Origin of the sequence: Lyngbya sp. PCC 8106 (assembly GCF_000169095.1) — a bacterium.
GTDB lineage: Bacteria > Cyanobacteriota > Cyanobacteriia > Cyanobacteriales > Microcoleaceae > Capilliphycus.
In genome coordinates, this window is the sequence record NZ_AAVU01000001.1 from 173,014 (window position 1) to 288,356 (window position 115,343).

Annotated in this window: 85 protein-coding genes and 1 tRNA gene (2 of these 86 only partly in view); 52 read left to right on the top strand and 34 right to left on the bottom strand. The window is 41.0% G+C overall.

What is annotated here, in order from left to right; all coding sequences use genetic code 11:
• From crtD to L8106_RS00720, 4 genes are all read left to right on the top strand, one after another.
• Nucleotides 1-1,108 carry the 3' portion of a C-3',4' desaturase CrtD gene (crtD, locus tag L8106_RS00705; RefSeq protein WP_009782227.1) on the top strand. The gene continues 440 nt to the left of window position 1, outside the view, so only the last 1,108 of its 1,548 coding nucleotides appear in the window; its start codon lies beyond the left edge, outside the window; it ends in the stop codon at nt 1,106-1,108.
• 710 nt (nt 1,109-1,818) lie between these two features.
• Nucleotides 1,819-6,474, top strand: a complete 4,656-nt coding sequence (locus tag L8106_RS00710) for a cadherin domain-containing protein (protein ID WP_009782228.1) — start codon at nt 1,819-1,821, stop codon at nt 6,472-6,474.
• A gap of 140 nt (nt 6,475-6,614) precedes the next feature.
• Nucleotides 6,615-7,469, top strand: a complete 855-nt coding sequence (dapF, locus tag L8106_RS00715) for a diaminopimelate epimerase (protein WP_009782229.1) — start codon at nt 6,615-6,617, stop codon at nt 7,467-7,469.
• 118 nt (nt 7,470-7,587) lie between these two features.
• Nucleotides 7,588-8,730: a hypothetical protein gene (locus L8106_RS00720; protein ID WP_009782230.1), complete on the top strand. Its 1,143-nt coding sequence runs from the start codon at nt 7,588-7,590 to the stop codon at nt 8,728-8,730.
• Between the two features lie 93 nt (nt 8,731-8,823).
• Here the strand turns inward: L8106_RS00720 and L8106_RS00725 are convergent, their stop codons facing one another.
• Complete coding sequence (locus L8106_RS00725; protein ID WP_009782231.1) at nt 8,824-10,089, bottom strand: HhoA/HhoB/HtrA family serine endopeptidase; 1,266 nt, start codon at nt 10,087-10,089, stop codon at nt 8,824-8,826.
• A gap of 429 nt (nt 10,090-10,518) precedes the next feature.
• Here L8106_RS00725 and L8106_RS00730 point away from each other — a divergent pair, with 429 nt between their 5' ends.
• A complete protein-coding gene (locus L8106_RS00730; protein ID WP_009782232.1) occupies nt 10,519-12,909 on the top strand; it encodes an ATP-binding cassette domain-containing protein in 2,391 nt (796 codons plus the stop codon).
• Nucleotides 12,910-12,967: 58 nt separating this feature from the next.
• The gene (locus L8106_RS00735; protein ID WP_009782233.1) at nt 12,968-13,432 is read left to right on the top strand and encodes an EVE domain-containing protein; all 465 of its coding nucleotides are present in this window, start codon (nt 12,968-12,970) and stop codon (nt 13,430-13,432) included.
• Between the two features lie 4 nt (nt 13,433-13,436).
• Here the strand turns inward: L8106_RS00735 and L8106_RS29215 are convergent, their stop codons facing one another.
• A complete protein-coding gene (locus L8106_RS29215) occupies nt 13,437-15,353 on the bottom strand; it encodes a GGDEF domain-containing protein (RefSeq protein WP_009782234.1) in 1,917 nt (638 codons plus the stop codon).
• A gap of 722 nt (nt 15,354-16,075) precedes the next feature.
• On the opposite strand from L8106_RS29215, the gene L8106_RS00750 reads away from it, so the two are divergent.
• Nucleotides 16,076-18,715, top strand: a complete 2,640-nt coding sequence (locus L8106_RS00750; protein ID WP_009782237.1) for an endonuclease MutS2 — start codon at nt 16,076-16,078, stop codon at nt 18,713-18,715.
• An 84-nt stretch (nt 18,716-18,799) separates the two neighbouring features.
• Here L8106_RS00750 and L8106_RS00755 read toward each other — a convergent pair whose 3' ends face one another.
• Nucleotides 18,800-19,108: a hypothetical protein gene (locus L8106_RS00755; RefSeq protein WP_156803549.1), complete on the bottom strand. Its 309-nt coding sequence runs from the start codon at nt 19,106-19,108 to the stop codon at nt 18,800-18,802.
• Nucleotides 19,109-19,690: 582 nt separating this feature from the next.
• Here L8106_RS00755 and L8106_RS00760 point away from each other — a divergent pair.
• The 3 genes from L8106_RS00760 to L8106_RS00770 are packed head-to-tail and all read left to right on the top strand — an operon-like array spanning nt 19,691 to nt 23,499.
• Complete coding sequence (locus L8106_RS00760; protein WP_009782239.1) at nt 19,691-21,385, top strand: FAD-dependent oxidoreductase; 1,695 nt, start codon at nt 19,691-19,693, stop codon at nt 21,383-21,385.
• A 24-nt stretch (nt 21,386-21,409) separates the two neighbouring features.
• Nucleotides 21,410-22,654, top strand: coding sequence for a hypothetical protein (locus L8106_RS00765; RefSeq protein WP_009782240.1), 1,245 nt, complete (start codon nt 21,410-21,412; stop codon nt 22,652-22,654).
• A complete protein-coding gene (locus tag L8106_RS00770; RefSeq protein ID WP_009782241.1) occupies nt 22,654-23,499 on the top strand; it encodes a mechanosensitive ion channel family protein in 846 nt (281 codons plus the stop codon). Before L8106_RS00765 ends, L8106_RS00770 begins: the two co-directional genes overlap by 1 nt.
• Before the next feature lie 27 nt (nt 23,500-23,526).
• Here L8106_RS00770 and L8106_RS00775 read toward each other — a convergent pair whose 3' ends face one another.
• A complete protein-coding gene (locus L8106_RS00775; protein WP_009782242.1) occupies nt 23,527-23,955 on the bottom strand; it encodes a hypothetical protein in 429 nt (142 codons plus the stop codon).
• Between the two features lie 94 nt (nt 23,956-24,049).
• On the opposite strand from L8106_RS00775, the gene L8106_RS00780 reads away from it, so the two are divergent.
• Nucleotides 24,050-25,219 carry a pyridoxal phosphate-dependent aminotransferase gene (locus L8106_RS00780; protein WP_009782243.1) on the top strand — a complete coding sequence of 390 codons (1,170 nt, stop codon included), beginning with the start codon at nt 24,050-24,052 and terminating at the stop codon, nt 25,217-25,219.
• Between the two features lie 85 nt (nt 25,220-25,304).
• Here L8106_RS00780 and L8106_RS00785 read toward each other — a convergent pair whose 3' ends face one another.
• Nucleotides 25,305-25,649 (bottom strand): hypothetical protein, encoded by a 345-nt coding sequence (locus tag L8106_RS00785; RefSeq protein ID WP_009782244.1) that lies wholly within the window; start codon nt 25,647-25,649, stop codon nt 25,305-25,307.
• Between the two features lie 71 nt (nt 25,650-25,720).
• On the opposite strand from L8106_RS00785, the gene L8106_RS00790 reads away from it, so the two are divergent.
• On the top strand, nt 25,721-26,440 hold the full coding sequence (locus L8106_RS00790) for a YdcF family protein (RefSeq protein WP_009782245.1): 720 nt from the start codon (nt 25,721-25,723) through the stop codon (nt 26,438-26,440).
• A gap of 58 nt (nt 26,441-26,498) precedes the next feature.
• Here the strand turns inward: L8106_RS00790 and L8106_RS00795 are convergent, their stop codons facing one another.
• Nucleotides 26,499-26,984 carry an allophycocyanin subunit alpha-B gene (locus L8106_RS00795; protein ID WP_009782246.1) on the bottom strand — a complete coding sequence of 162 codons (486 nt, stop codon included), beginning with the start codon at nt 26,982-26,984 and terminating at the stop codon, nt 26,499-26,501.
• A gap of 157 nt (nt 26,985-27,141) precedes the next feature.
• On the opposite strand from L8106_RS00795, the gene rlmD reads away from it, so the two are divergent.
• From rlmD to L8106_RS00835, 7 genes are all read left to right on the top strand, one after another.
• On the top strand, nt 27,142-28,542 hold the full coding sequence (gene rlmD, locus L8106_RS00800; RefSeq protein ID WP_009782247.1) for a 23S rRNA (uracil(1939)-C(5))-methyltransferase RlmD: 1,401 nt from the start codon (nt 27,142-27,144) through the stop codon (nt 28,540-28,542).
• 111 nt (nt 28,543-28,653) lie between these two features.
• Complete coding sequence (locus tag L8106_RS00805; RefSeq protein WP_009782248.1) at nt 28,654-28,974, top strand: YkvA family protein; 321 nt, start codon at nt 28,654-28,656, stop codon at nt 28,972-28,974.
• A gap of 450 nt (nt 28,975-29,424) precedes the next feature.
• Nucleotides 29,425-29,916, top strand: coding sequence for a universal stress protein (locus tag L8106_RS00810; protein WP_039895235.1), 492 nt, complete (start codon nt 29,425-29,427; stop codon nt 29,914-29,916).
• A 146-nt stretch (nt 29,917-30,062) separates the two neighbouring features.
• Nucleotides 30,063-31,112 (top strand): UDP-3-O-(3-hydroxymyristoyl)glucosamine N-acyltransferase, encoded by a 1,050-nt coding sequence (gene lpxD, locus L8106_RS00815; RefSeq protein WP_009782250.1) that lies wholly within the window; start codon nt 30,063-30,065, stop codon nt 31,110-31,112.
• A gap of 677 nt (nt 31,113-31,789) precedes the next feature.
• On the top strand, nt 31,790-32,197 hold the full coding sequence (locus tag L8106_RS00825) for an AbrB family transcriptional regulator (protein ID WP_009782252.1): 408 nt from the start codon (nt 31,790-31,792) through the stop codon (nt 32,195-32,197).
• Between the two features lie 29 nt (nt 32,198-32,226).
• Nucleotides 32,227-33,084 (top strand): CPBP family intramembrane glutamic endopeptidase, encoded by an 858-nt coding sequence (locus L8106_RS00830; protein WP_009782253.1) that lies wholly within the window; start codon nt 32,227-32,229, stop codon nt 33,082-33,084.
• A 26-nt stretch (nt 33,085-33,110) separates the two neighbouring features.
• The gene (locus L8106_RS00835) at nt 33,111-33,914 is read left to right on the top strand and encodes a radical SAM protein (RefSeq protein ID WP_009782254.1); all 804 of its coding nucleotides are present in this window, start codon (nt 33,111-33,113) and stop codon (nt 33,912-33,914) included.
• Nucleotides 33,915-33,937: 23 nt separating this feature from the next.
• Here L8106_RS00835 and L8106_RS29220 read toward each other — a convergent pair whose 3' ends face one another.
• The gene (locus L8106_RS29220; protein ID WP_050779052.1) at nt 33,938-38,854 is read right to left on the bottom strand and encodes a GAF domain-containing protein; all 4,917 of its coding nucleotides are present in this window, start codon (nt 38,852-38,854) and stop codon (nt 33,938-33,940) included.
• A 714-nt stretch (nt 38,855-39,568) separates the two neighbouring features.
• Between L8106_RS29220 and L8106_RS00845 the strand changes: the two genes are divergently transcribed.
• Both L8106_RS00845 and L8106_RS00850 read left to right on the top strand, forming a co-directional pair.
• Nucleotides 39,569-41,611, top strand: a complete 2,043-nt coding sequence (locus L8106_RS00845) for an AAA-like domain-containing protein (protein WP_009782256.1) — start codon at nt 39,569-39,571, stop codon at nt 41,609-41,611.
• 31 nt (nt 41,612-41,642) lie between these two features.
• Complete coding sequence (locus L8106_RS00850) at nt 41,643-42,842, top strand: AAA-like domain-containing protein (RefSeq protein WP_009782257.1); 1,200 nt, start codon at nt 41,643-41,645, stop codon at nt 42,840-42,842.
• On the opposite strand, the gene L8106_RS00855 is transcribed toward L8106_RS00850, so the two are convergent.
• Genes L8106_RS00855 through hpsE form a run of 3 tightly spaced genes read right to left on the bottom strand, consistent with a single transcriptional unit; the run spans nt 42,788 to nt 45,703 of the window.
• Nucleotides 42,788-43,711: a polysaccharide pyruvyl transferase family protein gene (locus L8106_RS00855; RefSeq protein ID WP_009782258.1), complete on the bottom strand. Its 924-nt coding sequence runs from the start codon at nt 43,709-43,711 to the stop codon at nt 42,788-42,790. The genes L8106_RS00850 and L8106_RS00855 overlap by 55 nt on opposite strands.
• Nucleotides 43,708-44,742, bottom strand: a complete 1,035-nt coding sequence (locus L8106_RS00860; protein WP_009782259.1) for a hypothetical protein — start codon at nt 44,740-44,742, stop codon at nt 43,708-43,710. Before L8106_RS00860 ends, L8106_RS00855 begins: the two co-directional genes overlap by 4 nt.
• A 13-nt stretch (nt 44,743-44,755) precedes the next feature.
• Entirely contained in the window at nt 44,756-45,703 is a 948-nt protein-coding gene (gene hpsE / locus L8106_RS00865) for a hormogonium polysaccharide biosynthesis glycosyltransferase HpsE (RefSeq protein ID WP_039895179.1), read from the bottom strand.
• A gap of 365 nt (nt 45,704-46,068) precedes the next feature.
• On the opposite strand from hpsE, the gene L8106_RS00870 reads away from it, so the two are divergent.
• On the top strand, nt 46,069-47,298 hold the full coding sequence (locus tag L8106_RS00870) for a DUF790 family protein (RefSeq protein WP_009782261.1): 1,230 nt from the start codon (nt 46,069-46,071) through the stop codon (nt 47,296-47,298).
• Here L8106_RS00870 and L8106_RS00875 read toward each other — a convergent pair.
• From L8106_RS00875 to L8106_RS00885, 3 genes are all read right to left on the bottom strand, one after another.
• Nucleotides 47,295-47,579, bottom strand: coding sequence for a hypothetical protein (locus L8106_RS00875; protein ID WP_009782262.1), 285 nt, complete (start codon nt 47,577-47,579; stop codon nt 47,295-47,297). The genes L8106_RS00870 and L8106_RS00875 overlap by 4 nt on opposite strands.
• 74 nt (nt 47,580-47,653) lie before the next feature.
• The gene (locus L8106_RS00880; RefSeq protein WP_009782263.1) at nt 47,654-48,706 is read right to left on the bottom strand and encodes an ABC transporter permease; all 1,053 of its coding nucleotides are present in this window, start codon (nt 48,704-48,706) and stop codon (nt 47,654-47,656) included.
• Nucleotides 48,707-48,816: 110 nt separating this feature from the next.
• The gene (locus L8106_RS00885; protein WP_009782264.1) at nt 48,817-49,332 is read right to left on the bottom strand and encodes an adenine phosphoribosyltransferase; all 516 of its coding nucleotides are present in this window, start codon (nt 49,330-49,332) and stop codon (nt 48,817-48,819) included.
• 382 nt (nt 49,333-49,714) lie between these two features.
• Between L8106_RS00885 and L8106_RS00890 the strand changes: the two genes are divergently transcribed.
• The 7 genes from L8106_RS00890 (at nt 49,715) to L8106_RS00920 (ending at nt 56,216) form a co-directional block, all read left to right on the top strand.
• Nucleotides 49,715-50,320: a DUF3038 domain-containing protein gene (locus L8106_RS00890; RefSeq protein WP_009782265.1), complete on the top strand. Its 606-nt coding sequence runs from the start codon at nt 49,715-49,717 to the stop codon at nt 50,318-50,320.
• Complete coding sequence (locus L8106_RS00895; protein WP_009782266.1) at nt 50,317-51,399, top strand: DUF4335 domain-containing protein; 1,083 nt, start codon at nt 50,317-50,319, stop codon at nt 51,397-51,399. Before L8106_RS00890 ends, L8106_RS00895 begins: the two co-directional genes overlap by 4 nt.
• 297 nt (nt 51,400-51,696) lie before the next feature.
• Nucleotides 51,697-52,587 carry an OmpA family protein gene (locus L8106_RS00900; RefSeq protein ID WP_009782267.1) on the top strand — a complete coding sequence of 297 codons (891 nt, stop codon included), beginning with the start codon at nt 51,697-51,699 and terminating at the stop codon, nt 52,585-52,587.
• Nucleotides 52,588-52,695: 108 nt separating this feature from the next.
• Complete coding sequence (gene fmt, locus L8106_RS00905) at nt 52,696-53,679, top strand: methionyl-tRNA formyltransferase (RefSeq protein WP_009782268.1); 984 nt, start codon at nt 52,696-52,698, stop codon at nt 53,677-53,679.
• Nucleotides 53,680-53,999: 320 nt separating this feature from the next.
• A complete protein-coding gene (locus tag L8106_RS00910) occupies nt 54,000-54,989 on the top strand; it encodes a sugar transferase (protein WP_009782269.1) in 990 nt (329 codons plus the stop codon).
• An 8-nt stretch (nt 54,990-54,997) separates the two neighbouring features.
• Nucleotides 54,998-55,444 carry an ATP-binding protein gene (locus L8106_RS00915; protein WP_009782270.1) on the top strand — a complete coding sequence of 149 codons (447 nt, stop codon included), beginning with the start codon at nt 54,998-55,000 and terminating at the stop codon, nt 55,442-55,444.
• Nucleotides 55,445-55,658: 214 nt separating this feature from the next.
• Nucleotides 55,659-56,216 carry an NUDIX hydrolase gene (locus tag L8106_RS00920; RefSeq protein WP_009782271.1) on the top strand — a complete coding sequence of 186 codons (558 nt, stop codon included), beginning with the start codon at nt 55,659-55,661 and terminating at the stop codon, nt 56,214-56,216.
• A gap of 261 nt (nt 56,217-56,477) precedes the next feature.
• Here the strand turns inward: L8106_RS00920 and L8106_RS00925 are convergent, their stop codons facing one another.
• Nucleotides 56,478-57,512, bottom strand: coding sequence for an adenosine deaminase (locus L8106_RS00925; RefSeq protein WP_009782272.1), 1,035 nt, complete (start codon nt 57,510-57,512; stop codon nt 56,478-56,480).
• Nucleotides 57,513-57,680: 168 nt separating this feature from the next.
• On the opposite strand from L8106_RS00925, the gene L8106_RS00930 reads away from it, so the two are divergent.
• On the top strand, nt 57,681-59,009 hold the full coding sequence (locus L8106_RS00930) for an adenylosuccinate synthase (protein WP_039895239.1): 1,329 nt from the start codon (nt 57,681-57,683) through the stop codon (nt 59,007-59,009).
• Between the two features lie 118 nt (nt 59,010-59,127).
• Here L8106_RS00930 and L8106_RS00935 read toward each other — a convergent pair whose 3' ends face one another.
• The 4 genes from L8106_RS00935 to L8106_RS00950 all read right to left on the bottom strand — a co-directional run bounded on the left by L8106_RS00935 (nt 59,128) and on the right by L8106_RS00950 (nt 63,412).
• Nucleotides 59,128-60,114 (bottom strand): patatin-like phospholipase family protein, encoded by a 987-nt coding sequence (locus L8106_RS00935; protein ID WP_009782274.1) that lies wholly within the window; start codon nt 60,112-60,114, stop codon nt 59,128-59,130.
• Nucleotides 60,115-60,177: 63 nt separating this feature from the next.
• A complete protein-coding gene (locus L8106_RS00940) occupies nt 60,178-60,843 on the bottom strand; it encodes an HAD family hydrolase (RefSeq protein ID WP_009782275.1) in 666 nt (221 codons plus the stop codon).
• A gap of 329 nt (nt 60,844-61,172) precedes the next feature.
• Nucleotides 61,173-62,612: a hypothetical protein gene (locus tag L8106_RS00945; protein ID WP_009782276.1), complete on the bottom strand. Its 1,440-nt coding sequence runs from the start codon at nt 62,610-62,612 to the stop codon at nt 61,173-61,175.
• Nucleotides 62,609-63,412 carry an alpha/beta fold hydrolase gene (locus tag L8106_RS00950; protein ID WP_039895180.1) on the bottom strand — a complete coding sequence of 268 codons (804 nt, stop codon included), beginning with the start codon at nt 63,410-63,412 and terminating at the stop codon, nt 62,609-62,611. Before L8106_RS00950 ends, L8106_RS00945 begins: the two co-directional genes overlap by 4 nt.
• Before the next feature lie 319 nt (nt 63,413-63,731).
• Here L8106_RS00950 and L8106_RS00955 point away from each other — a divergent pair, with 319 nt between their 5' ends.
• Together L8106_RS00955 and L8106_RS00960 are read left to right on the top strand one after the other, a co-directional pair.
• On the top strand, nt 63,732-63,977 hold the full coding sequence (locus L8106_RS00955) for a TIGR02450 family Trp-rich protein (protein ID WP_009782278.1): 246 nt from the start codon (nt 63,732-63,734) through the stop codon (nt 63,975-63,977).
• Nucleotides 63,978-64,583, top strand: coding sequence for a hypothetical protein (locus L8106_RS00960; RefSeq protein ID WP_009782279.1), 606 nt, complete (start codon nt 63,978-63,980; stop codon nt 64,581-64,583). It begins immediately after the preceding gene.
• 144 nt (nt 64,584-64,727) lie between these two features.
• Here the strand turns inward: L8106_RS00960 and hpf are convergent, their stop codons facing one another.
• Nucleotides 64,728-65,366: a ribosome hibernation-promoting factor, HPF/YfiA family gene (gene hpf / locus L8106_RS00965; protein WP_009782280.1), complete on the bottom strand. Its 639-nt coding sequence runs from the start codon at nt 65,364-65,366 to the stop codon at nt 64,728-64,730.
• A 234-nt stretch (nt 65,367-65,600) separates the two neighbouring features.
• On the opposite strand from hpf, the gene lipB reads away from it, so the two are divergent.
• From lipB to L8106_RS01000, 7 genes are all read left to right on the top strand, one after another.
• Nucleotides 65,601-66,287, top strand: a complete 687-nt coding sequence (gene lipB, locus L8106_RS00970) for a lipoyl(octanoyl) transferase LipB (RefSeq protein WP_009782281.1) — start codon at nt 65,601-65,603, stop codon at nt 66,285-66,287.
• Nucleotides 66,288-66,353: 66 nt separating this feature from the next.
• Nucleotides 66,354-67,124: a pentapeptide repeat-containing protein gene (locus L8106_RS00975; RefSeq protein WP_009782282.1), complete on the top strand. Its 771-nt coding sequence runs from the start codon at nt 66,354-66,356 to the stop codon at nt 67,122-67,124.
• 45 nt (nt 67,125-67,169) lie between these two features.
• On the top strand, nt 67,170-68,912 hold the full coding sequence (locus L8106_RS00980; protein WP_009782283.1) for a hypothetical protein: 1,743 nt from the start codon (nt 67,170-67,172) through the stop codon (nt 68,910-68,912).
• A gap of 105 nt (nt 68,913-69,017) precedes the next feature.
• Nucleotides 69,018-69,109: transfer RNA gene (locus L8106_RS00985), tRNA-Ser, on the top strand.
• A gap of 556 nt (nt 69,110-69,665) precedes the next feature.
• Nucleotides 69,666-70,811 (top strand): hypothetical protein, encoded by a 1,146-nt coding sequence (locus L8106_RS00990; RefSeq protein ID WP_009782284.1) that lies wholly within the window; start codon nt 69,666-69,668, stop codon nt 70,809-70,811.
• 121 nt (nt 70,812-70,932) lie between these two features.
• Complete coding sequence (locus L8106_RS00995) at nt 70,933-71,574, top strand: GUN4 domain-containing protein (protein WP_009782285.1); 642 nt, start codon at nt 70,933-70,935, stop codon at nt 71,572-71,574.
• 204 nt (nt 71,575-71,778) lie between these two features.
• Complete coding sequence (locus tag L8106_RS01000; RefSeq protein WP_009782286.1) at nt 71,779-72,930, top strand: RNA-guided endonuclease TnpB family protein; 1,152 nt, start codon at nt 71,779-71,781, stop codon at nt 72,928-72,930.
• 219 nt (nt 72,931-73,149) lie between these two features.
• Here the strand turns inward: L8106_RS01000 and topA are convergent, their stop codons facing one another.
• From topA to L8106_RS01035, 7 genes are all read right to left on the bottom strand, one after another.
• Entirely contained in the window at nt 73,150-75,831 is a 2,682-nt protein-coding gene (topA, locus tag L8106_RS01005) for a type I DNA topoisomerase (RefSeq protein WP_009782287.1), read from the bottom strand.
• 524 nt (nt 75,832-76,355) lie between these two features.
• Nucleotides 76,356-77,174 (bottom strand): metal ABC transporter permease, encoded by an 819-nt coding sequence (locus L8106_RS01010; protein ID WP_009782289.1) that lies wholly within the window; start codon nt 77,172-77,174, stop codon nt 76,356-76,358.
• Between the two features lie 54 nt (nt 77,175-77,228).
• Nucleotides 77,229-77,987 (bottom strand): metal ABC transporter ATP-binding protein, encoded by a 759-nt coding sequence (locus L8106_RS01015; protein ID WP_009782290.1) that lies wholly within the window; start codon nt 77,985-77,987, stop codon nt 77,229-77,231.
• Nucleotides 77,987-78,943: a metal ABC transporter solute-binding protein, Zn/Mn family gene (locus L8106_RS01020; protein WP_009782291.1), complete on the bottom strand. Its 957-nt coding sequence runs from the start codon at nt 78,941-78,943 to the stop codon at nt 77,987-77,989. Before L8106_RS01020 ends, L8106_RS01015 begins: the two co-directional genes overlap by 1 nt.
• Nucleotides 78,944-79,115: 172 nt before the next feature.
• Nucleotides 79,116-80,504, bottom strand: coding sequence for a serine hydrolase (locus L8106_RS01025; protein WP_009782292.1), 1,389 nt, complete (start codon nt 80,502-80,504; stop codon nt 79,116-79,118).
• Between the two features lie 475 nt (nt 80,505-80,979).
• On the bottom strand, nt 80,980-81,666 hold the full coding sequence (locus tag L8106_RS01030) for a hypothetical protein (RefSeq protein ID WP_009782293.1): 687 nt from the start codon (nt 81,664-81,666) through the stop codon (nt 80,980-80,982).
• A gap of 86 nt (nt 81,667-81,752) precedes the next feature.
• Nucleotides 81,753-85,838 carry a response regulator gene (locus L8106_RS01035; RefSeq protein ID WP_009782294.1) on the bottom strand — a complete coding sequence of 1,362 codons (4,086 nt, stop codon included), beginning with the start codon at nt 85,836-85,838 and terminating at the stop codon, nt 81,753-81,755.
• 330 nt (nt 85,839-86,168) lie between these two features.
• On the opposite strand from L8106_RS01035, the gene L8106_RS01040 reads away from it, so the two are divergent.
• The 7 genes from L8106_RS01040 (at nt 86,169) to L8106_RS01070 (ending at nt 91,390) form a co-directional block, all read left to right on the top strand.
• On the top strand, nt 86,169-87,740 hold the full coding sequence (locus tag L8106_RS01040; RefSeq protein ID WP_009782295.1) for a metallophosphoesterase: 1,572 nt from the start codon (nt 86,169-86,171) through the stop codon (nt 87,738-87,740).
• Between the two features lie 331 nt (nt 87,741-88,071).
• Nucleotides 88,072-88,407: a cation:proton antiporter subunit C gene (locus L8106_RS01045; protein ID WP_009782296.1), complete on the top strand. Its 336-nt coding sequence runs from the start codon at nt 88,072-88,074 to the stop codon at nt 88,405-88,407.
• A gap of 9 nt (nt 88,408-88,416) precedes the next feature.
• Nucleotides 88,417-89,844: a cation:proton antiporter gene (locus L8106_RS01050; protein ID WP_009782297.1), complete on the top strand. Its 1,428-nt coding sequence runs from the start codon at nt 88,417-88,419 to the stop codon at nt 89,842-89,844.
• The gene (locus L8106_RS01055) at nt 89,841-90,233 is read left to right on the top strand and encodes a Na+/H+ antiporter subunit E (protein WP_009782298.1); all 393 of its coding nucleotides are present in this window, start codon (nt 89,841-89,843) and stop codon (nt 90,231-90,233) included. The genes L8106_RS01050 and L8106_RS01055 overlap by 4 nt, the downstream gene beginning before the upstream one ends.
• Complete coding sequence (locus L8106_RS01060) at nt 90,233-90,484, top strand: hypothetical protein (protein ID WP_009782299.1); 252 nt, start codon at nt 90,233-90,235, stop codon at nt 90,482-90,484. Before L8106_RS01055 ends, L8106_RS01060 begins: the two co-directional genes overlap by 1 nt.
• 2 nt (nt 90,485-90,486) lie before the next feature.
• A complete protein-coding gene (locus L8106_RS01065) occupies nt 90,487-90,768 on the top strand; it encodes a monovalent cation/H(+) antiporter subunit G (RefSeq protein ID WP_009782300.1) in 282 nt (93 codons plus the stop codon).
• Nucleotides 90,761-91,390: a DUF4040 domain-containing protein gene (locus tag L8106_RS01070; protein ID WP_009782301.1), complete on the top strand. Its 630-nt coding sequence runs from the start codon at nt 90,761-90,763 to the stop codon at nt 91,388-91,390. The genes L8106_RS01065 and L8106_RS01070 overlap by 8 nt, the downstream gene beginning before the upstream one ends.
• A gap of 171 nt (nt 91,391-91,561) precedes the next feature.
• Here the strand turns inward: L8106_RS01070 and L8106_RS01075 are convergent, their stop codons facing one another.
• A complete protein-coding gene (locus L8106_RS01075; protein WP_009782302.1) occupies nt 91,562-92,860 on the bottom strand; it encodes a glutamyl-tRNA reductase in 1,299 nt (432 codons plus the stop codon).
• 187 nt (nt 92,861-93,047) lie between these two features.
• On the bottom strand, nt 93,048-94,088 hold the full coding sequence (gene glpX / locus L8106_RS01080) for a class II fructose-bisphosphatase (protein WP_009782303.1): 1,041 nt from the start codon (nt 94,086-94,088) through the stop codon (nt 93,048-93,050).
• A 314-nt stretch (nt 94,089-94,402) separates the two neighbouring features.
• Here glpX and L8106_RS01085 point away from each other — a divergent pair, with 314 nt between their 5' ends.
• Nucleotides 94,403-94,747, top strand: a complete 345-nt coding sequence (locus L8106_RS01085) for a co-chaperone YbbN (protein ID WP_023065713.1) — start codon at nt 94,403-94,405, stop codon at nt 94,745-94,747.
• Nucleotides 94,748-94,820: 73 nt separating this feature from the next.
• Nucleotides 94,821-94,949, top strand: coding sequence for a hypothetical protein (locus tag L8106_RS34130; protein WP_009782305.1), 129 nt, complete (start codon nt 94,821-94,823; stop codon nt 94,947-94,949).
• A 35-nt stretch (nt 94,950-94,984) separates the two neighbouring features.
• On the opposite strand, the gene tnpA is transcribed toward L8106_RS34130, so the two are convergent.
• Nucleotides 94,985-95,389 (bottom strand): IS200/IS605 family transposase, encoded by a 405-nt coding sequence (gene tnpA, locus L8106_RS01090; protein WP_009782306.1) that lies wholly within the window; start codon nt 95,387-95,389, stop codon nt 94,985-94,987.
• A 54-nt stretch (nt 95,390-95,443) separates the two neighbouring features.
• Here tnpA and L8106_RS01095 point away from each other — a divergent pair, with 54 nt between their 5' ends.
• Nucleotides 95,444-96,721: an RNA-guided endonuclease TnpB family protein gene (locus L8106_RS01095; RefSeq protein ID WP_009782307.1), complete on the top strand. Its 1,278-nt coding sequence runs from the start codon at nt 95,444-95,446 to the stop codon at nt 96,719-96,721.
• A 116-nt stretch (nt 96,722-96,837) separates the two neighbouring features.
• On the opposite strand, the gene L8106_RS01100 is transcribed toward L8106_RS01095, so the two are convergent.
• The 4 genes from L8106_RS01100 to L8106_RS01115 form a co-directional block, all read right to left on the bottom strand.
• Nucleotides 96,838-97,464 carry a hypothetical protein gene (locus L8106_RS01100; protein WP_009782308.1) on the bottom strand — a complete coding sequence of 209 codons (627 nt, stop codon included), beginning with the start codon at nt 97,462-97,464 and terminating at the stop codon, nt 96,838-96,840.
• Between the two features lie 514 nt (nt 97,465-97,978).
• Nucleotides 97,979-102,826: an Ig-like domain-containing protein gene (locus L8106_RS31210; protein ID WP_009782309.1), complete on the bottom strand. Its 4,848-nt coding sequence runs from the start codon at nt 102,824-102,826 to the stop codon at nt 97,979-97,981.
• Between the two features lie 122 nt (nt 102,827-102,948).
• A complete protein-coding gene (locus tag L8106_RS01110; RefSeq protein WP_009782310.1) occupies nt 102,949-106,848 on the bottom strand; it encodes an Ig-like domain-containing protein in 3,900 nt (1,299 codons plus the stop codon).
• A gap of 695 nt (nt 106,849-107,543) precedes the next feature.
• On the bottom strand, nt 107,544-109,721 hold the full coding sequence (locus tag L8106_RS01115) for a hypothetical protein (RefSeq protein WP_009782311.1): 2,178 nt from the start codon (nt 109,719-109,721) through the stop codon (nt 107,544-107,546).
• A gap of 80 nt (nt 109,722-109,801) precedes the next feature.
• Between L8106_RS01115 and L8106_RS01120 the strand changes: the two genes are divergently transcribed.
• From L8106_RS01120 to L8106_RS29230, 3 genes are all read left to right on the top strand, one after another.
• A complete protein-coding gene (locus L8106_RS01120) occupies nt 109,802-111,223 on the top strand; it encodes a proton extrusion protein PcxA (protein WP_009782312.1) in 1,422 nt (473 codons plus the stop codon).
• 92 nt (nt 111,224-111,315) lie between these two features.
• Nucleotides 111,316-111,681, top strand: a complete 366-nt coding sequence (locus tag L8106_RS01125; RefSeq protein WP_009782313.1) for a DUF2237 family protein — start codon at nt 111,316-111,318, stop codon at nt 111,679-111,681.
• A 93-nt stretch (nt 111,682-111,774) separates the two neighbouring features.
• Nucleotides 111,775-115,059 carry a PAS domain S-box protein gene (locus tag L8106_RS29230; protein ID WP_009782314.1) on the top strand — a complete coding sequence of 1,095 codons (3,285 nt, stop codon included), beginning with the start codon at nt 111,775-111,777 and terminating at the stop codon, nt 115,057-115,059.
• Between the two features lie 45 nt (nt 115,060-115,104).
• Here L8106_RS29230 and cas6 read toward each other — a convergent pair whose 3' ends face one another.
• A protein-coding gene (gene cas6, locus L8106_RS01135; RefSeq protein ID WP_009782315.1) for a CRISPR-associated endoribonuclease Cas6 crosses the window boundary here: on the bottom strand, nt 115,105-115,343 show its final stretch. 871 nt of this gene lie beyond the right edge of the window; 239 of the gene's 1,110 nt are visible here — the last part of the coding sequence; the start codon falls outside the window, past its right edge — the gene reads right to left on this strand; its stop codon occupies nt 115,105-115,107.

Sequence of the window (115,343 nt, forward strand, 5' to 3'; positions counted from 1 at the left end):
AGATCCGGTGTTACCTCCTCGCAATCTTTGGGATATTTGGCAACTGATAAAAGCGCTTCGTCCTGATACAACAATCACGTTTCCGTTTACTTTTATGACTGTTGCAGATGCGTTGCGTTTGTGCAAGTTGGATGACAATTTACGGTTAAAAACGTTTTTAGATTTACAGCTAAAACTCTATTCACAAGTGGATACCGAAGAAACAGCGTTATTATATGCAGCAACGGCTTTAGGGGTTTCTCAAGAACCTCAAGGGTTGTATCATTTACAAGGCAGTATGCAAGTATTAAGCGATCGCTTAGTTGCCGCTTTAGAACGAGATGGTGGTAAACTATTGATGCGTCATACTGTCGAAGCGATAGAAACCGAGAACGGAAAAGCAACCGCAGTTCGAGTAAAAAATCAAAAAACAGATGAAGTTTGGCGAGAAACGGCTGATTTTGTCATTGCAAATGTGACAACTCAGAATTTAGTCAAACTGACGGAAATGGGGAGTAGTCAACCTCAAACTCCCTCTGGGCTTTTTCAACGGGGTTATCAGCGCAGAGTCGATAAACTTCCTCCGGCTTCTGGTGCTTTCGTTGTATATTTAGGTGTAGATCAATCTGCAATTCCGGCTGGATGTCCGCCTCATCTGCAATTTCTCTATGATTATGATCAGTTAATTGGTGAGAATAATTCTCTGTTTGTTTCGGTGAGTCATCCCGGTGATGGACGCGCACCCGAGGGGAAAGCCACGATTACTGCTTCTAGTTTTACAGATACTCGCCAATGGTGGAATTGTCAAGATTATCAAGCTTTAAAACAACAGTATACAGAAGAAGTGATCGCCCGGTTGAGTTCCTATTTTCACCTCACTCCGGAAACTATCATTTACCAAGAAGCCGCTACACCTCGTACTTTCGCACATTTTACCGCTCGGGATCAAGGGGTAGTTGGGGGAATAGGTCAACGAATTCCGACCTTTGGCCCATTTGGGTTTGCGAACCGAACCCCTTTTAAACAGTTGTGGTTAGTTGGAGACTGTACCCATCCGGGTGAAGGAACTGCGGGTGTGTCTTATTCGGCGTTAACGGTAGTGCGACAAGTAGAAGCCTGTCGTTTGTAGAATGTTGTAGAGATTGTCAATAATCCTGAGTATTTAGCCGTCATGGTTTGTATTGGAACCGTTGACGGTATATTTTTGGGAATTTGAGGCTAAGTCTGATTGAGTTCAACCTTGATTCCATTTCTCCTTTACCTTGAATCCTCTAATCCGATAGAAAATTAAATTGATTTAAACCTATCTCTATTTGAGGGAAAAAGAATCAGTTTTCAAGAGTGGCAAAATTTCAGTGTTTTTACGGATAGCATTGAGTTAAAAAAATACAGAGATACTGAAAAAAATTATCTCAAAGTTTGAGTTTAGAGACAAACACACTGCAATGGGACTCAAAATAGATAACTTTGGCTACAACTCGTAGTTTACAAGTATTTGCAAGAAAAGAGGTGTACAGAAAAGTATAACATATTATATAAATTTTAATATTTTTTTCCTAATATTCTATCTAATATTTATCAAATTAGTAAGTTTGTAAAAATTCTGTAAAGTTACCGAGAAAATACGGACATTGAGTTTTTTGTAAACTACACTGGAAGTATAGCTTAAGTCCGCAAAAACACGTAGATGTGAATAAACGGACTGAAGTATCCCTCGACAAGATTACCTAGCCTGTAAATTTCGTGGTCTTAATTTATCCCATAAAAATCATTAATTAAACTGTCCATATTTGTTCAAAATCTAATTAAAACATTAAAATAAAACCAGAGTGCAAAATTATGACTATCCCTATTAAAGATCTAATTGCTGTCTACGATAATCTGACTGAAAATACTGACGATCAATATACTGTCCAAGAGGTAAACTCTCCTCAAAAGACATTTAAACACGACTTTCAAGTTGGAGAAGAAAACAACCTCACGATTACAGGTTTTACCAGTAACGCTAGTGAAAACTATGATTTACTGTCATTTGTTGATCGAATTAACATCAAGCGCGTTGATAATGATATTGTTAAAGGTGAAAGACAAATCATTTGGTTTGAACAGCAAGATAGAACCAAAACCGATCTTTTATTAAAACCTTCTATTGTCACCACAATGGAGGAGAGTTTACTGAGTAATGTGGTGAATAGAGGAACAGATAATATTTTTACGAATCAAGGAAATGAAGACGGAAATAATAATAACATTGAAAGAGTAGACTTAGTTTCAATCAATGGATTGTCAAGTCCACAGGAATTTTTGGGTAAAATTGGCTTTTTAATTGTAGAAAGAAATGGGAATGATCCGTTTAAAATTGCACCAATAACAGCAATTGATCAACAAGGAAATCCGACAGAATTTGGAACCCTTAAAAGTATTGGTATAGACAGTTGGGGGAAATCATCATCTTCTATTCTCGCTGAAGTTATGCGAAAAGATGAGAATGAACCGAATTTACGTTCAACAAGAGTTTTAGGAGGTTCGCAGGCTGTCGCTGGTGTTTTTATTAGCTACGCCGATCTGGAAATTATTGATGATCAAACTTTCTATGGTTTCTCTATTTTTCCCCCAGATGTTGATGAAAACAATGATTTAGTGGGTTTAACGGATTTTCCAAATAACACACCAGAAATAGATTTACAAGGAAACTACTTTGGAAGTTTAGACTTGATTTCTGTGGGTCGTATTTTTGTTCAACAAGACATAAAAATTCCTCCTAAAATTACTAGCGATGGAGAGGGTAAAGAAGCGGATATTTCAATCATTGAAAACACAACTTTAGTCACAGACATTAACGCAACCGATGAAAAAAATAGCGAAGGAAATGGTTTAACCTATAGTATTAGTGGGGGAGACGATCAGGATTTATTAACCATTGATCCGATAACTGGAGAAGTGAGTTTTCAAGTATCTCCCGACTTTGAAAATCCCACAGATCTTGATGGAGATAACGTCTATCAAGTGGAAGTGACAGTGACAGACTCGGAAGGGTTAACTGATATTCAAGTTATTAATATTACGGTTAGCGACGAAGACGAAAATACGAATCCTCAACTGTCGAATAACCCAGAAGTTGACTCTCCTGAAATCATCATTCCTGAAAACACAACTTTAGTCACAGACATTAATACAACCGATGACAACGACAGCGAAGGTAATGGTTTAACCTATAGTATTAGTGGGGGAGACGATCAGGATTTATTAACCATTGATCCGATAACTGGAGAAGTGAGTTTTCAAGTATCTCCCGACTTTGAAAATCCCACAGATCTTGATGGAGATAACGTCTATCAAGTGGAAGTGACGGTGACAGACTCGGAAGGGTTAACCGATATTCAAGTTATTAATATTACGGTTAGCGACGAAGACGAAAATACGAATCCTCAACTGTCGAATAACCCAGAAGTTGACTCTCCTGAAATCATCATTCCTGAAAACACAACTTTAGTCACAGACATTAATACAACCGATGACAACGACAGCGAAGGTAATGGTTTAACCTATAGTATTAGTGGGGGAGACGATCAGGATTTATTAACCATTGATCCGATAACTGGAGAAGTGAGTTTTCAAGTATCTCCCGACTTTGAAAATCCCACAGATCTTGATGGAGATAACGTCTATCAAGTGGAAGTGACGGTGACAGACTCGGAAGGGTTAACCGATATTCAAGTTATTAATATTACGGTTAGCGACGAAGACGAAAATCTACTTCCTATAGATAACGGAAATAACGAAGAAATTGAAACTCCCGTTGATAACGAAGAAACTGAAACTCCTGTTGATAGTGGAGAAACTGAAACTCCTATTAATAACGGAAATAACGGAGAAAATGAAACTCCTGTTGATAGTGGAGAAACTGAAACTCCTATTAATAACGGAAATAACGGAGAAAATGAAACTCCTATTAATAGCGGAGAAAAGGAAACTCCTGTTAATAACGGAGAAACTGAAACTCCTGTCGATAATGGAAATAACGAAGAAACTGAAACTCCTGTAAACAATGGAGAAACGGAAACTCCTGTTGATAATGGAAATAACGAAGAAATTGAAACTCCTGTAAACAATGGAGAAACGGAAACTCCTGTTAATAACGGAGAAAAGGAAACTCCTGTTAATAACGGAGAAAAGGAAACTCCTGTTAATAACGGAGAAAAGGAAACTCCTGTCGATAATGGAAATAACGAAGAAACTGAAACTCCTGTAAACAATGGAGAAACTGAAACTCCCATTGATAATGGAAACAACGAAGAAACTGAAACTCCTGTTGATAACGAAGAAACTGAAACTCCTATAGATAACGGAGAAAAGGAAACTCCCGTTGATAATGGAAACAACGAAGAAACTGAAACTCCTGTTGATAACGAAGAAACTGAAACTCCTATAGATAACGGAGAAAAGGAAACTCCCGTTGATAGTGGAGAAATTGAAACTCCTGTTAATAACGGAGAAACTGAAACTCCCGTTGATAATGGAAATAACGAAGAAACTGAAACTCCTGTAAACAATGGAGAAACGGAAACTCCTGTTGATAAAGGAAATAACGGAGAAAAGGAAACTCCTGTTAATAACGGAGAAATTGAAACTCCTGTCGATAGTGGAGAAACTGAAACTCCTGTTAATAACGGAGAAAAGGAAACTCCTGTCGATAATGGAAATAACGAAGAAACTGAAACTCCTGTAAACAATGGAGAAACTGAAACTCCCATTGATAATGGAAACAACGAAGAAACTGAAACTCCTGTTGATAACGAAGAAACTGAAACTCCTGTTGATAACGAAGAAACTGAAACTCCTATAGATAACGAAGAAACTGAAACTCCTATAGATAACGAAGAAACTGAAACTCCTATAGATAATGGAGGAAATGAAACTCCTGTTAATAGTGGAAATAACGAGAAAGATACACCTAAATTATCCTCTATTCCTACTACTGAAAAAACAGAAGAAACAAGTATTTCACGAAGCGATGATGGAGGAAAGGAAGAAAACTCACCCCTACCTATTCCAGTAGGAAATAACTCTAATTGTGGATGTTCAATAATTCCTGAAATCGAAGCAGTTGATTTCCCAAATCATCCAACTTTAAATGCTAATCTTGTTGTAACAATGGAAACTTCCACTCATGGAAGCGAGGCGAATGATATCCTGACTGGAACCTCAAATAACGAAGCAGTTTTCAGTTTTGGAGGGGATGATATTATTAATGGACTCGAAGGTCAAGACTGGCTAGAAGGGGAAAAAGGCGATGATCAAATACGTGGCGATATGGGTCACGATAGCCTGATCGGAGACGATGGAAATGACAGTCTTTTAGGAGGTCGAGATGATGAATTTTCTTCAACTCGCGACACCAACGGAAACGACTGGATAAGTGGCGGTTTTGGAAATGATTTCATCTCCGGAAATGAGAGTGAAGATATGCTGATGGGAGATGAAGGCGATGATTTTGCTTACGGAGGTCAAGGTGACGATCAACTATTCGGTGATCAAGGAAATGATACCCTCTGTGGCGATCGCGGAAATGATACAATTGTGGGTTCTAATGGGAGTGAAAAAGCGGTTGGGAACACCGAAGAAAAAGATGTCTTATTTGGTTATCAAGACAATGATTTAATACAAGGAGGTCAGGGAGAAGATATTATCTATACGGGTAAGGGAAATGATATTTCCTTCGCCGGAAAAGACAATGATTTAGTGTGGGGAGATCACGGAGATGATACCCTCTCAGGTGATGATGGCGATGACACCTTATTCGGTGATACAAATGACCCCAATGCGACTGAAATGCAAGGAAAAGATATGGCTAGCGGGGGGTCTGGAAATGATTTTATCGGCGGAAATCGTAATAATGATACCCTGATGGGAGGTGAAGGTCAGGACACAATTCGCGGAGGAAAAGAAGACGATTTTCTATATGGTGAAACTGGAGATGACCTTCTCTTTGGAGATTTAGGAAATGACAAACTCTGTGGAAATGATGGAAATGATATTCTGTTTGGAGATACAGAAGATGAACAGGCTGCTGGTGGAAATGACACTTTAATTGGTGGAAATGGAGATGATATTCTCAGTGGAAACCAAGCCGCAGATATCCTATGTGGGGGTGAAGGAAATGATAGTCTTCATGGAGGAAAGGATAACGATATCTTGAAAGGAAAAGCCGGAGTTGATTGGCTGTTTGGAGATGAAGGAAACGATACCTTAACGGGTGGAGAAGATCGGGATTATTTCGTTTTCTCTAGCCATAGTGGAACTGATATTGTTGAAGATTTTAAAGTCGGTGAAGATTTAATTGTACTCGACAACACGATCACGTTTGCTGACTTAGCGATTTTTCAACGGGATACTTCCACCGTAATTGGTCTATTGGAACTCAATCAACCCATCGCTATTTTAAACAATGTGACTGCATTCTCCATCACTGAGGATAGTTTTGTAAATGTTTAACGCTTTGAATCACAGAGAACCCCAGAAAATCATCTCTCTTTAGATAGACTTTTCAAGACCCATTAATAATTTTCGCCCCTAAAGATGTAAAGCCCTCTGCCCTCTGCTAGACTTATTTTTGTGAACCGTGGAGAGATGCAATGGCAATTGAGTTTACAAAATACCAGGGTTTGGGTAATGACTTTATCTTGATTGACAATCGGCATCAATCAGAACCCCTCATTACTCCAGAACAGGCGATGCAGATGTGCGATCGCAATTTTGGGATCGGTGCTGACGGGGTAATTTTTGCCTTGCCTGGCACCTCCAACACTGACTATACCATGCGGATTTTCAACTCTGATAGTTCAGAACCGCAAATGTGTGGGAACGGGATTCGCTGTCTAGCCAAATTCATCGCCGATTTAGAACACCGTGACGGTAAAATCAACCAAATTCCGTCTTCTGTCAGCTACAAAATCGATACATTGGCAGGAGTGATTACTCCCGAGATTTTAGCAGACGGACAGGTCAAAGTCGATATGGGTCAACCTCGACTGCTAGCGGTCGAAATTCCCACCACTCTGACGAAAGCCGATGAAAAAGTCGTCAATGTTCCTCTCTCTGTCGCTGAACAGTCCTGGAAAGTCACTTGTGTCAGCATGGGTAATCCTCACTGTATTACCTTTGTCGAAGATGTGGCGGCGATTCCCCTCGCCGAAATTGGCCCCCAATTTGAACATCATCCGGCGTTTCCCGAACGCACCAATACCGAATTTATCCAAGTGATCAAACCCGATTATCTCAAAATGCGCGTTTGGGAACGAGGTGCAGGTGCTACACTAGCTTGTGGAACTGGAGCTTGTGCAGTAGTGGTGGCAGGTGTATTAACCGGAAACTGCGATCGCTCAGTTACAGTAGAATTACCCGGAGGAAATCTGATGATTGAATGGTCAGCCTCGGAACGGCTTTATATGAGTGGGCCTGCTGAACGGGTATTTACAGGTCAGTGGTGAATTCAGCAGTTCAGAATTGATCAATCAGTCTTCAAAATTATTGATAGGTTGGTGGGATGAATCTCAACTCTAGAATTTCTACTAGAATTTTAAACTTACAAAAATTGGCATAATAGCTATGGGTGGAGGTATATATCTGATCCAAGATGACGATCAGCTTGTGGAAATGATGGAACAAGCTTATGACTCAGAAGATCAGCTTCAGGAATTGTTAGAAACTTATCCAAATTTATTAGCTGGAGATGAAATTGATCGGGCAACACCGAGACGATGGTTAATCATTTCTCGGGAAGTAACGATTCCAGCCGAAGAAGAAGCAAGCGGGCGATGGTCAATCGATCATTTATTTCTTGATCAAGATGCCATTCCAACTTTGGTAGAAATTAAACGCTCTCACAATGCCGAAACTCGTCAAAAAATGCTCGGTCAAATGCTCGACTATGTAGCCAATGTGGGAATTTATTGGCCAGTCGAATCGACCATTGCTCAATTTGAATCCAACTGTCGCGATCAAGGTCGTGATCCTGAACAAGTTTTTGAAGAATTTTTAGGTTCAGAATCCGATGAAGAACGGTTTTGGCAAAAGGTAAAAACAAACATCCAAGCCGGAAAAATTCGTCTGATTTTTGTCGCCGATGAAATTCCCGCCCCCTTACGACGTATCGTTGAATTTCTCAATGAACAAACAGATCCGGTTGAAGTTTGGGCTTTAGAAATCAAGCAATATGTTTCTCAAGATGGCTTAAAAACATTAGTTCCGCGTGTGATTGGTCAAACCGCAGAAGCACAGCAGAAAAAATCGAGTGCAACCGGAGAAAGACGGCGCTGGGATGAGAATTCTTTCTTTGATGAACTGAAGATTAGACGCGGAATTGATGAAGCGGAAATGGCACGAAAAATTCACGCTTGGACTCGAAAAGAAGCCGAAACCGATGTGCAATGGGGAACCGGAGATATTTATGGAGGGTTTGCCGCAATTTTGCATCAAAAAGGTAGAAAACCTCATAAGTTATTTAGTGTTGATATTTCCGGTCGCTTAGAAATTTCTTCGATTAAATATGGTTCTCAGCCGCCTTTTGATCGCGAAGAAAAATGGGTGGAACTCCGAGGACGATTTAGTTCAATTGGTGTATCGCTTCCCGTTAATAAAGCAGAGTTTAGATCCCCTGCTATTCGTTTATCTACCGTTCAAGATGAAGCCGAACTCACAAAAGTTTTGGAAACATTTGATTGGGTAGTAACGGAGATCAAAACCTCATAATTTATAGCTATTTATCGCTAAAAAAACCTCCTGTTTTTGAGTTCAGGAGGATAAGGGTGATCATAAACAGTAGAATGTTTAGATTAAAAGGGGTTAAGATTGGGCTTGAGGAAAAGCACCCGCTCGGACATTGATATCAAGAAATTGACTGTCACGAAGTAACCCTATTTTTAACTGATTACCAACCTTTTCTTGGTTAACGGCTTGTTGCACTTGATCCGCATCTTTCACCATTTTATTGTTGATTTTTTCAATCACATCTCCCGCCCGTAAACCTGCCCGATCAGCCGGAGAATTGGGAACAACACGAACAATTAAAACGCCTTGATCTTGATTGACAATAATTCCACTATTGGGATCACTGTTTAGCTGTTTCTGTAATTCTGGCGTTAAAGTTAACATTTGAATTCCCAAAAATGGATGTTCAACTTTTCCATTTGCCACTAATTCTTCGGCAATTTGTTGAACAGTATTAATCGGAATTGCAAACCCTAATCCTTGAGCGCCTTGTAAAATCGCAGTATTCACCCCAATCACTTCACCCTGTTGATTGAGGAGTGGGCCGCCCGAATTTCCGGGATTAATCGCCGCATCCGTTTGAATAAATTCAACTCGTTTATCAGGAACTCCTATTTGAGCGCTAGACCGTCCAATTGCACTGACAATTCCCGTAGTTACAGTATTATCTAATCCTAACGGATTTCCAATCGCAATCGCCCAATCTCCGGGTTGCAACTGTTCAGAATTTCCGAGTTTAATCGTTGGTAAATTATCCGCTTCAATATGAATCACTGCAACATCTGTTACCGGATCGGTTCCAACCACTTTCCCTTCAAATTCACGACCATCTTTGAGGGTAACAGTAACTTTACTCGCTCCATCGACAACATGAGCGTTGGTGATAATCTCACCTTGAGAATCAATAATAAAGCCAGAACCAGTACCCGATTGTATTTGTTTGTCAGGAATATTGGGGATTTGTTCGCCGAAGAAACGACGGAAAAAAGGATCATTTAAGGCTTCAGGAACTTGATTGTTGACGGTGCGTTGAGCATCAATTCTCACCACTGCTGGTCCCACTTCTTGAACGACAGCCGCGACAAAATTCGAGGGAATTTGAATGGCATTATTCGGCTCAGGAATAGTGTCAGTTGTGGGAATAATAGAATATTTTGAGAGCGTCTCAGCCCTCGATTGAGCATTAATTAAATTTGTTCCACCAAGGGCTAATCCGGCACCTAATACGATTAATGCCGTTGAGCCAATTACTTTCTGCACGATAGAATCCGATGATTTTGGCTGATCAGATTTACTGTTCAAGTCAGAGGAAAACTCTAAGTCTTTGAGGTCTGTGGTCATGGTTACTTATTTTATATAACGAGGTTATTTGCTTTAATAAAAGTTTGAGAAAAAGTCAGCCCAGGGGGTGAGGAGCTTGTCGAGGAACGTTCTGTGTTTTGGGCTGACAATTCCTAAGATAGAGGAGTGATGTGACAGGGGTATGACAGGGAGTTAACAATGTTGTGACATCTGGCTTTCCACTCGTCGAAGCCTTGTAGAATCGGCTTTTGCGGTAGGCAGGTGGAGCAAATCGTGTCTATCCTTCCTCAGTTTAAGGATATTGAGGGTTTGACACCTTGATCCGTTGAACCTTTTGATTGAGGTTTCAGTCTCACCCCTATATTGGGATCAAATTAATATTAAAATCAAAAACTTTATAACAATTCCCCCGAAAGCGGTTGGTTAGTCTGCTATGCTAAAACATTAGCTCAACGTGAAAATACAGCAATGACGATCGCGCCCGGGAAGCAGATTACCTTCAAAACCTCCCCCTATTTAGAGTTAAATAATCAAGGGGAAATTATCCATTTTGAACTGACTCAAGATCGCCATCTCCTCGGACGCGATACTCAATTGGTTGATCTGGTTGTTCCTCCCCAATGGCAAGTCATTTCAAGTTGTCATGCGGTTTTTCGCCGGGTGGGAGAGTCTTACTGGATTTATGACGGAGACAGCCAGGAACCCAGCACCAATGGATTATTTATTAATCATACTCGTATTACTCCGTTTGAGGGCTATTTGCTGAATAATGGCATTGAAATCAAAATCGGTCAAAATCCTCAAAATTTAATTCGACTGCGTTATTTCAATCCAAATACTTTAGCTTTACTGACTCAATTTACCAGCGAATATATTGCTTTAGAAAATCGTTCTGTTTTATTGGGTCGAGATCCGGCTGCTACTCTGCATTTAGATTCGCCTGTTGTCTCTCGTCGTCACGCTATTCTTGAACCCGATGGTCACGGAGATTATTTACTGCGAGACTATAGCAAACAAGGTGTATTTGTTAACGGTAAACGGGTTAAGCAATCGATCAAAATCAGCGATCGCGATACCATTCGGATCGGGCCGTTTACACTGATTCGACAGGGAAATACTCTAGAGTTATGTGATACAGGAACTCAAATTCGTTTAGATGCACAGCGCCTTTTACGCCTCGTTAAAGATCGTTCTAATAAAGCGAGAGTGTTGCTCAATGACCTTTCTTTTGCCATTGAACCGGGTCAATTTGTGGCTTTAGTGGGTGGAAGTGGGGCAGGAAAATCAACCCTAATGCGAACCCTTTTAGGCATTAGTCCGACAACAAAAGGCAAAGTTTATATTAATGGAGAAAGTTTACGCAAAAATTTCTCTCTGTATCGCACTCAAATTGGTTATGTTCCTCAAGATGATATTATTCATCAAAATCTGACTGTTAAAGAAGTCTTAGAATACGCCGCAAAATTACGACTTCCCCCGGATACTGAGGTGAATGAAATTGTCCAGAAAACGCTCTATGAAATTGAAATGCTGGATCGGGGTCAGGTGTTAGTTAGTCAACTGAGTGGCGGTCAACGGAAACGGGTTAGTATTGGAGTTGAACTGTTAACAAATCCTGTGCTTTTCTTTTTAGATGAACCGACATCAGGACTTGACCCCGGTTTAGATAAAAAGATGATGTTATTGTTGCGAAAGCTGGCGAGTCAAGGGCGAACTATTATTTTGGTGACTCACGCTACTGCTAATATTAAACTGTGTGATCGGATTATCTTTTTAGGACGAGGCGGACGTTTATGTTATTTTGGCCCACCTCAACAAGCCTTTGAGTTTTTCCAAGTTGAAAGTGATGATTTTGCCGATATTTATAATTTACTTGAAGAAGAAAATAATGCTCATGCTTGGTCGGCTCAATTTCAGCGTTCTAATGAGTATAAACAATATGTTGCGAATCATTTGAGTATTGGAGAACCGCAACCGACAACGATTGCTCCTCCTCCTCCGAAACAGGCTTCAATCCCGGAACAATTATCTATTTTAACTCAACGCTATTTTCAGCTAACTAAACGTGATCCGGTTAATTTATTGCTGAACTTATTAACGGCTCCTGTGGGGATTATTTTAATCCGATTAGCCATCCGAGATCAAGATCCGTTTGTGAGCGAACCGAGTCTAAAAATTGCCTCTTTAGCCCGACAAGTTTTGTTTGTTTTTACCTCAGCCGCGCTCTGGGTTGGGTTATCGAGTTCTCTACAAGAAGTAGTCAAAGAAACTGCTATTTATTTGCGGGAAAGGCTCGTTAATTTAGGTTTAGTTTCTTATTTTGGTTCTAAGTTTATTGTGCTTTCGGGTTTGGCAATTTTGCAAACAATTTTAATGAGTCTGGTGATTTTAGTTTGCTTCCAACATCCCGCTTCTGAGTTGATTTCATGGCCAATTGGCGTGAGCATCACCAGTTTTTTAACCCTAATTAGCTGTATGAGTTTGGGATTAATGGTATCAGCAATAGTAAAAAATAGTTCTCAGGCGAATAGTGCTTTACCGTTGATTTTACTCCCCCAAATTATTTTTTCTGGGGTTTTATTTAAAATGGAAGGGGTAGGGCGAGTTGTTTCTTGGTTAATGTTAAGTCGTTGGTCAATTGGGGCTTATGGTTCTTTAGTTAATGTGAATACGTTAATTCCTGAACCGGTACAGTTACCGGATGGAACGACGGTATCTCAACCCATTGAAGCTTCTTCTGTTTATGACCCGACTTGGCAAAATTTGGGCTTAAATTGGGGAATATTAATTTTACATCTTGTGATTTATTTAGGCTTAACTTGGTTTGTACAAAAGCGGAAAGATATTTTACCGTCTTAAAATGACCTTCTGTTCTCAAAACATCTAAATCCTGTTAATGATTGTTCCTGATTGAACTATGAATTATTGGTTAATGAAATCTGAACCCAATGTTTACAGTATTGAAAAGATGCAGCAGGAAAAAAGCTGTATTTGGGATGGTGTTCGCAACTACCAAGCTCGAAATTTTTTGCGGCGAATGGCTCGGGGAGATTTAGTTTTTTTCTATCATTCTAACACTAAATATCCCGGAATTACCGGATTAGTCAAGGTTATTGAAACGGAGATTATTGATCCTACTCAGTTTGATACAAATAGTCAATATTATGACCCGAAATCAACGTCTGAAAACCCACGTTGGCAAACCGTTCGAGTCGAATTTGTTGAACAGTTTCCAAGTGTGATTACTTTAGCTCAACTCAAACAAGAATTTACACCGGATGATTTATTGTTAGTTCGACGAGGAAATCGTTTATCTGTGATGCCTATCGCCCCGGAAATTGCGGATCAAATCTTAGGACTAAAAACCGAAAAGATCAACTAAAATATTAATGTTCTCTTTCAGTTTTTAACGTTTTAATTGAATAATTATTTCGTCCTCTTTGTTTGGTTTGATAAAGGGCTTGATCCGCTCTATTAATTAAAGCTTGAACTGAACTTTGAAGGTTGGGATAAGTAGAAGCAAGACCAAAACTGAGTGTGACTTGATTATCTACTAAAGAATTAGTATGAGGAATATTGAGAGTGTAGAGTTTATTTTGAATATTTTTAATAACATGAATCCCTCCTTCTACATCGGTATTGGGTAAAATAATCGCAAACTCCTCACCCCCATAACGTGCTATAAAATCTGCTGGACGTTGAATCACTTGATTCAGGATTTGAGCAACTTTAAGTAAACATTGATCTCCCGTCGGATGACCGTATGTATCATTATACTGTTTAAAATAATCGAGATCACATAAAATTAGTATTAATTGTGTTTGTTCTCGAACAGAACGTTTCCATTCCTGTTCTAAATATTCATCAAAATAACGACGATTGGGAATTTGGGTGAGTTGATCATGATTGGCGAGATAATGTAATTGTTCATTTGCCTTTTGCAATTTCTCATATAATTGAGATTGTTGGATCGCGATCGCGAGTTGATCAGCAAACCGACAAGCCAGTGTTATTTGTTCATCCTCATAAGGAGAATCCGACAAATTTCTGAGGAGACTGAAACTCCCCCAAACTATCCCATTAACAATTAAAGGAATCAGTAACCAAGAACCGGGAAATTCCTGTGTTATTGTTTTATTAATTTGGTCTTCAATGGTATTCGTATCATTAACTCTAACAATTTCACCCTGTTTGAGTCGAGCCGCAAAAGGGTTATTTTGATCAGAGATTTTATAGCCTGTTGTATCCGGTATATTGGCATCACGACTATAAGTAGCAAGATGTATCCAATATTTATTTTCGGGTTGATATTGAACGATAGCCACCTGTTTTACATCAATCAATTGTGCAGCTTGTTGAACGGCGATTGAGAAAATTGTTGTCAAGTCTAAGGAGTTGCGAATCAGTTGGACAACTTGGTTAAATGCCTTTTCTTGTTGAGTTTGTCGCTGAAGTGCAAGTTCCGCTTGTTTGCGATCGCTAATATCTAAAACAATACCACAAATCTCATAGGATTTATCTGTTTTATTTAGAAGCCGAAATTTGGTAATTAGAAGTGTACGAATTCCGTTCTGAAATGGAACTTCCTCCTCAAAAACAATCGGATCTTGAGTTGCAATTGCTGCTTCATCGCTAGCTTGGCAAGTTTTAGCAAATTCATAGGGAAGAATATCATAGTCGCTTTTACCGATAAGTTGCTCTCGTTTAAGCTGACTCATTTGTTCATAAGCGGGGTTAACATCGGTGTATTTTCCTTGCAAATCCTTGATAAAAATCCCATAAGGTGAACTCTCGAAAATTGAACGTAGGCGATTTTCACTTTCTTTTAAAGCCAGTTCAAGCTGTTTGCGTTCACGAAGTGCAGCTTGCTGTTCGCTAATATCTAATCCGGTTCCAAACATCCGAATTACTTCACCTTGAGGACTATAAATAACATCACCTCGGGCTTCTAAATAGCGTACAGAAGCATCTGAATGAATAATACGATGATCGATTTTAAAAGGTATTCCTTGTTTAACTGTTCGTTCAACAGCATGGTTTAAAGAGGAGCGATCTTCGGGATGAATCAATTCTAAAAATTCAGTATAATTGGGTTCGTTCTGTTGGGGATAGAGTCCAAATAACCGAAACATTTCTTCAGACCAGATAATTTGACCTGTAGAGGGAATAAATTCCCAACTTCCCAGCCGAGAAACTCGTTGGGCTTCTTTGAAACGGGCTTCACGGATTTGTTGTTTTTCTTCGTTAATCTGACGTTCTCGAATATCTGTAATTATAAACTTGAGTCCAAAACTGATTCCCAATAAAATAAGACCCCAAATGAGATTGAATACAGTTGAAAATGGGTAGTTTGAGAACTGATGACAATCTAGAGGTAGACTAAATTGCCACGTCCACAGAATTAAGCATCCAGCTAAACTGATACAAAGACTAACGACAGAGTAAATAGATCTATTCATCGCTGAGAAACGTTAAATGAAGTTAAAGGTATTGACAGACTCACAAAAGCCTTTCTACTCCTTTAGCTTACAAACAATTCATTTGTAAAGCACCTTCACAGCCATTGACTGAAATGAAACTCAAACAACTCACCGATCTATGATTGATTTACCGTTGAGAAATATCTACCCCTGGAAGCTTGTCAGTCTGTTCATCTAGCCCGATATTCTGCTGAAAGAACGGGATCACACTTTAAATGACCAGCGTTTGGAAGAACTTTGTCAAAAGATTTGGGTAGGAACCGAACAAATTTCTAAAGGGCAAATCACAGAAGGTAAAATTGTGATGGAGAATTTGTTCAAAAAAATTTGGCGTGAATATCCATCCGAATGAGTCATTACTCTTTTTCTGACGAAGCAATTGCCGATTTAGAAGACTTATTTTCATTATTTTCAAAACAGTAAATTCGTCTAGTCAAGTAACCGCTTTCTTGAACTTGGGTAAAAACCCGTACCCCGATAGACGAAAGAATCGGTAAAAATCTATTAGAATGTAGTACAGGAATTACACAGGGACTAAAGCGGCGTTGATTCAAGCAGAAACCTTAGAACTATTAGAATGGCAGCGTTTATGTCATCATCTCGCCACCTTTGCGACAACGAAGCTAGGGGCGGTTGTGACTCGCAATTTGCCCATTCCCCAAACTCCCTCGGAAACATTGGAGTTGTTGGCGCAAACCAAAGAAGCCTACCAACTAGAATTGCAGTTAACCAGTGGACTCTCGCTTCAGGGAATTCAAGATATTGGTGACGCCCTCGAACGTGTTGAACGTCATGGAATACTCTCAGGAGAGGAACTTCTTAATATTGCCACAACACTCGCAGGTGCGCGACAGCTTCGACGTCAGGTTGACGCCCACGAAGAAGAGGTTCCAGTATTGGCGGAGTTGGTGTCAGAATTGCGAACTTACCCCGAACTTGAACAAGAAATTCACCGATGTATTGATGATCGCGGGGATGTCACTGATCGGGCTAATCCAAAGTTAACAGATATTCGGATTAAACTCAAAAGTACACGCGATCGCATTTATCAGATTCTACAAAGTATTTTACAACGCAAAGCCGGAGCCATTCAAGAACAGCTAATTACCCAAAGAGGTGATCGGTTTGTGATTCCAGTCAAAGCCCCCCAAAAATATCAAGTTCCGGGTATTGTTCACGATACTTCTGCCAAAGGAGGAACCCTTTATATTGAACCCAAATCAACGATAGAACTCAATAATCAACTGCGACAATTACAACGACGAGAACAGCTCGAAGAAGAAGCGGTTCGTCAGGTTTTAAGTGAACAAATTGCAGAAGTTCAACCAGACTTAGAACGATTGTTAGTGATTGTCACAACGATTGATTTAGCTGTATCTAGAGCGCGTTATGGTTTATGGCTAGAAGCAAATCCACCCACATTTACAAACCTCAAAATTCAAGCCGAAAAGGTTGAATGTGTTCTTCCTTCAGACACCGATCAAACCCGATTTCAAAACCCAGTCACATTACGACAATTGCGCCATCCGTTGTTAGTTTGGCAACAGCAAAATGAACAAGGTACGCCTGTTGTTCCCATTGATGTGACGATTAAACCTTCGATTCGGGTTGTGGCGATTACCGGGCCGAATACAGGCGGAAAAACGGTAACGTTAAAAACGATTGGTATGGCTGCACTCATGGCGAAAGTAGGGTTATTTATTCCCGCGAGAGAACCTGTAGAATTACCGTGGTTTGATTTGGTTTTAGCTGATATTGGAGATGAACAATCTATCGAACAAAGTTTATCAACTTTCTCGGGTCATATTCGCCGTATTAGTCGGATTTTAAATGCTATTCCTTCTGCGAATATAGGAACGGTTAATCAATTATCTATACCAGTTACCCATCAGCAGTTAGGTACAGACGATAGTGAGGTTGAACCTGTTCAAAACCAACAAGAAGAAGTAGAAATAATTGAGGAAGTTGATTCTCTAGAAACCTTAAAAGCAAAGATCAAAGATCCCGAAGATCAGATTTCAAATTCTCTGATTTTACTCGATGAAATTGGGGCGGGAACTGACCCCACAGAAGGGAGTGCTTTAGCAACGGCTTTGTTACAATATCTCGCAAATTCTGCTGTAGTTACAATTGCAACGACTCACTTTGGCGAATTAAAAGCGTTAAAATATCAAGATGATCGGTTTGAAAATTCTAGCGTCGAATTTGATGAGAAAACCCTACAACCAACCTATCGTTTATTGTGGGGAATTCCCGGACGTTCTAATGCGTTAAAAATTGCCCAACGCTTGGGTTTGAAGTCGGAAATTCTGGAAACTGCGGCTTCTTATTTGGGGGGGACTTCCCAGGATGTTAATGATGTGATTGCTGGGTTAGAAGCCCAACGGAAACAACAGGAAACTAAAGCTGAAGAAGCGAGTAAGTTGCTGAAAGAAACAGAACGTTTGCATCAAGAACTGATCCGAAAAACAGCCCTTTTAAAAGAACGAGAACAGGAACTGAAACGGGAACAAGAACAAGCGATTAAAGAAACATTAATTCAAGCAAAAGGTGAAATTGCTCAAGTGATTCGCCGTTTACAACAAGGTCAACCGAAAGCCCAAGACGCCCAAAAAGCAACAGAAACTTTAGATAAAATTGCAGAACAACGTCTTCCTTCTCGTCAACAAAAACCGCCTGAAAAACCTAAATTTAAGCCTAAAGTTGGCGATCGCATTCGGATTCCGAGTATTGGTCAAACCGCAGAAGTGATGAACGAACCCGATGAAAATGGTCAGCTTATGGTTCGTTTTGGTATAATGAAAATGAGTATTGGGTTAGCTGAAATCGAGTCTCTCGATGGTCAAAAAGCCGAGATTCCAACGAAAAGCAAAAGTTCAGACAAAGCCAAAAGTTCAAAATCAGAAGCCACTGTTTCTGAACCCGAGAAAAAAGCCACCGTTCGGACTTCTAAAAATACAATTGACTTACGGGGAAAACGAATCTCAGAAGCTGAAATTGAGATTGATCGAATGTTAGGTCAAATGATTGATTTTGCGGCGATCTGGATTATTCATGGAAAAGGCACAGGACAACTCAGACGAGGGGTTCAAGAATTCCTCAAAAATAATCCTTTAGTTGATCGTTTTGAGTTAGCCACTCAAGCAGAAGGAGGGGCTGGCGTAACTATAGCTTATCTCAAATAAGAGTGATGACGACGAAGTTTAGGCTAAATTTTCTCTGCCTTTTCTGCTTGTTTATTGCTGACAATAGCCTCAAGACAACAGGGCTTAGAGAATAAATAGGGCGACTACAACTATAAAGACGAGAAAGCCTACAATACCTCCTCCAGAGTCATCTTTTCTAGACTCGGCTTTGCTGTACCCGCCTCCATAGCTGTTGTAGCTGCTGCTACTCTCGGTACGATATCCTCCGCTACTACCGGATTTTTGGCTGCTAGAGGAGCCTTTACTCTTGTCTCTAGACTGAGATCGAGAGAAGTCTCGCTGAAAGTCGCAGTTGAGACACTGGAAAACATCGGGATGACGCTGAACTATTGTTCGTTTACCGCATCTTGGACATTCTACTGCATCTTGCATGAGTGAGTTCTCCTAAATTGTGCTATTGGCTTAACATTGGTGAGGGGTTTTACCCCTACTTGGTTTTAACCCACACTAATTTATTCCGGCAACCTATCCTGGGAAGGATAAGCAGTTTTCGACGGGCTGATGTCCTGCTTTTCTGGCTTGCTGTGCGGCTTTTCGGCTTGGATAAAAAAAATTTATACTTCTCCGCTTCCGTGAACCAAAACCCTCTCAAGTCCCACTCAATCTCCTTTTTTCCCTAAACTCAAGGTTTGACGGCTGAATCTACTGTATTAAAAGATACTATTTTGAGCGTTTGAGATGACTAACTTCACTATAGCGACATCAAGCCTACCCTGTCGTCTGACTTCAGGAAGAAGAAGTATAGATTATCTTCAGGATTTGAAACCTTGAACAAAATTAATCTATTGCGAGACTTTTGAACCCGTAATATCCAATGACTTCTTCATATTTACTGTATCAAAAAGTTTCTGAGATTTGATTTAAAACTAACAACATCCTAAAGATAGATCTTTTGAAAATTAATTATCTGCTAAAATATAGAAAATTATTCGGTTAGGAATAGAAACTATTACTGTGTCTGGAAATTCTCAGGTTGTGATTGTTGGAGCCGGATTTAGTGGAATTACGGCTAGCAAGATTATCGCTCAAGCAGGCGTTAATGTTCTACTCATTGACCGTAACAGTTATCACACTTTTATTCCGTTACTCTATCAAGTTGCAACTGGACTTTTACAGCCCCAACAGGTTATTTATCCAGTTAGTCATATCTTAAAAAATTATCCTCAAGCTCGATTTTTACAAGCGGAGGTTAATCATACAGACTTTGAACATCACATTGTTCATACCAATGCCGGAGAAATTGACTACAACTATTTGATTTTAGCCACGGGAAGTCAGCCACAATTTGCTGAAATTCCTGGCGCTTCTGAATACGGAAAACCTTTAGTTTTACTTTCAGATGCGGTTAAACTCCGACAACATTTGCTGACTTGTATTGAGCAAGCCAAACAAGAATTAAGCCCCGAACAGTGTAAAATGCTGTTAACATTTGTGATTGTGGGAGGCGGGCCAACTGGAGTGGAAATGGCGGGAGGTTTATGTGAACTCTTAAACAGTTTATTGGCGAAGAATCATCCCAAATTACAACAACTCTCTGAAGTTATTTTACTTCAATCCCGCGATCGCTTATTGGTGAATTTCCCAGAAAAACTGAGTCTTTATACCGCCCAATGTCTACAGCGTAAAGGTGTGAAACTGCAATTTTCCACTCGAGTTCAGCGTGTGAGTCCTGAGAGTGTAGAATTGCAAAATGGTACAATAATTCCGACAGCAACCACGATTTGGACAGCCGGAGTTGAAGCCAACCCCGCTACCGATACCGAAAATCTTTCCACCGCCCGTAAAGGAAAAATTGTTGTCCAACCAACCCTACAAATTCCGAATTATGATCATGTTTATGCGATTGGGGATGTTGCTTATGTCAAATTGGGGGATGAAGCCTTAGCAGGAGTCGCGCCGGAAGCTTTACAACAAGGAGAAGCCACGGCTCGTAATATTCTACTACAAATTCGGGGTAAATCTCCCCAACCTTTTGAATATATTGATAAAGGTAGAGCCGCAATTATTGGGCGAAATGCGGGTGTTGTGAGCAAAGATAAATTACAACTACAAGGAATCTTGGGATGGTTAATTTGGTTAGGAATTCACTTCTATTATCTTCCCGGTGGGCGGAACCGTCTTAATGTTGTTTATAGTTGGATTCGTGATAGTTTACAACAGTCTCGCTTTGTCAAACCCATTATTTCACCTTACCCCGAGTTTAAAGATTTTTCGCTGAAAAATAGACCCATTTCAACTGTTAGTCAAGGATCTAAACCTATGAAATATATTCCTTTAATTGGACGTTCTTTTTTATCGAGTATTTTTCTGTATTCAGCCATTACCAAAATTTTTGGTTTTGCAGGCACTCAACAAATGATCGCAGATCGCGGATTACCGTTTCCGACTTTAATGTTATTGGGAAATATTATCTTTCAGTTAGTTGGAGGAATTTCGTTGATTTTGGGATATAAAACTCGAATTGGAGCTTTAGTTTTAATTGCTTTTTTGATTCCCACAACCTTAGTCTTTCATAATTTTCTTGCCGATCCCGCAGAAACAACAGCATTTCTTAAGAATTTAGCTTTGATTGGGGCGTTATTAATGGTATCCTATTTTGGGTCAGGGCCAGTGAGTTTAGATACTGGCAGTGGTGTTGATAACATTTAACGGAGTCTGAAACTAATTATTCAGATGAACTTTCATATTGAAGATATTGTTCAAAAAGTTAAGGCTTGGTTTCCTAAAGCACAAGCCCAGATTGAAGCTCAAGCCGCTGAAATTGAAGCCCGCTTTAATGAGCAGAATTATAGTTCGCTTTCTCCCGAAGAAGTCGCGGAATATCAAAATACAGTTCAGTCTTTAGCCTTACCAGAAGCTTATGAAAATGCAATTCAAACCAAACTTTCAGAAGTTTTAACTCCCTGGAAAAAAAATAAAGACTTGGCGAATCACTTGTTTATTGTCCTCAGCCCAATTGAGCCATTAAAACAAATTTTAGAGCAAACGTTAGAGCAAGTTAAGGATGAAGCTTTATCGATAAAAACTCTGTCTTGGGAAAACCGCCCTGATCAATATTCGACACTCAAAATTAATCTACAAGAGGAAATTGAATCTTCAGAGAGTTTGGAGGAAAATTCTCACCCCGAAAACACCCAATCTTTAATTGTTATTCCTGACTTAAGTTTATGTTTTTTAAGGTGTGTAGAGGGATTAGATAGTATCGAATATTTGTTTGATTTTATTCTCAAAGATCATTCTCGATTTTGGATAGTGGGTTGTAATCAATGGGCTTGGAAGTATTTTGACTATCTCTATAAAGTGAATACTGGCTTTGAGCATATTTTTTCTTTACCGACTTTAAATGCAATTGAACTAAAACAATGGTTAAATCCAATTTATGGCACCCTTGATGACACCCTTGATATAGAGTTTAGTGATCACGAAGACAAATCCAATCATCAATCGGAAGAATGGCATGAAGAAGAAAACTGGATTTCTAAAAAAGAGAAACAATATTTTCAGCGTTTAGCAGATATTTCTGAGGGATTAAGTCAGCCTGCGGCTCATCTTTGGTTAGATTCCCTACGATATGTTAAACAGTCCGAAGAAATCGATTCAGAAACAGTAGAACTTCAGGAAGAAAAACCCGAAAAACACTTAATCCTTAAACGAGCTACCCTCCCCAGTTTACCAGAATTCACGAAAGAAGATCAGTATTTATTATCTTCGATTGGCTTACATGGAGAAATCAGTTTGTCAGCTTTAGCTGTAAGTTTAGCAGAGTCAGAATATCAGATCAGAATCCAAGTTCAGAGATTATTAAGAACAGGAATTATTCTCCAAAAACAGGGTTTATTTCAATTAAGTCCAATCTATTATTCTCGACTTACACGAGATTTGATTGATAATCACATTTTAGCGGGAGAAAAGAAATAATGCAACTTGGATATTTTTGGGCTCAAATCAATGGTGATAATGGTTTAGAAAAAGCTTCAGATATTCTCTCGGAAATTACAACTTCTAAAATCATTCAAGCCCTGATTATTCTTGCCATTACTTATTTGGGAATGTTTGCCATTGATAAGTTAATTCATTGGCTTGCAGAAGAAGTTCCCCTCAGATTTCGCTTGAGTGTGAAGCAATCTTTACCCTTTTGGAGAGCATTTTTACTCAGTTTAGCGATCATTCTGCTGATTCGGTTATTTTTGAAGCTGTCTTCTAACAACGTTTTGGCTTTAACAGGAACGATAGCGGTTGCTTTAGGGTTTGCATTTAAGGATTATATTAGTTCAGTTATTGCGGGAATTATTGCTTTGTTTGAACGTCCCTACCAAGTCGGTGATCGGGTTAAAATCGGAGATGAATATGGAGAAATTGTTGACTATGGTTTGCGAGGAATTCGTTTACAAACACCCGATGATAATATTGTTTCTATTCCCCATAATAAAATTTGGACAGAAGCAATTTCTAATTCTAATAAAGGGGATGTAGAAGCGCAAGTTGTTGTCAACTTTTATTTTGAGCATAGCGTTGATACTGAGAAAGTGATGAATATTCTATATCGAGTTGCCTATACGAGTAAATACACACAACTTACTCTACCGATTTTGGTCATCATGGAAGAAAAATCTTGGGCAACTAACTTTAAACTTAAATGCTATCCGATTGATGCTCGCGATGAATTTATTTACACAACTGACTTGATCAAACGAGCCAAACAAACCTTTAAAAAGCATGGAATATCCTATCCGGTTCTATCTCCTCAATTGACTGAAACTTGACAAACCGATTCATAATCATCTGATTAATTAAAAATTTGCACTTCTCCGTCTTTCACTGATATAGTCTATCCAATAAGCCGCAACAACTCCCCAAATCGCATTAAAAAGAATCACAAAAATAGGAGTCAAAGCACCTAAGTCTAAACCCATCATTCCTTTTTGGGCTTTGAACGGAAAAACAACAAACAGTTGAACTAAAGTTGGCCCAATACTCAACAATAATCCCTTGAGAAAAGGGTTATAAGTTAATCCAGTCAGAAAAAACAATAAGCCCCATAAACCGCCCCAAACAATGCGAGGATAAAGCCAGGTAGGAGTGAATTGAGGGGCAATACTCACACCCAGGGAAGTTGTAATTCCGAGTAGTCCAAACAACCAAACCGCCAGACTATTGACTAAACCGCCTAAACAACCGGCTGCAAAAAATAGGGTTAATTTTTGGGTGATTGATTTCATGTTAAAGTTAACCTAAGTTTAATATTAAATTGAATGTAATCAGAGATTTTATCTAAAATAATTTTACTAAAAAATCACTCATTTTTCAAGGTCTATGACTTCTCAATTTTCTCGAATGCAGTTTGTTCAGTCTCCGATTATTCCCGTTGTTGCTGAACTGATTAACGCCCATCCCGGTACAATCTCGTTAGGTCAAGGGGTAGTCTATTATAACCCGCCCAGTGCCACCTTTGAAGCGATTTCTAATTTTGCCAGTTCGGATAATCACAAATACAAAGCCGTTGTCGGAATTGAACCTTTACAAGAGGTTATCGCCGCCAAACTCCAAGCCGAAAATCAGATTTTAATCACTGATAAAAACTATATTGTTGTCACCGCAGGAAGCAATATGGGGTTTATGAATGCAATTTTAGCGATTACCTCTCCCGGCGATGAAATTATTTTACAAACGCCTTATTATTTTAACCATGAAATGGCGATTATGATGGCAAGTTGTGAACCGATTTTAGTAGACACAGACGAACAGTATCAACTACGCCCCGAAGCCATTAAACAAGCTATTACCGAAAAAACCAAAGCCGTTGTCACCATTTCTCCCAATAATCCAACCGGGGCAGTTTATTCAGAAAAAGCCTTGCGAGAAGTGAACGAAATTTGTCGTCAACATCAGATTTATCACATCAACGATGAAGCCTATGAATATTTCACCTACAACAATATTAAACACTTCTCACCCGGTTCTATTAAAAACAGCAATCCTCATACAATTTCCTTATTTAGCCTTTCCAAAGCCTATGGATTTGCATCGTGGAGAATTGGTTATATGGTGATTCCTGAACATCTTCGTTTTCCCATCCAAAAAGTTCAAGATACCATTTTAATTTGTCCACCTGTGATCTCCCAATATGCAGCAATAGGGGCGTTGAAAGCCGGATTAAATTATTGTCAACCGAAAATTAAAGAAATTGCGAAAGTACGACAGTTCCTGTTAGAACAACTTAGTCAATTGGATTCATTTTGTACGATTCCATCAGCAGAGGGAGCATTTTATGTTTTGCTCAAAATAGACACCCATTTACCCGCTATGACATTAGTGGAAAAACTCATTCAAGACTTCAAAGTAGCAGTCATTCCTGGAACAACCTTCGGAATGAGTAAGGGGTGTTATTTACGAGTGGCTTATGGAGCGTTAAATCAAGAAACCGCAGCCGTGGGAATTCAACGTTTAGTCAAAGGATTAAAACATTTAATTGCAGGAAATTGATTTTGCTTTCAACAAAAAAACCTAATTTTCTCTAGAAATTAGGTTAAAAAAAAATCCGGATTTTTAAGGCTAAAGTTTGTCAGTTTTATTGAGTTAATGTTGCAGCACAAGCCGTACCCACATCAAAAATTGCAGGAGGTGGTTCATCACTTTGATTAGTCTCCGCATAAACTTGAACAAACTCATCAAAAGTATATCGAGTTTGAAACTGTTCAAGTGTACAAGTACATAAAGATTTTGACTGTTTTTCTGTTAAACCTTGAGCCACAGACCCTTGCAAACAAGCTTCTAAATAAGCATCAGTAACCTCTTGAGGATAGGGGTTTTTTTGCCGTTCTTGAGTCGGTTGTGCAGCTACACTGGTGATCATTCCAGAACCGAGAATAGCAGACAAAAGAATAACAGAATGTTTTAAGATTTTTAAGGTCATTGTCAGATCAATTTGGTGTTAAATAAGATTACTCAATTCTAATTTAGACTGCTTCATCGTTCCCAATTTCTATGAGCCATCCCGCTAGCAAATCCTCAGTATTTAGACGTAGACTGTCTCAAAAAGTTCTACTGATTAGCCTGGGAATTTTACTAATTGTGACTTCCGTTCGACTCATTTCTCAAGTGATCACTTTACCCTCCGCCGCCCAACAACCTGTTGACGCCTTTTTTGTTCTCGGGGGAAGTATCAAGCGAGAAATATTTGTCTCCGAGTTAGCGGCGCAGTCTCCTAACACTCGAATTTTAATTTCAACGGGTTCTGATGACCCTTGTATTTTAAAACTATTTGAACGCAATAACACCCCCTTAAAACAAGTTTGGTTAGAAAAATGTGCCAACTCAACCTTTACTAATTTTGTCTTTTCCCAACCGCTTCTCAGTCAGTGGAATGTACATCATATTCAGTTAATTACCTCCAAAAGTCATCTTCCTCGGGCGCTGTGGATGGCGCAAATTATTCTCGGTGCCCACGGAATTTGGGTGGAACCGAACCTAGTCCCTGAAACGGGGGTTCCGGGAAATCGAGAGTCTATTGTCAAAACCGGACTTGATCTAACTCGCGCTTTAATTTGGGCGTTTGTGAGTCAAGGGGTTCAACTGTCTTGTTCAAACGTCGTTCAACTTCCCGATGTTAATCTCAAACAATGGTGTAAAGATGGATTTTCCTGTGAATATCAAGGCGGAGTTAATCCTCAAGATAGTTGTCAGGAGTGGGGAAATGGGGAGTGAAAAAACCCGCCCCTACAGTGGTAAAAGGCGGGTGAGATTATCCTAAAAAGATCAAGAATTAAGACATCGCTTGAATGATAAAGTCGAAATAAGGTGCCGCTTCACGGGCATCATCTTCATCTAACAGGGCTAGAGAAGCATCCTTTAAACAGCGAATAGCCTCAACCATTCCCGGCATAGGGACACCGAGAGAGTTGTACATTTCTTTGACACCAATCAAGCCAATGCTTTCAATGGGGTCTTTGTCTCCAGAGAGAATCCCATAGGTAATCAAACGCAAATACCAACCATAATCGCGCAGACAGAGCGATTTTTTTTGTTGTCCGAAAGCATTACCCCCTGGGGCAAGGAAGTCAGGACGCTTTTTCCACAGTTGACCACTGGCGCGATCAACAATTTTCTTTTCATTTTCAGAAAACGTGGTGGCAATACGCACCCGTTGTTCCCCCGTTTTTAAAAAGTCGCTGATGTTTTGGAGTTCACCAGTGCTAGGATAACGGAGTTCATCGTCAGCTTTGAGAATAACTTGGCTTACTACAGTCATCTGTAATTGGAGTTTATCAAGATCACATTAAGTAGTTTAGCGACTCTGGGATACACAAACCAACAAATAGCCAATTTTAACAAAACACTAAGTAATAATTCTTATTGCTATTTGTGTAAAACTTGATATCTAACAAATTTTACAGCGAACACCGAACATGAGTGATTCCCTTTGGAAACAGGGTCAACAGCTTGAACTTGAAATTACCGACTTGACCGACACAGGCGATGGTTTAGGACGCGACCAACAACGGGTGGTGTTTGTTGCCGATACGGTTCCTGGCGATCGCATTATAGCCCGTCTCCTACACGTTAAACGCCAATACGCCACCGCTAAACTAGAGAAACTCCTCACCCCCTCTCCCCAACGCATTCGTCCAGCTTGCATTGTGGCCGATAAATGCGGGGGTTGTCAGTGGCAACATATCGATTATGACGCTCAACTGACCACAAAACAAAATTTAGTGGTTCAAGCTTTAGAACACATTGGCGGCTTTTCCCAACCCCCGGTGAGTCCGATTTTACCCTCGCCCTCTCTACTCAATTATCGCAATAAAGCCACTTATCCTCTGAGTCGGTCATCGACAGGTCAAGTCCGGGCAGGATATTATCAAAAAGGGTCTCATCGTTTGATCAACCTCAATCAGTGTCCCGTACAAGATGAAAATCTTGATCCCTTCTTGGCAAATATTAAACAAGATATTCAAGATCAAGGCTGGTCGATTTATAATGAACGCCAACACCAAGGGATTATCCGACATCTATCGCTACGAATTGGACGACGAACCGGAGAAATTTTATTAACTCTCATCGCCACTCGCTCCTTACCTCGACTCGAAGAACAAGCCGAAACCTGGTTACAACAATATCCTCAATTAGTGGGGGTTTGTCTGAATATTAACCCCAATCAAACCAATGTCATTTTTGGGGACAAGACTCACTGCGTCAAGGGTCAAGGCTTCCTTCGCGAAGAATTTGCGGGGTTAACTTTTAATCTCACCCCAGAGACATTTTTTCAGGTGAATACAGAAGCGGCGGAGACCGTCTTGAAAGTCATTCAACAGCAGTTAAACTTACAAGGCTCGGAAATGATCATTGATGCCTATTGTGGCATCGGAACGTTAACGCTACCCATCGCTAAACACATCCAGCTTCTGGCTTCTTCTCCAGAGAAAAACTCACAAAAACAGGTGATCGGGATAGAAGTTCAACCCTCAGCAATCCAACAAGCTTACCAAAATGCTGGGTTAAACGGGATTGATAACGTTACTTTTGAAACAGGAACAGTACAAAAGGTTTTATCTCGGTTCAGCCTGAAACCTGATATTATTTTATTAGATCCCCCTCGAAAAGGATGCGATCGCCAAGTTTTAGAGAGTTTGTTAAAGTTGCAACCCACTCAAATCGTTTATATGAGTTGTAAACCTGCGACTCTCGCCCGTGATTTGAAAATACTTTGTGAAAATGGATTTTATCATTTAACTCAAGTTCAGCCTGTTGACTTCTTTCCCCAAACTCCTCACGTTGAATGTGTGGCTTTCCTAGAAGCAAAAGGTTAACGAGAAGATCGGGAGATGGGGAGATCGTGAGATTTTGACCTCACGACTTCTGATTTCTGCCTTTTACCCGATGATCTGTTCCCTGTTTCGCAATTATTCTATTCTGATTCAATGCGTATTTCTATTCAAGCTTTGTTTAACCTCTATCGCAGTATCATCCGTAATCCGAAATACCGAGGATGGGTGATTTTGGGAACCTTGGTTTATTTATTTAGTCCGTTGGATATCTCTCCAGATGTCATCCCCATTTTAGGACAAGTGGATGATATTGTACTGCTGACCATTTTCTTTTCAGAAGGGTATCAGATGTTCGTTGATTATACCCGTTCTTTAATGGGTCAGAGTGCAGAAAAAAAAGCCGAAACTCAAGTTAATCAAGGTTCGTCTCCGAGTCAAACCATTGTTGATGTTGAAGCAGAAACAGTAGATTGATTTTCACACCCGTTAGTCAGAAGTTAGAAGTTAACATTTCCCGACTTCCCAATCTTCGCTTCATTCACAATTGAAATGGGTGTGGGGCCTACTTTCTACCTTTTCTCTGCTGACTTCTTTAAGAAAACTTACCAAACTCAATCCATTCATCACATTTATAGTATGATTTTAGTGAATAGAGTTAAGTGAAAACTTATAGAACATCGGTCTGGTTACAAAAAAAACTGCTTTTGTTTCCAGGAATCATCCCGAGAAACACACCCGATATTTGTGCCGATACGGGTAGGGCTTTATCCCTCGTTTGATCAGCTCTAGACCGAAGTTCTGGTCACGGAAATTATCGAGTTTTGGGGAAACTGACCTAAACCATAATTACAGCAGATGTTTCGACTGGGTTTAATGGGGTTCAATTTTCTCAATGCCACTGTCAAACTGATGGGAGGTAAGAAGATGTTTACAAAAGTTTTAGTTGCGATCGATCTTTCTCAAATAAGTGAGAACGTTTTTGAAAAAGCATTATCCATCGCCCAACTCACTCAAGCCAAGCTGATGATCCTTCATATTCTCTCCCACGATGAACAAGGAAGTCCGATTGTAGAAGGAATCACTGGTTTGAACTACTACGAAATGGTAGAACTAGAAACCCTCAAAAGCTATCAAAAACGATGGCAAGAGTATGTAGAAAGAGGGGTAGAAACCGTAAAAACCTATGCCAATCAAGCAACAGAAGTCGGAGTCAGTAGCGAATATTCTCAACAAACAGGGAAACCGGGTCATCAAATTTGTCAAGCAGCCCAAGAATGGAATGCCGATCTGATTGTGATGGGACGTCGAGGATACTCAGGTTTAAGTCAGTTAATCTTAGGAAGTGTGAGTAATTATGTACTCCATCATGCTCATTGTTCCGTTTTAATCGTACAATTATCCTCACAGACTCAATAAAGATTTGGAGTAGCGAGGAACTTTTGCTGAAATTGAACAGACCATTCCTGTGAAGACGAATAAATCTAATGGTAATCAGACCAAACCTACCGTTGTAGGTTTTCTTTTTGGGATGATCTGTGGAGTGTAATCAAATCAAGTCGCCGATGAAATTTAGTGAATTACTGAAAAAACTGAGTGCTTCTATTACTCAGCATAGCCTCAACACGGCTGAGTCCACTGATCTCGAACTCAGGGGAATAGATGCCATTGATCGCGCCAAAGAAGGAATGTTGAGTTATATTGAAGGGCCGAAATTTGCCGCCTACGTCGAGAAAACAACCGCCAGCGCCTTAATTTTACCCATCGATGAAACCCTACAAACACAAGCGACACAACGGGGCATTGCTTGGCTTTCAACGCCTCAACCGCGACTGGTTTTTGCCGAAGCAATTGGCTTATTTTATCAACCCTTTCGACCGACACCGAGTATTCACCCTTCTGCAATAATCGATCCCAATACAACAATTGGTGATCAAGTTTATATCGGCCCTCATGTCGTGATTCAATCCGGCGTCACCCTTGGCGATGGCGTGTGTATTCATCCGAATGTGACGATTTACCCCGAAGTCCAAATCGGTTCACGCAGTATTCTTCATGCCAATTGTACCCTTCACGAACGAAGTCAAATCGGTGCTGACTGTGTGATTCATAGCGGGGCAGTAATTGGCGCAGAAGGGTTTGGGTTCGTTCCCACTGCTGAAGGCTGGTTCAAGATGCAACAGTCGGGGGTGACGGTGTTAGAAGATGGAGTCGAAGTCGGATGTAATAGCACTGTTGATCGTCCCGCAGTCGGAGAAACCCGGATTCAGAAAAATACAAAACTAGATAATTTAGTTCATATTGGTCACGGTTGTCAGGTGGGTGAAAATTGTGCGTTTGCGGCACAAGTAGGCTTGGCAGGAGGCGTGGTCGTGGGTAATCAAGTGATTTTAGCTGGTCAGGTGGGAGTTGCCAACCAAGCCAAAATCGGAGACAAGGCGATCGCTACCGCCCAAGCCGGAATTCATAGTAGTGTAAAAGCCGGAGAGATTGTTTCTGATTCTCCAGCAATTCCCAATAAACTCTATCTGAAAATTTCTGCAATTCGCAAGCGCCTACCCGAAATTTACAAAACTATTAAAGAACTTCAGCGCCAGTTGAATGATCATCAGTAGGAATTGATACCTGTTGGTCAATTCTCAACCCTCCTCAGCACTAACGAGTGCAGTTCATTAGACCTTAGAAAAATTTCAGCCACAGATCATCGCTCCTGGGGTTTGTTTTGTCTGGGTTTAACACCCGGCTGTAGAGAGTAAGACTGTTTGTTCATCGGCAATTCAGCAAATGGAGTGTATTTTCTGAGGAGATTGAAATTTGCTCAGTCGTCATTCCTGTTGTTGTCAAGACAAACTCAGCCAATATTGGCAAGTGACTACCAACAGCACAGTCTGATCGAACGGTTGCTGTTGGCAAAAAATTAATGCTTTGATTCCCTGACATTGAGACAGGATAGTCGCTTTGTCATTTTTAAAATAGAAGCCATCTCCCTGTTCAGGACTCGACAAATCAACTCCCGATGCTGATAACCCCTGAGTAAAATTGTCCGATGTCAGCCCAGACAGCCGATCCCTCGGGCATAATTTCAGCCAAAATTTTTTCATCCAATCCCAAAATAGACAAGAATTTTTCTTCTGTTGAGCAATGACTGTCCCGAATCCTTACAATATTCACAAGAATACTCAAAAAAACTTTGTCAAATTGATAAAATTAAGTATATATTATTTTTAGCAGCCCGAAACATACACTGGACTGACTTAATGTTTTCAATGACAAAAGGAGATTGTGTCAAACGATGTCTAAAGCAGCAACAGCACCCCTGACCGGAAAGGCTTTACTTCAAAAAGTTAAAGAACTTTCTCACCTTCCTCGCCGAGAAACAGCTAGACTGTGTGGATATTACAGTGTTACAAAAGACGATCAAGTCCGTGTGAATCTGACTGATTTTTATGATGCAGTTCTCAAAGCACGCGGAATTCCTCTTAGCCCGGATGGGACTAGCGATGGTCGGGGACGCGCTCCTACCTATATGGTCAGTGTTCACAAAAATGGTCAAATTGTCATCGGTTCCACCTATACCAAAGAGATGGGATTGAAGCCGGGTGATGAATTTGATATTAAATTAGGCTACAAACATATTCACCTGATTCAAGTCGGTGAAGATGATGAGAGAAATGGCAGCGTCGATAGCGAAGAAGAGTAAACACTTTATGTATTGATCGCTAAGAGAATATGAACCTCTGGGAACTTCTAAATGCTCCGGCGATCATCAAAGTTGCTCTATTTTTTGGGGTTTGGGGACTGGTCTGGTTGCCAATTGCGATCGCAACGGCGAAAGCACTCAATTGGCATCCTCCTCAACCCTTAAAAGAGGAACAAAAGCCCTTTTTTCTAGCCTCACTGTATCTGATTGTTCCTTGGATTGTGGGCTATCTCTGTCAAGTTGAGAATCTGTCCTTTTCTAGCTACGGTTGGTTCTGGCAAATCTCAACTGGAATTTCAGTCGTGATCGGGTTGAGTGTAGCGATTCTCTGTTTAGTTGTACTACTGACCATAGAATGGATTTTGGGTTGGATCAATTGGCAACCTCAACCCCCTCTAAAACTCACGACTTCTCCCAAATCCTCAAACAACATCTTCTCTGCTGTCTGTTCGCTATTATCTATCCTTTTGCTAGGATTATGGATTAGTGGAACAGAAGAATTGGTGTTTCGGGGATTTGTACACTATCATTTGCAACAAGATTATACTGTCGTGATTGCAGCCACGATCACCAGTTTAATTTTTGCTCTGACTCATTTGATTTGGAATATCCAAGAGACAATTCCTCAATTACCGGGGCTGTGGTTAATGGGAATGGTACTCACCCTCGCTTGTCTTTATGATCAGGGTCTGGGGTTAGCTATCGGCTTACACGCAGGTTTGATTTGGGGAATCACCAGTGTACAGACTCTCGGAACCTTAACTTACACTCGGCGTGTTCCGCAATGGGTGACAGGGATTGCTGATCAACCCTTAGCAGGGGGAATGGGAATCACGATGTTGTTAATGCTGGCAGGTTTATTTTGGACTGTCTACAATCTAGGGTGAAGCATGATGGCACAGGAAAAGATATTATGGTAAATTCCACAACAGTTCCCGTTTCTACGGTTTATGGCCCGGTTTCCTCTTGGCGATATGGGCGATCGCTAGGGATTGATCCGATTGGGGTTGTCTCGACTTGTTCGTTTAACTGTGTTTATTGTCAACTCGGAGAAATTGAACAGATCACCAGCGATCGCCAAGTTTATATTCCGACTGCACAAATTTTAGAGGAGTTAAAAGGGTTTGCCCCTTGGGATGTGGATGTAATTACTCTGAGTGGGAGTGGTGAACCGACGTTAGCTGCAAATTTAGGCGAAATTCTCCGCGAAATTCAACAATTAACCCATCGTCCGACTTTAGTATTAACTAATGCGACGCTGTTAAATGATCCGACTGTTCGTTCCCAATTAGCGTTAGCCGATCGCGTCTCTGTTAAACTTGATGCAGTTTCACCAGAAGGATTAAGACGAGTCAACCGTCCTGATTCTCAGGTCAACTTCAGTGAGTTATGGGCGGGAATTGAACAATTTTGTGCGGAGTATCCCGGAGATTTAGGGATTCAAACCATGATACTATCGGCGTGGGATGAGCAGGCTAAAACTGAATATATTCGCCAGATTAAAGCCATTAAACCGACAGAAGTTCAACTCAATACTCCCACTCGTCCTAAACCAGTTAAACGTCAACTCGATGGTCGAGGCAATCATTCCGGTTCTGAGGATCGTCCCTACGAAGTTCGTCAGTTTAAATGTGTGAGTCCGGCAGTTTTACAAGCCTTTGCCCAAGAGATTCAAACTCAGACTGGGGTGCGGGTGAGAACAGTACACTCAAACTAAGCGAATATCTGCTAAATATAAATTCAATGTTTGGCAAGTTCCATAATGCGATCAAAGCGAAAATTACTCACTAATTCTCTCAATTTGTTAGCGAGTTGGGAATTTTCTGGGGGAATTTGTTCAATTAAGTGATAAGTCAGTACATCACTACATTGAGAAGCCGTCTGATAGAGTTGCTGAATCCAATCTGGGGGCATGACTTTTAAAGCATTAGAATCTAAAATAAAATCAGAGTCAGCCGCAGTATTTAAGATTGAAGATGCCCGTAAATCGTTTGGGTCTGCATAGAGATATTCTACACCCAAATGTTGACGAATAACGGTCAGTATTTCTTCCTCTTGAAATGGCTTCCGAATAAAATCATCACATCCCGCCGATAAGATCATTTGGCGATCTTCTTCAAAGGCGCTAGCTGTTAAGGCGATAATAACAGTTTGATTTCCCTCCGGTGTAGACTTAATATATTGAGTCGCTTCATAACCATTCATCACAGGCATTCGGATATCCATAAAGATTAAATCCGGTTTCCAACTTGACCAAATTGTAATCGCTTCTTGTCCATTGTGGGCTTCTTTAACGTCAAATCCAATCGACTGAAGTAACTTCAATAAGAGTAAACGATTACTAAATTTATCCTCAACGACTAAAATCCGATCAATTCTTTGCTGAGTTGCTAAACCCACCACTTTCTGAGAATAATTAACCGATTCAACAGATGTGCTGTCAGCCGGTTTCACGATAATCTTGAAGGCAAAAATACTCCCAACTCCCGGTTGAGAAGAAACCTTGATTTCTCCTCCCATGAGTTGGACAAAACGCTGACTAATAGGCAAACCTAGCCCGGTTCCTTCACTCGACTTGAAGCCTGCTTCTGTTTGGCTAAACGCTTCAAACAAGCGATCTAATTCATGGGGTGCAATTCCTAAACCTGTGTCTTCGACTTCAAAATAAATCGGAATCAACTCTAGATGATTAGGATGATTTGTAGGGGCTTCTGAAAGAGACTCTGAGGCGGGTAAGATTGGCGTTAACTGTTTCACAAGTTCCGACTGATTATCACCGGAAAAAGAACCATGTTTCAGGAGAGGTTGGGAGAAAACTCGTAAAGTGACATAACCCGACTCAGTAAATTTAATCGCATTATTTAAGAGATTGATTAAAACCTGACGTAACTTCTTGTCATCAGTCGCGATAAATTGAGGAACATTCAGATCGCAATCAAACTGTAATTGTAAGCCTTTTAATTTTGCTTTAAGTTGCAGCATTTCTTCAAGACTATTGAGTAAGCAATGCAAATCAAAACAGTTTTCATTCAGGGTAAGCTGTCCGGCTTCAATTTTCGACATTTCCAAAATATCATTAATCAAATTGAGCAAATATTCACCCGCTTGACTGATAATATGAATATATTGCTGATACTCTCCCGATAAAGCCGGATCATTGTGCATCAACTGAGTAAAACCCAGAATTGCATTTAAAGGCGTTCGGAGTTCGTGACTCATATTCGCTAAAAATTCACTTTTTGCTTTGTTGGCAGCATCGGCTGTTTCTTTGGCGAGTTGAAGTTCTTCGGCTTGCTGTTGAGTTTTAGTTAAAAGTTCAGCTTGTTGAACCGCTACCCCTAACTGAATCCCAATTTGTACCATGATGCGAATTTCCGATTCTTCCCATTGACGGGGAGTTGCATTTTGATAAGTGGCGAGGAGTCCCCAGAGTTGAGTTCCGCAAAAAATCGGCACCGTAATATAAGATCTGGCTTGAAATTGCTCTAATAATTCTACATAACAATCCGAAAAATTAGCTTCATAGATATCATTAACACACAGATACGTCACGCCCTGTCGATATAAACCACCTTGAGTATCTTTGAGATAGGTATCTTGAATACTGACTAACTCTTGAACCGTACATTCATTTTCACTGACTGCATTTTCTACATTAGAATCAGAAGTCTTGGTATCAAGTAAAGGTCGCCATTCGGCACTGACAGACTCAGCAACAAACTTTCCACTCCAGTCCGGTAAAAATTGATAAATCACCACCCGATCACTCTTGAAGGCTTCTTGAAGTTCAACAGTCGTGCTATTAAAAATAGTCTCTAAGTCGAGGGACTGGCGCATCCGTCGTAAAACTTTGGAAAAAGCCTGTTCTCGTTCAGCCATATTTCGCAAAGCTTGTTCAGAACGCTTCCGTTCAGTAATATCAAGCGTCGTACCCATTGCTCGAATGATTTGTCCTTGACTGTTAAAAATCCCCTGTCCGCGCGCTTCAATATGGCGGATCGAACCATCAGAGCGAATAATTCGACAGTCAAATTCAGTGGATTGTCCAAACTCCAACAATTGTCTAACTTGATGTCGCCATAAGGGTCGATCAGCCGGATGAATTTGTTTGACCAGTTCTACATATCGGGGTTCTGCTTGAGCCAGATCACGACCAAACATTCGGAATAATTCATCTGACCAACTGAGCTTTTGAGTTTGAATCTCTAGCTCCCAGTTTCCCACATGAGCGACTCGTTGAGCAGTTGCTAGACTGGCTTCACTGGCGCGAAGTTTTTCTTCGGCTTGTTTGCGTTCGGTGATGTCTTCATAGGTGCTGAGAATACCGATCGCATGACCTTCGACATCATGGAGAGGAATTTTATGAGTATCGAGCCAGATGGGTTTTCCTTCGACATTTAACTGAGCTTCAATCAGATGATATTCTGATAAATCATTGGCGATCGCTTGGGGTTGGCGGTGTTCAAATCTCCTAGCCTTTTGTTGAACACAGGGTAAATCATCATCTCTTTTACCCACAATTTGTTCGGGTGTGTTTAATCCGACCACTTGAGCAAAGTTCTGGTTACATCCGAGATAAATGGAGTTGCAATCTTTCCAGAAAATTAATTGCGGGATATTATCAATCACTAATTGCAAAAGTTGTTTGGAGTTTCGCAGTTGAGTGTCTGCGAGTTTGACTTCGGTAATATCGTGAGCGGTGCCGAGAATTTGTTGGGGTTGTCCAGACTCGTTACACGAAAATACAGTATCTCGACTCATCAGCCATAACCAATGTCCATCGCGGTGTTTCATGCGATATTCAATTTCAAAGACATCTCCCTCACAACCAATTGACATTTGTGCATAGTAATCGGACAATCCTGCTAAGTCTTCGGGGTGCATGAAGACTTGAAAGAAATTTTGACTCATCTGTTGAATTTCTATGGCGCTATAACCGAGAATATCGGCAATGGTGCGGTTAACGTAGAGGTTGCGCTGGTGTTGGAGATCGTAGAGATATAAGATTCCGGGACTCGCATCGGCAATTTGCTGTACCCAACGTTGGCTTGATTTTAAGGCGGTTTCAGCTTGTTTACGTTCCTGGCTTTCGAGCGCGAGAGAGGTCATCTGAGCGAGGTAGGTGGTGAAGTTTTGTTCTTCTACAGCCCAATCTCGACTGTGACCATCTTCTAAACTAATCACACCGAGAATTTCTCCGTGAAAACGAATGGGAACGGTGAGTAAGGCGGTAATCGAGTGGGGTCTTAGGTAGACTGTGCTGAGTTGTTGGGTTCGTTCGTCGGTATGAGCGTTGGCGGTGCTGATCACTCGTTGGGTGTCGATGGCTGCAAAATAGGTCGAACATTGGGATCGATCTAGGGAAATCTCGATTTTGTTTGGAGAATAGGTCGAATTTGGATATAAATAAGCACAAGAGAGTTGGGATTGATCTTCGGTGTAGAACCAGATACCGGAACGGGAGACATTGAGGGTACGAGCTGCAATTTGAGTAATTTCGCTCATGGCTTGGGTGAGATTTCCCTCGAAGATATTCGGACTTTGAGCGAGTTCGAGTAGTCCGACTTGTTGTTTTCTGAGGCGAATTCCACTGGTGAGGATGCTAAATTCAGCAGCGACTCGTTCTTGGATTTCTCGTTCGAGGTTGGCGTTGACGGTTTCGAGTTCAGCGGTTCGCGATCGCAGTCCGGCGGTGGCTTCGTTGACTCGGATTTCTAACTGGTTGTAAGATTGTCTGCGGGCTAGTTCTGCTTGTTCGCGTTGGATTTCGGCGACGACTCTGGCAGCAAATAGGGTTAAAATGGCTTGGGTTGTAGTCTCATTACGGAGAGGTTGATCGCTAAGAATACACAGGGTACCGATGGCTTGTTGTTTTCCATTGAGAAGCGGAACCCCCAAATAGCTGACGGCTTTGATTGTTTTGAGAATTTCGGCTTGGGGAAATTGTTCTGGCAGACCATCATTATAAAATTGCAGGGTAGCGGTATTGATCACGAGTTCACAGGGTATCCCCAGTCGGTCGCATTCAATCTGTTGCTGAAGTTCTCCTTTTGACCAAAAAGCTAGAATCTGGAGTTTTTGAGGATTTTCAGGATGAATGTGGGTAATGAGGACGTAGGGAACCTCTAAGCTGGTGGCAAGTTGTTCGACTAGGGTGGAAAAAAATTGGTTTCCGGTGACGGTGGCGGTGACAGCAACCAGTTTTTTGAGCAGGTTTTCGGCTTTGAGGCGTTGCTGAATTTCGACTTGTAGGGTTTTGTCAATCGCTGCAAATTGGTCGGATGTCGGTAATGCGAGAACTTTTGGGAGTTTGGGGAGTAACATTGAAGCGGTGAACATCGATACCAGAATCAAGAGGAATCTAGTGAGTTCTGGGAATAGATCAGCGGGATACTCTAGCACCCACAGGTCAAGTATTTTGATGGTTCCACAAGCAAAAAGGAAAATCCCGAGCCAGATGTAAGCTTGTCTTTCGGGAAAATCTTTTCGCCGATTTACCCAGTAGATCAATAGGGCTAAAATTAGATAGTAAATTAGAGCAATGAGAATATCGCCCCCCGTGTGTAGTAAGATCACGGAATATTGTCTGAAGTTGTCGAGATCGCGCAGATCACCCCAACTCACAGTAAACAGGTTTTGTATGACTATTTTCCACATAGAAGTTGAACGACTGGTGATGAAGTGGGAAAGGCAATCGTAAATTTGTGCAAATAATGTCCCCTTTCCCGAGGGAAAAGGCTAACTTCTGAGCTTAAGTTTTGAGTTCGTGACTGCACCCCAACTCAGTACGATCAGTTATTAGTCCTAGAGATTAAGGGTTTTGAGATGGGTTTCAGGAGTTTTTAGGGTTCTTGTTTCCAGTATAGATTGTAGCTCTATCTATCCTGAAGTAAACTTTCGGGGGGAGTAATCTGTTAAAATGAGGTCTTAAATCTTAATCTTGTTAAGCTGTTAATTAATGATTAGAAATATCTGTAACGGATTTTTTCAATTCTGTTCTTTATTGCTGTTGATCAGAAGTATAACGAACTTTATAAATCTCCAACACAGCAGAGAGTATCATAAAAAAAAGATATTGTCAAGCTTATTCTGTAGCCTTGATCAAACAAAACCCTATAAAAATTTTTCATCAAGAGCTACAATCTTTTCTAACAATATATGAGAAAATTGTACCTGTTCTCTATTCTAAACTCAATCATAGGAGTCAATCAAGCATTGCTCAAACTATTATGTAGCGGTGAACGCATCAAAAAACGTCAATGTAGATAAACAACCGCTATTCCATTTCACGTAACATTAAATATCGAGTATCAGATCGTTGAATACTCAGAACCCTAAACCCATCGTAAAATTTCTTCGTGTGCCTTCTCAATGATAATTGATGAAGTGATACAGGTGCTTAATGCTAGCCTGTCGGAACCTTTAACTTCTCTCCAAGAACTGATACTCCGTCAATCATGGGAGGGAAAAACCTATACAGTTATTGCCAAGGAAGCCTTTTATGGAGCGGAACGAATTCGTAAAGTGGCAGCCGGATTATGGTTGTTGCTCAGTCAAACCTGGGAAGAACCCATCAACAAAGCCAATTTTCGCAAAATTTTGGAGTCCCGTTCTTTGACCCTTGCTCAACAGCAGTTAATCCAGCAGCAATCAAAATCTTTAGTGAGAACCGTTGTCGAATTTCCCAATCGTCCTTTACTTCACAACTCTCGCTTTTATATTCCTCGACCTCCCATCGAGGAACTCGCCCATGCAGAAATGACACAACCCGGAAGTCTGATCCGGATTAGAGCGCCTCGGAAAATGGGAAAAAGCTCACTCATTTTTTATTTGTTAGCTCAAGCAGAAGTCGAAAACTACCAGAGTGTGATTATCGACTTTCAGCAAGCTGATCGAATTATTTTTAGCGATTTCAATAAACTCTTACGTTGGTTCAGTATTAATGTCACGCGAGAACTCAACTTAGAGTCAAGACTCGATCAATATTGGGATGAGGATATTGGGAGCAAAGTAAGCTGCACCAACTACTTTCAAGCTTATCTTTTAACTCAAATCCAGTCTCCTATTGTTCTGGCTTTAACAGAGGTTGAGCGGGTGTTTGAATATCCCGAAATTGCCGGAGAATTTTTTCCGTTGTTGAGATTTTGGCACGAACAAGCCCGTCAGATCAATATTTGGCAAAAACTCCGCATGATTGTCACCTACTCAACAGAAATATATCTTCCGCTCCAACTCCATCAATCCCCGTTTAATGTAGGTTTACCTCTAACATTAAAATCTTTTACCGCTCAACAAGTCCAACAACTTGCTCACCAATACGGATTAACTTGGATCGGAAATTCTCACATCGAACAACTGATGAATATGGTTGGAGGACATCCTTATTTAATTCAGTTAGCATTTTATCATCTAGCTTTTCCAGAATATCCCTTCCATCAACAATCTGTTATCCAGTCGCTTGATTCTACACCTGAAAATGAAGTTCCGACTTCTCCTCAAAGTCGCCTTCAAGATTTGTTAGAAAAAGCTCCAACTGAAGCGGGAATTTATAATGATTATCTGCGTCATGTACTGACCAAAATTCAATCTGATCCCCAATTAAAAGCTTCAGTTCAAAAGATAGTTGATTCTGATGCAGGTGTAGCAATTGAGTCAATTATTGCCCATAAATTAAAGAGTCTTGGACTGATCAATCTAGAAGGAGATCGGGTTAAACTCTGTTGTGCATTGTACCGTCTGTATTTGACCAAACAACTTTTATCCACTTCGGGGGACTCTCCCCTCTCCACATCAATTCCATATCCTGATACAAGTGAAATAGAAGATACTTCTGATTCTGAACAGTTGAAAAAAGAAAACTTAGAATTGCAGCAACTCTGTAACTTAGATGAATTAACTCAACTGGCAAATCAACGTTATTTTCATAGCTATGTGCAAATGGAATGGCAACGTGCATCCCGTAACCAGACTAATCTATCTTTAATTGTTTGTGATATTGATTTTTTCAAAATTTACAATACCATTTATGGCTACTCTGCGGGAGATGATTGTTTGCGACAAATTGCCAGATCAATTCGAGAATGCGTGAACCGTCCCGATGATGTTGTTGCACGTTATGGCGGCGAAGAATTTTCGATTGTACTTCCTCGAACTAATCTTTCAGGAGCAGTATGTGTTGCCGAAAGAATCCGTGAAAAGGTAAGATCTTTAGCAATTGAAATTAAAAGCAATAAGTTTGGTGGCTTTCCTGATGAATTTGTCACAGTTAGTGTGGGTGTTTCTCATACAATTCCCCATTCAGAGGAAGACTATACATCGATTTTACAAGCAACTGAACGCGCACTGTATCAATCCAAAAGAAAGGGACGCAATCGAGTAACGGTTAGTCAGTTTCAAGCCAGTACAGTCAATTAAATGTTTTAGGTTAAATAATGGGTGGGTGCTAATGTTTGTCTCTAAATATCAGGTTGGTGGCAGTCTCAAAAGTAATGATCCAAGTTATATCATTAGGACAGCAGATTTAGAGCTTTATCAAGCCCTTAAACAGGGAAATTTTTGTTCTGTTTTTGAAGCTCGTCAAATGGGAAAGTCGTCTTTATTAGTCAGAACAAAACAACATTTAGAAGCAGAAGGATTTTGTTGTGTCTCTCTCAATCTAAGTAGTTTGAGTGACAAAAATACGAACCGAGAATGCTGGTATAAAGGACTGTTATTCCAAATAAGCTGTGAGCTAAATTTAATCAAAAAAATCAACTTTAATTTTAATGCTTGGTGGAATCAACATAGAAATCTCCAACCCATTCAGCGACTCCATTACTTTATTCGAGAACTTTTGACCCTTTATTTTCCGCAAACAAAACTAATTTTCTTGATGGATGAGGTCGATAGTCTCCTCAGTTTACCTTTTTCTCTGAATGATTTTTTTAGCTTAATTCGATTTTACTATAATCAGCGTGCGATCGCGATCGAATATAACTATCTAACTTTTGCTGTATTTGGTGTAGCAACGCCTTTAGATTTTATCAAAGATAGCCTTCAGAGTCCTTTTTATATTGGGACTGCTATCAAACTTTCAGGATTTAAAGCAACAGAAGTTCACCCCTTGATTACAGCATTTGAAGGTAAAGTCTCTCACCCTGATCTGATCTTAAAAGAAATACTGTGGTGGACAGAAGGACAACCTTTTTTAACTCAAAAACTTTGTCAAATAATTTGGAAAATTAGTCAGAAAACGCCGAGAAACAATATCATTATTCCCGAGGGTAAAGAAAAACAATGGATAGCAACAATTGTCTATTATTTTATTTTAAAAAATTGGAGATTTCAAGATGAACCCGAACATTTACAAACGATTCAAAATCGTCTAACTTATGATCAAAAACAAACTCAAAAAAATCTAAAAATTTATCATAAAATCTTACATAACTTTGACATTAAAGGAGATCAGAGTCGAGAACAGACTGAACTCCTACTCAGTGGATTAGTCGTCAAGCAGCAAGGTTTATTAAAAGTCAAAAATCCCATTTATCGCCATGTATTTAACCTCAAATGGGTTGAAGATCAACTCACTCGATTTACAACTTTAGAACATCAAGATTTAGAATACCAATCTGTTTTCAATCGATCAAGCTTTTCTTCGAGTTGAACGGTTAAGCGTTCTAGTTGGGAATCTGAACTCAGTTGTTGTCGTCCAGTTTGAGCAATTTTTAGGAGTTGCATTCCATAAACTTCTTCTTGTTCTTGCCAAAATTGACTAATTTGGGGAAACTGTAGGAAACTATTTTTCCAATGGGTAAAAGCGTTGAAACCTGAACGAATTCCACGAGCATATTTGGGATAAGATTTAATCAAAGGAGAAAGAAAATAAGGATAATATTGAACATCAATAGAAGAACACCAATCTTGCCATTTAAACGGTAAAATTCTCGGACTGGTTATTATCGGAATCCAAGGAACTCTAAAAGTATCCGCAATAATCGCACCGTGCATCGCTTCAGCTAATAAAACTTCTGTTTGGCTAATAGTAGATAAAACCTCATCAACAGAAGAACGGGGATCAAGATAACGAAACCCAATTTGTTCACAAATACGTTGCCAGATTTGACCCGCAAAAGTGGCATGATGAATATGAGGTATATAGGTAAAACGATAATTTTTTTGGGGTGAAGGCTGATATAAACGCCGGGTTAAAATTGCGCCATCTGTAATTGCTAAATCAGGGGATAAACCTAACTTTTGAGCCGATAATTTTCCGCGAACACAGTAAAGTTTCCAGTTTTTATCTAAAGTTTTTAAAGGCTGTTCATAACCGACACCTGTACTAAAAATAATTAACTGTTTTGCTTGAGGAACTCGTTGAGATAAAAATTGATTGAGTAGTGTTCCGATGCCAATAAAAGTCGTTGTTTCATCTTCATCAAAAAATCCCGGTAATAGTTGGGGCCATAACCAGTGATTCAGTTGATCTCCAAAATTACTAGACCCATCTCGACGTTTGTAGTAAAAAAGTTTCATTTTTCAAGTTTATCTAATGCGAAAGATACAATTTTAGACTGTCCTCGATTAATTATCCAAGATAAATAACGAGTTTCGAGAATCATATTTTGAACTCGACGAGGTTTAGAACACCAGTCATCAAAAGCAGGAATAGCAATTTCTGTGAGAAAGTAACGCCACTTTTTAGTGATTTGATTAGAGTTAACTTGATTCAATTTGAATTGACTATTTTTGACTATATATTCACGTAGATTTCTATTAGTTTTTAACTGTTTTAACGCAAAAATTAACTCATTTAAAGAAGTAACTTCTAAATAATTAAAGTTTGGTATTCCCTCAGCTCGATAGGCAGATTCATTACCTAACACAGCAGGAACACCTGCTAACCAAGCATTAAAAAGTTTAGTTGCGGGTTTATTAACATATTTATTATTTTTGCCAAAACTCCGAATAGCCACAACTGCATCAGCTTGACTATAATCATTCCAACGATTATCAATCGTCTGATAATCTGTCCAATGATTTTGATTAATAATAGGACACCAATTTAAGCCAAGTTGATTGAGTGTATTGTGCCATTCCAAGCTTGAAAGTTCAGGAGTGAGATTACTTTTATGACCAAAAAAAACAATATTTTTAAACTGATTTCCCCGTTGAGAATCCCGAGGAATTAATCCCGGTTGTGGCCAGTGAGGAATATAATACCCAGGGTTTATTGTCTCTACTTCTTCAGGATTTTGAACCACATGAAGTTGAGCATAGGGATAAAAATTTGACTCGGCTTTGATACAAACTAGCAGTAAATTATTCCCGGGTTTTAATTGCTGATTAATAGAAAGACAGTTGCGATGAGTAAGAACAATTCCAGACTGAGGAAAATAATCAACTAATTGACAAGGAAAGCCATCCGCTTTTAGACGAAGATAAGTTTGTAAGATCCAAGCATAAATTCCGAGTCCAAATCCAGCCCAATTTTCATTGATATTTTGAGGTATTTTTTGGGGAAACAAATCACAAGGGATGTAAAAGTAGATATTTGGCTGAATCATTGATTGTGTGTTTCTAGGCTTTTAACCAATAATAGAACGGACTAATTAAGCTACTCCAATAGAGTTCCAATTCACAACGACTGACTATATCGGTATTGAGAACTTTATAATGAGTCCAGTAATGAACGATTAATTTACGAAGATCATTCAAGAGATAAATAACTGTAAATAAGGGCTTTTTCCAGGTTGGAAGTTGCAGCATTCGAGTATAATAGCGACTCAAACCAATTCCCCGCAGCAGCTTCAGTAGATAAGATTTTTGTAACCGACTATTAGGAATATGATGATCAACAATCATCTGAGGATTGTGCCAAATTTCCCAACCTGTTTTTCTCAAATAAGATAAAATTTCAATATCTTCGCCTTTGTTGTTTAAAGATTTTGCGGAAACTCCGGTGAAAAAAGGGTGTTCGGGTACGCAGTCTAACCAAGCTTGCTTCCGAACCACTAAACCTGCACCCGGAGGAAATAACCACCGTTCTAATAAGTCATAACGAAAGGCTTCTCTACCTCGATTAATAATCGCTAAAAAGCAAGCAATTCGATGGAAGTTTTCCGGGGGATTTGCTTCATACAACGCTTCAAGTTGACTTCCATAGGCTCCTGCTTTAGGATGGGATTGAGCAAACAAATAAGCTGAGTAAACCCAATTGAGATGAGGTAAATTATCGTCATCTAAAAAGCCGATTAGAGGGCTTTGGGCTTCCTGAATTGCTAAACGTCGAGCAAATGCAATCCCTTGTTTGGGTTCAAAACAATATCGGATTTTGGGGGATTTTTTTGAGAATTCTGATTGATATTCTTGAACAACTTTTTGGGTCTGATCCGTGCTATTGTTGTCAATAACTAGAATTTCCCAAGCCAAGTTTTCAGTCTGTTCTTGAGAACATAATCGCTCTAGAACTTCAGGTAAACGATGTTCTCCGTTATAAGTGCAGATCACCACTGAAAAATTCATCATAACAGTCTAAAATAATGTCAATAACTGGATTTTATTTTACAGTTTTACACGATAAACTACAAGATGGGGATATTTCAAGACTTCGGATGATGGTTTTTGAAAATCAGATTTTTCTGATATTATAGTATAGAGTTTAAGTCAAGATTAAAACGGGCAGCTAATACACCCCTTTTTACAAAATATTTATATAAACTTGATCTCCAGGGGCTTTGTGTAAAGTGATTAGCGAATATCGGAGTCAACGATTTGACTGATTCTCCTCAGTACGAGGACTGGGTAATCATAAATGCTCTAAATTGATTGGAATTGTTGTAGTATGATCAAGTTGCTCTAAATTTTTGATTTGAGAAGATAACCCTAATAAAATGTTACCGAGTGATTTATTAAGTCATCGCCAACAAGGAGAAACCATCATTCCCCTGCGTCTGAAGATTGACGCTCAAAATTTAGAGACAGCAACTCAGGCGATTTCCTGCTTTCAAAACTCGGTTAATTCGACTCAGGGAGAACTCAACCAACGTCTAAGCGAATTTGAAGGAGATAGTCCTAATTATCGCCTCCAACGTGGACTCGCTCATTTATTAAAAAGTGGTTTTTGTACTTTTGAAATTATTAGTCCTCTCGAACCTGTTGAATTACGAGAACAGGTATTTACCTTAGCCGCCCAAACAATTCCCAGTTTAGAAAGTACACAAAAAACATTAGAAACTCTGGCTTTAAATTTATCTCAAAATTTGAAACGAGAAGTTGTTTTAGATGAAATTAGAGCAGGTTTATATGCAGATTTACAAGAAAATAGAATTCTCACGCAATTTGACGAACCAACTCCTGAAGCCTTATTACATCGGTTTAATTTATCTCAAGTTCAGGGAATTTTTTATCGGGCTAGCGAGATTCAAATTAATGCTCATCGTAATGATCCCGGTGAATATAAGCTCTTATTTCGCTATCTCAAGTTCTTTCAATTAATGACCTATATTGAAGGCGATGCTGAACATGGTTTTACCCTAACTTTAGACGGGCCAACCAGTTTATTTAAACCCAGTACCCGTTATGGTTTAGCATTAGCTAAAATGATTCCGGCTTTACTTCATGTAACTCGCTGGAGTCTCAAAGCTAAATTACAACAACGTGATCCTTATAGTGGAGTCATTCGGACAGGCTACTTTAGCCTCAATTCTGATTGTGATTTAGTCAGTCATTATCCCCCTGGAAAACCCTATGATAGTATGCTAGAACAGTCTTTTGCCAAACGTTGGAAATCACTAAAAACCGACTGGAAACTCGAACGCGAAGTTGATTTGATTCCCCTTCCCGGAAGTGTAATGATTCCTGATTTTCGTTTGGTTCATCCGGATGGACGAGTGTTTTTATTAGAAATTGTTGGGTATTGGCGTCCGGAATATTTACAAAAGAAATTTTATCAAGTTCGTCATTCTGACTGTGATCATTTAATCTTAGCGATTTCCGAACGCTTGAATTTAGAAAAAGCAGGGGTTAAACTTAATAATATTCCTGCTTGTATTGTCTGGTTTAAAAACAAGTTACAGCCGAAAGCAATTTTAGAGGTGATTGAACCCTCATCCAAAGACTAACTGACTTCCATAAATTCCATAACGGGGCCAGTTGAATCTTTGACCATCGCGATTCCTGTAAATCCCCAACGTTGTAAAATCCCTTTTAATTGAGAACCTGAAATCGATTCTACACTAAAACGGTCAGCAACATCACTAGCGTGTTTATTGAGATAACTTAACGCTTCAAAATCTTCAGAAAAAAGCAATAAAAATCCTTGAACCGAATCAGGATTAGGTCGAGCGGAAACATATTGACCATCGACTCTAGAACGCAAAAGATAGTAAATTTGAGAATACATTTTAATTCAGTTATTCAACATTACAAGATGGATAGATGGAAACAAAAAACAATCTAACTTTCGGGCTAATTCTCCTATTTTAGATTTTCGAGTTTAATTCTAGGATCAACAAATTTGAGCAGCAAATCTGCTAAAAGATTACCCACAATTAACATCACAGCCCCTAGCATCAAACTCGCCATGACCAAATACAAATCTTGCTGTCGAACGGCTTGTAAAACCAGTTTACCGAGTCCCGGCCAATTAAAAAAGTTTTCGGTAATAAAAGCACCTCCCAATAAACCCGCAAACTCAAAACCCAGTAAAGTAATTAAAGGATTAACCGCATTTCGCAAAGCATGAACATAAATCACTCGATTTTCTGGAAGTCCTTTTGCTCGTGCAGTTTGAATATAATCTTGACGCAAAACATCCAATAATTGTCCCCGCATTAACCGTTGTAAACCTGCAAAACTGGTAATACTTAAAGCAATCGTAGGTAAGATCATATGCCAGGCTATATCCGCAATTTTACCCCCCAAAGAAAGATCAGGAAAATCAATACTGGTCATTCCCCCTACCGGAAATAAAGGAGACGTTGTTTGAGCCAGATAGAGTAACAATAAAGCGGTGATAAAAGCGGGGAATCCTTGACCGGTATAACTCAACACTTGTAAAATCCGATCTAGCCTTTTATTTTGATTAACTGCGGCAATAATTCCCAGAGGAATCGCAATCGCCCAAGTAATAATCAGAGAAGAAATCGCTAGTAATAAAGTCGCCGGAACTCGCTCCCAAAGTAAATCAGCAACAGGCCGACGGTTCTCAAAACTAAACCCAAAATCTCCTTGAGTAATGATTTGTTTTAACCAAATCCAATATTGTTGAATCGGAGGTTTATCCAAGCCAAATTCTTCTCGGAGTTGGGTAATCGTTTCTGGGGAAATTTGCGGCATATCTTGATATTTATCTAAAAAATTTCCCGGTGCAAGCTGAGTTATGGTAAAACAAAGAGCCGAAGCTAAAAGCAGTGTAATTGCAGCTTGAAAAAGACGCTTGACAATATAAGCAAACGTTTCATTAGCAAAGATCGAAAGCAAGGAATTCCAAAACCGTTTTCCGACTTGAGTAAAAGTTTCACTGGTCATTGCAATTATTCAGTTAAAAAGAGCAGAGGAAAGACGTTGAGTGCAACGCCTATTTAAAAACCACAAATCACTCACTCATCATTAAGGAGTCATCTGATTTTCACCATTGACTATTCGTATTGTAATAAACTCACAATCGGTACATTGGGTAAATTTTTTCGTCCATCTAAGGCAATTAATTCGATGATAAAGGCAAAACCCACCAATTCACAGCCCGCTTTTTCGACCAATTGAGCGGTTGCTTGGGCGGTTCCACCTGTCGCAATCAAATCATCAACAATTAACACTCGACTCCCAGAAGACATTGCATCTTGGTGCATTTCCAGGCAATCTTTGCCATACTCGAGCTGATATTCAACCGCATAAACAGGAGCGGGTAACTTTTTCGGTTTACGAACCGGGATAAAGCCAATTCCCAACTGGTAAGCCAGAGGAACACCAAATAAAAAGCCGCGAGACTCCATCCCGACAATATAATCTGGAGACAGAGCAGCACATTTGTCGCTAAGTTGGTCAATGGTATAGCGTAACCCTTTCGCATCAGACAACAAAGTTGTAATATCCCGGAAGACGATGCCGGGCTGAGGAAAATCTGGAATATCACGAATCAGAGACTTGAGATCCATAAATCGTTAGGATAGGTGTTAGGGTTGATACTCCCACAGTTTGTTCTAGTGGGCTTTTTGGCTCGATTTGGGAAAGCCGTACCCTCATTATTGGGGGTGATGGGGGCCAACGAGCAGGCGATTTCGTTGCCTCAAAAATCCTACACTAGAAGGTTACAGGGTGATTCAGTTTAGACTACCGATCTGATCTGATCATTCCTTTTGTCTCCTGATTACCGGAAAAATTGCCCAAAAAATCTCATAATTGAGTTGATCCTCATTAATTTGTATTAGATATGGATTCTAAAAATTGTGGGTATCCCTAAATGATGTCCTGTTCTGAGCAGTTATATTCTTTTCAATATTTCCTGTCCGTCGTGAATTCCGTTAACCGTAAGTGTAAATGCAAGTAGAAAGTACCACCACCCAATCAAACCCCATCATTTTGGACAGCCTACCGGATTTTCCTCTCTCCGATAAGGGATGTCCCCGTCGTACCCGTTTACAAATCGACCTGATGTTATTGGCGATTGAAGCATTGTATCTTGGCGGTTCTGAACATATGCTGGCATTGGTGTCCCAACTTGACCTGCAAGATATTATTAAAAATCGGGTGATCTTATGGCAACTTCGCAGTACAAACCCCCTACGCCGTAATAGTCAGCGACGCCCTCTCAGTCTGATAGAAGCCAAGGCGTTAGTCGTGATTATCTGTAATTTAAGCCGCAGATTAACCGTTCGGAATCGTCAGTTATTGATGGACTACGAACAAATGCAAAAGAAACAAATGCCCCTCAACCAGCATTTACAATTATCAAGTTATCTCGAACGTTTTCGCGCCCACTTCCGCAGTCGGATGAATCCTCGTAGAGCCGGAGTCATGGTTTATAGTTCAGATGAGAAGTTAGATGAACTGGCAATGGACTTGTTGAGGAAATTGCTGTTTTGTACGGGTACAAACGGAATGCAGAGATTTTGGATTAGTTTGTTTGATGGAGAAGTAGAATGACGATCGAACGCCAGTACAGTTTGCCCAACTGTAAACTGATTTTGCAAGGGTTAAGCGATGCCAACAGCAACCCGAATGACAAACGCCCACAAGTTTCGTTGCTGATGAATGCAGAATGTCATTTTGTGGGTCATCCTCAACCCCTAACCGGTGGACGAGATTTTTTTGAGAGTTTGGTTCAACAAGTTAGTCTATATGCTCAAAGCTTTCTCAGTGGTATCTCCTCCCTGGAGTCTGTCGAAAGTCAGCGGGAAATTGTTCAAATGCAACGACTTGACGACAATAAGCATCGGTTAGTGGTTAATGACCAGAAAAACGGAGAAGTTCAAGACTCTTCGACGCCAAACCCCTCTATCCAACAAATTGATTTAAGTACGGTACAACTATTTGACCTTGTAGAAGCCGTCGATCAATTTTTTGCAGACTCGCGTACTCTACCCGAGTTGTCGTTGCAGTTGCGTCCTGTTTCCAAACGAACCCTCAAAGCCGAAAAACCAATTACTCAAAAAGCTCTACCTGCGGCGATTGGTTTATCAAGTTTAGCTGTGGCGGCGCTGGCTTTATTCTTTGTGCCGATTCCTGAAGTTCGTCGCCCCGAAGAACCTGTTCCCCAATCTCAAAGCCAATTAGAAACTCTGGAAACCCCTACAGCTAGCGGTTCTGATGATCCTCCGATCACACCAACAGAAACTCCTGAACCGTCTTTAGAGTCTAACCTCTCCCCAGTTGCGTCTATTAATGATCCCGTTGAAATTGAACGTCTACAAGCCTTATTATTTGAGGAAATTAACCGAGAATGGGTGACAGAACCCACATTTACAGATCCGTTAATTTATCGGGTTAGCGTCGCCCCAGATGGTGCGATTGTCGGGTATAAAGCAGTTAATGAAATTACTCCCACTCAGGAAAATCAAATTCCCTTATCGGAACTTCTGTACAAACCAGTTGGAAGTCGAACCTCTGATGAACCTCTCGCAGATTATCAGGTGATTTTTAATCCGGATGGGATTTTGGATATTACACCCTGGAACAAGAAGACTCAAGACTCCCCTGCTTCTGATTCTATGAGTCCCGAGTAGAACTCTTTTGAGGGGTGTGTATGTGACTTAACCGGATCAAACGGAAATCCGACTGAAAATATTGATTAAGTTTGTTGGATAGAACCCAGGCTGTGCGCGCTCGTCGGACTAAAATTTGAGGGGTGAGGAGGTTGGGGAGGTTGGGAGTTAGAAAGATTAGGATACAGGGGAAAAAAGTAATCAGGATTGACTTCATACTTTTGACTTTTGACCTCACGACCTCAAGACTCTTGAAACAGCCCGGATCCCTACCCCTGAATTTATTGCACTTCTGCTTCTACCTCAGAAAATAGATCGATGACTAAATCTCCCCAAGCCAAAACAATTCGCCCCCCCAAGCCTCGTCCCCCTATTTCTGTAATTTTACTGTCGATTCTCTTTCGGCTATTATTACTCGGAGTCGGAAGCAGTTTCGCCTGGATTATCGGTATGGCGATCGCTCAAGTTTATCCGAGTAGTCGTTCACAGGCGCCTTTAGTCGAAACGCTATTATTTCGAACCTCAGAACCTCAATCCTCTCAAACTTCTACTCCTGCACTCAATCCGACGCCCCTTTCTCCTTCCCCCACAACCCCTCAAGTTCAACTCACGTCTGGCGAACGTCAACAACTCCAAACCCAACTGCAAGAACTCCAACAACAACTCAATACTCTGATTGGACGTACCGCCGCCTTAGAAACACAATTAGGAATTAGTCGTCCGAGTGAAACCCTGGAAAAACGTCTACAAATCGTTGACCGACAACTATCTCTCAGCGATCAGACTGTTCCGAATGCTGCGACTCCAACTCCAACCCGAACAACGACTTCAACTCAAGCACAAACCCGTTTTCGGGCTTCTCAAGGTTTAGTGGTAACGCTTCCGAGTGATGTCTTATTTGCGACAAACACCAACAGTTTACGTCCGGGTGCTAGTGTCATTCTAGATACTTTAATCGCCGATTTAGAAAACTACAAAGGAGCCTCAGTACGGGTCGCGGCTCATACCGATGATACTGGAAAGGCTCAAGATAATCTCAGTCTGTCCTTACAACAAGCTGAAGCAATTGTCGCTTATCTCTCAACCGCTATCGGTTCAGAATATCATTGGGTAGCAATTGGTTATGGAGAAGGTCAGCCCACCGTTGAAAATGATTCAACCACCAATAAACAACTAAACCGACGAATCGAAGTCGCGATCGCACCATAAACAGTTATTAGGCAATAGGCAAGAGGTAAGATCTCCCCATCTCCCGGTCCTCCCGGTCCTCCCCATCTCCCCCGACTCCCAACTCCCAACTCCCGACTCCCATCTTCAATGAAAATCATCTTTTTTGGTACTCCCTTATTTGCGGTTCCCAGTCTAGAAAAATTATTGCATCACCCCGAATTTGAAGTCTTAGCTGTTGTCACTCAGCCCGATAAACGGCGAGGACGAGGGAGCAAGTTAACCCCTTCTCCTGTCAAATCATTGGCTGTTGAGCATCAAATACCCGTCTGGCAGCCGAAACGGATCAAAAAACATCCAGAAACCCTTTCTCGCCTCAAACAAGCCCAAGCTGATGCGTTTGTTGTGGTTGCCTACGGACAGATTTTATCACCCGAAATATTACAAATGCCTCGTCTGGGCTGTATCAATGGTCATGGTTCGATTTTACCGGAGTATCGCGGCGCCGCCCCCATTCAATGGTGTCTTTACAATGGCGAAAAGTCAACCGGAATTACCACGATGTTGATGGATGCAGGAATGGATACCGGGCCAATGTTACTCAAGCAGTCTACTCCGATTGGACTCTTTGATCATGCGATTAATTTAGCTGAACGCTTATCGAGTATAACTGCCGATTTATTAGTCGAAACACTCATCAAGTTCAATCGTGGAGAAATTCAACCGACCCCTCAAGACGACTCTCAAGCCACCTACGCCTCACTGATTAAACCCGAAGATTATCGCTTAGACTGGTCAAAATCAGCACTCGCCCTACATAACCAAGTCCGGGGTTTTTTCCCCAACTGCGTTACCTCATTTCGCGAACAAGCCTTAAAAATTAGTGGGACTATTCCTTTAGGAATAAAACTTCCCTCCGAACTCCAAGAACTCGAACAGCAATGGCCTACATTGTCACCGTTATCGGGAAAACCGGGAGAAATTCTCCACATTGTTAAACGCTTCGGGCCAGTTATACAAACCGGAGATGGATTATTATTATTGCAGGACGTAAAACTCGCCGGAAAACGCACTCAGTCAGGTTGGGACTTTGCGAATGGCACTCGTCTGGCTTCTGGAGAAATCTTGAGCTAGAATTGGGGAGAATCTTTTGATTCAACTCCCATTCGGGTCGCTATTTATATCGCAAAAACTGAATATTGATTTAAAAAACATCCAGATTGGGTCGTTCTGAATCTTGAACGGATTCATTGGAACTGTTTTTCCGTCAATTTTTACTTTGACTTCACTGCTGTTTTGAAGTACAGTTTTTGAGTTGAATTTCATCTCAAGATTGGGTCATTGGTAGAGATGTAATACGGTTGCCCTTTTTTGGGGCTTCTCTTTCCAAAAGCATCTGTTTTAGACTAGGATAGAACAAAAATAGTAGCAGTAGAATTTAGTGGAAAGTTGCGATGGTTAGCCAAACTCCCCAGGTGAATTTTGAAGTCATCATCCAAGAAAATATTACCTATGTTCATCTTCCGAGTCGCTTGAGTATTTTGGAAGCGGTTGCTTTTAAAACCACTGGTCAAGAACTCATCAATGCTGATCCGACCCCGAAAAAAATTATCCTTGATTTTAGCGAAACCACATTCCTTGATAGTAGCGGAGTGGGTGCTTTGATTAGCAATCTAAAAGCCGCAAAAGAAAAGGAGATTGAGTTGATTTTAACCAATGTTGGCTCTCAAGTGATGGCGGTGTTTTCGCTAACCTCTCTAGATCAAGTCTTAACGATTGAGCTACAAGCTGATCCCCCTCCTTCTTCGGAGAGTAATAATCAGCTTCCCATTACTCATCCTTCTGTTCGGTCTTGGGTTAAACGTTTAATTGATATTGTCGGGGCGATTGTCGGACTAGGGATTACTGGAATTTTATCAATTCCTATTATTATCGCTATTAAACGCGATAGTTCTGGGCCGATTTTATTCGGTCAAATTCGATGTGGTTGGATGGGTAAAAATTTCCGGATGTGGAAATTTCGGTCAATGACTGCGGATGCAGAAAAACGTAAACACGAAGTCCCCAACGAAGCCACAGGTCATATTTTCAAAAATACAAACGATCCTCGCATTACAAAAGTTGGTCGTTTTTTACGGCGGACAAGTTTAGATGAACTTCCTCAATTTTGGAATGTTTTACAAGGAGATATGAGTTTAGTGGGAACTCGTCCTCCGACTCCAGATGAAGTAGAACGATATGAAGTTCCCCAATGGCAACGCTTAGATGTTAAACCCGGAATGACAGGAGAATGGCAAGTTAATGGTCGTTCTCAAATCAAGGATTTTGAAGATATCATTCGTCTGGATTTGAAATACCAAGAAAACTGGAGTTTGATGTATGACCTACAACTCATTTTTAAAACTATAATGATCTTATTCCAGAAAAATAGTGGTGCAATGTAATCAGATGCATGGGAGATGACACACTTGTGGTGCGATCGCATTTTCAGGTTCAGACCGATCTGAATGCCCTGAATGAAATTCTACAATGGTTTGAAAAGCAGACATCTACCTATTTATCTGAGGAGCTTTTATATCAATGTAAAATTGCTCTGACAGAAGCCTTTACCAATGTAGTTCGCCATGCTCATCGCACCCTTTTAGCAACAACACCAATTGATCTAGAAGTCACGATTTTTTCCGATTACATTGAAATGCGAATTTGGGATCTCGGTCAACCTTTTGATTTAGAACAGACTCTCCAGTGTGTTCGTCATTTACATACAGATCCCCTCGCACATGAGGGAAGTCGTGGACTTCTATTTATGCAAAAATTAACAGATGAGTTGATCTATACCCGCACAAACGATGATCGCAATTGTTTGTTAATGCGAAAACAAATTTATTCATCTCATTAATTTTTGCTCAGGGAGCATCTACTCTGTATAAAATTTAATCAATTCAACCCGAGGTTTCTTCTAACCTGAGCCAGATTACATCCGATTTCACACCCGATTTTTTGGCTGAAAATTTGAGGTTCAAACTGAGGGCGATGACGACTTTAAACCCAACCCCTTGATCTACTTGCTACCCTCTATAAATTCTGTACAATAGAACCGATTAACCCAAATCATGGACAAAAGTCCGTCTGATTGGAAATTGCTGGATCGTTTTGTCGAAATGCGTTCAGCTTGGCTCACGCTTATTGGTGAACATTTCCAAGATCATCAAGGGAAAAACCGAGAATATTGGCGAGTTGAAAAAACAGATTCTGTCGTCATTTTAACGATCAAGTCTGATCAGTTTTTGCTTCCTACTCCGACCTATCGCCCGGGTCTAGATCAAGTAACTCTTGATTTTCCAGGAGGACGAATTCCCTCCCATAAAACACCTGAAACTACAGTTCCAGATATCCTCAAACGAGAGTTAGGAATCGTTCCAGAAGATATCATTCAACTCACCGCTTTAAATACAGTGGGTTGGGCGATTAATAGTTCTTTTTCTAATCAAAAACTTTACGGCTTTGCAGTCAAGATTCATCCTGATACTGCGATCAGTCCTGAAAAAATTGGCGCAACTTATCCTCTTAATTCTTTGGGAATTCAAAGTTTACTTCAAGATTTAACCTGTCTCCAATGTCGAGGAATCGTATTAGAATGGCAAAGGCTTTTTTCTCATAAAAATACTTAAAAATCCGTCCCTCTTAGTAACAATTTGCTAAACGATCAGCTTTGATATTAATCTTGTAATAGGAAATACAAACAATAATGCTACACATCTTTCTCCCAACCTCCCCACCTCCCCACCTCCCCATCGATCATTTGTAGCAAATATTTAAGGATTTCATATAATTCTATAGTTTAGAGACGCTCCAGAGAACGCCTCTACCCAAACTCAATTTATAAATCAGTCTGACTTCATTCACCAAACAATCACACCACATCAATCATTTTATGATCCAATCGATAAAGGTTCAGGCTTCAATAATTCCGTCAACATTTCTGCTGGAGGCTCACTATGGGGCCAAGCAAAAGCATGACGAAATGCCGCTCGTTGACAAGCTTGTAATTGTCGAAAATCAATAATATCCAGCGTCAACAAATTCTCATATTCAAAGGGCAAACGAACGTTATGCAGTCCCGCGTTATCAGTGCAAATGGCAATATCAACTCCCGCCTCAAAACACCGCTCAAACACGACTTTAAGCTCACGGATATCTTCTAACGTTCCTGTCTTAATATAAGTCGTCGGACAAACTTCTAAACATTGTTTTTGGCTGGCTAATTCGCTTAATAATTCTGGATGTTTTAACGGAATTTGAATGCCATGACCAATTCGCATTAAATAGGGGAGGAGTTCAGGATAGCAACCGTCGGTTGTTTCATAAACGTGACCCGTCGTTTTTAAGCCTTTTGAGCGTGCATACTTGTACAAACCCACAAACTCATCTAAGCGATCGCGATAGTGAGCATCTCCCCCCGCTAAATCAACGGCACAGACATATTGAGGCATTTGCGCCGCTAAGTCAACAATCGCCTTATTCACCTCGTAGGGAAGCCGAGAGTGCATACAGAGAATTTGACTCGTGACGATGGGATACTCGTTCAACTGGCTGGCTTTCCCGACGATTTCCACGACTTGGGCCATCGCTTCAATCCGTTCAGACTGACTCAGGTGTTCCGGGGTTCGTAGATAGGGAGTATAACGCAATTCTAGATAAGCCAGATTTTCAAAGGTGTACGCCCCCCGCATTAACCGACAAATAAAATAGGGTAATGTCTCGGCTGTTTGGACGTGTTCCACCATCGTATGCAGTTCTAGATACTCATCGAGAGTATTGCGAGGTTTGGTGTAAAACGCCTCAAAGTCTGCGTATTGGGGAAACTTTTCGGCTAAGTCGTCATTGTGGCGTCGGAAGTATCGCCAGAGAATACGGGGTACAACTGAACCCCCCAAGTGGCGATGTAATTCTGCGTGTAAGGTCATAGGAGTTTTAACTTAAATGATTAATCGTTCGCGCGTGAATTTCTGGTGATCCTCCTAATCTTAACAAATCTTAATAATTCTCCCGTTACAAAAATTTATTTGACAGAAATTAGGTTAGGTGATGATAATTAGGATTTGTGTAAACTAGAAGCTTGGCGTAGAATTCCCTTGGCTAACGTAATTGTGGTCGGTGCCCAGTGGGGTGACGAAGGAAAAGGAAAGATTACTGATCTGCTGAGTCGGTCGGCAGATGTCGTAGTTCGCTATCAAGGCGGTGTGAACGCTGGTCATACCGTTGTTGTCAATAACCAAACGTTTAAACTGCATTTGATTCCCTCGGGGATTTTGTATCCCGATACGGAATGTATCATTGCTGGAGGAACGGTCATTGACCCAAAGATACTGATCCAAGAACTTGATCAAGTCGAAAGCCTCAATGTCTCTACAAGTAAGCTAAAAATTTCTCAAACGGCTCATGTTACGATGCCGTATCATCGACTGTTTGATCAGGCTTCAGAAGAACAACGTGGACAACGTAAAATTGGAACAACAGGCCGAGGGATTGGCCCGACTTACGCCGATAAGTCAGAACGGACTGGAATTCGGATGATCGATCTGATGAGTCCCGAGGGACTGCGATCGCAACTTGAATGGACGATTAGCTGTAAAAATGTTGTCTTAGAAAGATTGTACAACTTACCGCCCCTTGATGCGGAAGCAGTTATTGAAGAATATTTAGGATACGCTGAACGTCTACGTCCTCATGTGGTGGATAGTTCATTGCGGGTTTATGAAGCGATTTGCCGTCGGGAAAATGTGCTGTTTGAAGGGGCGCAGGGAACCCTTCTCGACTTGGATCATGGGACTTATCCCTACGTGACTTCTTCTAACCCCATCGCTGGCGGGGCTTGTGTGGGCGCTGGTGTCGGGCCAACGGTGATTGATAGAGTCATTGGGGTGGCGAAAGCTTACACCACTCGTGTCGGAGAGGGGCCTTTCCCGACGGAAATGGTGGATGGTATTGGAGAAGTATTATGCGATCGCGGGGCTGAGTTTGGGACAACAACGGGACGTAAACGCCGCTGTGGTTGGTTTGATGCGGTGATCGGACGATATGCAGTGCGAGTCAATGGGTTAGACTGTTTGGCGATTACGAAGTTAGATGTTTTGGATGAATTAGAAGAAATTCAAGTTTGTGTTGCCTATGATATTGATGGGGAACGTTGCGAAAATCTTCCTAGTGATCCCCATAAATTTGCCAAATGTAAACCCATTTATGAAAGTTTACCCGGTTGGAAAAAATCAACTGAAGATTGTCGCGCTTTAGAAGATTTACCACAAGCTGCGTTAGATTATTTGAAGTTTCTCGCAGAAATTATGGAAGTTCCCATTGCGATTGTTTCCTTGGGTGCAAGTCGCGATCAAACCATTATTATTGAAGACCCCATTCACGGGCCAAAACGAGCGTTACTGGATTCTAATGGTCAACCTGTTTAGACAGAAAGTTAATGTTTAGTTAGCCTGTTTGAGAAAGCCGAAAATTGAATCGAAAGTAGAGTAGGTTTGAGTTAGGGTTAAACCGATAATTTTTGTGGTCTAACATCCCTGACAATCTTTAATTTCCAGCCTCTAATGATTCATCTAATACCTTTTTAATCTCAGGAATCTTTGCTTTTGCAGCATCATATCCTTTTTGCATAATGGGTTTAGCTTGATGAAAATCAAAAATCCCAAAATCCATTAAATTCGGTTCAATTAGTAAATCCGGTTTGTCAATTTGTAGCTTAATCTCAGTCACTTGTTGTTCCATCACATTAATTGAATTTCCAATCACATCAAATATATTTAAACCTGTTTTAGGATCAGGTATCCAGTCGTCAATCTCGTTAGGTAAAATCTGTTTCAGTGCATCGTATCGACCCGTGAGATTTTGAACAATTCCACTTTCTTGCTGTTCTTTCTCTTGACGTTCCTCTGATTCTTCGTCTATTTTTTCACTGCTGATATCGCTTTGGGAGATATAGGGATAACCATCAGAATCAGCTTCCTCTGCATCTGAATCACTGTTGAGGTTAACTGCAATAATAATCTCAGCACCCATGTCTTTAACCACACTCACGGGAACGGGATTAACAATACCCCCATCGACTAAGTAAACTTCTTCGCGTTTAAAAGGTCTAAAAATTCCCGGAATTGAAATACTCGCCCTCACCGCATCAATCAAGGAACCCGAGTCAAAAACAATCTCTTTTTTTAACAAAAAGTTCGTCGCCACGCATCGAAAAGGAATCTTGACCTCCTCAATGCTCTGATCCGACAGAAATTGACTAATAAAGCCAACAACTTTTTCACCATCAATCAATCCCAGATTCGGAAAAGAGATATCCAACAAAGATAATAGATAATCAGCATCAATTTCACCCGCAAAATCTTCTAATTTACTCAATGCTTCTACACCGTAAATCGCCCCAACTAAAGCACCAATACTCGCCCCTGATATATAATCAACTTTAATCTCCGCTTCTTCTAAAGCACGAATTACACCAATATGCGCCCAACCTCGCGCACCGCCACTTCCTAATACTAATCCAACTTTTCCCAATGTACTCACCTCCTGTTTATTTAAAGTTATTTGATTTGAAGCAATTTACAGTGATTTAAAACATCAAGAACTCAGCGGAGATTCTTCATAATGATCAAGTAAATCAGCCGGATCTTTATAAATAGCAATACAACCCGCTTCTTTTAAAACGTCTTCAGAAAATCCCCCGCATAAAACCCCAACAGTTGACAACGAAATTTTCTCAGCAGCTTGCGCGTCGTAAGGACTATCACCCACAACAATGACTGATTCTTTACTGACGTTTTCAAAATGATTAAGTGCGGCGATAAAAATATCAGGATTGGGTTTAGCCTGTTCAACGTCTCCTCTTGATGTTACCCCATTAATTAAATCTTTGATCCCGAGAAGTTCTTGATAATGTTCTACAGTTTTAGGACGAGCAGAAGATGCTAAAACGATCTGATTTCCATCTGCTTTTACTCGTTCTAAGAGTTCTCGAACTTTGGGAAAAGACTTGACTTTTGGAAGAAAATTTTCCTGATAGTATTGTTTGCGATAGTCACTAATTTTATCTCCGTTTTTCTCGATTTCATCTTCCGATATGAACTCAGGGAGAATATACTCTCCACCTTTACCAATTTGTTGTCTAACGTCGTCAAAAGCGGTATGATAACCATATTGTTCAAATGCTTTTACCCAAGCTTCAGCATGAAAATGGACTGAATCAACCAGGGTTCCGTCTAAATCAAAGATAACAGCTTTAGGCATAAATATTTTTAACTCTAGAGGTTAAGTGCGATCGCTACCGAATCACCTCTCTAGTAAACCTGAGATCGCCAGCTTTTGTCCTGTATCTATAGGTATAAAAGTGTTGAGATCAAGCAAAGATCATTCTGTCAATCCCTCATCGGGATTAATTATTTTTAGAGTAGAGGACATCAGAGCAAAAAGTTAACCCTGTAATTACTAATCCTATTATTTGATGCACTTTCCCAATCTGATGTCCCCTACAGTTTTAGGATGGGTGCATCCAGAGCGAAAAGTTAATGTTGTGATTATTAATTTTATTGTCTGATCTACCCTAAAAGTCTAATAACCTAAGTAAACTTGACTCGGAAATTCCCATTTTCTTGGTCGATAAACTGCTCAAGCTGTTCTAAGGTCAACGAACTTGGCAGGGGATAACGAGCGGAAATTAAACGCTTGAGATCTGTATGATAACGGATCATCGAAGCAAAATGTCTCGGATATTTCTCCTCATCTACACCGACAAAATTACCCTGTATTTTGGCTTTCTGAAAGACTTGACGCCAACGTTCGATAGAGGGTAAACCGATAGAATTCACCCCATGAGAAAATAACATCAAATAAATTTCATCGTAGGGATCAGTATGATCTAAATAATCTTCGAGTGCATCGAGAGAAGGTTGCTTATTAAACTTCATCCAAAATGGCACCGAACCTGTTTTTAAAGTCCACATCGGTTCTGTTAATAGAAAAGATTCTACCAGCAAACAATTGGTGACAATTTGACGCTGTTTGTACCACCAACGGTAGAGTTCCGCCACAAAAGGACTCAAATCTTCCGGTTCAGTAAAAATAATTCGCCGAACATGATATCCTCGTTCTTGGGCAAACCGTTCGACATCCTGGCGTAGGTCGGCTTCAAACCCCCATTCGGCTTCGGGTCGTTCTCCATCGGGTTTGGGTGCGTCCCACTTGCGGCGATGGGAGTTGTAACGTTCGAGATAGTTTTCTACTCGCTCGCTTCCAGAGAGAAATTCTTCCGATGTTGCTCCCCCCAACGCTCCAAACTGGAAGATATGGCGATCGCTAACCTTTGTCGTCGGCCAAGTTCGCTGACATTCGACCAAAAAAATTGTCCCACCTGGGGGTAAAGTCTTCTGTAAAAAGCGCTCGTAGGTTTCCCCCAAACCCAACCGTTTCACCCGAAAATAAGCCATTCCCTGACTCGTTAACCGATCTTGACAGGGATCGTGCATTTGGTGCAATATAAGTTCTGGATTATTTTCCAGTAAAGCCTGTGATCGCTCTCGGCCCCAATTTAAAGCCTGTTTCGGTTCATCAATATCAATCTCGCCACCATGCTTAACCGGAATCAGAAACGTCTGGGGGAGCCAGGGAATACCCAACGCCGCACAGAGGTTAACCAAAGCACCACAGGACGAACCAATTGCCACAGCCGGATAGGAACGTTGGGGATATTCGTTAACCATCCACTGGGCGACAACTTCGGCTCGGACGTCTTCTAACTGTTCGGGAGCGATCGCTTCTCCTGCACTTCCAGCAATATAAACCTGTTCTTGCAGCGATCGCGGTAACTTGGTGATTAGATCGGCGATCGGTTCAAACGCAGAAGGCACCACACCCATTCCGGGAAAATCTTCTCCTCGCAGATAGGCGCTCGTTGCTCTTAGCATACCCGTAGCGGAGTCAAAGTTAGCAATATAAGGAGGAGTAAAGCCTTTTTGAGCCAGAATAGAACTCAAAATCGGGTTGGTTGAGGGTGCTTTCATCGGGTTAACTCCTTTTGTTTTTTGAGATGGGGTTGTGTACCGTTGAGGAAGGCTCGTGTGACTTTAGCGACAGCTTCCGGCATCTTATAATTGAGCGTGTGTCCTCCGTCTGCAATTTCGACAAATTGGCTATTCGGTAAGAGACTGACAATTTCTTCGGCCCATTGGGGAGATACCAACGTGTCATTTTCACCTCGGACAACCAGCGTCGGAACGTTGACGTGAGGTAGTTTTTCCTCAACTGCATCGGATAACGCCATTTGAAAAGTATGAATAACCCGTGCAAAACCCGCTTTCCAGTAATCTTCAATTTGAATTAAAGCTTGTGAGGGCGCTTCGTTGGGTGCATCGAGGATTAAACACCAAAGCTGTTGGTAAAATGTACGGGCGTGGCGATCAACTGTTGGCCCTTGTAAGATCGCTCGTTCGAGGCGGTTAGGGTGACGCACCGCAAACTCGACGATAATTTGACAGCCGAGGGAGTTTCCCAACATTGTGGCCTGTTCAATGCCCACTGCGTCCATCCATTTACAGAGGATATCAGCTAACTCGGATAAATTTAAGGGCGGTTCGGGTTTGTCGCTGTCGCCGAAACCCGGTAAATCTGGCACATATACTTGATAATCTGGTACGAGTTGTTCGGCAGTGGGAATCATGTAACGACCCGAAAGCCCTGCACCCGGCACTAAAATGAGTACAGGCGCATCTTTTGGGGGGATTTCTGCTGATATTCGGGCGTGTATTGATAAACCTTCAACGGTTGTATATAGCGATCGCAATTTTCCCTTTTGTCGGTTCATGTTCATTCTTTTGACTGGGTTTGGTTGATCGACACATCGACCAATATGACCCATTTATTTAACGGCACAACGCTGGATAGAAGCGATCGCTTCTTGCGTTTCACTCTCAATGTTCAACAGTATAACGGCTTTGATTTGACGAGACTTCTAACCACAGAAAGAACTTTTCGGAACATTGAGTTGGATCATCTAGGGGGAAAATCTAGAAAATTGTAGGGAATAAAAACGGGTTTTGCAGAAGTTACCGAGTTTTTGAGATTTTCCAGAAGACGGGAATCTGTCAAAATAGTCAACAAGAAGGCAAACAAATCACTCAAAAATGCCAAAAAAGCAAAAATTTCCGTATCTCGTCGGTTCTAAATGGACAGCGACTCAAAAAACCTGGGGTTGGCGACATTTTCAGGTGGTTAACCGTAAAAATGATGGCAAATGGGTATTTGCTGAAATGGTTGCGTCTTGCGATCCTGAAGTTCGCTTTTGGTTAAACGCCAAACAACTTAAAGATCGTAGCCTCTGGGAACCCGGATGGCAGTCTACGCAGGAGTTAGAAAATCTGGAAGGATAGATGATGGAAAATAACCCGCTAGAGACTGCAACTCATTTGTCTCAAACTGCAACGGATCAACTCAAATCTCTCGTGAACAGATTACCGCTTGAACACATTACACCGCAACTGATCGCCGAAGTCGAAGTGCTATTACAGCAAACTTTAGCGAACTTAAAAGCGGTGATCAACCCGCCCAGTTTGGATCATATTCCCTCGGATATTTTATCTCTCGCCGAAAGTTTGGGTATTCCTCTTGATGATATTGAAGTTCAGGTGGCGATGTCTTCCCATCATCTCAGTCAAATTATCGGTGTTTTGGCAGAAATTGACAATCGGGCGGAAATGATTAGACGACGGCGAGAATATTTCCTGGTTCGACTTCCTGATATAACCGTTGAAAAGTTGGGTTCACGGCTTCCAGTCATGACAGCAGCAGACTTGCAGGGGCCAACTGAACACACTCCGGCATCAGTTCGAGACGCACTGAAGGCAAAATACAATCTAAATTTATTAAACCCTAAAAGGCATTCACAAGGTTCGTTATTTGAGAGAATTAAACAAGCCAAACAAGCCCTAGAACCTCAAGATGTCAGTTTAGAAGATGAAGATGATTTACCCTTCTAATTGGGTTGAGGAGAGTTAGAAATATGAAGAATTAAAAAAAATCTTATTTTTACAAAAGAGAGACGTTATCGGTAACGTCTCTACAGAAATATTATGTCTTGAGGGCTTGTCAAATGCTAAACCCTCAGATCAGAATTAAACTGATTATACAGAGGACTCCTGCGGGAGAACCTGGCTGCTCTGAGCTGCTTTTCCGTTAGTGTGACCGTTATTGTTGCGGGGTTGGATTAAACCGTATCCTCCATGATTAACACGTTTGTAAATGACGTTTAGTTCTCCGGTGTCGGCATTGCAAAACACATAAAAATCATGATCGACGAGTTGCAATTGTTCCAGGGCATCTTGAAGGTTCATCGGTGGCATGGCAAAGTATTTGGTGCGTACCACCTCTGGGGGAAGTTCCGGTTGGCGATCGCCAATCAAATCTTCGATCACAGGTTGATTTTCTACCACTTCCGCGAGTTTAGGCGGATGAAGATGTTTTCCTTGCCGTTTGTCTTTGAATTTGCGAAGTTGACGAGCGATCTTATCAGCAACGAGGTCAATACTCGCATACAGATTTTCACTACTTTCTTGGGCGCGAATCACAGTTCCATTTGCGTAAATTGTGACTTCGGCTGTTTGCTTTGGATTTATCCGAGGATTACGAGCAATTGATAAGTGAACATCCACTTCGTTCGTAAGCTGCTGATAATGACTGACCGCCTTAGTAATTTTTTGATGCACATATTCGTGAATCGCTTCAGTTATTTCAAGATTTTTACCCTGAACCACAAGCTTCATAAAGCTTCCTCCCGCTCATAATGTGGGCATAAACTCACCTTAACACTTTGGATTGAGGATAGATTACCCCTTTAACATCTGTTGCATCTCTTGACAATTCTTGATATTTTAAGGGTAAAGTTATGTTAACTTCTACTTGATTTTTGAGAAGATTTCTACTATCCTCTTAGCTTTTTTATCCTCTATGTATTGAGTACGTCTATTTATGATATTAACATATACATTATCTACAAAATGTCTGTTTTGTTTGATCCCCATCCTCCTCAATGTCGAGTTTATCACTTAGGATTAGTCCCTTACCTGATGGCTTGGCAGTGGCAAAAATCGCTTGTACAAAAGCATCAACAGCATCCAGAGTCCGATGATGTACTTTTATTACTAGAACATCCACCTGTCTATACGCTAGGACAAGGGGCTGATCCAAAGTTCATAAAATTTAACCCCAATTCTCAGAATGCCGAACTTCATCGAGTCGAACGGGGCGGCGAAGTCACCTATCACTGTCCAGGTCAGTTAGTCGGCTATCCCATTCTCAACTTACGACGCCATCAACAAGATTTGCACTGGTATCTCCGACAGCTAGAAGAAGTGATTATTCTGGTTTTGGCGGTTTATGGGGTGAAAGGTGATCGGATTTCCGGCTTAACGGGAGTTTGGATCGCTGAAAAAAAAGTCGCTGCTATCGGGATTAAAGTCAGTCGTTGGATCACGATGCACGGTTTTGCGATTAATGTCTGTCCAGACTTAGAGGGATTTGAACAGATTGTCCCTTGTGGAATTTCTGATCGTGCGGTTGGCAGTTTAATCGAGTTTATACCCACTGTTACCCTCGAAGAAGTGCGATCGCAAGTTCAAATCGCCTTTGCAGAAGTCTTTGGTGTGGAACTCGTCATCGTTGAAGGTCAACCCAATGGGGAATAGACACAATTCACAATTTTCTCCTGAATAATTTAAGATGACGACAGTAGCTTTTAATTATTCTGTCCTATGAACTTCAGAATTCTTGCTACCGTGATGGTATTGAGTGTAGTAACTCTCGTTCAACCTACCCGAGCGGAAAACATAGAAACAATTCGTCAGCTTTTGTCCAGCAAACAATGTCCAAATTGCAACCTTGCAGGTGCGGGTTTGGTTTTAGCCGATTTAGTCGGTGCTGATTTACAAGGGGCGAACCTGACTGGGGCCAATCTCAGCCGCGCCAACTTGACGGGGGCCAATCTTACCGGGGCGAACCTGACGGGGGCTAGTTTACACGGCGCTAATTTAACCGGCGCCAATTTAGCAAGAGCTAATCTCAATGGTACCGATCTGCGAGGGGCTTATTTGATGAATGCAGTTCTCACCGAAAGTAATATCAAAGATGCTCAATTGGTGGGTGTTATTGGAATGCCAACTAATACGGGAAAAGCAGAAGATTATTACTTTTGGGGAGTTCAAGAAGCCAAAGAAGGAAACTATGTGAATGCGATTGATTTTTATAGTCAAGCTATTCGTTTGAAGCCCGATTTAGCGGCGGCTTTTTTTGGTCGTAGCATGGCTAAAGCAGATTTAGGAGATTTAGTGGGTGCGATCGAAGATGCCCGATCTGCTGAAAAATTGTATGAAACTTTAGGATCAAATGAGGGTAAAGAAATTTCGACTCAATTAGTTCAAATTTTAGAATATCAGCAAAATCCTGAAAAACCTGATAATAATGGCGGGGGATTTCTGGGAGCGTTACAACAAGCAGCTCCTTTGCTGTTGAGATTACTGTTCTAGGTCAAGTTATTAATCTAGTTGTTGTGTGACTGAGGGAGGTAAAGTATGAGTGATCAGCAGAAATCTTTTTGGGATTCTGTCGGCAAAAAAGCATCGGGTTTTGGAAAGTCAATCGGTCATCAAGCCTCAGAAGTGAGTAAAAATATCACCAAAAAAGCAACCGATGCGGCTAAACAAAAAGCTACAGAAATGGGCGAAACGATTAGTAATAATGCCTCGGAAGCGGGAAAAAAGGTGATGGAAACGGCAGCAGGTTCAGTGGACTCTGCGAAAAAACAAACTCAAAACTGGGTAGAAAATATTTATTCAGAATCGGAAGATAGTGCCGAATCAACTCCATTACATGACTGGAGTTTCGATGAACTCTATCATACTTTTGTTAGATCTCAAACTGCAAGTTTTGGCGGGACTCAAACCGTGACGCTGAAAACAGGTAAAAGCTACACTGTTAAAATTCCGACTAATCCCAAAGAAGGCTCTACTTTGCGTTTGAAAGGATGTGGTTTAGAGGGAAAAGATGCCTTTTTGGTGCTGCATACGTTATTAAATCCTGTTTTTAATATTGACCGCAAAATCAATAATTTAATTGTTCAAGCTCCCGTTTATGATCGGACAAAAGTTCGGTGTTTAGAAGCCTATAACCGGATGAATTTGGCTTTACCAACGGAAGATTGTGCGGCGTTGAATTTGCTAGATTATTTAGTTTTTTCCTCGAAAATTTATGCAGAAATTGGTCAACGTTATACAATTGCTAGTCATAATTCTCGTTTACTTGGGTTAGAAGATTGTGTGCAAAAAGTATTAACAGCTTCTCAACTTGAGACGGAAGATCAAAAACGGATTCGTTCGACTTATCAATATTTTAGGAGTGGAGAAGCGGTTCCTGAGTTAAAAGTTTTGGATCAGCTTGATGCCATTATTCTCTATTCTAATTTAAAACCGGAATTAAAAAAATATTATTTAAGAGCAAGTGCGATTACACGAGTGATGACGATTGACTGGATTATGGTGAATGAGATTGATGTCAATCAACAGATTGTTCAGTCAGATCGACCTCGTTTTTTGGCTGTATATTTACAACTTAGAAATGATCAAGAAATTGTTGATTTGAGAACGTTAGAGGCATTTGATGCTTGGGTGGAAAAGGCAAATCTGCCTCTCATTTGTACAATCACCTATAAACTGGTTCGTCAGCGAGAGTTTGAACTGAATGATGAGTTTGAGTTGGATGATTGTAGTGAATCTTATCAGGCGATCACAGCGATGAATCAAGCGGTGAAACAGTCTAGAGAGGGTCAGGAGTTGAATGATAATTATCAAGTCAATGTTATGGAAATTAAGCCGGGAATGTTGACGGAAACCGCCTATGATTCGGTGTCGAGAGGGGGTTTAGGACTGTTAAGCGGAATGCCAATGATCAAAGACTCAAAAACATTTATAGAAACCGCAGCTAGAATTGCAATTACTCGGGTGAGTCAAATCACAAGTGCAGAAAAAATGAAACTGGGAATTGCGATGGTTTCTAACTCGGAAAAAACCAACACCACAGTTGGAGTAAATTGGCAAGCGGTGAGTGCATTAGGAACACAAGAACAAGGTATTAGTCAGTTATCTGGCTTGGATGCTTATCGAGCAATCATCATGGAAATAGAAGGAGTCATGGGTTTAAGTCAAGGGAGTGATCAGAAATCTCTGAATCAGTCTGGGTTAAACGTTTGGAAGTTATTACGTGGAAATAGCGATCGACAGCGAACTCTTGAGCAATTAGAACATCAGTTGTATTGTTGAATAACTTGACCCTTTGCTCTCCAACTCTGGGACTTCCCGAAAAATCTATTTCTAGGATCTAGACACGCCTAAAATAATTTGCTATCATACGAAGATGTCACACTTGGAGAGGTGGCTGAGTGGTCGAAAGCGGCAGATTGCTAATCTGTTGATAGGTACGTAAGGCCTATCCGAGGGTTCGAATCCCTCCCTCTCCGTTCTATACAAGGGGTTTCAAGCTTCTATATCTAAAAGAAAACTGGGGTCTAGACTGCGGAGTAACACGATTCTCCTGCGCCTTCATGTGTTTTGTTGCGGGAGGAATCTCATCCTGTGTTTGAGCCTCTCAAAGAATCCCTTTTTAAGAGTGTTAAGTTGATTCACTTCGATCAAAACTTAACTCTCAAAACTGAACTCTGAACCCAGAACCAAATTTTTTCCTTTGCTGATCACGGGGTAAAGGTTGATTCGATTGTTCCCAGATTGTCCTGTTCATGCAGTTTCAGAGTCCAGCTTACGGTAAAAAATTAAACGGTGCAGTTAGAGGGTAAAATCAATCAGATGAGAGTCCAGATATGACCATTGTGGGCGGAGACAATTTTTGAACTGAATGTAAACAGTCTGCAAAAATGATGTGCTACAGTGGTTAAATGCGTAAGAACTCCATCTAGAGAAGTAAATTGGTCTAATTTAGTTTAATATTAATGAGAGTTCAATGGTTGTCATTTTAAATTTAATTAATAAACTCAAACAAACTCTAAAATTTAATTAAAAATGTCAGAGCAAATCGAGAAAATTCAACAGTTAATCAAGACAGCTACAAATCCCAAGCAAAAAGCGATGTATCAAGATTTGCTAGCGAAGTTGAAATCTGAGTTAAGTGAGAACGCAGAATCAACTGAAACTCCACAAGAACAAACTCAACCTCCACTCATTCCTAAACCCAAACGAACTTCTTCGTCCTCTCCAGTTTCCCCACCCAAACCGTTACCTGTTAAACCTCCAAAAATTAAAAAAGTTGAAACTGTTTCTCCGACGGAATCGGAAGAAAAATCAACGCCTGAAACAGTAAATGAAGACTTGAAATCTGAACCGGAATCCTCTGATCCTCAAGAAGTCAAAGATTCTGACTCTCAAACAGAGACTGAACAATCAGAATCCGGAGAGTCCCAACGTTATTTTCAAGGGATTGGTATTATCAGTGGAGTGGTCACATTAACCGAAGAACGTTCAACGATTACATTAGGAGAGAATGAGTATCGACTCTTTTATATTCCTAATAGACGCCGGAAGGCTTATGATGCTCTTAAAAAAGAAATTGAAACGACAGGGAATACCACTCAAAAGTTAATCGTCTATCCAAAAATACTGCATTTTCCTAGTCGAGATCAACCTCATCAAGTGGCTTTTCAATTAGTCGGATTTGTGGGTTCTCAAGCTTCATCAAGTCCACTGAATACAGAGTTAAATGATTTTGAATTCAAATTCTCAGGATTATGGCAATTTATTCCGGTTTGTAGAACCCCTTGTATTACGGTGATGCGTAACTTTTCTCAAGATAGATTAGCTTGGATTAAAGAAGCAGAAGCCGCTAAAAAAGTTAAATTTATGAAAGCTTCTCATGTTCCGTTACTCTGGAGAGATTCACCTGTAAAGCCGTTTAGATTCAATCCGAGATTAGAAAAAGACCAGCAAGGTCAAACTTATTTTGTTCAAGTCAAGGCTAAATTTCTTCCGGGACGGGATGTATTTGGATTTGTTGAACAGTTGAATGAACCAACTGAAGAAGCCCCTGGATTCTTGAAAGCTTCTAAAAAGTTAAAAGCAGAAGCCCTCAGAGAAACGAAGGAACGCAAACAACAAAAACAAGTTGAAGTTAAAGAAAATGTTGCTCATCAATCGGAGTCGTCAGACTCTTAATTTCAACTCGAAAAAATACACTGCAAATCTGTAGAGATGTAATCTTTTCAGATGTTTTTGATTGACAACAATCTCAACAGAATAGATTATCTTAATTGAGTTCCATCTAATCCTCTAAGTTATGAATCGTGTCAACGAAAATTATAATTCTCAGTCTCTTGAGGATCAACTTAGTCAACTGTCAAACCGAGTTAAACAACTGGAAAGTCAGCTTGAAAACGTATTAAAATTTTCAGCAAAAATAGAACAAATAGAAGAAGACTTGATGCTGGTTTCGGATGTTAACCGTTACAGTAAATTGCGAGATTATCTAGAAGAAAAACGTTGGTTTGATGCAGATATTGAGACGATTAATTTGATTATGGCGATCGCAGGTCATAACCGTTTAGAGGAATTAAGACCAGAAGAAATTCAAAAATTTCCGTGCAATTCTCTCCATGTCATTGATAACTTATGGGTGAAATACAGTCAAGGTCGGTTTGGGTTTAGTGTACAACTCAAAATCTATAAAAGTTGTGGGGGCGATCGCGAAGCCACTATCGAAGAAAATCAAAAATTAGTCGCACAATGGGGTGAACAGTTAGGATGGCGAAAAAATGATCAATGGTTGCGGTGTGAAGATCTCGACTATAGCTTAAACGCGCCTTTGGGTTGTCATCCATCTCAATGGTGGAACTCTCCCTATGGTAACAAAATGATCAACTATTTTTTAGCTCGTTTAATGAGTTGTGAGTTTGTCAACAAGTCCAATAAAAGTCAATAAAAAAAGACGTTTTCAGGGAACGCCTCTAAAATTTTTTGATTGTATGAATTGACACTCCCACGCCGTAAACGGGGGGGATTCTTGGTTCAGCGAGTCCATGTCAAATTTTGTTGAGTTACCAAAAAAAGCGGGTCAAAAGCCCCGTCGTTCACGACGGATTATGTTTGTGCTACGATGGGTTATCGTCAGCGACGACGACAAATTATGCTCGTATATGAAATGAAGCTGCAAGGAACATATTGCCAGTACCGAAGCTTGGATGAAGCCATTCGGACAGGTCGATTTGTTCGCAACAGCGTTATCAGGGCATGGTTAGATGGTCAAGTTAAAAGCCGCAACGATGCCTACAAGCACTGCAAACTGTTGTCAGACAATCCAGAGTTTCCTTGGGCATCAAGGTTAAACTCAATGGCACGACAAGCACACGCAGAAAGAGCTTGGGCATCAATTGAAAGATTTTATCGGAATTGTAAGCAGAAAACACCAGGCAAGAAGGGGTTCCCAAAGTTTAAAAAGTATCAAGTTAGAGCGTCTGTTGAATACAAAACATCAGGATGGAAACTTTCGGAGGACAGACGTTATCTAACGTTCACAGACAAGTTTCAAACGGGTACATTTAAGCTTTGGGGAAGTCGGAACCTGCACTTTCATCAACTCGAACAAATCAAACGAGTGAGGGTAATTAGAAGACATGACGGGTATTATGCTCAATTTCTGATAGATTATGAACGAGAGGAGAAAAAAGAACTCACAGGAAAACAAACAGGATTAGATGTAGGTTTAAACTATTTCTACACAGATTGTTCTGGTAATCAAATAGACAATCCTCGGTTTTTGAGAAAGGATGAACGCAAGCTTAAAAAGCTGCAACGTCGATTATCAAGAACTCACTCGGGCAGTCAAAATCGCCAAAAAGCCAGAAACAAACTAGGTAGAGCGCATCTCAAGGTTTCACGCAGACGCCAGAATCGGGTTTGTAAATTAGCCCAACACGTCATACAGTCTAACGACTTGGTAGCGATTGAAAACCTACGGATTCGCAACATGGTTAAAAATCATCATTTAGCCAAGTCAATTAGCGATGCAGCTTGGTACAGGTTTCGAGAATGGTTAGAATATATGGCGCGGGTTTATGGGGTTCCAGTTATTGCTGTCGAACCCGCATATACTTCCCAAAGCTGTTCAAATTGTGGTGAGAAAGTTGTAAAAACTCTCAGTACGAGAACCCATGAATGCCCTCACTGTGGATATATCGCTGACCGGGATAAAAATGCCGCCAGAAATATATTGAAATCTGCATTAAAACAACTATCAAATAAAGAAACGGATAAGAAATCGATTAACGGATTAATTTAACTGCGAGTATCAGAGATTTATGCTGTCCTACAGATAACTTAATCCGTTCTTCCGCTTAATATCTGTTTTTAAAATACCGTCGGGCAGACGGAAGTTAACGCCTCTAGAGAGAATGCCCTCTGCTCTGTTGGGGAAACTCAACCTAGTAAGTCAGCTCGTGGAAAGAGGAAGCCCAGACAGTGATGTTTGGAATCTCCGTTGTTTACGACGGAGAGGATGTCAATCTTTTGGAGTTGATTTAGTTGTTTTCTTGCGAGAAGTCGAACGTTTGGTAGTTCCGCTACTTTTTTTAGTCGTTCCGGTGCTTTTGGTTGATTTTTTACGAGTCTTTGAACCGGAACTTGCTTTCGCGGCTAACCATTCCAACGCCTTTTCTAAAGTTACATCTTCCACCGTCACCTCTTTGGGGATAGACGCATTTGTTTTCCCATGTTTAACGTAAAGACCGTAGGGGCCATTATAAACGTTCACAGGTTCGCTATCTTCAGGATGAGCGCCTAACTCCCGTAACGGTGTCGCCGAGCGTCGTCCCCCGCGACCTGCTTTGGGTTGAGCCAGCATTTCCAAAGCCCGCTCTAACGTAATCGCTAACACATCATCGGGCGCCTTAATAGAACGATAGTCTTTCCCTTCCTTCCCTTGATCATGGACAACATAGGGGCCGAACCGTCCAATAGCCGCTTTGACTTTTGCCCCGGTTTCCGGATGAACCCCCAATAGTCTGGGTAAGGACAGCAACCCCACGGCCATATCCAAGGTAACGCTATCCTTTTCAACCCCTTTGGGTAAAGAGACTCGCTTGGGTTTTTTATTCTCCTCAGACTCCTCACCCAACTGCACATAGGGGCCATAAGGGCCGATCAACATCAAAATCGCTTCTCCCGTTTCCGGATGTAGCCCCAACTTCTCCGGGCCTTCTGTTTTTTGTAGAAGCAGTTCTTGCACCAACTCTGGGGTGAGATCAGCCGGAGTCAAGTCTTGAGGAATAGAAGCCGTAATCACCTCATCCCCATTTTCCGCCTCAATATACGGCCCAAACTTGCCGATACAGACCCGATAGAGAATACCGTCGGCTTCACCCCCGAGTTTTTCGAGTTCAATCGTCCGAGCAACTTTTGCCTCAATTTGGCTTTCCTGTTCCCGAACTTGTGTATCTAAACCCGCTTCTCCCGAGTAAAACTTCTGCAAATACGGTAGCCAACTGGCTTCTCCGGCGGCAATATCATCAAGGGTATTTTCCATGCGGGCGGTGAACCCAATATCCACCAAGTCTGGAAAATGTTTTTCGAGTAAATTTGTCACCGCAAACGCCGTAAAAGTCGGGGTGAGAGCATTTCCCTTTAACTGAACATAGCCGCGATCAATAATTGTTCCAATCACACTGGCGTAGGTACTGGGTCGGCCAACGCCTTCACTTTCGAGGGTTTTCACCAAAGACGCTTCGGTAAACCGGGCTGGTGGTTGGGTTTCGTGGCTCACCGCTTCTAGTTCCTGACAGTTAGGATGATCGCCCTCTTTGAGCGGGGGAAGCAGCACTTCTTGGTTTTCTAAGGCTGCATCAGGATCATCAGACCCCTCAACATAAGCCCTTAAAAAGCCGGGAAAATCAATCCGTTTTCCACTGGAACGAAAGCCCGCATTTTCGACTTTCAACTCAACTGCAATATTGGTTTGGCGAGAGTCTGCCATTTGACAAGCAACGGTTCGCTTCCAAATTAAATCATAGAGTTTGAGGTCATTGGCTCGGAGATCGGTTTCTTGGGGAGTACGGAAACGGTTTCCGGCCGGACGGATGGCTTCGTGGGCTTCTTGAGCGCCTTTGCTTTTGGTCGTGTATTGGCGAGGTTTGGGGCTGAGGTAGTTTTTGCCATATTTTTCCTCAACGCAAGTCCGAGCCGCTTCTATCGCCTGTTCAGACAGGTGAACGGAGTCGGTTCGCATATAGGTGATAAAGCCCCGTTCATACAACCCTTGAGCCACTTGCATCGTCTGACGCGCACTCAGTCGCAGTTTGCGGTTGGCTTCTTGTTGCAGGGTTGAGGTGGTAAAGGGGGGAGCGGGTTTACGAGTCGAGGGACGTTCTTCAATCTTACTGACTGTCCAGGGTTTACCCGTGAGTCGCTCTTTGAGGGCCATCGCTTGGGCTTCATCCAACAAAACTACGTTGCGACCTTGGGCAATTTTACCTGTAGTTTCGTCGAAGTCGCTCCCGGTGGCTACTTTCACGCCGTCTACTGTTGTGAGTTTGGTGTCAAAGTTGGTTTTATCTTTTTCTAGTAAGGCTTTTAAGTCCCAATAGTCCCCTTGACGGAACGCCCGACGTTCTCGTTCTCGACTGACGAGTAGCCGCACGGCGACAGACTGAACTCGTCCAGCAGACAGACCTCTGGCGATTTTTTTCCAGAGTAAGGGGGAGAGGGTGTAACCGTAGAGGCGATCTAAAATGCGCCGAGTTTCTTGGGCGTGAACCAGTTGTTCGTCGAGATCGCGACAGTTATTGAGGGCGCTTTGAATGGCTTCTTGGGTGATTTCGTGGAAGACCATTCGTTTCGTTGGGATCTTGGGTTTGAGGATTTGCAGCAGATGCCAACTGATACTTTCTCCTTCGCGATCTTCGTCAGTCGCTAGAACCAATTCATCGGCGGCTTTGAGCGCATCTTTGAGTTCTTTGACTACTTTTTTCTTGTCCTTGGGAACCACGTAAATTGGCTCGAAGTTGGCTTCGACATTCACACCAAGCTGCGCCCACTTCTCTCCCTTGTACTTTTCGGGGATTTCCTCAGCTGAAGGGGGTAGGTCACGCACATGACCCATCGACGCTTCCACGCGATAGTCACGGGGAAGGAAGTTGCTGATAGTGCGAGCTTTCGTTGGAGATTCGACGATCACTAGGGTTGACATGGCGCCTTTTCGGAGATATTAGCAGCGAACGGGTATGGGTTTCGAGAAGATTGAGAGCAGGTTGGTAAGCCAGACTGTCTTCCGCTCGTTTGAAATCAGGCTTACTTTCAAAACTATCTTAATTTTGAGTTTATGCCAAAATTCATAAACGATCTTTAAGTTAAGCCTACTACTTTGAGTTGGGGGTATCGAGGCGACACTTCGGCTATTGTTAGCATATTTTATATTTTTTGTCAACTTATATTTGAACGGTTTTTGAATTTTGCCTGTATCTTGACATCTATAATGATTTGTACTTAGGTTTATGATATGCTTGACCCTGTAAATCTAAAGAAATAATTAAAATTTAGTCCATTGGTTTTCTGGAGGTGATGTCAAAATGATCTCAGACTTGTTGCGTATTCTTCTTCCCGCAGGTACTTATCTCGGGAGTGTTTACCTATTGCTGGTTTTTGTTGAAAAGTTTTCTCGAAAAACGATTGGGTTTGAATAAATAATGTTTGTTCAATTTGGAGTTGGTAGGGTTAATGGCTCGACTGACTCCATCCTACGCCTACTAAAAATACCACAAGTTGTACTAAAACGATACTTGGCCCTGAAGGTAAATCCCAAATTCCAGAGAGTATCATTCCGACAATACCACTAACTGCCCCAATTACCGCAGCGAGTCCTAAAAACGGTATAAATTGATCACAAACCAGTCTAGCTGTAGCAGGGGGAATGATTAAAAAAGCATTGACTAATAAAATCCCTACAGCCCGAATTGATAAGGCTAAAGTTAGAGATAATAAGATAATAAAACTATAACGATAAATCTGTACAGGAATACCTTTGAGTTGAGCTAAGTCGGGGCTGAAGGTGAGCAGGATTTGTTCAGGTAAGGTGAGAACTAAACAAACAATAGTCACGACTAACAGCACAACTAATAAAATAATATCTATATTGCTAATCGCGAGAATATCGCCAAACAAAATGGATAATAAGTTCCCTCGATAGCCTTCTAAAAAAGAAAATCCAAGCGTTCCCAAAGCTACAGAACCCGCCACAATAATCCCTAAGACTGTATCACTCCCTAAATTGGTAGTGTCGATTAAATAAAGCACTCCTAAACCAAAAATTACCAGTAATAAGGTCAGGGATAATATAGACGGAAGTTGAATAAATGCTCCTATTACTACGGCTAAAAAAGCAGCATGACCTAAAGCATTTCCGTACATTGAAAGCTGTCTTAATACCACAAAGCTTCCTAAAATCCCCCCTAAAGTTCCCAGTAAAATTCCACCTAAAACCGCCCTTTGCATAAAGGGTAAGCTAAAGAGTTCTATCCATTCTAAGTTGTTCATTCTAACTCATTTTTTGTCAAGTTTGAGAGATTTTATAACATTCAATTGGACAGGTTAATGAGAGTGAAAATAGCGAATGATAGTAGAACCATAAACCTCTTGTACATTTTCATTTGATAACGTTTCTCGCGGGCTTCCTTGACACATAATTTTTCGGTTAAGACACAAAACGCGATCACAATACCGACTGACTAAATCCAAATCGTGAGAGATTTGTAAGGTAGCAAATCCTTGTTCCCGTTGCAATTTGTTTAACAACTCTGCAAATTCAATTTCTCCGGTTGCATCCACTTCTGCTAACGCTTCATCTAAGATAATTAAATCACGAGGAACCGCCAAACAATAAGCCAATAAAACTCGTTTAAGTTCACCTCCGCTTAACGTTCCAATTCGTTGATGAGATTGATTTTCTAGGTTAACTTTAACTAACACTTTTTGAACCGAAATTTTTCGTTCTCTTGATTTCCAAAACATAGATTTGGGTAACGCTAACGCCACTAATTCTTCTACAGTTAAAGGGAAATAGCGATCAAATGAAAACTTCTGGGGTATATAACCAATTTTATCCCACCGTTTCCCTAATTTATTTAGAGATTTTCCTAATATATTAACCTGTCCCGATTCATAGGGGATCAATCCTAAAATTGCTCGAATTAAGGTACTTTTTCCGGCTCCATTTGGCCCAACAATAGCAGTATTAGTTCCTGAAAATAGTTGAAAAGAAACCTGATCAACTGCAACATATTTTCCTCGTCGAACTGTTAAATTTTCGACTTCTAAAACTGATTGACTTCCAAATTTTTTGCTACTCATTATTGACAAATTCCTTCTAGAGTGTTTAAATTTTTTCGCATGGCAGTAAAATAATATTGAGGATCGAGAGAACCTGTTTCAATCGGATCTAAGGTTTTTACAGGCAGTCCCACATCATTAGAAATTTGTTGCAGTCGGCTGTCATTCACTCCGGGTTCACTCAATAAAGCTTGCACTTGATATTCTTTCACGGCTGCCATCACCCGTTGAATATCACGGGGAGAAATACTATCATCAGGAAGGTCTAAAACCGCCATTTGTTGGATGCCATATCGTCTCGCTAGATAGGGATAAGCATCGTGAAATGCGATAAATTTACAATCTTTTACCGAACCTAAGCGGCTTTTAAATTCTTGATCTAGTTCTTGTAATTGTTTAATATAAGCTTCTGCATTCGCTCGATAAGTTTGTGCATTTTTGGGATCGACAGCGATTAAACCCTCCCGAATATTTGCCACTTGTTTTTGTGCTAAAATTGGATCAAGCCAAACATGAGGATTTCCCTCGGCGTGAGAATGACCGTGAGAATGACCGTGATCGTGATCTTCTTCTTTTAGCGGTTCAATTCCTTGACTAGCATCAATTTGTTTGAGTTGTGGGTTCCCCGCATTCGCCACTAACCCACTCAGAAATGTTTCCATTCCTAACCCATTTTTAACTAAAATTTCAGCTTGAGCAAGTTTACGCGCATCACTGGGGGAAGCTTGATATTCATGGGCGGTGACATTAGGTGGAACCAAAATTTCTACTTCCTGACTTGAACCGGATACGGCTTTCGTAAACAGGTACATCGGTAAAAATGTGGCGACAACCTTTGTTGAACGGGTGTTTTGGGCGACTGTTGTTAAACTTCCGACGATGATGGCGATCGCTGAGATTAATAATACCGCAAACAAAGGGCGACGCTTCCAAGCACTAGGCTGAGTCAATATCCGCAAAAACTGTGAAGGTGACATAGGGCGAGATACACCATAATTGAGGATCGAAGGGTTCTCCACTGTTTGACAATGGAGGCGTTTAGTAAAATGATAATCATTTTAGTACCATCTGGCAATAGGGAGGTTTATCTATGATCAGTTCTTTTTCACAAAACTTGTAGCCGGGTTCTAACTTTTGGCAGAAATATAATTAAGATTGAGAATTTGATTCAGTCATTTTGTCATAAACTAAACGAGAAATAGAAGGAAATATTTCCCAATTGTCTCCGTATTCTTTTCCCTCCCCAAACACAGTTAAAATATAAGCAACTTGACTTGATTTTGACTGAATAAATGCGACTTCAAAGCGAGTCTCAGAAGTCCAGCCGACTTTAGAAAAAAAGCGTATATCTAACCCGGCTAAAGATTCTCCGAGAAAACCTTGAATGGGGTTTGATTCTTGCAGTTTCCAAACCTTCGGATCAAGATCTCGTTCAAGTAGATTCATCATCTGAGAACTGGCTTCAGGAGAAACGGCTTTTTGAGTCACAATTTCATACATTAATCGACTTGTTTGTTCGGCTGTAATTTGATTTCTGATCGGTTGTTTAGGGTTGCCTCGCATTTTCAGTTCCCAAGCTTGAGGTGCTTCCATTTTTAGTTCGGGAATGGGATAATTTTTTTGACTAATATCAATATTTTTGTAGCCTGCTTTTTGAAAAAACTGATTAATAGAATGACGTTTTTTCAGCCAGTTTTCATAGTTGTCACTGTTAGGATTATTTAAAGATGAAGTCAGGGTGAGTTGATCTAGAATATGACTAGCTGCTTCATTATCTGAGTTTTTCACTAATTTACAAATATCGGTTTGACATTCAGCCGTATAGTTAATCATTTCATTGGGTTGAATTCCGGCTTCAACTTGAGCAAATAAAGCCACCATCCAAAAGAGTTTAGCAATACTCGCTGGAAATCTAGGGGTTTGACTCCGGTATTCAGCAAAGGTTTTATTTTGAACATCAATTAAGTGAATCGAAAGAGAAGAAGTTGATAACTTTTGTTGAGAAACTTGATTAATAACTTGATCAATAATCGCTTGTAGTGGTAAACTATAATTGAGATTAGGTTCACTCTCAATATTATAAACAGGTTCAGAACTTGAGGAGATTTCGGGTTGAGGTTCGGGTGAGGAAACGGCTTGAGGTGAGGTCAGAGAAATTGAGGAGGAAGTCACAGCAGGCGAATAAAAAGGCGTTAATTCTATCCATTGAGGAAACAAATCAGAAAAGAAAAACTTAGCGATCGCACCTAATCCTCCTAGAGCTAAAGCCAGGAGAGAAATATAACCCAACGCCGACACAGAAGGGTGAGTTCGAGAGCGAGTTCGACGTCGAGAGGAAGGTTGAGGCGGTGTGATTGTTGGACGAACTGGAGAGGATGATTTGAGTTGCTGTTCACTCTCCAGTTGAGCCAGTCGTGTTCGCAGTTTTTTGATGGTTTTGTAGGCTCGGCTTAACTTGGCTTCGAGTTCTACACTGTTGGAGTTGCGATCAGAAGATAAGGGTTTTTGGGGACTCACGGGTTCGGCTTGTCTTTTCAACTTCGCTCATTATCTTAGTTTAGAAAAGATTTGTTTTAATGTGCGAATTTTTTGGGTTGTCCTCCCAAGCGCCTATCCCAAACAATAATAAAAACCTCGGACAAGGAGTTGATCTCAGATAGATCAGCTGGTACTTTTGGGCTGTTCTAATAGACGATTTAACGCCACCTCAAGTCCCATAAAGTAAAGTAAACGACAAAAACCTTACAAACTCGCATACCCCTTGACCGATGCTATGCTATACTGAGAGTTGGGCTGTTAGAGTTTTTTGACAATTTGCTCCCCTGACGCCGTTCTCCTTTGGGGGGCAATTCACAAGTTAAACAGCAAAATACTTGCTCTCGTCGAGCCAACCTGGAGAGGGGCTAAATCCTCTTGAGGTTGTCTTACTATTTATTATGCCTGAAAGCCAAGAAAAAAGTAGTTTTCTTTACAAAAATTGGATATTTGTCTTAATCGTATAAATTGGTGATGATTACATTAAACGTTTCTGGAGTTGTTTGCGGTTAAAAGCCAACTGTTCAACCGTCAACAAGGGAGATTCAATGGGTGAACGCATATCCCACTGAACCTCAGCAAAAAAGAGTAACGTACCCGCTAGGATGATTCCTGTCGCCAAAAATTGCCAACTGATCACGTAGGATAACAATGGAATGACCAAAACGTGTAATAATCCTGCTAGTGCAAATGAGCGGGATTGTAGAGCAATACCTGTTGCTAAATAACCCAAAGCACAGACCATTAACCACAGGGGACACAAATTAACTAAAATCTGTGACCATCCCCAAAAAATGCCTAAATTTGTGAGTCCGACACCGATCAATATTAGTAACGTCCAACAGTAAACAAGCCAGGTGACTTGTTCAATCCGAACCCAACAGTAAGTTAGGAATATCATTCCAATTGTAGCAATGAGTGTGAGTCCTGACCAGTAATAAGCTTGATCAATCCAACTAATCGGAAAAAATTGAGCGGTAATGAAAATAATCAGTGAAATCAAACCCCAAAGCAAAAACACTTGATCGATGCGAGTATATAAGCCAGAATGAAGTGTATAGTTGCCAATTTTCCAATTAACTTTTAGTAGACCTTTGATATCTTGAACATCTAGATGCTGTTGTTTAATCCGAACAATCGGCTCTGTAGACTTGAAGATAGTCATGCGAGAGATCTAAAAAATAAAATCTTAATTTACATATCTTAACAAATATTTAACTCTTTTGCAAAGTCTCAATCTCAAATCGTAAATTAACCTGATTTTGCTTGTTTTAATAGATCTTCATAAAGCCTTTGCAGCCGCACTTTCAGCTCTGGAGGTTTAGCCGTAAACCGAATATAGAAACTTCCAACATCTGCGGGTTCTTCTAAGACTTTGGCGTAAATATCTTCACTCGCCAGGGTAGAATCTGCCCAAATTAGATTGAGCTTAATATTGGTTAGAGGTAAAGGAACACAATCTTGTTCAGCTTGACAGGAACTAATTTTAGCGCATTTTGCAGACAGTTCAACCATACGACCTTGAAACACATTTTCTCCAACGTGTTTTCCTTCCAAAATTGTATAGTTTAGTGAAAAAAGTTGTAAGAGAGGGAGAAAGACTTCTTCTTCCTGTTGTAAAAATAAATTGTATTTTCCAGAAATTCCACCCACTTCATAGATAGTAATCGGTTGTTTTACCCCTTTGGGTTGAACTTGGTTTTTTCCAACAACTTGAATCAGAGAACGAACCTCATTAAAAGTTGATTCTGAAACTAAAATTTGACCTCCGGTACTATAGGATTCAATTCGATAAGTGAGATTCACTTGATTTCCAACCACTCCATATTTTGTCCGTTTCTCTGAACCAATATTTCCGACTACAACCTCACCCGTATTGATACCAATTCCCATCTCTAAAGGCGGTAAACTCCATTCTATTAGCTGTTGATTAACAGAGATCATTTCTAATTGCATTGCAACCGCACAAGCTACCGCTCTTTCTGTGTCATTTTTTCGTGATTTTGGCGCACCAAACAAGACTAAAATTCCATCACCCATAAACTCATCAATTGTCCCTCGATAAGCCGTAATCACATCAGCCATTTTAGAAAGATAAAAATTGAGAACCTTAACCACTTCTTCTGGGTTTAATCGTTCAGAAATAGCGGTAAATCCTCTCACATCAGAAGTTAGTAGGGTAATCTTTCGTCGTTCTCCTCCAAGTTTTAAACCTTCAGCACTTTCTAATAAATTTGTAACGACTTCATCAGTGACATAACGCCCAAATGTTTTCCGAATATGAGCTTTTTCAGTTCGTAGCTGTTTAATCCGAATATGAGTTTTAATTCGCGCCAGAAGTTCATCTTTATTTAAAGGTTTAGAGAGGTAATCATTCGCCCCAACTTCCAAACCTGCAACTAAATCTGAGACTTGATTTTTAGCCGTTAACATCATAATGGGGAGTTGATGAGGCGGCCAAGTTTCCCGAATTCTACGGGTGACTTCATAACCTGTCATACGCGGCATCATCACATCAAGTAAAATCAAATCGGGGATATATCCTGCTTCTAAAATTTCCATCGCTTCTATACCACTACTAGCTTGAGTAACAGCATAATTTTGTAAGCATAAGTAGTTTACTAAAACTTGTAAGTTAATCGGATCATCATCAACAATTAAAATTTTAAATTGATTATGATTGAGAGAAGGCGTTAAATTTTGATTTGATTGTGGTAAAATCAGATGAGATTTTAATTGATTTTTATCTTCCACAAAATCTTCTAAAGAAACGACCGTAGAACGATGAATAAAAACCGAAGAATGATCTATTTTAACAGCCGTCCCTTCTTCAAAAATAGGTAAGGTAAAGATAAAGTTTGATCCAACATTTTCTATTGATTCTACCCAGATTTTACCCCCGTGTAATTCAACTAATTGTTTAGTGACTGCCAATCCTAAACCCGTACCACTAAATTGACGCGCTGTTGAACCATCAGCTTGTTCAAAGGATTCAAAAATGCGATTTATTTTATTTGCGGGTATACCTATTCCCGTATCGGAAACGGTGACTGCAATTTGAGAATTTGTAGCTTTTTGGTCTACTTTGGGTTGATGATTATCACTGTTTTCATCCCAACTAATGACTTGAGCAGAAACAGTAATAGAACCTCTTTCTGTAAACTTAACTGCATTTCCTACGAGATTATGGAGAATTTGTTGTAAGCGATTTTCGTCAGCTTTGACTAGAGGTAAATCAGGAGAGATATCATTAATCAATTGTAAGTCTTTATTTCGGACTAAAGACTGGTTTAATGTTAAAACAATTTCAGTAATCTCTCTCAAACCTGTCGGCTTTACTTGTAGCCGAATCGTATTGTGTCGCAGTTTAGAAAAATCAAGAATATCATTCACTAATGTCGAAAGTCGATGTCCACTATGAGCAATCATGATTAAATTTTTGCGTTGTAATTCTGATAGCGTTCCTGTCGCTCCTTCTAACATTGACTCGGCAATGCCAATCATGCCATTTAAGGGGGTACGCAGTTCGTGAGAAGTATTAGCGAGGAATTCGTCTTTGAGCTTATCTAAACGTTCAAGTGCTTCGTTTTTAAGCTTTAATTGAGCGGTAAAATTATGACGTTCAACCTCAGCTTGTTTCCGTTGAGTAATATCTTCAAAAACAACTACAGCATAAATAATATTATGATCACAATCATAAATTGGTTGGGCTAATACTTCACAGGGAATGACCTGATCTCGATGACGAATTTCAATATTTTCAGATTTTAGACTTTTTCCTTTTAATGCTCGAATGAGAGGAAGTGCTTTAGCCGGATAAATTTTATCCGTTCCTGCTAAATAAAGTTGATAAGTTTGAGAAAATGTTTCTAAAGAGGTATCAGGAATAATGCCTTTTCTAAATAAAGCTTGAGCCGTCTGATTCATAAACATGAGTTTGTCTTGAACTCCATCATAAACCAAGACTCCAACGGGTAAACTTTCTAAAAACTGATAGAGGCGAGTTTCGCTTTGACTCAAGCGTTCATTGAGCAATTGCATCGCGTTATTTTTCGCTTCTAAAGTGGTGAAATAATCTTGAAGCTGTTCCGCCATACAATGAAAAGATTCAGCTAACTCTCGGACTTCATCACAATGAGACGAATCAACTTGATAATTCCATTTTCCTTCACTAATTGCTTTCGCGGCTCGATTTAAACCTAAAATGGGTTTAGTCACCCATTGAGCCGTTAAAATTCCAATTCCAAAGGCAATCATAAAAGCAACAAGACAGAGTAAAATAGTTGTGCGGGTATTCGCCTGAATTTTTTCCATAAAGTCATCTTCAGGAACCACCACTACAATCAACCAATTTAATCCCAATTGATCTTGATAGGGAACCACCTGTACAAATTTTCGTTGACCATTGGTCTGAAAATCAAGCTGTTGAGATTGTTTGATTTGACTCAAATGTTCATAGCGTTCAATTAGATGCTTTGCGGTTTCTGCGGTTAACGGGTTTTCACTATTAATCGCCTCTAAACGTTGAGCTTGCGGGTCATTTTGACTGACTGTAAATGCTTCTTCTTCTGTAGACGTTGCAACCAATAAACCCGAACGCTCAACAATGAAAACCTGACTATTTTCACTAATATTGATACTTTTTGCGAGATAATCACTCACTAAACTGAGAACAATATCAACCCCAATGACTCCGCGAAAATTACCCTGACTATCATAAAATAAATTTGAAGCCGTGATCCCTAACTCTCCCCCTGTGAACGTGTAGATTTTGCTCCAGTTGGGTTTTTCGGTTAGGATAGTATTCACATACCAAGGACGCACTCTGGGGTCATATTCATCAATCCCTAAAAATTTATTCCGGCTTCCCTGTTCATCTAAACGATAAGAATAACGTTCCGGTGGAAATTCAACTTGTTTGGCGACATAAGAACCATCTACGTCTCTTTTGACATAAACAAATTCTCCCGACTCACTCCCAAAATAAATCGCATACACTGAGTTAAAAAGCTGAATTTGTTCCCACAGAAGATATTCAGAAAACTGTTTATCTTCAAACGAAAGAATTCCTAATCTTGCAGAGCGGTGATTAATACGAGTAATTAAATTGGGTTTTTCTAAATAATCTTTGAGGTGAAGTTGAACCCGTTGTGTGACTTCATTACAAAGTTGAGACGCGACATCATTAACTGCTCGTTGTCCGTTGCGCCAAGACAGATAACCCGTTAATCCCACCGTCGCCAACAGTTGTATCATAAAAGGAACGATTAAAACTGTTCGCAAAGGAACCCGACGAGTTAGAGGAGAAACTAGACGGTTAAAAGATTGTATCAGCATTAATAAAAGTCCCCCTGTCTAGTATGGTGCGAGTTTTGAGTTCACAGGTTCAGTCAAGTCGAAGCTGACGCGCAGAGTACAGAGATCAATCTAAAAATTAGGTTAACCGATAAAATCCATCTGACAAACTCAGATAACCATGCAGTCAAATGCTCTAACCTATTTATACTAGACATCGAGTTCATCGGAAAATACGGACACCCTCAAAAATAATAATAACCCCAGATCCGTTTCTCAAAAACGACCGTGCATCTGAAGTGGAAATTGCGTTAAAATCCGACAGGGCGAATTTATAAATTCCCGGCATCTTAGAGCCAGGTAAAAATATCCATGCAATTTATCACTGATCCTCCCATTGCCAATAAAATCCGTCAGATGAAACAAAGGGTTCGTTGGCAAGACTCTTGTATTATCAGTCATAACATCGATCAAACTCGTTTGGTTATAGACGATCAACAAGAAAACAACCCTGAATTTTCATTTTTAGTCGTTGGAGATAGCGGTACCGGACGCCATCGTGGACATAGCCCTCAACGAGAAATTGCTCAATTATTACTCAAACAGAGCGATTATCACCCTCGCTTTCTTCTACATACAGGCGATGTGGTCTATCTCACGGGTTCTGCTGGCTATTATCCCCAGAATTTTATCAAACCCTATCGGGAGTTTATTGTCGGTGGCGATCGCTACAAACAAATCGCCTATGACCGAATGTTATTTAATTTTCCTTTTCTACCGATACCCGGAAATCACGATTATTATAATTTACCGCTTTTCTATGGTCTGATGGCTCAATTAAGCTGGCCTATTCGTCATCTGTTAAAGTCAAGAATTGATTTTGATGTCAGTTGGCGAGGTTCAGAGACGGGAGAAGCTTATGCACGAGCCTTTTTAGACTATCTCCAGCAGTTCAGTAACGCTGAAGATTTAGAACGTCACCTGGCTCGATATTACACCGCAGAAACCTCAACAGGTCGGTGCTTAAAGTATCAACCGAGTCAGTTTACCCGCTTACCAAACCGTTACTATACATTTTGCTATGGTGGAATCGATTTTTTTGCCCTCGACTCCAACACGTTTAATGCTCCAATACCGATTCCTGAAAATCAAGCCGGAGAAGAACAACGCCGTCAACTCCTGCAACGTCTGCGTGATCTCGAACAAGAAAAACAAGAATTACTCGTTGAATCGAATAAACTTGATCCCAATAACCCCGAACAGTCCGAACAACTTGATGATAATCAGGCTAAACTTGAGCAAATTGATGAAATGCAGTTTGATATTCACAAAAGACTCAATGCTGAGTTGAATGCTGAGGTTGATATCGAACAATTACAGTGGTTAAAAGATCGATTAATTGCTTCTTGGCAAAATCCAGAAGTACGCGGACGGGTGCTATTTTTTCATCATCCTCCCTATGTTACTGAAACCACAAAATGGGAGCAAGCTCAAACTTTAGCCATTCGTGATCATCTTCGTCAAGTTTTTAATACCGTTTCTCAAACGATTGGTGAACGCCCCCAAAATCAGCCGATTGTTGATTTGGTGATTAATGGTCATGCTCACTGTTTAGAACACTTATATACTGGGGAAACTGGATACGCAGATTCTCACATGAATTGGATTGTGTGTGGCGGAAGTGGGTATAGTTTGCGTCGTCAAAAACCAGAAGGGCCAGAACTATATGAGGAGATTGAGAACGAACAAAACCGCCGTTTAGTGGCAAAGTCTAAGTTATTTATTGGTCGTCATGGTCATGGTAGCAAAAAACGCCGACCTTATTCGGGTTTAAGAATTGATGTTCGTTCCGGTCAACCGCCTCAGTTTTTTGTACAACCTTTAGTTGCAGAACGGTTTCATTCAAAATGGCATTATCCTGAGAGTGAAGGGTTTACAATTTAAAGGATTCTGGCTGCTTTTCTCCTGTTATCAAATCAACTATTTTTGATGACGATGACATCACTTTTCTGTTCACTGATTGACAGAGAAACTGAACTTCCCAATACAACCTCAAAATTGATTTAAAATCAGCAGATAGTATTGTATCATAGTTGGGTAAAAATCTCAAACCCTCATCTCTCAGCAACAGGGATAAAGTGTTTGAGATCGCAGCTCGGGAAACTCAAGATCAGAAAATGTATTTTTTTAAAGATTTTTAGATAAAGTATTAATAATATATTAATGTATTTTAAAAAGCTGATTACAATCAACCCTTACCCAACAGATAACTCCCGTGTTAGAAGCATTCGTATTCGGTACAATTTTGTGCGGATTTTTCGGTATAATCCTCAAAAAGAACCTAGTCATGAAGATCCTGTCGATGGATGTGATGAGTACGGGGGTGATCGCCTATTACGTGCTAGTCGCATCACGAGACGGTTTATTCACACCCATTTTTTCCGAAGCCAACAAAGGATCATACTCCGATCCGGTTCCCCAGGCGGTGATTTTGACAGCAATTGTGATTGGCTTTTCGATACAAGCATTAATGCTCGTCGGCGTGATGAAGCTAGCACGGGATAATCCGACCTTGGAAAGCAACGAGATCGAAAAGAACAATACACCTTAAAATCTATTGATGAACACTATCACGATCGCATGGATCGCGCTCCCCTTTTTTGTGGGGTTCCTGATTTATCTCATCCCCAAGTTTGACCGCTACCTCGCCCTCAGCATTACCCTAGTTTCAGCCGGATATGCAACATTGCTCTTTATCGAAGGCTCACCTGTAACGCTAGAGTTACTGAATAATTTTGGTGTCACCCTAGTCGCAGACCAATTAAGCGGGTACTTTATCTTAACCAATGCACAGGTGACAGCCGCAGTCATTCTTTACTGTTGGGGTAAAAATAAAACAGCCTTTTTCTATACACAAGCCATCATTTTGCATGGTAGCGTTAATGCCGTGTTTATCTGTGCTGATTTCATCAGTTTATACGTGGCTTTGGAAGTGATTAGCATTGCCGCCTTTCTCCTGATCACCTATCCTCGAAGCGATCGCTCCATTTGGGTAGGCTTGCGGTATTTGGGTATCAGTAACACCGCCATGCTATTTTATCTGGTGGGGGCGGTACTGGTCTATCAAGCCAATCATGCCTTTGCATTTACTGGATTAGGAAACGCACCCCCAGAAGCGGTCGCCTTGATCTTTATGGGACTGCTAACCAAAGGAGGCATCTTTATCTCCGGATTTTGGCTACCGTTGACTCACTCCGAATCGGAAACGCCAGTCTCTGCTTTATTGTCGGGAGTGGTTATCAAAGCCGGAGCTTTTCCCCTAATGCGTTGTGCGTTGATGGTCGAGGAGGTTGCTCCCATCATCGGAATTTTTGCGGTGGGGACAGCGTTTTTGGGAATAGCCTATGCCCTCTTTGAAGAGGATACAAAACGTGTACTAGCCTTAAGTACGATTTCTCAGCTAGGCTTCGTCTTAGCTAATCCCATCGCTGGCGGTTATTATGCCCTCACCCATGGTTTAGCTAAATCTGCACTGTTTTTAATCGCAGGATCTTTACCGAGCCGCAACTTCAAAGAACTCCAAAATAAACCGATCAATACCCCAATTTGGATTGCTTTACTAATTGTGAGCCTGTCGATTTCTGGCTTGCCTTTATTACCGGGTTTTGCAGCAAAGACGTTGACCTTAAAAACTCTCCCAACCGCATCTGCGATCGCCATGAACATCGCCGCTGTCGGAACCGCCATTGTATTTGCTAAATTTATATTTTTGCCCCATAAGAACCAAAAGAATATCCGACCCAGTTTGTGGCCTGCACTGATCTTATTAATTACGGGGTTAATGGTGGCAGATATTGTCTCTTTAGAGCTTTACAGCCTCGCAAATATCACGAAAGCACTGGTCACGATTGGTTTGGGATGGTCGGCGTATTTTTTAATCTTTCAACGATCCGCACTCAAATTGCCCCGTGTCGTTGAACAATTTGAGCATCTGATCGGGGTCATGAGTCTGATGTTGATTGCGCTGTTTTGGATGGTGTTGGCATGATCGGGTATCTCAATCTAATCTTACGACTGACCATTTGGTTTTTACTCACCTCGGATTTGAGTGTGACTAATATTGTGATCGGGGTGGGTGTCGCCTTCTTGTTACCCCGTCGCTTCACCTCTCGCGAAAAACTCAGCGATTGGTTGCGGGTGTTTTGGGAAATCCTGGTGGCAATTCCCCAAGCCTACATCGAGGCGGTTGAAATTATGATTCGTCCCCATAACGACGAAGAAGTGATCACAGAACGAGTCAAACCTCAACGGACACCTGGGTTGATCTTCCTCGATATATTCTTGATCACCTTTACCCCAAAGACTATTGTTGTGAAATACCACGAAAAAGGCTGGTTTGAAGTCCACCGAGTTCTACGGAGACGGAGAAACAAGTGATGAACCTGGCACTAATTGCGATGATTTTCGCTCTGCTGATTCCCATTTATGAGGCTTGTCAGGATGATAATGTTTGGCAGAAAATGTTGGCATTTGCCAGTATTGCCACCAAAACATCTATTATGATCCTCGTTGTCTCCGTCTTGCGCGATGATTGGATGATTGGAGTAGTTGGGGTGATCATCCTCAGCGTGGGAAATGCGGGATTAATGTTGCTCGCAAATATACTTAAACGAATGAGTGAACTTTGACCATGATCGACGACCTACTCAGTAATATCTGTATCGGTGTTGGAATTGTTTTTTGGTTTTGGGGAACGTTTCCCCTGATCGGTAATCGCTCTGTATTATTCAAGCTACATAGTCTTTCGGTGGCTGATACTCTCGGATCAATGAGTATTATTGTGGGGCTACTCCTGAAAATACCGAGTGAATGGCCGCTTCTGATCCTCGCCATCATCTCCTTAGCGATCTGGAATACAGTGCTAGGGTATGTGTTAGCCTACTGTTCGAGTAGCGGGGATGACTATGAATGATAGCTATATTTATGTGATCACGGCTCTACTCCCGTTAGCCGCTTGTATGCTCGTTTTCCAGCCGAATCCCTTTCACGCCTTGGTTGTTCGGGGTATTTTGGGGGCTGTCGCGGCATTGGTTTATGCTGTTTTGGGGGCGGCGGATGTGGCTTTAACGGAGGCTCTTGTCGGGACGATGCTCTCGATTACGCTGTATGCTGTTGCCGTGCGTTCATCATTAATTATGCGCTTGGGTGTGATTCAAGAAGATGAGTTGATCTCCGTTGAGGCGGATTCTCTCCCCAACGACAAATTTCTCCCCGAAAATATCACTGAACCCCATTTGACTCAACTGATTTCGGAGTTGACAAAAATTTTAAGTCAATACTATGTTCGTCTGGAACTGGTTCCCTATACCAATCCCCAGGCTTTGCAACGGGCATTGATGGATAAAGAAGTTCATGCCATTTGTGCGCCTGAATACTGCGATCAAGAGAGTGAAGTCGAGAAAAACGAAAGCCAGTTTTATCACACGAAAGTCCGCATTCAACGTCTTTATGAGATCATGCAAACTGAACTTGCTTCACCCGAGACAATCCTCACCTATGTACAGGTTTTAGATTCAGAAGACAAGCATTTGTGAAAACAAAATTAAAAATCTCAAGTGCGAACGCGCTAACGATAGACCGAACAAAACCGATAACTTTAGGGTGAGTTTTTAGGGTTTATTGCCCAACTAAGACGTTAACGCAATCGCTAAATTTTCGAGAACTGATACTGTCGAAAATGCCGAGAGGCAACGGACAAGAATTGACTAGCTATAGAGTTTGCTAGAAGAATTATCAGATTCGAGATTAAACAACATTTCTAAAGTTGTCATCGCTCGACGTCGAGCTTCAATATCTTGCTGCGCCCGCAGTTGTACCATCGGATCATGGAGAATTTTATTCACAATTCCCCGAGTTAAAGCTTCGATCACCTCTTGATGTTTTTCAGCAAATTCTGAACCCAAACGAGACAAAGCTTTTTCTAATTCTTGTTCTCGAATGCCTTCGATTTTTTGTCTTAAACAACTAATAATCGGTACCGTTTCCAAACTCCGCCACCAGACATCAAAGGCTTCCACTTCTTCTTCGAGTAAAACCTCAGCTTCTTGAGCCATTTTACGGCGGGTTTCGTGATTTTGAGCCACAACCGCTTTGAGATCATCAACATTAAACGCCCGAATATTGGGGAGTTCAACCACATCAGCCGCCACATTACGAGGAACAGAAATATCAACCAACATTAAGGGTTGATGAGGGTCTAAAGCCGCTTCTAATTTACCCCGATCTAAAATCGGCTCAGTGGCACCTGTACTCGTAAAAACAATATCGGATTGACCAATAACAGTCATCATTTCCGATAACGGATGCAGTTTAAATTCGGCTTCACGGAACTGCTGCGCTAATTCTTCAGCCCGTTTGGTTGAACGGTTAACAATCGCAATTTGAGTCGCACCCTTTGACAATAAGTGCTGAACTAATAAGCGCGACATTTTACCCGCACCGATAATCGCCACCCGATAGCCACTGAGATCTTCAAGTTTCATTTGTACCAGTTCTACCGCCGCCGAACTGATGGAAACCGCACCCGTACCAATATTCGTTTCTGTACGCACCCGTTTTCCGGCGGTAATCGCCTGTTTAAACAAGCGGTTAAGAATTTGACCAATCCCTTGATGACGTTGACCCAATTTGTGAGTTTGTTTAACTTGGGCGAGAATTTGTCCCTCTCCCAACACCAAACTATCCAAACCCGCCGAAACTCGCATCAAGTGCATAATGGCATCTTCATGCAGCAACGTAAACAAATGAGGACGTAATTGGTGTAACGTTAACTTACTCAACTCCGAGAGAAACTGAGTCACTTCCCGAATACCTGGTTGAGTTTCAGAAGCAACCACATAAATTTCCATGCGGTTACAAGTGCTAAGAATAGCCACTTCCTCGATATGAGGATAACTCAATAAATGAGCAATCGCACTTTCAATGTCTTGTTCTGGAATACTCAGTTTTTCACGAACGTCAACGGGAGCCGTTTTGTGACTTAAACCTACAACTGCAATATTCATAAAACGGTTGTTTGTTAATTCTTTTTTGTTAGTGATTTGCTTTGATCACGGGCAGAACTTTCCTAGCTCTAAATTCCAGATCGCTAGAGATCATTCTTATACTTGCCCTCAGACAGAAATGAGGAATTTGTTTAGAGAGCAGTTTTGCTCCGTAATTTTTGATTCCCCATTTCTGACTCCTCTACCTTTAGTGTAGCTGTAGAGCTTTGGGTTTCTCGTCGAACATATGAATCGTATCAACGAAGCGAGCCGTCTTGGACTGAGAAGAAATAACCAAACTCTCAGTCCGTGCGCCCCCGTGGAAGAAGCGAACCCCTTCCATCAGTGTTCCCGGTGTGATTCCACAAGCAGCAAATAACACCGTTTCACCAGAGGCTAACTCATCGTCATTGTAAACGCGATCGGGGTCATTAATTCCCATCGATTTTAAGCGTTCGATGTTGCCTTCCTTGCTTTCTCCGATTAAACCTGTTTTGACTACTTCCGGGTCATAAATCAGTTGTCCTTGGAAGTGACCACCCAGACAGCGCATAGCCGCCGCAGAAATCACTCCTTCTGGTGCAGCACCAATACCCATCAAAGCATGAATATTAGTTCCTGCAAACGCGCAAGAGATTGCCGCCGAGACATCACCATCACTAATCAGTCGAACTCGCGCTCCGGCTGTACGAATTTCATTAATTAAGTCTTTGTGACGAGGGCGATCCATCACCACAACTACCATTTCTTCAATACTGCGGTTCATGCAGTCTGAGAGAATTTTCAGGTTTTCGGTTGCTGATTTGCGAATATCGACATGATTTTTAGCAACCGCTGGAGCGGCTAACTTCTTCATATAGAAGTCTGGTGCGGCAAAAAGTCCCCCTTTCTCGGCAATTGCTAAAACTGCCATTGAACCATTTTGACCGTAGGCCACTAGGTTTGTACCTTCGCAGGGGTCAACCGCAATATCGATTTCGACTAATTGTTCGGGGTCGCAAAAGCTGGAAGCATTTTCTTGAGTACAAATGCCAACTTCCTCACCAATGTAGAGCATCGGTGCATCATCGCGCTCTCCTTCCCCGATTACAATGCGGCCTCTCATGTGAATCTTATTCATCCGATTACGCATGGCATCAACAGCCACTTGGTCGGCAGTATCTTTTTCACCTTTTCCCATCCATCGAGCTGAGGCGATCGCCGCCTGTTCAACAACTTCGATGATTTCTAAACCAATGACATTATCCACAGATTTTATCCTCCCAACATCTGAGCTTGCCAAATTCTATTAGGCACTCCCAGTGTTAAAGTCTATCAGAGGGGGGGATCGGCTTGGCATTCTCTTGCCGATGGTTTGTGTTAAGTTTTGCTTCTTTGCTCTGCTCCTATTGCCTCTGGGTCAACTCTGTAACCGATTCCGATTAATATGATAATTTGGGTTTAATCTAAAAGTAGCAAAGCCAAGCCAACTTAGATTCTATTCCATAGAGCCGAAACCCTATCTCCTGTTAAACTTTTTCTTTCCATTCACCCTGGTGATAGGCAATGCCAGTACAAAAAACCATGAGCAATAACGTGATTGTTATTCAAGATTCCGATTTTGAAACCGAAGTCCTGAGTGCTGAACAGCCTGTTTTAGCCTACTTCTGGGCAACTTGGTGTGGCCCGTGTAAACTGGTGGCGCCTTCTGTCGAAGCTGTTGCTCAAACCTATGGCGATCGCTTAAAGGTTGTTAAACTTGAAGTCGATAAAAGTCTCAATGCTGCCAAAACCTGCAAAGTTGAAGGCGTACCTGCACTGAGGTTCTTTAAAAATCAGCAAATGATAGAGTCCCACGAGGGAGCGATTACAAAACAACAATTAATGGACTGGGTTGAACAAAAACTTGAGAAGACCGAAAACTCCTGATCGCAGGAATCATTAAGATTGACTTAACTGAGAACGGGTTTAGGGATGGCTATAGGTTTTAGGGAATCTAGCCTTGAGTCACACTAGACCCGTTCTATCTTTTCTCAATCTTGATAGTATTGCTCAAGTTCTGATTGAATTCTTTGTTGAGCTAATGGCGACAGCCCCGCGTTCTATCGAAGATGAACGTCGGGAAGGATAGCCCGACAAATTAAGGACTCGATGTCCGAAATTTTGTCAATTAGGAGTTTTTTGATTCTCAACATATTCTTTTAATTGTGAAACAGTTACACCTCCGCAACTAGCAATAAAATATGATTCATTCCATAAAACTGACTTTCTATAAACATCAGCTAATTCTGGAAATTCAGTTCTTAAACGACGACTGGTTATAGATTTTAAGTTACCTACAAACTTAGGTAATTCTAATTGTGGGTAATATTGGAAAAGCAAATGAATGTGGTCTGTTTCCCCATTAACTTCAATCATCTGACAATCCCATTTACGGCGTTCCCATATGATGGTTTGAAGTCGCTCTATTATAGCTCCTGTAAACACTTTACGTCGATACTTAGTTGTCAAAACCAAGTGGGCTTTTAAGTCTGATATTGCTCTCCCGCTAGAGACAAAATCATCTTTCATGTTGTCACCGTGCCTGTTTTATGTTACAGTCATTGTAACAGGTCGAGGTTTACCATGATAATTTCTTACCAATATCGTTTAAAACCTAATTACGAACAACGTTGTCGTCTCAACAGTTGGCTAGAAAAATTAAGGTGTCAGTACAATTATTTGTTAGCTGATAGATTTGATTGGTGGGAAAACAACAGAAATTACGTTAATTCTTGTCCTTTAGTTTGTAGTATTGCTGAACCTAGAGAACAACCAGAATACTATAAACAAAAAAGATCCCTTGTTCAATTAAAACAAGAGCGACCTTGGTATAAAGACATCCATGCTCATGTTTTGCAAGATATGGTCAAACGAGTCGATCTAGCTTTTAGTCGTTATATCAAGGGAGATAAAAATGGAAAACGTAGCGGTAAGCCTCGATTTAAAGGAAAGAATAGATATCGAACAATTGGGTTTCCTTCTATTAAGCCTGATTGTGTTAACAATAATCATATTACTTTCCCCAAATTAGGCAATATTAAGTTTATTCAACATCGTCCTTTACCTGATGGGTTGACAATTAAAAGAGCTTTAATTACCCAAAAAGCTGATGGCTTGTATGTAACACTAACACTTGAAGATAAATCAGTTCCTAGCCTAACTGTAGATATTCAACCAACAGAAGAAAACAGTTTAGGTATTGATAGTGGTTTAGAGTTTTTTGTTGCTTGCAGTGATTTAACTGCTGTTAAACTCCCTAAATTCTATCGCCAATCCGAAGATAAATTAGCTAAACTTCAATCAAAAAGAGATCGTAGAAAATTAGGGTCTAAAGCCAGAAGAAAGCTCAACCAAAAAGTAGCGAAACTTCATCAAAAGATCGCAAGGCAACGTAAACAATGGCACTATGAAATTGCTAATCAACTCTTAGATAAAGCTGATGTCTTATTTGTTGAAGACTTAAAGGTATCCAATATGTCTAGGCGAAATCAACCTAAGCAGGGAGAAAATGGAACATTTCTACCTAATGGACAATCAGCTAAATCTGGGTTAAACAAAAGTTTTGCTGATGCTGGTATCTCTGGATTTCTTAGCGAGATACTTCCTGGCAAAGCTGAAAAAGCTGGCAAGAAAGTAGTTAAAGTCAATCCAAAAGGTACATCTCAACATTGTGCAATTTGTCTTAATCGTGTTCCTAAAGAATTATCAGATCGTTGGCATTCTTGCGCTTGTGGTGCATCAATGTCAAGAGACATTAATTCGGCAATATTAATAAAAAAAGTGGGGTTGGGCGTTCGCCTCACTATAAAACGCAAATCTTCTGATAATAAGAAGAGGAGAAGCCAGCGTTCTGTTGCCTAAGCAACGAACGTCTGGAGTACGTCACTCTAGTTTTATTCTACAGTATGTAGAACATCCAAAATTGAGTCATATAAATAGAGCTAAAAATCGCAACTCACTTTCTAATCCGTTAAAATTTAGGAACTAGGAGTCAGTTGAGGAAAAGATTCGTGCAGAGCTAAATATTGAGGCTTCACCTCAGTTTCTAACATAAAATTACCCTGTTGACCATAAGCTTCAATTAGAGCTTGATGAGCCAGTTGAGCCGTGACTTGAAATTCCTCCATTGCTTGAGAGTAAGCATTTTCCCTTTGTTTTACAGTCTCAGCCAATGATTCTAAGCGTTTTAAAGCAGCAGTGGCTTCGAGCTTCCGTTGGTTAATTTGAGGTTCGAGCTTTTTGAGTTCCTTTTGTTTAAAAGCTAAAGTTTCCTTTGCTTTTATTAAGTTTTTGACTCGTTCCTTTTCACCTTTGAGAGACTGAAAATGGAGTTCCAAACGCTCCTCTAAAGGCATGAATCGATGAGGAGGTTGAAAGACTGAAGGAATTTCGAGTTGAGAGATGGTATCCGTGAGTTGTTGGATATCAATCTGAAGTTGGGAGAATTGCTCTGAGAGATTAGATAGAGATTGCACAGGTTCACAGGTTGAATACACATCAGAGGAAACGAGGGTTGATGAAATTGGGTTCAGGGGTTGAGACTTGACAGCCATAATTAAAGTTTGTTCGTCTTTGGATCGGTTTTCAACGATGCCCCCTGACATTCAGGATAATCCTTCTCAAATACTGATTTGTGTTTAGATGTAATGCACCCTTAGAAATATCCTGAATAATCGGGAATAATTCCTGTTCAAAATTAAAACGTCTATAAATGCTGTACCAGAACTAAAACTGTCACAATTCTGGAACAGAGAAAAGCTTTTACAAAATGTTTGTTAGTTGTTTAACACTATAACAAACTATAACAATTATAAGATCATCTCTAATGAAAATCAAGGTTTTTGTAGTCAGGAGGTTTGATTTCTTCTCATGGGTTATGGCGGTCTGTCAATGTAGAATTATACTCAGAGAGGCATTTGACTAGAGTCGGTACTTCGGAAACTCGAAAAAATTGATTAACTGCTATTGTTAGCGGGCTTAGACCCAGTGGAACAGGGACAAGTATATTTAGCGATCATTTCTACGGTTTGATTCTTGATTTAAAGTTAGTCATAAAAAAAGTGGGCATCTATTGACACCCACTGACCGATTTAAACAGAAGATATTCCCAAACTTCTATTAGATAATAATAAAGTCATCGCTTAACAATTCAGTGACTCCTGTTACCCCGGAAAGTTGAGCCAGAATCTGGGAATTATCCCCCGTGAGATTATTGCCATCTGCATCATAAATCAGATAAGTATCGGTACCATCATCAAAAGCAAATATTCCCGGTTCACCTTCAGTCAGGATATTTGTTGAAACATCAGTTTGAACCGTTGTAACAAGATTGATCGTTGTACCAAACTCCAGTTGAATTTGATCACCATTTGTTGAACCCAAACCCTCAAAATCAGTAATCACATCAAACTGACCTAAACCAATTTGAGTATTAATCTCATCCGTAGAAATTGCGTTAAACGCTAATCCTCCGCCATCTTCAGGACTCACATATCGGAATAAATCAGTACCGCTACCTCCGGTTAGATTATCTATTCCTAAACCTCCGGTAATACTGTCATTTCCCACACCTCCAACAATGCTATCGTTATCGTTATCTCCGCTGAGAGTATCGTTTCCTTCCAGACCAACTAAAGTGTCATTTCCACCCAAACCGTTGAGGTTATCGCTGAGATTTCTTCCGGCGAAAGATTGAGGATTGTCACTAGAAAAGTTGTCTACATTCACTCCAACCTGAGCGGTATCTATTCCACCCCGACCATCACTAATTGTGTATTCAAACGGACCGAATCCCCGAGTACCGAGCCGAATATATTCTATCAGCGTACCATCGGTAGTTACCTCGTTAGTACCGACACCTGTTATAGAAGTAATTGTTAACGGATCGCCATCAGGATCGCTATCATTTGCGAGAACATCAATGATGAATGGATCTCTGTTATTCGTAATAAAAGTACGCTCATCAGTAGCTATCGGAGGACGGTTAATTTCCACCAGCGTTGTTGCAGTATTGCTGTTTAGTTCGCCATCATTCAAAACAAATTGAACGGTGCGATCGCTTAAATCTGGATTGGGATCTATGTTATTGTAAATGACTCGTCCAAGTAGCGTTTCATACTGTGCTAAAGTTGCACTTCCAGTAATATTTAGAATACCCGTTGAACGCTCATAATTCGCTGTTACTCCAGGTAATCCACTGACCGACAAACGCTCATTTTCACCATCTAGAAGATCAACTAAGGTTACTGTTGCTGAGTTAATATTAGTATTATCTGGGTCAACAATACTGGTATTCCCCACATTAACAACGGCTGTCCCCGTTCCATCCGTTGTAAAAATAGTAGCGAAGTTTGTACCGTCTGTAGTCGTATCTACATCCAAGAAAGGCGGGTCATTAACAGCAATAATATTAATGCTGGAAGTCGCCGTATTACTATCAACCTCACCATCGTTTAAAGACACTTGAATAGTGCGAGTTGTGGTGTTTGGATTTTGAGAGGGGTTATTGTAAACTACTTGACCAATAGCGGTTTGATACTCCTCTAACGTTGCCGATCCGGTTAAATCTAAAACCCCGGTTTCACTATTGTAATTTGAAGTAATTTCACCCGGTAACATCCCATTAACCGACAAACTCTCATCAGTATCGTCTAAAATATTACTCAAAGAAACGGTCGCCGAATCAATATTAGTATCATCCGGATCGACAATACCAACATTCCCCGAATTTGCAATAGTAACCCCGCCTCCATCTTCGGTAAAGGTATTCGTAAAGTCGGTATTGGTTGCAGTTGTATCAAGATCCAGTTCCGGTGGATCATTAACTGGAATAACCTCAAGTTGTGTCACCGCAATATTACTATCACTCAAACCATCATTAACTGTCACCTCAATTAAACGAGTTGTATCACTTGGATTTTCCGAGGTATTTTGGTAAACAATTTGTTCAATTGCGGTTTGATAATCTTCCAATGGTGCGCTACCTGTCAGTGACAGAATACCCGTAGATGTGTTAAAGTCTGAAGTAATTTGATCCGGTAAACTTCCGCTAATTAATAAACTTTCAGCATCACCATCTTGTAAGTTGATAATCGCAATTGTCGCCGATTCCAGATTAGGATTATTCAAATCAGCAATACTTACAGAACTAGAAATATTAACAGCCGCATCTCCCTCTGTAAAACTAGCATTAAAGCCTGTTCCATCTGCGGTTTCATCTAAATCCAACTCCGGTGGAAAGTTAACTTGTATGGTTGCATCAGCAACATCACTATTCTCGATACCATCACTAACAACCACCTCAACAACACGGTCTGCTGTATCAGGAGTATCCGCAGTATTATTGTAGACAATTTGCTCAATTGCGCCTTCATAAGTGGCGATAGGTGCAGTTCCCGTTAACGTAATGATTCCCGTTTCTGGATTAAAATCACCGACGGTAATTCCACTGGGTAAAGCACCTGTAAAAGATAACGTTTCGCCCTCATCTAGAGGGTTGGTCAGTGTTACCGTTGCGGAAACCAAATTCGTATTATCTGGATCGGTAATATTAACTTGATTTCCGATAGAAACCGCCGACTGTCCGACAGTAAAAGTAGTCGTTAAGTTCGTTCCCTCTGCTGTACTATCAAGATCTAAATTCGGCGGATCATTATTGACCTCAACATTAATAAAAACGGTTGCGGTTCCGGTTTGAAGATTACTATCAACAGCAGTATAAGTAAACGAATCTGTACCCGAAAAACCTTCTGGGGGAGTATAAACTAACGACTGACCATTATTGGTAACTGTTCCGCCATTTTCTGTACTACTATCGAACAGACTAATTGTTAGAATATCGATCAGTTCACCTGCTGCTAAATCATTATCTAACAGTGCAGTTTTACTGATAGTCAGTTGGGTATTTTGTGTTGATTCTAAGCTGTCATCGCCGAGTTCTAGAGAGTTTGTACTGGGTGTAGGAGTAGGAGCCGGAGGAGGGGTGGGAGCAGGGGGTGTCGGAGTGGGCGCTGGTGAAGGCCCAGCACTAGGTGTCGGAGTGGGTGTGTCTGTTGGTGTCGGTGTATCTGTGGGTGTGGGTGTATCTGTGGGTGTGGGTGTATCTGTGGGTGTGGGTGTATCTGTTGGAGTCGGTGTCGGAGTGGGTGTATCTGTTGGAGTCGGAGTAGGTGTATCTGTTGGTGTTGGAGTCGGAGTAGGTGTATCTGTCGGTGTTGGAGTCGGAGTAGGTGTATCTGTTGGAGTCGGTGTTGGAGTATCTGTTGGAGTAGGTGTGTCTGTTGGAGTAGGTGTCGGTTCCGGTTCGGGTATGATCGGACTATCAGGGTTTTCAATAAAATCTGTATTGGTGAAATTCGCGTTACTCACCCCTTGGAGAACAGCTAAAAACTCACCTGTATTTTTATCAATTAGAACCGTATTGCTATCTCGCCCTTCTATTAATAGATCTTCAAAAACCAGTCCCCCTGTTAACCCAATTTGATCAACACCTTGTTCAAAATCTGTAATAAGATCTGCCTGATCAAGGGTTTGACCGCCTGTTGTCCCGATAATAATACTCCCACCAGACTCAGACTGATTGAGAACCAAACCAATAGAGAAAATATCCCTTCCTTCACCACCTGTGACAACATCAGCGCCGCGACCCCCAATTAACAGATCATTACCGATATCACCGGACAAGGTATCGGGGCCTCTACCCCCATTGAGAATATCTTCGCCTTGACCGCCAAAAATCGCATCGGCGCCAATATCACCACTGAGAACATCATCACCCTGATTTCCGAGAACTTGATCGTTCCCCGTTCCTCCGAAAGCCGTATCATTGCCAATATCCCCGAAGATAATATCATTACCATCGCCCCCGATCGCACTATCATCCCCTTGACCGCCATAAAGCTGATCATCGCCAATTCCGCCATCAAGGAGATCGGTTCCTGAGTTTCCAAACAGGACATCATTTTCATCCCCTCCAGAAACAGAATCATTTCCCTCACCGCCAACAACGGTATCATTTCCCTTGTCGCCAAAGAGAACATCATCCCCAGTTCCACCAATTAAACTATCATTCTCGCGACCCCCATACATACTATCGGCGCCAACTCCACCCAGCAAAGTATCAGAGTCTTTATCGCCAAATAGAGAGTCATCGCCTGCATCTCCTAAAATAAAGTCATTACCTTGACCCCCTCGCAGACAGTCATTTCCTTCACCGCCTTGAATACCATCATTACCCTGATTTCCGTTAATCACATCATCGCCCGCATCCCCACTGAGAATGTCATCTCCGGCTAAACCAAAAACGGTATCATCGCCATCAAGTGCAGAAATATTGTCGTTGAACTCACTTCCTAAAATCGAGTCACCGTCTTCAGTTCCTACCCCTGCGCCTTGAATAAAAATAAACTCAGGTTCTTCGGGTTCTGGTTCAGGTTCTGGTTCTGGTTCAGGTTCAGGTTCAGGGTCAGGATCAGGTTCAGGGTCAGGATCGGGTTCAGGATCAGGATCAGGTTCCGGGCCAGCGTTGGGTTCCGGGTCAGGTTCCGGGTCAGGTGTCGGTGTGGGTTCGGGTGCGGGTGTGGGTTCTGGTGCGGGTGTGGGTTCCGGGAGAGTAAAGTCATCCGGGGTAAACAGAAACGAACCCGCCGGCCCCTGTTCAACATCTCCACCATCTCCAGCGAGGGTTTCAAAACCACCATCTTCTACGGGTCTTAAAACAATCAGTTGTCCGTTTTCAACCGATATCGCTTCGAGGTAGTTTTGATTCGGAACAAAAACCAACTGTCCAGCTTGGTTTACTAATGTTCCAAACCCTAATTCTGGTGGACTAATACTCTGAACAATACCCGGTGTATCTGTGGGAACAAGAACAGCAACTTCTCCGACAAATAATAATCGATTACTGGGTTGTACTCGTCGGGCAACAACCGCAGAAGTTTCTGAAACACCAACACCTGTAGAGGTCATCCTTTTAACTCCTTTTCTAACAATTTATCTGTAAATCTGAGTACATAAAACAGCTTTTCAAAAAAGGGGGATTAGTTAGACTTCTTTGAGTAAAAGTGCTAACAAATCACCCCCCAATTCAACTAGATAATCGTGAAGTCATCCGCAGCAATAATCGTACTAATATTGTCGGTTGACGGATCAATAGATGAGAGAATTCCCAAATCAAAAGCAGGTAAACTATCATCACTGAGATCCGGATCAAAAGCGAGAACATAGCTACCCGAAAAACCAGAGTAACTGAGGTTATTTCGATAGACAATTAATGCCGAACTATCATTAGAACCATTTTGGTTTTTGAGTTGAGAATTCACCGCCTGAACATCATCAAACGTATCTTGGAAGATGATCAACTGTCGGCCGGTAATATCATCCCCTTCTGAACCTAAGCTACTGATAATAATGCTTTGCAACGGTGTAGATGTACCCACATTGGGAACCAAACCGGGGAAATTACTCGTTCCCGAAACAATCAAGAACTGATCATTACCTACCTGATCAAAGTCATTAATAATATCAACCCCTTCACCGGGATTGAGATAGTAGAAAACATCATTTCCAGCATCTGAAATCAGCAGATCACCCCCTGCGCCTCCGGCAAGAGTATCATCTCCAATTCCCGCTCGGATTGTATCATTTCCGGCATCTCCGAACATCAGATCATTATCTTCCCGTCCAAAGATCACATCATCATTATCTCCACCAAAAATCGAGTCCTGACCCTGTTCCCCAATCAAGGAGTCATTGCCCTTTTCTCCAAAGATACTGTCATTTCCGACTCCTCCAGTGATGGTGTCATTACCTCCACTCAGAGAACTAATTCCTGTATCTCCTACCAGGATGTCATCTCCTTGATCGCCGGAAATCGAATCACTCCCCCGATCGCCATAAATTACGTCGCTATTATCTTGACCGAGTATCGTGTCGTCACCTTCTCCACCCCGCATAAAATCACGACCCGCACCCCCCAGGACAAGATCGTTACCACCCGGAAGCGTCGGATCCTCCTGGTCTCCGCGTAGGGTATCATCACCTGCATTCCCATTAACCGTATCATCGCCAATTCCGCCGACTAGAGAATCACTTCCGAGTCCAGAGGAGAGGTTATCATTACCTTTTCCACCGTCGAGTATGTTACTTTCATTTCCACCAATTAAGACATCATTCCCGTCATTGCCTTGGAGGGTGTTGATACCAGCCCCGCCATCGAGTAAGTCATTCCCCGATCCTCCGACGAGAGAATCATTCCCCTCTTGACCTAACTGAACATCATCGCCAGAACCCCCGTCAATCACATCATTCCCGGTTCCGCCATCGAGGGAGTCATTACCGTCTAAGCCTCGAATCACGTCGCGGCCGCCGCCCCCCAAGATGGTATCATCAACGTCTGTACCGATGATCGCTTCACCTAAGTCACCTCCGGTTGTTGCTTTTCCGGGGATTGTATTTAACGTCCGATCAACCAAAGCAATACTAAATAATGCTTGGGGTAGAGTCCCAATACCATCTGTAACGGCAAATAAGAATCCATCTTCTCCGGCAGGGCCATCACCATCAAAGCGAATGGAACCGTTATCAATATTTTCCTGAGTAAAGCGATCGCCAACTCGCAAGGCTTGAGTTTGGGTTCCGAGTCGTAGTAAGTCCCCTCGTTGAGTTCCTTGGGTGATGATGTACTCGACTTCACTGGGGGGATCGTCAGGATCGACGGCTAATAAAATATCTCGGCTAATCGTTGTCGCTTGCGGATCGCCTAAGTCTACTACTAAGAGTTGATTATTTGGTAGTTGTGGCGGCTGATTGACGGAAAGTGTTACTAACGCTGTATCGGTTCGATTGCCAGTATCAGTAATTGTATAGGTAAAGGCGTCGGTTCCCGTAGAACCCGTTGATTGAGGAACATAGGTAAAGACGCCCCCACCTTGGTTGATCAGTTCACCGCCTGTTGTTGGACTAAAGGCTGTAATTTGAATAACATCGCCATCGGGGTCGGTATCATTGGTCAGGACGTTAAAGGTAACGGGTTGATCTTGGTTTCTTTTAACTACATCATCATTCGCCACAGGTGGACGGTTGGGGGGCGGTGTGGGTGTTGGATCGGGTGTTGGCGTTGGATCGGGTGTTGGGGTTGGATCTGGGGTGGGTGTTGGATCGGGTGTGGGTGTCGGATCTGGGGTGGGTGTTGGATCGGGTGTGGGTGTTGGTGTCAGATCGGGTGTTGGGGTTGGTGTCGGTGTATCGGTTGGTGTTGGTGTCGGTGTCGGAGGTGTTGGTGTCGGGGTTGGAGGTGTTGGGGTTGGAGGTGTCGGTAAATTATCGAGGGAAACGGAAACAAAGTTATCTTCACTCAAGCTTCCACTATCAACCCCCAGCAATACGGCTAAAAATTCTCCTTCTTCCCCTCGACGAATAATAGTATCTCCGGCGTTTTCGCTACTTTGAGAAATATCAAGATCGCTGAAGTTCAACCCTCCGGCTAACCCAATAAAGTCATCGGGTTGGAAGTCTTGAACAATATTGGCTTCTTCAATACTTTGACCCCCTGTTCCTTCGGCGATCGCAAAGGTATCACTTCCAGTACCCCCTGCTAAGGTATCGGCGCCTTCTCCCCCAAACAAAAAGTCTGATCCTAGTTCACCGGAAATTTGGTCATTCCCTTCTCCCCCTAAAGCTGTATCTGAACCGGTTCCCGCGAAAATGGTATCGTTTCCGTTATCGCCTAACAATGAGTCAGCGCCATCATTGCCAAAAATCAGGTCTTCGCCACTGCCTCCATAAACGCTATCATTACCTTCATCTCCCCAAACGACATCATTATCTTTATCGCCCAAAACCAGGTCATCATCTAAACCGCCTCGTAGAGAGTCGTTGGCTTGTCCGCCATACATCACGTCTCGACCTTGACCGCCGAGTAGAGTATCTTCGCCTAAATTCCCAAATAAACCATCATCGCCATCATCGCCGACTAAGCGATCGCTTTGTTTTCCGCCATAAATTTGATCATTACCTGTTCCCCCTTCCAACGTATCGTTATCGGTGTTTCCAAACAGAAAATCAATGCCTTCGCTACCTTGAATTTGGTCATTTCCAGCTAAACCAAAAATGCTGTCGTTGCCTTCTAAACCATCAATAACGTCTTCACCAGATGAGCCTGTGATGCTATCATCTTCGACAGTTCCTTTGCCAATGCCTTCGATCAAAATCGGCAGATCTTGAGGAATAACATTAATCACGACTTCAGCTAAGTCTGTATCGGTGTCGTCAGTGACGGTATAACTAAAGCCATCTGTACCAAAAAATTCGCGGTTGGGTTCGTAGGTAAAGATTCCTGCCCCGGCAAATGTTAGTGTACCATTTTGAGTCTGTGTGAATGTCCCAATACTGAGAGGATCTCCATCGGGGTCTATATCATTTTCTAGGACGTTAAAAAAGACGGGATCGGCTTGGCTAGTCTGGAATTGATCATTTACTGCGATCGGGGCTTCATTCCCTTGGAGGGTATCATTACCGCCTCCTCCGCCAGTGGTATCATCCCCGCCTCCTCCGCCAGTGGTATCATCTCCGCCTCCGCCAGTGGTATCATCCCCACCTCCACCAGTGGTATCATCTCCGCCTCCGCCAGTGGTATCATCCCCGCCACCTCCACCCGTGGTATCATCCCCACCTCCACCATTGAGGGTATCAGTACCCGCAAACGGAGGAAGACTGGTTAATGAGACAAACTGGACACCTGTTACTCCTCCGGGTAGAGTTGTCCCAAAAATCTCCTCAATTTCGAGATCTTCTTCAAATTCTAAGCCTTCGTTTTGGATGCGATTTGAGAAGTTGAAAGTCTGAAAAACACTTTGACCTCCGCTTGTAAATTCGGTTTCCGTAATCTCAATTAAAATGGGTAAATTTGTAAACGGATTAATAATAAAATTCCCATCCCGACTAACGAGATCTGCTGCAACTGTAGTGAAACCTACCCCTACACTGGTCATAGTTTAACCTCCTATTAATTTACCTAATTTACCGACTCATTTGTGAAAATTAATCTCACGATTTTTGGTTGAAAACCCCTCGAAAATAGTCTTCTAGATTTCTAGTTTAGAGAGGGAATCCACACCTTAAACAAAATTTGATTTTGATTTAGACAGAATAATTTCTCAGGTTTTTTAACTGTGAATTAGCGATCAATATTAGTCTAATTCTCTCAAACTTTATCCCAATTAACATCTTTAGGATTGAAATTTATCAGGGAAATTGATAATTTTTGGGGCATCTAGATTTAGCTATAACTTGAAAAAGTATATCTCTAATGTCTTTACAAAGCACTAAAAAAATTAGCAGTTGAATTAGGTAATTTAACCCTTTAATGTTAATCATTATCTTTTTGTCTGCGAGTCTGATTGAACAAAAAATTGGCACGAGGGAGAATCAAACGAGTTTAAACTAAAAATGGGAGAGTCAACAGAATTATGAGTGATGAATTATGAATTATAAATTATGAGTTATGAATTCTTATGAATCATCATTTCTGATCCTTCATAATTTCTTTTGATTCATAACTAAGTTAACCAATCGAATCAGATTGCACTTTTCGGGAAGACAATCAGTTGTGATAATGTAGCCTAAATAAAGAATTAATTCCCCATTAACAATCCTCAATTCTTACACAGTTTCTAGTGTTCCCCATTTACTCTATAAAGACATCAACTAAATTTAAGTCACACAAAGCTTGAACAAGAGGTAAAAGAGGGCCGAGTTGGTCTTGACCATTAACAGCAAGATCGCTATGACAAAGATACAAGCGATCGCGAACTCGACTCAATAAATCTAGCAGAATTCGATGCAATCGTTGTGTATCAGCATTTATCTGATCTTCCGGTGTCCATAAATCTCCCGACCATTCTTGCAAAAACAAAGGCGCACCCCATAGGGTACTCGCTCCCCCACTCAACCACAAGGGCGACCCCACATCCAGCCAAAAATGATAACGATGGGAGGTGCGGTTGGCGCGATATTGAAAAATTGTGGCTAAGGTTACAGCCCCCGTCGGAATAACGGGTTTCACGGGATAGGGATTTGCACTAACCACTCCCCGTCGCAACAGTTGAATAAAAGAACGAATGGTTTCGCTAGAAGTCTCTCTGGTTGTTTGTGGGTGGAGTCTGGCGTCTACTTCCCAATAATGAATAGCGGTTTCCATCAATTCTCGTAACACGGCGAGTTGATCAGACGGTAGAGACTGGGTTGGGATAAAAAAGCGTTGAATGGCGCGATCCAGCAAAGAAACAGGACTCGGAATCAGACGTTGTTGATATTGTTGATGTTGTTGGTTGATCCACTGCAAAATCTGATTGTAGGTTTGAGTGGCGCTATATCCCAATCTATCCCAACGGGGAAACGCTGTAACCTCTAGCAGTGTTGGGTGTTGAGGATGAGGACGAAAACAATAATCGGCCAGTAAACCCGCTCGGACTGGATCAATCGTCGATAAGGGAGGCGAGGGCAACTCCTCCGTCTGATTAGCGGGGTCTGAATGCCGCTTCACCCCACTTAAAACCACTAACATTTCGGCGATCGCTTCTCGTTCAACTAACCGCCCTAAATCGGGATAGACCAGGGCTAACAGCGTTAGTAATGCTCGAACGAGAGGAGAACTCAATAAAGGTCGTTGTTCTTGGAGGGAGTCTACAGCGATTCCCTGATGACTTAAAATTTCTCGTAGGGTATAGCGAGCGATCGCATCTAAACCTGGCCCGATAACAGCGATCTCTTGAGGCTGAACCTGTTGGGTGTGGATGGCTTCAATAATGGCTTCAGCAGTGCGTCGAAGTAAATCAGCCCTCGACTGGGTTTTAATCAAACGAACATCTGATAATGAGTAGGATAGTTCGGCGAGTCCAATGTTACTGTCGATTACACTACTGACAATCGGTTCAAAAAGCAGAGGGGCTAAACCGGAGGACAAATCCAAAGATTCGATCTGACAACGGGATTGTAACTCGGCGAGATCGTTGGGATCGGCGCCCAACCCTAAGCGAATTGATCCGGTGGGGTTAAAGGTAAATGCTCCCATTTTTCCGTTTTCTAAGAGAAACTCAAACAGATGGCGCATAATGGCGGGATATTCATCGACATCATCAGCCAAAACCATTTGATAGCGACGAATCAGGTGTTGTTGATAGGTGGGACTCGCTAACAAATGCCAGTAGAGTTCTGTGACAATACTGTAGGTGAGAAATCCCCGATCTAGACACCAATTTCGCCAACGAACGAGCAATTGACCGATGCAGGAATAAAGGGAATCTGATCCGTCTGACGAGCCAAATCCTTGTGCTAAAATTCGAGGAATTTCGGCAACAGATTTACCGCTCATCGCTGCAAGCTGCATTAAGTCGAGGGTTTGACGCACGATCCGATCCGGGCTGACTCCTGCTCGGGCGAGTTGGCCGCTTTCGAGTTCTTGACTCCAAAGCAGGGTTGCAAGTTCCTGTTCGGTTTCGGGGCGTAGTCTGACCGGAAATTGAGCCTTGAGGTTCAATGACTGCACCAGTAACGGCCAAAATAGAGTGACTTCATCCTGCAATAAACCCAACGGTGTTGTTGAGTGAAATGCGGAAAGTTTGGGGTGAGTTTCCCAGATGCGATCGAGGAGAATCAATCGGTTGTCACTATTAGCGGCTAAGATTAATGCTGTCACTCGTTGAGGCTGTCTTTGGTGTAGAGCGGCTTTTGACCTACTAACTGGAGGGACTGTTAAGATCAGATCAGACTGGAGATCAAGACTCCACTCCCCAAACTGCTCGATCAAGCGAGTTGTTTTGCCACTGCGAGTTTTTCCTGTTATCCACACAGACAAAGCAGCCACTATTCTATCTATAAATTTGTTAAGATCCCCAACACATTAGCACGTTCTTCCTTTGCTTAACATTTGCTAGCACTTGATTTATGAAAACCTCGACCTGGACTCAGATTCAATACGCTCTGCGTCGTGCCAATAGCTGGTTTAAAGATACGCCTGATCGGGCTTTAGATCAAGCTTATGATGCTGCGTTGAGAATTAAGGCAATTGAAGATGAACATTTTCACGGTGGAAAAATCACGAAGGATTCAACTGAATATAGCGATCGTGTCTTATCTTATTTTGATTCTGAGCTAAAAAAATGTCTGAATATTATTCAAACTCGTTTGGTTGTTTTTAACACCAGTCGTTCAATTTTGGGCTGGTCGGAACCGTTGAATTCTAAGGAAATGAATGGCTCGTTGTCTTCGGATTTGTCGATGGATGATTTCAAATTACCCCATCATGTTTCTCTCATTTGTGAAAAACTGGATTTTATTGATTCGGTGATTGGTAAGTATTCTCCATCAAAGCCTCAACCGAAACCCCAAAATCAACCTATTGAATCAACTTCTCTGGTTGAAATTAAAAACAATTCACAACAATCGGTTTCGCTCGCTAAGAGTATGGACGAGGAAAATACTCCCGTTCTCAATGAAAATTCTGATACAGTTAAAGCTTCTAATTCTTCTAAGGACAAAAAGAAATTAGCGGATGAACTAACAGTGGGTTCGGAAATGAGTTTTTTACCTCGCTCTCTCTTGCGAACAGTAGGCCGAATCCGCCGCGAGTTGAATCCTGAATCGGAAGAAGAAGTTATTAAAAATTATCGCAAGTCCAAAGTTAAAACAATTATTTCTGTTCGGTTTATTTTACTTCTGATTTTAGTTCCTCTTTTAACTCAACAACTAGCCAAAAATTTTGTAGTTGGGCCGATTGTTGATACTTTTGTTTCTGAGGAAGAAAATGCTCCGATTTTTATGAATCTCGATTTAGAAGAAGAAGCTTATATGGAGTTACACCGTTTCAAAGAACGGTTAGAGTTTCAAAATATGATCGGTTTAACTCCGCAAATTGAACCCGAAGAAATAGAAGAACAAGTTCAAGAAAAAGCCATTGAAATTGCTGAGGAATATCAATCATTAGGAAATACTGCTATTAAAAATATATTTGCAGATTTGTTCTCAATAATTACCTTTGGAATTATTATCTACACCAATAAAAGAGAATTAGAAATTCTGAAATCTTTTCTCGGTGATCTGATTTATGGTTTAAGTGATAGTGCGAAAGCTTTTATTATTATTCTCTTAACTGATATGTTTGTGGGTTTCCACTCTCCTCACGGATGGGAAGTTATTCTTGAGAGTATATCAAGACATTTTGGACTCCCGGAAAATCGAGATTTTAACTTTCTGTTTATTGCTACCTTTCCTGTGATTCTAGATGCAGTGTTTAAGTATTGGATTTTCCGCTATCTCAATCGCAGTTCACCTTCTGCTGTTTCGACTTACAAGACAATGAACGAGTAATCATCTTTAAACAAGGTATAAGGTTTCTTAAAATAGAGTAGGAATAATAATGTTAAACTACTAAAAGTAATTCAATTTCTAAAAATGAGGCGATGTCTGCAACTAATGTATTAGGGAATGAACTAGAAGTCTGTTGTACTTCTCCGATGACGGGATTTTATCGGGATGGAATGTGTAATACAGGTTCGGGTGATATGGGCGCTCATATTGTTTGCGCTCAAGTTACAGCAGAATTTTTGGAGTTTTCTCGCTCCCGAGGAAATGATTTAATGACTCCCAATCCTGTGTTTAAATTTCCCGGTTTGAAACCTGGGGATTGTTGGTGTTTGTGCGCTTTACGTTGGAAAGAAGCTTTTGATGCAGGAGTTGCGCCGCTTGTACGCTTAAAATCAACTCACGTACTTGCATTAGAATATGTCACCTTAGAAGAACTAAAAGCCCATGCACTTGATGCTTAAATCGTAACAAGTCAACACCTGTTTTTTGGACTCAGTAGAACGAAAATATAACGTTCTGCTAGTCTTTATTCTTTTAATTTTAATTCTATCATAGTGTTAAAAACTTTTATCCATCAAATTAACTTACAGACTTCCCTAATTTCCCTGCGAAGAATATTATTATTCTCTTTTATTCTTCAAGCCTTAACAATATCAGTCATTGTGATTTTCCTACAAAAATCGCAACTTCTAGAGAATATCAATAATTATTATATTGATGAAACAATAATCCTTAGTTTTGTCGGGCTATTTATAGCGATAGTTACCGCTATTTTAACCTCTAATTGGATTGCTAAAGCTTGGCATAAACTCTGTCAAGCAACCTCAGAAATAACAGAGTTTAACCCAGAGTATTCTCTTGAAAATTTGAAAGGATTCAGAATAAAAGAAATCCAAATTTTAGCGGATTATTTTACTAAAATCGTCAAAAATTCAAGGGCTTCATGTGAACAGTTAAAACAAAAAAATAAAGAGTTAGAACTTAGAATCCAACAAAGAACAGCAGAACTACAGCGATCAGAAGAAAAATTTAAAAAAGCTTTTCAAAATTTACCCTTAGCAATCAAACTCAGTTCTCCAGAAGAGGGTAAAATTATTGATGTCAATGAAAGCTTTATTCGACTGATTGGTTATTCCAAATCAGAACTTATTGGTCGGAGTATTTTAGATCTAAATATTTGGGATAATCTTGAAGAACGTACTCACATTATTCAAGACTTAAAACAGCATCAAAGAATTGAACATCAAGAACTCCAATGGCGAACGAAAACAGGAAATATTATTGAGATTGAAGTATTTGGAGAATGGATTGAATTGAGTGGAAAACCTCATATTTTATGGGTTGTTTCAGATATTACTCAGCGTAAGCAAGCACAGAAAGAGCGAGAACTGCGTAAAGTACATTTACAATTTCAACAAGTAGTGATGATGGAATTGTTTAAATGTCCAGATATTCATAACGGTAATCTACAAGCAGCACTACAAACGATCACTCAAATTGCTGCTCATACTTTAAATATTAATAGAGTTGGAATCTGGTTTTACAATCAGCAACACTCAAAAATTAACTGTGTTAATCTGTATGAACTCTTACTTAACAAGCATTCTAACGGTCAAAAAATTTATATTTCTGATTATCCAAATTATTTTAAAACCATTGAAACTGAACAATTTATTGCCGTTGAAAATGCTCAAACCGATCCTCGAACTAAAGATTTTTCTGAAACTTATCTGCTTCCCATCGGAATTACATCAATGATAGATGTTCCGATCTATTCTGGAAGTAAAATCGTCGGAATTATCTGCTTAGAACACACTGGATCTCTACGAAATTGGCACTTAGAAGAACAAAACTTTGCAGCTTATTTAGCCTACGTGACCTCTTTAGCTTTAGAAACTTGCGATCGCGCTAAAGCGGAAACAGCATTGAGACAGAGTGAAGAAAGATTTCGTCAACTCGCAGAAAATATAGAAAGTATTTTTTGGATGATTGACCCTCAAAAACAGCAAGCCATTTATGTTTCTCCTGCTTATGAAAAAATCTGGGGTCGTTCTCGCCAAGAAGTCTACAATCAACCTCTATCTTCTCTCACTGAAGGAATTTATCCCCAAGATCGGGAGTCAGTTTTAAGAAAAATGACTCAAAAGTTTCAATCTAATCAAGATTTAGAATATCGAATTGTTCGCCCTGAAGGTGAAATTCGCTGGATTCGTGATCGTTCTTTTCCCATTCGGAATGAAGCGGGAGAAATTTATCGAGTTGCGGGAATTGCCGAAGATATTAGTGAACGCAAACACGCGGAAACGATACTTCAGCATCGAGTTGAACTCGAACAACTTGTGACCAGTATTTCCACCCAATTTATTAATCTTAATGCTCACGAAATTGAGAGTGGAATTCAAGCCGCCTTACAACGAATGTGTCAGTTTATGCAGGTTGATTGTGGTTATATTTATTTAGTTTCAGAAGAGGGCAAGCAGATCAGCAATACCCATCAATGGTGTGCAACTGACATTGAATCAAAATGCCATTACTTACAAAATTTTGAGTTTGAATATTTTCCCTATGTCCTTGAAAAGCTGAGGAATTTTGAAGTCATAAATATTGCTAATATTGAGGATCTTTCTCTCGCTGCAAGTCGGGAAAAAAACATCTGGCTAAAACAATCAATCCAATCCATTCTCTGCGTTCCGATGGTGTCTCGTAGTCAACTCTTTGGGTTTATAGAATTTAATGCGATTCGTCAGCCTCAAACTTGGACAGAAGCCAGTATTAATATTCTCAAATTAATTGGTGAAGTTTTTGTCAGTGCATTAGAACGTCAACGAGTTGAGGAAACATTACGACTCACTCAATTTGTTGTAGATCGAGCCATTTATTCTGTATTTTGGGTTGATCAAAATGCTCGTTTGTTCTATGTCAATGAAGCCGCTTGTCAGTCGCTAGGATATTCTCGAGAAGAACTCCTACAAATGACAGTTTACGATATCGATCCTGACTTTACCCCAGAAGTTTGGCTCCAACATTGGCAAGATATTCAATTACAAGGTTCTATGGCTTTTGAAAGTCGTCATCGTACCGCTTGTGGTCGGATATTTTCGGTTGAAATTACTGTTAATCACCTCATCTTTGGAAGGCGAGAGTTAAACTTTTGCTTTGTGCGAGATATTAGTGAACGCAAACAAGCTGAAGAACAAATGCAAGCTTCATTAAAAGAAAAAGAAGTCTTATTACGGGAAATTCATCACCGGGTTAAAAACAACCTTTATATTATTTCTAATTTACTCGATTTACAATCAGATGCTATTCAAGATGAAAGTTTGCTCGCTTTATTTTCCGATAGTCAAACCCGCATTCAAAGTATGGCATTAATTCATGATCAACTCTATCAATCAACGGATTTAAGACAAGTTAACTTTGGAGATTATATACCTCGTTTAGTTGAAAATCTCTTTTTCTCATTGGGTGATACCCAAGGGTTAGTGAAATCGGTGATCCATGCAGAACCTATTCAAATTAACTTAGAAACTGCTATTCCTTGTGGTTTGTTAATCAATGAATTGATCACCAATACGTTGAAACACGCTTTTCCTAACGGTCGCTCTGGAGAAGTTTATGTAGAATTTTATCAAGATTTAGAACACAAACTCTACTTAAAAGTTCGTGATAATGGTGTGGGAATTTCACCGGATATCGATTGGGATAATTTAACTTCATTAGGACTGAAGCTTGTACAAATTTTATCAAAACAGTTGAGAGCAACCCTGAACTTAAACTCTAGTGAAGGAACTTGTATTGAGTTAATTTTTTCTCAATTGCAGTACAAATCACGATTTTAAACCCTGAGATGAAAGACTTAAAACTGACACTTAAAACTACAAAGTTTAATCAGGTTGACGTAAGGCTCGACGCGCTAGTTTTGCATAAGTTTTCACCGTTTCATAGGGCATTTCTAAGTCTACAGCGATCGCTTGTAAAGATTCTCCGTCTTCCCGACGAGCTAAAATAGTCGCCCAAGTTTCTGCAATTTTTTGAGTGCGAGTTCCTCCCGTCCGTTTTCGTTGTATAGTAAACTGTTCAGCTAACTCGGCAATCCGTTCACCCAATTGTTGTGAACTGGTTG

What these genes read in the sequence shown, in the direction of transcription:
- fmt (WP_009782268.1), top strand. Translation starts at nt 52,696, where the DNA reads ATGAAAATCATCTTTTTTGGTACTCCCTTATTTGCGGTTCCCAGTCTA.
- L8106_RS00730 (WP_009782232.1), top strand. Translation starts at nt 10,519, where the DNA reads ATGACGATCGCGCCCGGGAAGCAGATTACCTTCAAAACCTCCCCCTAT.
- L8106_RS01055 (WP_009782298.1), top strand. Translation starts at nt 89,841, where the DNA reads ATGATCGGGTATCTCAATCTAATCTTACGACTGACCATTTGGTTTTTA.
- L8106_RS01060 (WP_009782299.1), top strand. Translation starts at nt 90,233, where the DNA reads ATGAACCTGGCACTAATTGCGATGATTTTCGCTCTGCTGATTCCCATT.
- lipB (WP_009782281.1), top strand. Translation starts at nt 65,601, where the DNA reads ATGTCTGTTTTGTTTGATCCCCATCCTCCTCAATGTCGAGTTTATCAC.
- L8106_RS00765 (WP_009782240.1), top strand. Translation starts at nt 21,410, where the DNA reads ATGAACTTTCATATTGAAGATATTGTTCAAAAAGTTAAGGCTTGGTTT.
- L8106_RS01040 (WP_009782295.1), top strand. Translation starts at nt 86,169, where the DNA reads ATGCAATTTATCACTGATCCTCCCATTGCCAATAAAATCCGTCAGATG.
- L8106_RS00775 (WP_009782242.1), bottom strand. Translation starts at nt 23,955, where the DNA reads ATGAAATCAATCACCCAAAAATTAACCCTATTTTTTGCAGCCGGTTGT.
- L8106_RS00860 (WP_009782259.1), bottom strand. Translation starts at nt 44,742, where the DNA reads ATGATTCAGCCAAATATCTACTTTTACATCCCTTGTGATTTGTTTCCC.
- lpxD (WP_009782250.1), top strand. Translation starts at nt 30,063, where the DNA reads ATGAAATTTAGTGAATTACTGAAAAAACTGAGTGCTTCTATTACTCAG.
- L8106_RS00960 (WP_009782279.1), top strand. Translation starts at nt 63,978, where the DNA reads ATGATGGAAAATAACCCGCTAGAGACTGCAACTCATTTGTCTCAAACT.
- L8106_RS00845 (WP_009782256.1), top strand. Translation starts at nt 39,569, where the DNA reads ATGATAATTGATGAAGTGATACAGGTGCTTAATGCTAGCCTGTCGGAA.
- L8106_RS01070 (WP_009782301.1), top strand. Translation starts at nt 90,761, where the DNA reads ATGAATGATAGCTATATTTATGTGATCACGGCTCTACTCCCGTTAGCC.
- L8106_RS01100 (WP_009782308.1), bottom strand. Translation starts at nt 97,464, where the DNA reads ATGTCAGGGGGCATCGTTGAAAACCGATCCAAAGACGAACAAACTTTA.
- L8106_RS00955 (WP_009782278.1), top strand. Translation starts at nt 63,732, where the DNA reads ATGCCAAAAAAGCAAAAATTTCCGTATCTCGTCGGTTCTAAATGGACA.
- L8106_RS00890 (WP_009782265.1), top strand. Translation starts at nt 49,715, where the DNA reads ATGCAAGTAGAAAGTACCACCACCCAATCAAACCCCATCATTTTGGAC.
- L8106_RS00995 (WP_009782285.1), top strand. Translation starts at nt 70,933, where the DNA reads ATGAATCGTGTCAACGAAAATTATAATTCTCAGTCTCTTGAGGATCAA.
- L8106_RS00780 (WP_009782243.1), top strand. Translation starts at nt 24,050, where the DNA reads ATGACTTCTCAATTTTCTCGAATGCAGTTTGTTCAGTCTCCGATTATT.
- L8106_RS01110 (WP_009782310.1), bottom strand. Translation starts at nt 106,848, where the DNA reads ATGACCAGTGTAGGGGTAGGTTTCACTACAGTTGCAGCAGATCTCGTT.
- hpsE (WP_039895179.1), bottom strand. Translation starts at nt 45,703, where the DNA reads ATGATGAATTTTTCAGTGGTGATCTGCACTTATAACGGAGAACATCGT.
- L8106_RS00735 (WP_009782233.1), top strand. Translation starts at nt 12,968, where the DNA reads ATGAATTATTGGTTAATGAAATCTGAACCCAATGTTTACAGTATTGAA.
- L8106_RS00755 (WP_156803549.1), bottom strand. Translation starts at nt 19,108, where the DNA reads ATGCAAGATGCAGTAGAATGTCCAAGATGCGGTAAACGAACAATAGTT.
- L8106_RS00725 (WP_009782231.1), bottom strand. Translation starts at nt 10,089, where the DNA reads ATGACCACAGACCTCAAAGACTTAGAGTTTTCCTCTGACTTGAACAGT.
- L8106_RS00835 (WP_009782254.1), top strand. Translation starts at nt 33,111, where the DNA reads ATGGTAAATTCCACAACAGTTCCCGTTTCTACGGTTTATGGCCCGGTT.
- L8106_RS00855 (WP_009782258.1), bottom strand. Translation starts at nt 43,711, where the DNA reads ATGAAACTTTTTTACTACAAACGTCGAGATGGGTCTAGTAATTTTGGA.
- L8106_RS00880 (WP_009782263.1), bottom strand. Translation starts at nt 48,706, where the DNA reads ATGACCAGTGAAACTTTTACTCAAGTCGGAAAACGGTTTTGGAATTCC.
- L8106_RS00870 (WP_009782261.1), top strand. Translation starts at nt 46,069, where the DNA reads ATGTTACCGAGTGATTTATTAAGTCATCGCCAACAAGGAGAAACCATC.
- L8106_RS00975 (WP_009782282.1), top strand. Translation starts at nt 66,354, where the DNA reads ATGAACTTCAGAATTCTTGCTACCGTGATGGTATTGAGTGTAGTAACT.
- L8106_RS00895 (WP_009782266.1), top strand. Translation starts at nt 50,317, where the DNA reads ATGACGATCGAACGCCAGTACAGTTTGCCCAACTGTAAACTGATTTTG.
- L8106_RS01020 (WP_009782291.1), bottom strand. Translation starts at nt 78,943, where the DNA reads ATGTCACCTTCACAGTTTTTGCGGATATTGACTCAGCCTAGTGCTTGG.
- L8106_RS01065 (WP_009782300.1), top strand. Translation starts at nt 90,487, where the DNA reads ATGATCGACGACCTACTCAGTAATATCTGTATCGGTGTTGGAATTGTT.
- topA (WP_009782287.1), bottom strand. Translation starts at nt 75,831, where the DNA reads ATGTCAACCCTAGTGATCGTCGAATCTCCAACGAAAGCTCGCACTATC.
- L8106_RS00885 (WP_009782264.1), bottom strand. Translation starts at nt 49,332, where the DNA reads ATGGATCTCAAGTCTCTGATTCGTGATATTCCAGATTTTCCTCAGCCC.
- L8106_RS00810 (WP_039895235.1), top strand. Translation starts at nt 29,425, where the DNA reads ATGTTTACAAAAGTTTTAGTTGCGATCGATCTTTCTCAAATAAGTGAG.
- L8106_RS00940 (WP_009782275.1), bottom strand. Translation starts at nt 60,843, where the DNA reads ATGCCTAAAGCTGTTATCTTTGATTTAGACGGAACCCTGGTTGATTCA.
- L8106_RS00925 (WP_009782272.1), bottom strand. Translation starts at nt 57,512, where the DNA reads ATGACCTTACACGCAGAATTACATCGCCACTTGGGGGGTTCAGTTGTA.
- L8106_RS00875 (WP_009782262.1), bottom strand. Translation starts at nt 47,579, where the DNA reads ATGTATTCTCAAATTTACTATCTTTTGCGTTCTAGAGTCGATGGTCAA.
- L8106_RS29220 (WP_050779052.1), bottom strand. Translation starts at nt 38,854, where the DNA reads ATGTGGAAAATAGTCATACAAAACCTGTTTACTGTGAGTTGGGGTGAT.
- L8106_RS00900 (WP_009782267.1), top strand. Translation starts at nt 51,697, where the DNA reads ATGACTAAATCTCCCCAAGCCAAAACAATTCGCCCCCCCAAGCCTCGT.
- L8106_RS31210 (WP_009782309.1), bottom strand. Translation starts at nt 102,826, where the DNA reads ATGACCTCTACAGGTGTTGGTGTTTCAGAAACTTCTGCGGTTGTTGCC.
- L8106_RS01075 (WP_009782302.1), bottom strand. Translation starts at nt 92,860, where the DNA reads ATGAATATTGCAGTTGTAGGTTTAAGTCACAAAACGGCTCCCGTTGAC.
- dapF (WP_009782229.1), top strand. Translation starts at nt 6,615, where the DNA reads ATGGCAATTGAGTTTACAAAATACCAGGGTTTGGGTAATGACTTTATC.
- L8106_RS01000 (WP_009782286.1), top strand. Translation starts at nt 71,779, where the DNA reads ATGCTCGTATATGAAATGAAGCTGCAAGGAACATATTGCCAGTACCGA.
- L8106_RS00805 (WP_009782248.1), top strand. Translation starts at nt 28,654, where the DNA reads ATGCGTATTTCTATTCAAGCTTTGTTTAACCTCTATCGCAGTATCATC.
- hpf (WP_009782280.1), bottom strand. Translation starts at nt 65,366, where the DNA reads ATGAAGCTTGTGGTTCAGGGTAAAAATCTTGAAATAACTGAAGCGATT.
- L8106_RS00950 (WP_039895180.1), bottom strand. Translation starts at nt 63,412, where the DNA reads ATGAACCGACAAAAGGGAAAATTGCGATCGCTATATACAACCGTTGAA.
- L8106_RS00720 (WP_009782230.1), top strand. Translation starts at nt 7,588, where the DNA reads ATGGGTGGAGGTATATATCTGATCCAAGATGACGATCAGCTTGTGGAA.
- L8106_RS01085 (WP_023065713.1), top strand. Translation starts at nt 94,403, where the DNA reads ATGAGCAATAACGTGATTGTTATTCAAGATTCCGATTTTGAAACCGAA.
- tnpA (WP_009782306.1), bottom strand. Translation starts at nt 95,389, where the DNA reads ATGAAAGATGATTTTGTCTCTAGCGGGAGAGCAATATCAGACTTAAAA.
- L8106_RS00795 (WP_009782246.1), bottom strand. Translation starts at nt 26,984, where the DNA reads ATGACTGTAGTAAGCCAAGTTATTCTCAAAGCTGACGATGAACTCCGT.
- L8106_RS01125 (WP_009782313.1), top strand. Translation starts at nt 111,316, where the DNA reads ATGTCTGCAACTAATGTATTAGGGAATGAACTAGAAGTCTGTTGTACT.
- L8106_RS00920 (WP_009782271.1), top strand. Translation starts at nt 55,659, where the DNA reads ATGGACAAAAGTCCGTCTGATTGGAAATTGCTGGATCGTTTTGTCGAA.
- rlmD (WP_009782247.1), top strand. Translation starts at nt 27,142, where the DNA reads ATGAGTGATTCCCTTTGGAAACAGGGTCAACAGCTTGAACTTGAAATT.
- L8106_RS01030 (WP_009782293.1), bottom strand. Translation starts at nt 81,666, where the DNA reads ATGACTATCTTCAAGTCTACAGAGCCGATTGTTCGGATTAAACAACAG.
- L8106_RS01120 (WP_009782312.1), top strand. Translation starts at nt 109,802, where the DNA reads ATGAAAACCTCGACCTGGACTCAGATTCAATACGCTCTGCGTCGTGCC.
- L8106_RS01010 (WP_009782289.1), bottom strand. Translation starts at nt 77,174, where the DNA reads ATGAACAACTTAGAATGGATAGAACTCTTTAGCTTACCCTTTATGCAA.
- L8106_RS00850 (WP_009782257.1), top strand. Translation starts at nt 41,643, where the DNA reads ATGTTTGTCTCTAAATATCAGGTTGGTGGCAGTCTCAAAAGTAATGAT.
- L8106_RS00990 (WP_009782284.1), top strand. Translation starts at nt 69,666, where the DNA reads ATGTCAGAGCAAATCGAGAAAATTCAACAGTTAATCAAGACAGCTACA.
- L8106_RS00770 (WP_009782241.1), top strand. Translation starts at nt 22,654, where the DNA reads ATGCAACTTGGATATTTTTGGGCTCAAATCAATGGTGATAATGGTTTA.
- L8106_RS00910 (WP_009782269.1), top strand. Translation starts at nt 54,000, where the DNA reads ATGGTTAGCCAAACTCCCCAGGTGAATTTTGAAGTCATCATCCAAGAA.
- L8106_RS00825 (WP_009782252.1), top strand. Translation starts at nt 31,790, where the DNA reads ATGTCTAAAGCAGCAACAGCACCCCTGACCGGAAAGGCTTTACTTCAA.
- L8106_RS01095 (WP_009782307.1), top strand. Translation starts at nt 95,444, where the DNA reads ATGATAATTTCTTACCAATATCGTTTAAAACCTAATTACGAACAACGT.
- L8106_RS00790 (WP_009782245.1), top strand. Translation starts at nt 25,721, where the DNA reads ATGAGCCATCCCGCTAGCAAATCCTCAGTATTTAGACGTAGACTGTCT.
- L8106_RS00830 (WP_009782253.1), top strand. Translation starts at nt 32,227, where the DNA reads ATGAACCTCTGGGAACTTCTAAATGCTCCGGCGATCATCAAAGTTGCT.
- L8106_RS00945 (WP_009782276.1), bottom strand. Translation starts at nt 62,612, where the DNA reads ATGAAAGCACCCTCAACCAACCCGATTTTGAGTTCTATTCTGGCTCAA.
- L8106_RS01050 (WP_009782297.1), top strand. Translation starts at nt 88,417, where the DNA reads ATGAACACTATCACGATCGCATGGATCGCGCTCCCCTTTTTTGTGGGG.
- L8106_RS00785 (WP_009782244.1), bottom strand. Translation starts at nt 25,649, where the DNA reads ATGACCTTAAAAATCTTAAAACATTCTGTTATTCTTTTGTCTGCTATT.
- L8106_RS00980 (WP_009782283.1), top strand. Translation starts at nt 67,170, where the DNA reads ATGAGTGATCAGCAGAAATCTTTTTGGGATTCTGTCGGCAAAAAAGCA.
- L8106_RS01015 (WP_009782290.1), bottom strand. Translation starts at nt 77,987, where the DNA reads ATGAGTAGCAAAAAATTTGGAAGTCAATCAGTTTTAGAAGTCGAAAAT.
- L8106_RS00915 (WP_009782270.1), top strand. Translation starts at nt 54,998, where the DNA reads ATGGGAGATGACACACTTGTGGTGCGATCGCATTTTCAGGTTCAGACC.
- L8106_RS01035 (WP_009782294.1), bottom strand. Translation starts at nt 85,838, where the DNA reads ATGCTGATACAATCTTTTAACCGTCTAGTTTCTCCTCTAACTCGTCGG.
- L8106_RS00710 (WP_009782228.1), top strand. Translation starts at nt 1,819, where the DNA reads ATGACTATCCCTATTAAAGATCTAATTGCTGTCTACGATAATCTGACT.